A 115,100-nucleotide genomic window follows, 5' to 3' on the forward strand; every position below is an offset into this window, starting at 1 on the left:
ACCACCATGAAGTCGTTGCCCAGGCCATGCATCTTGGTGAAGTGCAGAAGCATCAGCGCGGTGCTCCTGACGTCGATCCCGATGCCGATCCCGGTTGCGATTCGCCGGGCAGCGACTCACCGGCCCAGAGGTCCTCGAGGGTCTCGCGTCGGCGCACCACCTGATAGCTGTCGCCGTCCACCAGTACCTCCGCCGGACGCGGGCGGCTGTTGTAGTTGGAGGCCATCACGAAGCCGTAGGCGCCTGCCGAGCGCACCGCCAGCAGGTCGCCGGGGGCCACCGCCAGTTGACGCTCCTTGCCGAGGAAGTCGCCGGTCTCGCACACCGGGCCGACCACGTCATAGACGTCGCTTGCGCGGTCCAGGCGAGTGTCGACTTCGATGATCGCCTGCCAGGCCTGGTACAGCGAGGGCCGAATCAGGTCGTTCATGGCCGCGTCGACGATGGCGAAGTTCTTGGTTTCGCCGGGCTTCACGTAGGTCAGCCGGGTCAGCATGACGCCGGCGTTGGCGGCGATCGAGCGGCCCGGCTCGAACAGCAGCGTCAGGCGCTCGCCGCCGTCCCAGCGCGACAGGCGCTCGAGCAGCTTCGAGGCGTAGTCGAACGGGGCCGGCGGCGTCTCGTCCCTGTAGGGCACGCCGAGGCCGCCGCCCAGGTCGAGGTGCGAGACCTCGATGTTCTCCTCGCGCAGGCGGTCGAGCAGCACCAGTAGACGCTCCAGGGCATCGAGGAAGGGAGCGATCTCGGTGAGCTGCGAGCCGATATGGCAGTCGAGTCCGGTGACCTTGAGGTGCGGCAGTTCGGCGGCCAGGCGGTAGACCTCCAGCGCCTCGTCCACCGGGATACCGAACTTGTTGTCCTTGAGCCCGGTGGAGATATACGGATGGGTGCCCGCGTCGACGTCGGGATTAACCCGCAATGACACCGGCGCCACCTTGCCCAGGCGGCCGGCCACTTCATTGAGCACTTCAAGCTCTGGGCGCGACTCCACGTTGAAGCACTTGATGCCGACCTCGAGCGCGCGCGCCATCTCGTCGGGGCGTTTGGCGACGCCGGAGAACACCACCTTGGCCGGGTCACCCCCGGCGGCCAGCACCCGCTCGAGCTCGCCCTGAGACACGATGTCGAAACCGGCACCCTGGCGCGCCAGCACGTTGAGCACCGCCAGGTTGCTGTTGGCCTTGACCGCGTAGCAGATCAGATGCGGGTGGCTACCCAGCGCCTCGCGGTAGGCCTGGAAGTGGCGTTCCAGGGTGGCACGTGAATAGACGTAGCAGGGGGTGCCCACCGCCTCGGCGATGCGGGCCAGAGGCACTTCTTCAGCGTACAGCTCGCCGTCTCGGTAGTTGAAGTGATCCATGCTCAGCTCTCGTCCTCGGTCGCGCTCTGGTCGCTTTCCTGGCTGTCCTCTTCGCCCTGTTCGTCCTCGACGGTTTCGCGGGGGCCGTAGCGCTCCGCCGCTTCTTCGTCACCGGGCAGGTACAGGGGGCCTTTCTGGCCGCAGCCCGCCAGGGCCATCAGAGCCAGCAGCAGGGCCGGCAACAGGGCCGGCAACAGGGCGGGTCGCAGCACCTTGACGAGGCGGTTCATTGGGCGCCTCCCTGGCCGGACGCAAGGGTCTTGAGGGCCTCACGGGCGCGCTGGGCAGCGGCGCGCACCTGGTCGGGGGCGGTACCACCGATATGGTTGCGGGCGGCCACCGAGCCTTCCAGGGTCAGCACCTCGAACACGTCCTCGCCGATGACGTCGGAGAACTGGCGCAGTTCGTCGAGGCTCATGTCCGACAGATCCTTGCCGCTCTCGATGCCGTAGGCCACGGACTGACCGACGATTTCATGGGCGTCACGGAAGGCCACGCCCTTGCGTACCAGATAGTCGGCAAGGTCGGTGGCGGTGGAGAAGCCCTTGCGCGCGGCCTCGCGCATGGAATCGCCCTTGGAGACGATGGCCGGCACCATGTCGGCGAAGGCGCGCAGGCAACCCTTGACGGTATCCAGGGTATCGAGCAGCGGTTCCTTGTCTTCCTGGTTGTCCTTGTTGTAGGCCAGCGGCTGCGACTTCATCAGCGTCAGCAGGCCCATCAGGTGACCGTAGACGCGGCCGGTCTTGCCGCGTACCAGCTCGGGCACGTCCGGGTTCTTCTTCTGCGGCATGATCGAGGAGCCGGTGCAGAAGCGGTCGGGCAGGTCGATGAAGTCGAACTGGGCGCTGGTCCACAGCACCAGCTCCTCGCTCATCCGCGACAGGTGCATCAGCAGCAGGCTCGCGAAGGCGGTGAACTCGATCGCGAAGTCCCGATCGCTGACCGCGTCGAGGCTGTTCTCGGCGGGGCGTTCGAAGCCGAGCAGCTCGGCGGTCAGGTGACGATCGATGGGGTAGGTGGTGCCGGCCAGGGCGGCGGCGCCCAGCGGCAGCACGTTGACCCGCTTGCGGCAGTCCAGCAGGCGTTCATGGTCGCGGGCCAGCATCTCCTGCCAGGCCAGCAGGTGGTGGCCGAAGGTCACCGGTTGAGCGGTCTGCAGGTGGGTGAAGCCCGGCATGATGGTGTCGGCCTCGCCCTCGGCCAGCTCGATCAGCCCGGCACGCAGCCGCGCCAGCTCGCTGGCGACCAGGTCGATCTCCTCGCGCAGGTAGAGGCGAATATCGGTGGCCACCTGGTCGTTGCGCGAGCGCCCGGTGTGCAGCTTCTTGCCGGTGATGCCGATCTTCTGGGTCAGCCGTGCCTCGATGTTCATGTGCACGTCTTCCAGCGCCACCGACCACTCGAAACGCCCTTCGGCGATCTCCGTCTCGATCTCCTTGAGCCCGGTCAGGATGGCGTCACGTTCCTCTTCGCTCAGCACGCCAACCTGGGCGAGCATGGTGGCATGCGCGATGGAGCCCTGGATGTCATGGCGGGCCAGGCGCTGGTCGAAATCGACCGAGGCGGTGAAACGAGCGACGAAGGCGTCGGTGGGTTCGCTGAAGCGGCCGCCCCAGGACTGGTTGGTGGTCTGGCTCATTGAATGGACTTCCTGAATGACGATGCGATGGCGACGTGATCGGTGGCCGGCGCCGAGGGCGCTGACGGAGCCGGCAGCCGTTGTCGTTGGTATGCCCAAAGTGTACCAGAGTCGGCCCTTGAGGCGAGGGTGCAGCGGGCCGGCAAGGACGGTGCGGCATCAGCCCCTGAAACGAGGGTGGCAGCGGGCGCTTCTGGCAGGCGCGGCAACGGGTCCCGTCGCCGTCGATTTTACTGACGGAGACCGTGCTTTATGATGACGTCATTCATTTAACATGGCGGACGCGGCGATTTGGTCGCAAGCCCGACCAGGGAGAGCAACGTGCAACAGATGTCCAGGCTGCGTATCGCGACGCGCAAGAGCCAGTTGGCCCTATGGCAGGCCGAACATGTTCGCGATCGCCTGATGGCGATTCACCCCGGGCTCGAGGTCGAGCTGGTACCGATGTCGACCCGCGGCGACAAGATTCTCGACACGCCCTTGGCCAAGGTTGGCGGCAAGGGGTTGTTCGTCAAGGAACTCGAGGAGGCGATGCTCGACGGTCGCGCCGATATCGCGGTGCACTCCATGAAGGATGTACCGATGCAGTTTCCCGAGAGTCTCGGACTGTCGGTGATCCTGGAAGGCGCCGAGCCTACCGATGCCTTCGTCTCCAATGACTATGCTCGCTTCGAGGACCTGCCCGAGGGCGCCCGTCTGGGCACCTCCAGCCTGCGCCGCGGACTGCAGATGCGCGAGGCCCGCCCTGACCTCGAGGTCATCAGCCTGCGTGGCAATGTCCAGACTCGCCTGGCCAAGCTCGACGCTGGCGAATTCGACGCCATCCTGCTGGCTACCTCCGGGCTCAAGCGGCTGGGGCTGGGTGAACGTATCGCCCAGGAGCTGCCGCCGGAGATCTGCCTGCCGGCCTGTGGTCAGGGCGCGCTTGGCATCGAATGCCGCATGCACGACACCGAGCTGGTGTCGCTGCTGGCACCGCTCGACGATATCGAGACGGCGACCAGAGTGCGTGCCGAACGGGCCATGAATACACGTCTGGAAGGCGGCTGCCAGGTGCCCATCGGTGGGCACGCCATCTATCAGGACGATGGCAGAACCCTGTGGTTGAGAGCCCTTGTCGGCACGCCCGACGGTTCCCGCGTGCTGCGTGCCGAGGGGCGTGGTTCGGTGGACGAACCCGAGGCGCTGGGGATCCGCGTCGCCGAGCAGCTGCTCGAGCAGGGCGCCGGGGATATCCTGGCCGAGGTCTACGGGCCGCGTTGATGGGCACTCCGGTACTGATCACCCGGCCCGGCGAACGCGCCCAGGCGCTGGCCGAGGCCATCGAAAACAAGGGGTTCAGCACCGAGCGGCTCGAGGTGATGCGACAGGAAACTGTGCCAGAGACGGCAGATGTGCGCTCGGCCTGGCTCGACATCGACCACTTTCATAAGGTGGTAGTCATCAGTCCCGCCGCCGCCGAGCGGTTGGTCGAGGCGCTGGATCGCTACTGGCCACAGCTGCCCCAGGGGCTTGAACTGTACGCCGTCGGGCAGGCCACGGCGATGGTCTTGCACCAGGCGCTGGGGCTAAAGGTGAGGGTGCCTGCCCCCGCCGCCGGAGAAGAGACCAGCGAGGCCTTGCTGGCGCTGGCCTCGCTGCAGCGCCTGGAGCACCAGCGAGTGCTGCTGGTGGCGGGCGAAGGTGGCCGCCCGCTGCTGGGCGACACCCTGGGGCAGAGGGGCGCGCGTGTCACGCGTCTCGAGGTGTATCGACGTCGCCTGATCACTCCCGACGCCGGGGCCAGAACATGGCTCGAACAAGGGGGCTATCAGGCGTTGGTGGTCAGTAGCGGAGAAATCCTTGAACATCTGGCAAGATGGTGTTCAGAGGCCGCCTTTCAACAACCGCTTGTCGTATCCAGCCAGCGGTTGGCTACACTGGCGAAAACGCTGGGATTTCGCATCCCGGTCGTGGCGTCTGGCGCGTCTCCTGCGGCGCTGGCGGCCGCGGTGGCAAGGACCTGCGACCCAGAGGATGGCGAATGAAGATCTCTAAAAGGGCTAGCGACAGATGAGCAACCAACAGCACGATCAGGACGAGCAGCAGACCCCGTCCGCTTCCGGCCAGCAGGGCACAGGAAGCGCGACCTCAGGCACGGACGCCTCGAAGGGCGGCGCGGGCAAGGGGGGCTCCCAGCGGCGGTCGCGGCGTCGCGACAAGAGTGGCAGCAGCTCGACCGGATCCACTTCGTCCAGTGCCAGCGCGGCATCCTCCACACCCGCTGCGGCGACGGGCAGCTCATCGCCTGCCGGCGCCACGGCGTCGAGCGCAGGCACCGCCAAGGCCACGCCGAGTGACGCCGCTCCGGTTGCAGCGAAGGGCACCGCCGGGGACAGTGCCAGCAAGCCCAGCGACGGCAAGCCCAGTGCGAGCAAGCCCGACAACAGCGGCAAGGCCAGTGCCGGCAAGCCCGGCGATGGCAAGCCCAGTGACACCAAGGCCAGTGGCGCCAAAGCTAGTGACAACAAGCCCAGCCCAGCGGCAGGCAAGGGTGGTAACGGTGGGGCTTCTGCCGGCGCCGGCGGTGCCGCGACCTCGTCTTCCGGCGGCTCTGGTGGAGGGAAGGCCGGCGTCGTGGCCCTGGTGCTGGTGCTGATCCTGATCGCCGGCGTGGCCTTTGTCGGCTGGAAGGGCTGGCAGCTGCAGCAGGCCATGTCCGCGCGCATCGACCAGCTCAAGCAGAACAGCCCCAGCGTGGCCGAGGTCCAGGAGCTGTCGTCCCAGCTGGAAAGCGGCCTTGCCGAGCGTCGCGAGACCATGGGCCAGGCGGTGGACGGCATCAAGAGCGACTTCGACGCTTACAAGTCCGACGTCAACCAGACCCTCGATCGGGTACTGGCCGAGCTGTCCAAGGAACAGAACGCCGACGAGCGTGACTGGCTGCACGCCGAGGCCGCCTACCTGCTGCGTCTGGCCAATCAGCGCCTGCAGCTCGAGCGTGACGTCGAAGGTGCTGCGGCGCTGCTGCGCACCGCCGACGCTCGCCTGGAAGAGGCCAACAATCCGGCACTGGTCCCGGTACGCCGCGCCATCGCCGAGGAGCTTGCCGCCCTGCAGACGGTGCCCAAGGTTGACCGGACTGGCCTCTACCTGGCCCTGAACGCCCAGCAGGAGCAGATCGCCGGCCTGCCGCTGGCCCAGGACATCGAGCAGTTCACCGCCGATACCACCATCGAGGAGGCTCCTTCCGGTGCCTGGCAGGAGCAGTTGGCACGGGTCGGTGAAGAGCTCAAGGAGCTGGTGACGGTTCGCCACCACGACCAGGCGCTGGAAGCCCTGATCACCCCGGAGCAGGAGTCCTATCTGCGTCAGAGCCTGCGTCTGGTGCTGGAGCAGTCCCAGCTGGCCCTGCTCAAGGAAGAGACCGGTTTGTACGAGGCCAGCCTCGACAAGGCCATCACCCTGCTCGAAGGCTACTACGACGTCGACGACGAGTCGGTGCAGTCGGTGATCGCTCGTCTGGGCGAGCTCAAGGGCAAGTCCATCCGCCCGGAGCTTCCCGATATCAGCGCTTCCCAGCAGGCGCTGGCCCGGTTCATCGAGCAGCGCTTCGAAGCGGGCGCTTCCGGCCAGGGAGATAACGCATGAGAAAGCTGATCCTGCTCATTGTCGTTGGCCTCGCGCTCGGGGCGCTGTTCGGTCAGCTGATGATGTCGGTGCCCGGCTACTGGCTGGTGCGGGTGGGCGACACCTCCTTCCAGACTTCGTTCTGGTTTGGCCTGGTGATCCTGCTGGCCCTGTTCATGGTGCTGCACTTTGCCCTGCGCGTGCTGTTCCGCCTGAGCCGTCCGGTCAGCCGCTTCAAGGTGTGGAACTCGCGGGCACGCAATCGCACCGCGATGAAGCGCACCGTGCGCGGCCTGGTGGCATTGGCCGAAGGTCGCTGGAAGCGCGCCGAGAAGGCCCTGGTCAAGGCTGCCGATGACTCCAGCACCCCGCTGGTCAACTACCTGTCTGCCGCCCTGGCGGCCCACTACCAGGGCCGCTATGACCAGGCCGACACCCTGCTGAAGCGGGCCCACATCTCCACCGACGGCGCCGATCCGGCGGTAGGCATGATGCAGGCCCAGCTGATGCTGGACCGCCAGCAGTACGAGGAAGCGCTGGCGATCCTGACCCGTCTGGACCGTCATCTGCCGCGCCATCCTCAGGTGCTCAAGCAGCTCAAGGCCGCCTATATCAGCGTCAGCGACTGGGATGGCCTGCGTCGCCTGCTGCCGCGTCTGGCCGACCAGCAGCTGATCGCCCGGGAAGAGCGTGAACAGCTCGAGCTGCAGGCCTACCGCGAGCTGATCCTGCAGGAGACGCGCAATCCCGAGGATATCGAGCGGGTGCGCAACCTGTGGTCCGACATGCCCGAGTACCTGCGCACCAACATCGACCTGCTGGTGCTCTACGTCGAGACGCTGGTGCGCTGCGACGAACAGGTGATCGCCGAGAAACTGCTGCGCCACTCGCTCAAGACCAACTGGGACAGCCGTCTGGTGCTGCGCTATGGCCTGCTTGGGGTAGACGCTTCGCGTCAGCTGGTGACCGCCGAGAAGTGGCTGCAGGAGCGGCCCAATGATCCCGACCTGCTGTTGACCCTGGGTCGCCTGGCGCTGCGCAACGCCTACTGGGGCAAGGCCCAGGAGTACTTCGAGGCGAGCCAGCGTCAACGTCCCAGCGGAGTGGTCTGTGCCGAGCTGGCGCGGCTCTACGCCAACCTGGGCGAGCACAACAAGAGCCAGCTCTACTATCGCCAGAGCGTCGAGCTGCTCGACAAGTCGCTGCCCTCGTTGCCGCAGCCGAGCGACGCTCAGCAGGCCTGAGCCAGGCGTTCGATCTACTAAGCAGTACCCACAAACGCCACGGGCGGGGCTTCGGCCCCGCCCGTGGCGTTTGTGGTCCTGGTGGATGGGTCTCGTGCGCCGCGCCAGCCAAGGGGGCGGCGACGTGGCGTCACCATGCTGAAGGCGAGTACAGGCCCGGTTGCGGCGTGTAGCTGCCGCCACGCCTGTGTCGTCAGAGCTGTGGCGCCAGAGCGTGGCGTCAGGGGTCGGCACCCTGGCGATTCGATCAATAAAAAGGGGCGGCCCGTAGGTCGCCCCAGAAGCGTTGCAGGTAAGGTCTGTCAGTTGCCGTCGGGGTCGTAGTCACCCCTGAACTTGGCGTTGGTCTCGGCATCCTCGCGGGTCTCGTGCTCGCGGGGGGAGTCGATACTGCCGTCCTCGCCGGGCAGCGGTGCGGTATCCCTGGCTTCGCCGGTGGCCACCACATCCTTCTCGACCAGGCGCAGGTTGGCGGCTGGCGCCTGGCCCTGCTTGTCTTCGCCAAAGAAGATCGTGGTGTGCGGGAAGGGGATCTCGATGCCCGCCTCGTCCAGGTGCAGCTTGACCAGACGGTTGTAGGCACGGCCCACCGCCCACTGGTTGCCGGGGGTGGTCTTGATGCGCACCCTGATGTTGACCGAGCTGTCGGCCAGGGCGATGACACCGGCCACCTCGAGGGGTTCGAGGATCTCGGACTTGAGGTCCTCGTCGGAGGACAGTTCGTCGAAGGCGTTGCGCAGGGCGACGATCGCCTCGTCCACGTTCTCGCGGTAGGCGACGCCGTATTCGCCCACATGGTAGCCGAAGCCACGCATGTAGTTGGAGACCACATCGACACTGGAGAACGGCACCAGATGGTAGGTGCCGTGCAGGTCACGGATACCCACCGAGCGGATGCTGAGCTTCTCGGCGGTGCCGGTGATGCCGCCCAGGGTCACCACGTCGCCGGTATTCATGGCGTTTTCCACCTGGATGAAGATACCGGTGATGATGTCCTGCACCAGCTTCTGGGCGCCGAAACCGATGGCCAGACCGAGCACACCGGCACCGGCGATCAGCGGTCCGATGTTGATGCCGATTTCCGACAGCACGATCATCGCCGTCATGGTGACGATGGCGATGGCCAGAGCATTGCGGAACAGCGACAGCAGCGTCTGGGCCCGGGCCGAGGGCATGCCGCGGCCGGTGGTCGGATTCAGCTTGTGTTCGATCAGGCTGGCAAGGCCGATCCAGACCGCCGCGGCGACGATCAGGATGATGGCCACGTTGATCACCTGGCTGACCAGCACGCGACCCGCTTCGGAGGCGTACCAGGTGGCCATGTCGAACACGCCCCAGGCGTTGAGCAGGGCCATGGCGGCGACGATCAGGATCAGCACGTTGAAGGCGCGCAGCATCGTCGGGACATAGGAGTTGAGGCGTGCCTCGAGCAACGGCAGCTTCTTGCGCAGCTCACCGGACAGGGTGATGCGACGACCGATGGCCTGGGCCAGCAGGCGCGACACCAGCATGGCAGCCAGCACGATACCGAGGGTCTTGAGGGTCGCGATCAGCACGAACGGCAGGGCGTCCTCGGGGCGTGTCAGGGTCAGCACCAGAACCACGGTGAAATAGGTGATCGCCAGCAGATGCCAGATGCGGCCGAGCAGGCGCAGCGCGACACGGGAGGCCGACAGGCTGGACCTGACAGCGGCATCGAACAGCCCATCGCGCAGGCGGCTGCGATTGATCAGCACCACGGTGATGGCGTACAGGTAGGCGCCGATCATGATCAGAGCGCCGATGCCCTCACCGACACGGTAAGACAGGTAGGTGTTGATCAACGGGACCACCACCATCAGGCCGTAGCCGGTAAGGCCAATCAGCCGGGCGATCCAGCGATTCCAGTAGGACGCGCTGGGAGCGGTGATGGGCAGCAGTCGCAGGCCCTCGTAGCGTGAGGCGAACAGCATGCGCACGGCCGCCTTCAACAGCTCGATGACCAGGAAGGCATTGAGGAACAGCGACGCCCGGGTCGACAGGCTGCCCGTCTCACCGATGGCGAAGGTGGCGGCCAGGTTGCCGCCGACGTAGGCAAGACCCACCACGGCGGCGTCCACGATCACCGCCAGCACCACGCACAGCACCAGGCGGATGGTGGGGTTGAGGTTCTGACCGTTCTGCGAATATTGGCTCAACCGCGTGAACAGTGGCCTGACCAGACGCCTGATGATCACGAACAGCACAAAGGTCGCCAGAATCACCAGGCCGAGGTTGATCGCCGCCTGGGTGAACAGATCGAAGTTGAGTTCGCCTTCGGTCAGGGCGCCGTCGATCATGCCACCGAAGATGGCGGCGAGATTCTCGAACTGATTGCCGAACTCGCTGACCACGCGGCTGGTCATGTCCGCCAGTTGCTTGGGCAGGGTGGCCTCGGCGGCGCTGTCGACGGCCTGTTCACCGGCGGCCTGGGCCTGCTCGGGGGCGTTTTCCGCCATCTGTCGCAGTTGCTCGATCAGCTGGCTGCGGGCCTGTTCGTTTTCCAGCAGGTCGGCCAGGGTCGAGTAGGCCGGACCGTCACTGGAGGAACCGCCAGAGCCGCTGGCGTCACCGCCCTGCTGGGCGATGGCAGGTCCCGCGAGCAGCACGAGCGCGAGCATCAGCACGCTGAAGAGTCTAGAGCAGAGTCGTGATCGCATCACGCAAACCTTCTCCTTTGATGGGTGGGCCCGTCGGGGCAGAGGGGCGTCCTTGGACGAATCTGTCGCAGGCTAACATGCCCGTTTGCCGCTTGTACGCAATCAAGGATGTACAAAAGTTGTACGGATTGCTAATTCTGTGCCATATTGATCGTGAACGCATCCCATGCGCTTCATCCCTGCTAGGCAAGCACAACTTCGCCGCCCACTCGGGCGGCGTTTTTTTTAGATTTTCAGCACCTTCAGCGTCTTTGATTTCCCGCCTTGCAAGGCTCGGCATTGTCTGTGCCTTGTCGCTTTACGGGCCATCTGCGATCAGCCCGTTTCGCCACGCCGAGGGCGAGGTCCAGCGGTATTGCCACCGGTCACGACATCGACCAGGTATTTGCATACCATGGCGGTTTTGGCCGAGGCGATTCGTGATGGAGTGGTGGACGCTGGCAGCGGTAGCGCTGGGGGGTGCCGCAGGAGGCATGGGGCGACTGTTCGTCAGTCGTCGGGCAGCGGCCGCCTGGGGAGTGCGCTTCCCCTGGGGGACCCTGATCGTCAATCTGCTGGGAGCCTTTGTGATCGGCCTGCTGGCCAGTTGCCTGGTGGCAGGTTCGACCGCGGCACTCATGCTGCTGAGCGGGGTGATGGGCGGCTTCACCACGGTGTCCTCCTTCAGTCTGCAGACTCTGGACCTGATGCGCGAAGGTCGTTATGCAGCGGCCGCGCTCAACGTCTCGTTGACCCTGCTGGCGGGCCTGGCCGCCGTGGTGGCGGGGCTTGCCCTCGGGGGTGGCCTGTGAGGTGTCGGCAGAGGGGAGAAGCATGAGTCAGGCAACAAGCGTCTGGCGGCTCTATCTGGCGGTGGGCCTTGGCAGCGCCCTGGGATCGGTGTGTCGCCTCTTGACCGGCGTCGCGGTCTCGGGCCTGGTGGCGTCGTCCTTTCCCTGGGCGACCCTGCTGGTCAACGTGCTGGGATCCTGGTTGATTGCCCGCTTTGCTACCCATGCGGCCCTGAGCGACAGCCCTCGGCTGGCGAGCCTTCATCCGCTTGTCGTGGCGGGCTTCTGTGGAGGTTTCACCACCTTTTCGCTGTTCAGCCTCGAAGCTGCCCGCCTGGCCACCGGCGGCAGCCCTTGGCTGGCGCTGGCCTATGTGGTGCTGAGCGTGCCGCTATGGCTGGCGGCGGCCTGGGCCGGTGACGTCAGCGCACGGCGGGCCCTGGCCAGAGGCTCGTCCGAGTAGCCCAGACGCTCGTAAGAGTCGTCAAGGCCTCGTCTCGGCAAGCCAGGCGCTCGTGTCAGGCGCTCGTGTCAGGCGCTCACGCCAGGCGCTCACGCCAGGCGCAATCCCGCTATTCCGGCCCCCCGCGAGCCAGCGGAAAGAGGGCCAGACCAGCGCGAGCCAGACCAGCGCGAGCCAGACCAGCGCGAGCCAGACCCGCGCGAGCCAGACCTAGGCGGGCCACCCTGGAGCGCAGACTCCGGGGTGGCCCGTTGGCGATTCTCGATCATTCCTTGTCCGTCGCTGGGTGCCCGCCATGGCGGGCCCGTGCCGAGCACTCGGTGCTCGGCACCTTCCGCCTCCGCCCCGCTTACTTGGCCTTGGCGTCCTTGCCGGCGGGCTTGGCGGTCTTCTTCGCTGCCTTTTCGGCGGCCTTTTCCACGCTCTTGCCGGGCGCCTGGAAGTGCTCCCGCACCAGGCCCAGCAGTCCCTGGGTCGAGGCGTCGAAGTCCTGGCTGCGCTCGTCGATCTTCTCGCTGATCTCGCCGGCGATGCGCTTGCCCAGCTGGACACCCCACTGGTCGAAGGAGTTGATGTTCCAGATCACCCCCTGGACGAACACCTTGTGCTCGTAGAGCGCGATCAGCGCGCCCAGGTTGCGCGGTGTCAGTTCGTCGAGCAGCAGCACGCTGGAGGGGCGGTTGCCGGGGCAGCTGTAGGGGTCCAGGTCGCCGCCCTTGCTGCTGCCTTCCATAAAGGCGTTGGCTTGGGCCAGCATGTTGGTGAGCAGGGCGAAGTGGTGGTCCTCGACACCGGGCTCAGGCTTCAGCGAGGCGATGAAGTCGATGGGCACGTAGCGGGTGCCCTGGTGCAACAGCTGGAAGAAGGCGTGCTGGCCGTTGGAGCCGGTCTGCCCCCACACGATGGGGCCGGTCTTGTAGTCCACCGGGCGACCGAAGATATCGACCGACTTGCCATTGGACTCCATGTCGAGCTGCTGCAGGAAAGCCGGCAGCTGATGCAGGGCCTGGTCGTAGGGCACGATGGCCTGGGTCTCGGCACCGACGAAGTTGATGTACCAGATACCGATCAGCGCCATCAGCACCGGCATGTTCTCGCCGAGCGGGGCGTTCTGGAAGTGCTGGTCCATCTCGTAGGCGCCTTCGAGCATCTCGATGAAGCCTTCATAGCCGATCGCCAGGGCGATGGGCAGGCCGATCGAGGACCACATCGAATAGCGACCGCCGACCCAGGCCCAGAATTCGAACACGTTCTCCTCGCGGATGCCGAACTCCATGGCGGCCTTGCGGTTGGTCGAGGCGGCGATGAAGTGAGCGCCGATGTCGGCGTCATCGCCGGCGTTCTCGACGAACCAGCGCCGTGCGGTGCGGGCGTTGAGCAGCGTCTCCTGGGTGGAAAACGTCTTGGTCGAGACGATGAACAGGGTGGTGGCCGGGTCGAGGCGGCTCAGCACCTTCTGGATATGCGCGCCGTCGACGTTGGAGACGAAGTGGAAGTTCAGGTCCGCCTGGCGGTACTTGAGCAGGGCGCGGCTGGCCATGTTGGGGCCGAGGTCGGAGCCACCGATGCCGATGTTGACCACGTCGCGAATACGCTCGCCGCTGTAGCCCTTCCAGTTGCCACTGCGGACCTCTTCGGAGAAGCGCTTGATCTGCTCGCGGGTGGCGTGGATCTCCGGCATCACGTCCTTGCCATCGGCGATGACCGGGCTGTCACCCAGATTGCGCAGCGCCGTGTGCAGTACCGGCCGGTCCTCGGTGACGTTGATGATGTCGCCGGAGAACATCTGGGCGCGACGCTGGACCAGCGCCGAGTGTTCGGCCAGCTCGACCAGCTTCTCCAGCACCGCGTCGGAGATCTGGTGTTTGGAGTAGTCCAGAAAAAGCCCGCCCACGCGCAGGCTCATCTTGTCGAACCTCTTCGGATCCTTGGCAAAGTAGTCGCGAATCCGGTCGTCGGCGGTCTCGTCGCGAAGCTTCAACAGCGACTGCCAGGTCACGCTTCGGGTCAGCTGGAACACGGGAGAATCCTCGATATTGGTCAGTTGTTATCGCTGCGAGAGGAAATCCAGGCGTTGGCATCCGGGATCTGCATCTCGTAGTCCTGGCCGAGCCAGGGCGAGCTCATCATGAAGTCGGCGCTGGAGGGGTTGCAGGCCACCGGCACATTCCACAGGGCGGCCAGGCGCAGCAGCGCCTTGACGTCCGGGTCGTGGGGCTGGGGGGCGAAGGGGTCCCAGAAGAAGATCAGCAGGTCGAGTCGTTGCTCGGTGATGCGAGCACCGATCTGCTGGTCGCCTCCCAGCGGACCGCTCATCAGGCCTTCCACCTCCAGCCCCAGGGTGCGACTGAGCCGCGCGGCGGTGGTGCCGGTGCCGAGCAGCTGGTGAGCGATCAGGGTGTCCTTCCAGCGGGAGGCCCACTCCATCAGTTCCTGCTTCTTGCCGTCGTGGGCGACCAGGGCGATGCGCTTGCGAGCCGGCAGAATGCGGCTGACTTCCTTGGCGGGTTGGGGCATGGGGCCTCCGGGATAAAAGGCGGGGTGAATGGTGTCACCGGGATGAGGGATACCTTAGAGCGTTGAAGGTAATATTACTACGGCCTGACGATGCGACTAAGGTCTAGCGCGGGCCTTCATAGAGAAGGCGTGGGCAGTAAGTTGTCGAAATTTCGTGCTTATTAGAGTGTCCTTCATCAATGTTTTTGGAGAAATGTTGTAAGTTTAACAAAATAGTGCTTGAGTCCCGGCGCTGTCTGTACCACATTGGTGCCCACTGACGACGTCCTTGCGGGGGATTTGCATCTGTAGTGAATCCGCCTACCGTCGACTCACCAGCTTTCACGCAAGAACGCTTTCGCCGCTCAGGGGGATATTCGCTATGACGCTCAAGGTTGCCATCAACGGTTTCGGACGTATCGGTCGCAACGTGCTGCGCGCACTGTACGAGAACGGCTACCGGGACCGGATTGAGGTCGTTGCCATCAACGATCTCGGTGATCCTTCGCTCAACGCCCACCTGCTGCGCCATGACACCGCTCACGGTCACTTTCCCTTCAAGGTAGAACATGACGAGGAGAGTCTGAGCGTCGATGGCGACCGTATCGCTATTCTGTCCGAGCGTGACCCGGCCAGCCTGCCCTGGGCGAAGCTCGGCGTGGACATCGTGATGGAGTGCACGGGCCTGTTCACCACGCGCGCCGACGCCGGCAAGCACGTCGAGGCCGGTGCCGCCAAGGTGCTGGTCTCCGCGCCTAGCCCCGACGGCGACGCCACCATCGTGTTCGGCGTCAACGACGGCGTGCTCAAGGCCAGCGATACCATCGTCTCCAACGGCTCCTGCACCACCAACTGCCTGGCGCCGGTGGCCAAGGCGCTCAACGACGCCGTCGGTATCGAGAATGGCCTGATGACCACGGTCCATGCCTACACCAACGACCAGAACCTGTCTGACGTGTACCACAAGGACCCGTACCGCGCGCGTAGCGCCACCCACTCCATGATCCCGACCAAGACCGGCGCTGCCGCTGCCGTGGGCAAGGTGCTGCCGGAGCTCAACGGCAAGCTGGATGGCCTGGCCGTGCGCGTGCCGGTGATCAACGTCTCGCTGGTGGATCTGGTGTTCAACGCCTCGCGCGACACCACCAAGGAAGAGATCAACGAGATCGTGGCCAAGGCGGCGGAGAATTCTCCGGTGCTCAACGTCAACGCTCAGCCGCTGGTGTCCATCGACTTCAACCACGATCCGGCCTCCTCGACCTTCGACGCCAACCACACCCGCGTCAACGGTCGCCTGGTCAAGGTCATGGCCTGGTACGACAACGAGTGGGGCTTCTCCAACCGTATGCTGGATACCGCCCTGGCCATGCAGGCCGCCAAGTAAGCCAATAGCCCCCGCCCGCTGCCATCGGCGGGCCTGGTGTGGCACTCTGATGGTCGGGGCGATTCGCCGCCCTCATCATTGGTACAGACGCCGAAGCAGTCACTGCTTCGGCGTCTTTGCGCGCAAGGAATGCCATGCTGCCCGAATACTCCTGGCTCGCCTGGGGCCTGATCATCCTCTCCACCTACCTGACCGGCATCTCCAAGGGCGGCTTCGCCGGGGGCTTCGGTACCCTGTCGGTGCCGCTGATGGCGCTTGCGATAGATCCCATCGCCGCCGCTGGCCTGTTATTGCCCTTGCTGCTGGTGATGGACGTTCTGGCGGTCAAGGCCTGGTGGGGGCACCAGGATATGGCTGAGGTGAAGCGATTGATCCCCGGCATGGCGATCGGCGTGGTGGTGGCTACCCTGGTGGCGGGCAGCCTCGACGAGGACCACGTCAGGCTGCTGCTGGGGGTGATCTCGCTGTTGTTTGTCGCCTACATGATCGTGAAGCCGGCGGCCTCCAGGCCGATCGCCTCTTTCTGGGCCTGGCCCGCGGGCATCGCCACCGGTATCACCAGCTTTATCGCCCACGCCGGCGCCCCGCCGATGAACCTCTACCTGGTGCCCAGGCGCCTGCCCAAGACCACCTTCATCGCCACCACCACATTGGTGTTCGCCGCGGTCAATACCATGAAGCTGCCGCCTTACCTGTGGCTTGGCGAGATCAACCTGACCAGTATCTGGGCGTCGCTGGCGCTGGTGCCGGTGGCCTGGTTCGGCATCAGGTCCGGCCTGTGGCTGCAGCACCGGGTCAACGAGCGGTTGTTCTACCGGCTGGTGATACTGGCCATGGCGGTGGTCGGGGTACAGTTGATCATCAAGGCGCTCGCCTAGGGCTCGCCTGAAAAGTGCCTGCGCTCGGTAATACGGCGTTAAAAATCGGCTGGTGCGCCAGCCCGGTCAAAATGCTCATTTACACCCTGTAAACTGCGCTTTCTCACCGATTTTTGCCTTGTCTAACCTTCGCTCGTCGACTTTTCGGACAGAGCCGAGCGACGGGCTGTAGCGGGCTCACGCCGACATGAAGTCGTTCCAGCGCCGCACCAGATAGTTGTGCTCGTCCATGACCGTGTTCCACACCGCGATGCGGCTCATGCGCGTCATGTAGTCGCCGCCGTCGCGTACCTCACCCTTGTGGATCATGCCGCAGGGGCCTGACGGTCCGGCGAGTTCCTCCGCCGCGGGCTTGCCGGCGTACCAGTAGTCCCATTCCGCCGCAGACAGGTGAGGGCGGGTCAATTCCGGGGTCGAGATGTAGTAGCCCTGTCGTGCCATGACGGCGCCGGGCCAGCCCGAGATCCACCAGTTGAGATACTCATAGGCGGCGTCCAGGCTGCGGCCTTCGATGCTGCGTGACAGCGACATGCCGCCGTACCAGGCGCGATAGCCTTCCCTTGGTGCGGCCATGCGCACCTTGAGCTGGCGCTGCTTGAGGTCGGTCATCGCCGGTGACCACAGGCTCTCGATGCCGACGCGACCGCGCAGCATGTCCGAAGAGGCCTGGTCCTGGTTGCTCCAGAAGGTGCGGAAGTGCTGAGCCCGCTTGAGCTCGATCAGGCAGTCGATCAGGCAGTCGATCTCAGCGACGCTCAGGTTGCCCAGGTCCTCGAACTGCACCAGGCCCGCGGCCTTGGCGGCAAGCGCTGCGTCGATGGCGCCGATGGCGCTGTCGTTCTGCAGGCTGACCATGCCGCGCCAGCGCGGGTCCAAAAGCCAGCCCCAGCTTTCCTGCTCGCTGTCGAGGCCGTGGGGCAGCATGTCCAGGCGGTATCCGAAGCTGTCCACGTTGTGGCTGACCGGCAGCATGGTGATGCGCTCGCTGGGACGGGCGCCACAGCTGCCGTCGGCCTGGATATAGAGCCGGTCGACCGGATTACCGCCGGCACCGAGCGGCGCGTGGGGCGTCAGTCGGCCGGTCTTCGGCAGGTCGTTGATCGCATCCCAGTGGTGGATGCGCGAAAGCTCGATGGGCTGGATGGCCCCGGCCGGCCACACGAAATCGACGTTGTGAAACCACTGGTCGTAGATGTCGAAGCTGTCCGGCGCCAGCACTCCCGCACGCTGTGCCGCCACCCCGTCCATGACGGTGAATTCCAGGCGCAGGCCCAGGTCCTCGCGAGCGCGCTGGCGAATGCTTTCCAGCAGTGTCACCGAGGTGCCCAGCACCCGCAGGGTGACCGGACTGCGCTGGACAAAGGGGGCGCTGGGCTTGGCGGTGTCAGGCATGCAGGATCCTTGGGCTGGGATGGTCGCTGACCTTGTCCATGAAGGTCGCAAGCGATTGTGTCACGCGCTCGGCGTCGATGTCCCGAGTGATGAAGATCAGCTCCGAGCGGCGGTCGTCCGAAGGCCAGGCCTCCACGTGCTCCGGCGGGTGGATGGTGTGCTGGACACCGTGGAGTATCACCGGTCGATCGTCGCCCTGGACGTGGAGCACGCCCTTGACCCTGAGGATATCGCTGCCATGGCGGTTGAGCAGCATCGACAGCCAGATGCCGAGGCAGGTCCAGTCGACCTCGCCCTCGAGGCCGAGGCGGAAGGAGCGAATGTCGCCGAGATGGTCCGGATCATGCTGAGGTGGCTTGCGCCAGGGGCCGAGCCAGGACTTCACCTGGCCGGGGGTGAAACGCTGCAGGTGCGGTCCGCTGGCGAACAGTTCATCACTGGGCTGACGTAGCGCCTCGGCGCCCAGCCGCTGGGCTGCCGGGTTGATCGTATCCAGCATGGCCTCGAGCCCTGCCAGGGTGTCTTCCTCGACCAGGTCGGCCTTGCTGATCACCAGCTTGTCGGCCACCGCCACCTGGGCCTCCCAGACGGGGTGCTGGGCGCGACTGTCGACGGCGTTGAGCGCGTCGACCAGGGTCAGGTTGGTGCCGGGGCGCAGGTGGTGGCGCAGTACCGGGTCGGCGGTGATGGTCGAGGCGATCGGGCCCGGATCGGCGAGTCCGGTGGTTTCCAGCACGATCCGCTTGAACGCCGGGATCTCGCCGTCCTGGCGTCGGGACAGCAGGCGTCTGAGCGCCTCTGACAGTTCGCCGCGGATGGTGCAGCAGACGCAGCCGCTGGACAGCAGCACGGCATCCTCGGCGATCTCGCCGAGCAGGCGGTCGTCGAGACCGACGTCGCCGAACTCGTTGATCAGTACCGCACTGTCGCCGAAGGCTTCGCTGGCCAGCACCGACTTGAGCAGGGTGGTCTTGCCGGCGCCCAGAAAGCCCGAGATCACGTGCACCGGCACCAGGGGTGTCGTCTCGTTCATGGTGGTGTCCTCGTCGTGGCGGTCTGGCGTCATTGCAGCGAGGCCAGGAAGGCGGGATCGAGCGGGTCGAGTTCATGACCGCCCATGCGTTCTGCCTGCAGCCATACGCCGCCCAGATCCTGCACGATCTCGCGCTTGCCGGTGGCGGTGGCGAGCACGAAGCTCGCTGCCTGGAAGTCCTCGATGGTGATCCGGCGGGGGCTCAGCACGCGATTGATCAGGGTGACCCGGTAGGCGCGGGCGCGCCTGCGCGCGAAGTGGGCCTGCTCGGGGTCCTCGATGTTGGTGCTCCAGTGGCTTTCGCCGCCGAGTGCGCCGCACAGTCCGCACATGCCAACCTCCGATGGCGCCGTCGGCGCCGAATGAATGTGAGTTACGCCGTCAGCGCCGAGCTGGCGCCAAGGGCCACCCGCAGCAGCGCTTCGTCCTCGCCGCAGGGGCCGCTCAGCTGCAGGCTGGTGTGCTGGCGGTCGTCGTCGCGCCCGCTGGGCAGCGCCACCGCCGGCGAGTCGAGCAGGCTCGCCACCATACTCAGGCGTAGCGTCGCCAGATTGACCTCGGCGAAGTGCTCGGGGTCGGCTTCCAGCGGCGCGAGCAAGGGCGCCACATGCGCTACCGTGGGCGTCAGCAGGGTCGCGCCCGCGAGCTCCTCGCGCAGCCGCGTCTTGAGCGCCTGGCGCAGGCGGTACAGGCTGACCACGCTGTCCGGGGCCATCTGGCGGGCGGCCTCCAGGCGCTTGCGTACCCTGGGGTCCATGGCCTCGGCATCGGGGCCTTCCAGCAGGGCGCGGTACTCGGTGTAGGCCTCCGCCGCGCCCAGCCAGCCGTGGCGGGTGATGGCCTCCAGGGTGTCGGCGAAGCTCGCCACGCGGCGACGGAGGATGTGGAAGCCGGCGTCCTCGAGGCGGCTGGCGCAGGCCTCCAGATTGTCGCCCACGGCGCGGGATATCCTCGGGTCGTCGAGGCAGCCTGCATCGAGCACGATCACCGACTGTTCGGGCACGGCGGCGGCACGAACCAGCGGCGCGCTGCTGCGCATCGTGTCGTCGATGGCCAGGCAGTCCTCGAGGGTGCTGGCGATGACGCCGATGGTGTCCAGGCTGTCGGCCAGCGGCGTCACTCCCTGGCGCGAGTGGCGGGCCTGGGAAGGACGATAGGACACCAGCCCATTGAAGGCCGCGGGGACGCGCAGCGATCCGGCGGTGTCGGTGCCGATGGCGGCCGGCACGATGCCTTGGGCGACCGCCACCGCGGAGCCGGAGCTGGACCCGCCGGGAGCCCTGGGCTCGTTCTCGTTTCTGCTTTCGTGCTCGCTCGAGGTGGGGGGAGGGGTATGGTGCGGCGTACCGTAGTGGGGGTTGAGGCCAAGCCCCGAGTAGGCGATCTCGGTGAGGTTGGTCTTGCCGATGCAGACCATGCCCGCGCCGGCTGTGTGGCGTACCGCCTCGGCGTCGCGCTCGGCCGGCGTCTTGCCCAGCACCTTGCCGCCGGCGGTGGTGGCGGTACCGGCGATGTCGAACAGATCCTTCCAGGCCAGCGGCACGCCGTCCAGCGGCCCGCGCAGGGTGCCCGAGCGCTGACGCTGGGCACAGGCCTCGGCCTCTACAAGGGCGCGTTGTTCGGTCAGCGAGATAAAGACGCCGTCACTGTCGGCGGCCCGGGTCAGGCATTGGCGGGTCAACGCGACCGGATCGAGTTCGCCGCGTCGGATGGCCTCGCCGATGGCCAGGGCGGTGAAGGGTTGTGCAGGCATGCACGTCTCCTGTAGCGGGTGGTGGGCGCCGCCGCGGGCGGCGCCAGACGACGACTCAGCGATCCTCGCGCTTGAGCGCGGAGTCGGGGATGTCACCGGTTTCCAGGCGTTCGAAGCGTCCCTTTTCGGTGTAGACCCAGTTGCGGCCCACCGAGGTGGCGAGGAATCGGTCGTCGTAGCCGGAGGTGATCTCCTCCTGAGGATAGCGCCGCAGCACCCAGGCTTTCATCAGTACGATATAGACCACCAGGGCCGAGCCGAAGCCTACCGCGTAGGCGTACTCGAGGAAGATCAGCGCCAGGCCACCGCCGATGATCCAGGCGATGAGGCCGGCGGGGTTGAAGCCGCCGCTGAAGCGGAACTGGCCGTTGGGATCGTACAGCGCCGGAACGTTGAGGCGACGCCGACGCAGCAGGTAGTAGTCGGCCACCATGATGCCGCCCACCGCCGACAGCACGGCGCCGTAGTAGCTGAGGAAGGTGAACAGGTTGTTGAGGATCAGCCAGGGCATCGAGGCGGTGCCGATGATGCCGGCGATGACCAGGGCGACCGGGTAGCTGACCCTTGGCGCGCCGGCGTTGACGAAGGTCAGCGCCGCCGGGATCAGGTTGGCCGCGTTGTTGGTCGACCACTGGGCCAGGATCACCATCGCCAGCAGTGCGATCAGGGTGAGGCCGCCGCCCTGTCCCTGGATGACGGTGACCGGATTCCAGTCACCGGCGGCGATGAAGGACACGCCGCCGATCAGCGCGATCCAGGCCTGGGTGGCCGGCAGCGCCAGAAACTGGGCGACGAAGACGTTCTTGTTGCGCTGAAAGAAGCTACGCTCGCCACCTTTTGTCTTGAGGAAGCGGGTCAGGTTGGGGATATCCACCGCCAGCGCCGACCAGAACGCCATGTTGGCGAAAAACAGGCCGAGCGCGGCCACGTTCTGGTCGCCGACGAAGGTCCAGATATTGATGCCCTGGGTCTCGGCAAGCACGTCGAGGGTGAAGTACATCCACACCGAGATGGCCACGATGCAAGGGGCGGCGATCGACGCCAGCAGCTCCACCGCGCGGATGCCCAGGGCGGTGTTGACGATCTGGACCACGGCAAACAGCACATACCACAGGATCCAGTTGTCCAGGCCCCACAGGTACTCGACGATGCCGTTCAGGGCCAGCGCACCCAGATAGGTCTGCACGCCGAACCAGATGGCCGCCACTACCCCGCGAGACACCGCCGGCAGGTGGGTGCCCTTGAGCCCGAAGGGGGCGCGCAGGTAGACCGCGAACGACAGTCCATGTTCGGTACCGATGTCGGCGGTCAGGCTCATCACCACGCCGAGTACCAGATTGGCCAGAAAGATGATGGCGACGACCTGAATCAGCGGAAGGCCCGCGACCCCGCCGGCACCCAGTTGGAAGGTGGCGATGATCACCGCCATGCCGATCCACAGCCAGATGAAACCGAAAAAGCCGATGGTGCGTTGATTCAGCCAGACCGGCAGGATCGCCGCTTCCAGCAGGTGGTCGCCGCTGTCGCGGGCTGCCGCCGAAGTGGCGGGGGTGGGGGCGTCTTGTGGTGTGGCCACGGGAGCGCTCCTTGAATGTCGTTGGTTGTTGTTGGAGGCGATAGCGACGTCGGACGAAGAGATATCTCCGTTTCGCATAAATGCAGTATGGATACAAAAATCATTTTTTGGCAAGGGCGCCCTGCGCCTTAAGCCGCATAGGGGCCGAGGACAATCTGTAATAGGCTGTTTTCCGGTTAAAAGGCCTTTTCCTGTTCGTGCAGACGGGCATAGATCTTGTGAAGTTGGCAACAAACGTCATTTCCGAGTGGCTCGAAAGGGTCCTGAAGAGGTGTCAAGATGGGCGCTTGTTGCCCGGCTGCCGGGCCTTGGATCGTGGCTGCCGGACATCGGTGGCGTGTAAGCGAGAGGTCAGGTGATTGGACGTCAGGGAGGAACGGGTGCTGAGTACGCCAGCTAGGTCGAGGCAGGAGGGCAGTCGCGCCCCCCGCTACGCGCTGATCCAGGATTCACTGCGAGAAGCCATCGAGTCGGGGCGGGTGCCGCCCAATCAGGTGTTGCTGGAAGGGCCTATCGCACGGCTGTTCGGCACCAGTCGTGGGCCGGTGCGCAAGGCGCTGGAGCTTTTGCACCAGCAGGGCCTGATCAGCCGCTTTGAAGGGCGCGGCTTTCTGGCGACACCCGATCCCGAGGCGGTGGAGCCGGCGCGGGAGGCGCTGACCCCTGAGCGTCTTGGTCTTGGTATCGATGAGTCACCGGTGGTGGATACCCGTCCGGCGGCCGAGCGTATCCACGCCGAGGTCGAGGAGGCGGTGGCCACCTGCCTGGCGTTTGGTCACTTCCGCATCGTCGAGACCAGCCTCAGCGACTACTACGGTGTCAGTCGCACCGTGGCGCGAGAGGTGCTGGGACGGCTGCGCAGCCAACGGCTGATCGAGAAGGATCGCCACTCCCATTGGCTGGCGGGGCCGCTGACCGCCCAGGCGGTGGCCGAGGACTACGAGATTCGAGTGCTGCTGGAGCCGGCGGCGCTCAAGGCCTCTGGCCCGCTGGTCGAACGGGAGGAACTCGAGGTAATGCGCGACCGGGTGCAGCGACTGATCGACCACCCCGAGCAGCAGTCTGCCGCGACCATCGCTCGATTGGAACGTGACCTGCACCAGGGTTGCCTGCGCCACTACCGCAATCGCAAGGCCGGCGAGATGATTGCCCAGAGCCAGTTGCCGGTCATCGTCAATCGCATGTTCTTCCAGACGCTGGGGGTTCCTCGGGACGAGCCCCTGTTGATGGAGCACAAGCTGGTGATCGATCACCTGCTGTTTGGCGCCTTCGACGCCGCCGCCTCGAGTCTGCAGTCCCACCTCCAGGCGGCTGCCGAGCGTACCCGCCGTCGGCTCAAGGTGCTGTCGGTGTTCCCCGAACCCGACCTTCCCCGCTACCTTCAGCGTATCGTCTGATGCTAGCGCAGGGCGCAAGGCGAGCATCGGCGCCGCCTTGCCCTCCGTCCTCTGCATGTTCCTTTGTTTCTGGTCTCTTGCCTTTTGCGGCCTTTCCTCAAGTCTTGCGGTCGGCCTGCCCCAGGCCGGCGTGCTGTCCTGTCCTGCCCCCCCCCCTGGTCTAGAAATAAAAAATGTCAGTTGGATACCGCGCCCATAAAAAATGACGTTTTATTCGATCGGCATTTTTAGGGCTCGTCTGTTCTCACCTATTGGTCGAAGAAGGTTTGCACTTTTGGCTGTTGCTGAAAGCCTGAATGGTCGGCCTTGTATCGCCAGTCCTGCCTGTAACCGGGCTTTGGCCGCAGGTTTTGGTCATTGGCGAGCGTCGTGACGCGCTACTCTACGCCTGAAATCTCCGTCTTGACAAAAATGACCTTTGTATCCAGTCTTCAATTGATGGCGGTCGACACAACCGCTGACGCCGCAGGACCGATGGCACGTCGGTAGTCCAGCAAGCGCACGACCGACACCAGGGCCAGTGGCGCCACCGCAAGCCCCAACAAGACCAAGCAACAAGACGAGGTGTTCAAGATGGCGAAGAAAGAGATTCTCTGTGCATTTGGTGTCGACGTGGACGCCGTGGCCGGCTGGCTCGGTTCCTACGGTGGCGAGGACTCCCCCGACGATATCTCCCGCGGCCTGTTCGCCGGCGAGGTCGGTGCACCGCGCCTGCTCAAGCTGTTCGAGCGCTACAACCTGAAGACCACCTGGTTCATTCCTGGGCACAGCATCGAGACCTTTCCCGAGCAGATGAAGGCGGTGGTCGACGCCGGTCACGAGGTCGGGGTCCACGGCTACAGCCACGAGAACCCCATCGCCATGACCCGCGAGCAGGAACGCGACGTGCTCGACTACAACATCGAGCTGGTGACCCAGCTGTCGGGCAAGCGGCCGACCGGCTATGTGGCGCCCTGGTGGGAATTCAGCCCGGTGACCAACGAGCTGCTGCTCGAGCGTGGCATCAAGTACGACCACAGCCTGATGCACAACGACTTCCACCCCTACTACGTGCGCGTCGGTGACTCCTGGACCAAGATCGACTACTCCAAGCCGGCCAAGGAGTGGATGAAGCCGCTGGTACGCGGCGAAGAGACCGACCTGATCGAGATCCCGGCCAACTGGTACCTCGACGACCTGCCGCCGATGATGTTCATCAAGAAGTCCCCCAACAGTCATGGCTTCGTCAGCCCGCGCCAGCTGGGCGAGATGTGGCAGGACCAGTTCGACTGGGTCTACCGCGAGAACGACTACGCGGTGTTCACCATGACCATCCACCCCGACGTCTCCGGCCGTCCTCAGGTGCTGATGATGCTCGAGCGACTGATCGAGCATATGCAGAGCCACGAAGGCGTGCGTTTCTGCACCTTCGACGAGATCGCCGACGATTTCGCCAGCCGCCATCCTCGCGGCTGAACGCGCCATCGCGCCTCCCCTGACAACCACACCACAACGATAACGAAAGAGGGTGACGTCAATGACCGAGCCAACCCAAACCGCGCCCTCCGGGGCCCGTCCCGACGCGGACGAGCCCTGGAACGCTGTCATCACCAAGAAACAGATCGGCTACGCCTCGCTGGTCTGCTTTATCGCCTGGGTGGCGTCGGTCTACGACTACACCCTGTTCGGCACCCTGTTGCCGGTCATCGCCGAAGACTTCGGCTGGACCACCGCCAAGGCCACCGCGGTCAACACCTGGGCCACCATCGGGGTGTTCCTGGTGTCGCTGGTGGTCGGCACCATGCTCGATCGCTTCGGCCGCAAGAAGACGCTGATCCTGCTGGTGATCGGCGGTGCCGTCAGTTCCGGCCTGTCCGGTATCGCCATCGGCGCCGCTTCCATGGTGATCATTCGCGCCTTCTCCGGCTTTGCGGTCTCCGAAGAGGTGGTCAACGCCGTCTATCTCAATGAGATCTACAAGAAGGCCAAGGGCCGCGGCTTCATGTACAGCCTGGTGCAGAGTGGCTGGCCGGTCGGTGCCCTGCTGGCCGCCGGCATGACCTCGCTGCTGCTGCCGATCGTCGGCTGGCGCGGCAGCTTCTTCGTCGCCGCCTGCGCCTCGATCATCGTCATCGTGATGGCGGTCCGGCTGCCCGAGTCGCCGGTCTTCGCCGCCATCAAGGAGGTCGAGCGGCGGCGCAAGGCGGGTGACGCCGAGGGCGCGGCCCAGCTTGCCGCCGAGCACGACGTCGAGGTCAACACCGGCAGCAACCTGGGGCTCAAGGGCGTGTTCACGCCGGAACTGCGTCGTCACACCATCTCGCTGTCGCTGGTCTGGCTGTTCAGCTGGATGGCGATCCAGGTGTTCGCGGTGCTGGGCACCACGGTGCTGGTGGAGGCCAAGGGCGTCAGCTTCGAAAGCTCGCTGTACGTGCTGATCCTGGCCAACGCGGTGGGCTTTGTCGGTTACCTCAGCCACGGCTGGCTGGGCGACCGCATCGGTCGGCGCAACACCGTGCTGATGGGCTTTCTGCTCGGCGGTGTCGCCAGCATCCTGATGCTGCTTGGCCCGGCCAGCGACGGTTTCGTCTACCTGATGTACGCCGTCACCCTGTTCTTCCTGCTCGGTCCGTTCGCCGCCATCCTGTTCTACATGGGTGAATCCTTCCCGCCCCATGTACGCGGCACCGGGGCCAACGTGGCCCACGTCATGGCACCGGTGGGGGCTATCATCGGCTCCGGTCTGGTGTCGGTGCTGCTGACCGCGGGTGTCAGCATGACCTGGTCGGCGATCCTGGCGGGCTCGCTGCCGCTGGTGCTCAGTGGACTTTTGATGTTCGGCACCCGTCATGTGGACCATCGTGAACACGACACCCTCGAGGAGGCGGTGGCATGAGTGCTCTGACACGCGACGATGGTCTGGCCGGCAAGGTCGCCATCATCTCCGGTGCCGCCAGTGGCATCGGCCAGGCGCTGGCGGTCAGCTACGCCAGGGCAGGCGCCAAGGTGGTTGCCGGCTACTACCCCGGTGACCCCCATGACGTCGAGGCGACCGTCTCGGCGGTGGCCGATGCCGGCGGCGAGTGTGTGGCGGTGGCGCTGGACGTGCGCGATGGCGCCCAGTGCGACGCCCTGGCCCAGGCCGCCATCGACCGCTTCGGCAGGCTCGATATCGCGGTGGCCGGTGCCGGCATCCTGCGTCAGGCCGCGCTCGAGGATCTGACCGACGACGCCTGGAACGACATGCTGTCGGTGGACCTGACCGGCGTGATGCGGATATTTCGCAGCGCGGCGCGGGTGATGACGGGGCCTGGCGCCATGGTCGCGGTGTCGTCCATCGCCGGCGGCGTCTATGGCTGGGACGAGCACGCTCACTACGCCACCGCCAAGAGCGGGCTGATGGGCCTGGTCAGGTCGCTGGCGGTGGAGCTTGCCCCTCGGGGCATCCGCGTCAATACCTTGATCCCCGGGCTGATCGAGACCCCGCAGTCACTGGACCCGGTCAACTCCCTGGGCCCGGATGGCCTTGCCGCCGCAGGCAAGGTGATCCCTGCCGGCCGGGTCGGCCACGCCGACGAGGTCGCTCGCACGATACGTTTTCTGACCAGTGACGATGCCTCCTACGTGACCGGCCAGCAACTGATCGTGGACGGCGGCTTGACCGTGCGCTGGCCGAGCTGAAGCCAGCCGTCAAGGCGCATCCAAGCCAGCGACGCGAGGCGAGGGCGGCGGCCCTCGCCTCGTGCCCCCAGCGAGTGGAGAGAATCCCATGTCACAGAAACTTCAGGGCAAGGTTGCCCTGGTGGTGGGCGGCGCCAGCGGTATCGGCCGTGCCATCGCCAACCTGTTCCACGCCGAAGGTGCCACCGTTGCGGTGGCCGACCTCAACGCCGATGCCTGTGATCAGGTGGCCCGCGCGCTGCGCGCCCGGGTCAGCACCCATCGGGTCGACGTTTCCGACGAGGCCTCGGTGAAGGCCATGGTCGACGAGGTGATCAGCACCCACCAGGCGATCGACGTGCTGGTCAACAGCGCCGGCATCCTCGACGAGACGCCGTTTCTCGAGATGACCAGCGAGACCTTCGACCGCATGATCGGCATCAACCTGCGCGGGGTCTTTCTGGTCAGCCGCGCGGTGGCCCCGCATATGGTCGAGCGCAAGGCCGGGCGGATCATCAATGTTGCCTCGCAGCTGGCGCTCAAGGGTGGCATGGGGCTGTCCCACTACTGCGCCGCCAAGGCCGGGGTGCTGGGGCTGACCAAGTCCATGGCGCGGGAGCTGGCACCCTTCAACGTGCTGACCAATGCCATCGCGCCTGGCCCCATCCTGACCCCGATGCTCGAGGGACTGAGCCCGGAATGGATCGCCGACAAGGAGGCCGAATTGCCGCTCGGACGCTTCGGCAGGGCCGAGGAAGTGGCGCCTTCGGCGCTGATGCTGGCGGCGTCTCCGGATGGCGACCTGTACCTGGGCCAGACCCTTGGTCCCAATAGCGGCGACGTGATGTAGCGGCCAGACAGGAGTCCGTGAATGCTCACCCTGCTGCTGGTCAAGTGGCTGTCCACCGCCCTGGTAGTGATCGGCGTGTCGGTGGCGGTGGTGCGCCTGGGGCCACGCCTGGGCGGGGTGCTGGCCGGCACCCCGATCGTGCTGGGGCCCGGCTACTTCTTCATGCTGGGCGAGCAGCCCGGCGCCTTCGTTGCCGAGGCGGCGCTGGGCTCGCTGCACGCGATGTTCGCGACCCTGGCGTTCTGTCTGGCGTATGTGCTGCTGGCGGGGCGACAGGGCGCGCTGGCGGCTGTCGCCCTGGCCGCCGTGCTATGGCTGCCGGTGGCGGCGCTGGCTGCCGTCTTGCCAGGCGGCACGGGGCTCGCGCTGGTGCTGTTCATTGCTTGCCTGGCCCTGGCGATGCGGCTGATGCGCGCGCTGGGCTTGTCGCGGACGGCGGTGTCGGCGCCGCTTGTCTGGGCCGACCTGCTGATACGCGGCACCCTGGCCGGGGGCATCGTGTGTCTGGCGACCGTGGTGCTGGCGGATATCGCCCCGGCGCTGTCCGGCGTCGCCCTGAGCTTTCCCATCGGCATGCTGACCATCGCCCTGACCCTGCACCAGCGCTACGGCGCCGAGGTCGCTCGGGCCACCCTGGCCGACACCCAGCTTGGCATGCTCAGCCTGGTGGCCTTCAGCGCCGTCCTTGCGGCAACCGCCGCGCACCTTTCCCCCGCGCTGTCCTTTGGCCTCGCCCTGGCTGCCTCGCTGGGCACCAGTAGCGCCCTGTGGGCGTGGCAGAGGCGCCTGCACAGCCCGCGTCACGCGTGAGACCGGAAGGGGTGCGCGCGCGCGCCGCCCGGGCTCTTGTCGGGCCTTGCTCCAGGCAAGGTGCGATGAACGTAAAAAACCCCGCCGTAGCGGGGAAATGCCTCACGAATATCGCTACTGCGCTACTGCGCTACTGCGCTACTGCGGCCCAGCCGCCGCTGTCGACCGAGGCGAAGATGGCGTCGATCACCCTGAGATTGGCGATGGAATCCTCCAGCCCATAGAGCCCGACCTCCTCACCGCGCAGGGCGCGGCAGAAACGACTGACCTCCTGTTCGTACTGGTCCATGGGCGGGAAGGTTTCCGTCTTGGGGTCGCTCTGATAGAGGTCGAAGACGTTGTCGTGAACCACCCGGGTCGGGCGCTCGACCGGAGCGATAAAGGGCTCTGGCAGATCGATGGCACCTTGGCTGCCGACGATGTGCAGGTGCTGGGCGGCACTGGTGGCGGTGGAGACCATCAGGCTGGCGTGGCGCCCCTCGCCGTAGTCGAGCAGCACGCTGGCGACGACGTCCACGCCATGTTCCGGGGCGCGGCTGGCGTGGGCCATCACCCGCCGGGGTTCGCAGCCAAAGGCGAAGCGAGTCGCCATGGCCGCGTAGCAGCCGACATCATAGAGCGCGCCACCGCCGAACTCCGGGCGCATGCGGTAGTTGCCGGGGTCGTCGAGACCGAAGGTGAGCATGGCCTGAACCATGCGGATGTCGCCATAGTCGCCGGCCTCGATGCGTTCCTTTACCGCCAGCCAGCGCGGTTGGTGGCGCACCATGAAGGCCTCGCAGAACAACAGTCCCGGCGGCACCCTGAGGCTCGCCGCCTGTGCGGCGGTAAGCGCCAGGGGCTTTTCGCACAGCACGTGCTTGCCCTTGTCCAGCGCCTTCTGGGCCAGCTCGATATGCAGATGGTTGGGCAGCGGGATGTAGACCGCCTCCACCTCCGGGTCGTCGAGCACCGCTTCGTAGCTTGCGTAGGCGCGCGGAATATCCATCTCGTCGGCAAACGCCTGGGCCGATTCCTGGTTGCGTGACCCCACCGCCAGAACCTCGGCGTGGGCGCTCGCCCGCATCGCCGGTATCAGCTTGATGCGCGCAATATTGGCGGTGGAGAGGATGCCCCAGCGTACCGGTGCGTCGATCATGGTCGGGTTCCTTGCGGTCAGGGTGTGAGCTGTGCGGATGAGCGCTGCTGGGGGTCGGGCACCGATACCCAGCGACGCTCCTGGCAGGAGACGTCGATGGCGGTGAGGATATTCTGGTTGTGGCGGCCGAAGGCGAAGTCGGGGAAGCAGCCGGCAGATGAGGCGATGCCCTGGACCAGGTCGTGGACCTCGATCACCTTGACGTCGAAGTAGCCGATGCCGCCACCGCCGTAGTCGAACGGAAAGAAGGCGCGGAACTGCGGCACCTGGGAGCCCGCCAGCAGGGTCTTGAAGCCGCGATCCTCACGCCGGTCGGCGTAGCGGAAGAGCTTGAGCTCGTTGAAGCGCTCGCCGTCCATCACCAGGGTGCCCTCGCTGCCGCTGACCTCCCAGCCGATGCCGAAGACCTTGCCGGCGGCCACCCGAGAGCTTTCGATCACGCCGCCGGCACCATTGGCAAAACGCACCAGCGCCTGGGTCTGGTCGTCGTTCTCGACCTCGCGACGCTCGGCGCCTGCGGTCGCCTTGCTGGCGTAGCCGGCACCCTCGCAGGCTCCATCAAGCACGGGCCGAGTCGCAAACAGGATCTGGCTCTGGGCGCAGACCTCCTCGATATCGCCCATCAGGAACTGGGCGACGCTGATGGTGTGGGCGCCCAGGTCGCCCAGTGATCCGGTACCGGCCTGCTGGCGCGAACAGCGCCAGGACCAGGGCAGTTCGGGATCGTTGAAGAAGCCTTGATCGAAGGTGCCGCGAAAGCGCATCGGCGTGCCGATGGCACCCTCGTCGATCAGCCGCCTGGCGAGCAGAGCCGCCGGCGTCTTGATGTTGTTGAAGGCGACCATGGTCTTGACCCCGCGGGCGCGGGCCGCCTCGGCCATCTTCGCCGCCTGGTCATCGTTCATGGCCAGGGGCTTTTCGCAGTAGACGTGCTTGCCATGGTCGATGGCGGCCATTGCCATGTCGAAGTGCAGGGCGTTGGGCGAGGTGATGTCCACCACCTCCACCTCCGGGTCGGCGACCAGCTCTCGCCAGTCGCCGTAGGCGCGCTCCACGTCCAGCCGTTCGGCGGCGGCCCTGGCGGCCTGATCGCCCTGGTCGGCGATGGCGACCAGGCGAGGACGCAGCGGCAGATCATGGTAGAGCGTACGGGCACGGCGATAGGCATCGGCGTGGGCCTGACCCATGAAGCCGCTACCGATCAGGCCAATGTTGAGCGCCTTGGGCATTCGCTTGTCTCCGCTGGTGGGCCACGTCGGTCACGTCGCCCGGGGATGGTGAGGCTGGTCGAGCCGGGCGATCACCGGCGTGGCCTAGTTGGCGTTGGGCAGCTCGTAGTCGGGCTTTTCGCTGGGCATGCAGGCGCGCAGCAGTTCCACCGAGCGCACCACGCCCTCCCGGCGCGACAGGTTGATATCCTCGTGCTCGATGCTCAGCACGCCGTCCTGGTAGCCCCCGGCCTGCAGCCAGTAGCAGAAGTCCTTCCACCACTCGAGTTTCTGGCCGTACCCTAGGGTCACGTAGGACCAGCCGCGATCACGGAAATCGCCCATTGGCTGATTGTCCAGACGGGAGGTCAGGCCCACCGCCGCCGGGTTGAGCGCGGTGTCCTTGGCGTGAACATGGTAGATGTGGCGGGCGTAGCGCTGGACCACCTCGATGGGATCGGCGCCCATCCACAGAAGGTGGCTGGGATCGAAGTTGAGGCCGACGATGTCGCCGATCTCGCCATGCAGGCGCAGGAAGCCCGGCAGGTTGTAGACCAGCTGGTTGCCATGCATCTCCAGGCATAGTTCACGAATGCCTTCGCCGCGGGCGTGGTCGGCCAGCTTGCGCCAGTAGGGCAGCGCGACCTCGTTCCACTGGTAGTCGAGCATCTGGGCGGTTTCCGGTGGCCAGGCGGCGGTCACCCAGTTGGGGAAACGGTCATCCGGGCCACCGCCAGGCAGACCCGACATCAGATTGACCCGGGGCACCTCGAAGTGACGGGACAGCGCGATGGCCTGCTCGACCACCCTGTGCTGGCGCTCGCCATCGGTGGGGTGCAGCGAGTTGCCGTTGGCGTTGAAGGCGGAAATCGTGACGCCATGGTGGGCGAGCCTGGCCTTGAGGTCCTTGCGCGCGGCTTCGCTGTCGAGCAGTGCAGCGGCATCGAGGTGGGGCGAGTCCGACCAGTTGCCGATGGAAAATTCCACGCACTCGATGCCCTGTTCGGCGCAGAAGGCGAGCAGGTCGTCCAGTGACATATTGGCCAGGCTGTCGGTGACGAGGCCGATTTTCATGTGATGCTCCTGTCAAGCGAACCCGCCCATGAAGGGCGGGCGAGGTGTGGATGGTCAGTACCGACAAGGCCTGCTCGGTGAGTCGCCGGCCTTGCCATGGTGGCGGATGGCCATTGGATGAGGTGGCCGCTTAGTGATAGCCCTGCTGAGTCAGCTCGATGACCTGTTCGGCGTTTTCCTGGGTGATGAAGTTTGGCCCGGTCTGGATATTGTTGGTGGGCTTGAGGCCGTAGCGGTTGTACAGCGCCAGCGAGATGATCGGCAGGTAGCCCTGAAGGTACTGCTGCTGATCCATGGCGAACAGCATCTCGCCATCGCGAACCGCTTCCAGTGTCTCTGCGGACAGGTCGAAGGTGGCGAAGGCGATCTGGCCCATGGCGCCTTGGCTACGGAATTCGTTGATCAGCGGGTCGGTGGCCAGCGATCCCAGGCTCAGCACGCCGTCGGTGTCCGGGCTCGAGTTGAGGTGGGCGAGCACGGCATTGGTGATGGCGGTGGGATCCTGGGTGGTGGAGATCTGTTCGGCACTGCCGTCGAAGGCGTCGGTAAAGCCCTTGCAGCGGGCATCAAGCTGCGACTGGCCGGGGGCGAAGTTGATACAGATGGGGCTCTCGACGCCGGCTTCCTTCATGCGCTCACCGGCCATCTTGCCCGCGCGGTACTCGCTCTGACCGACATAGTTGAGTGCGCCGATCTCGCCGGCGATCTCTTCGCCGGTGTTGAGCACCACCACCGGAATACCGGCGGCGATGGCCTCGCGCACCGGCTCGGCGAAGGCGCTGGCGTCGGGCATGGTCAGCGCCAGGCCATCGGGTTGGGTGGCAATCGCCTGCTCGATCATCCTCAGCATCTGGGAGGTGTCGTACTGGGCCGGAGAGTTGTAGAGAAGCTCCACTCCCATCTCCTCGGCGGCATCCTCGAAACCGCGCTTGAGGACGTTGCCGAAGGGGTCCGCCGCGACGATATGGGTGATCGCCACGAACTTCAGCGGGTCGGCGTCCTGGGCAACGGCCGCCTGGCTCGCCGACAGCGCCATGGCGCCAGCGACCAGGGCGCCGGTGATGGCCCTGGAGAATGCATTGGGGCGCTTGACCCCGGTGTGTGTTGCGCTGGTCTTTTCGGTGATCTTGCTCATGGCTGTACTCCGATTGTTGTTGGTGTTGCGGGTGATGGTGCTCAGGGGTGTCACGTTGATGCAGTGATTCAGGCGCGTCGGTGCTGCGCCATCTGGTCGAGTGCCCGGTCCAGGCGTTCGGCGTCCCAGTCTTCGTCCAGGGCCAGTGTCAGCAGCTCGCATTGGCTCTGGGGGGCCAACCCGCCCTGGGGTGGGGTGCGATCCAGATTGGCCGGGAACGGGTAGGCCTCGGCCAGGGCGGTCACACCTGCGCGGATCGCCGCTGTCCAGCCATCGCGCTGGAAGCGGGCCTTTAGCGCGGCAAAGCCGGCGCGCACCAGGCGGGTGTTGTCGACGCTCTCCATGGCACGGCCAAAGGCCGAGGAGATCTGCAGCAGGTTGGCCATGCGCCGCAGGTCCTGACTGTCGTTGTCGCCCGCGGCGTGAAACAGCGCCGGGTTGAAGAACAGGCCGTCGCCCTTGGTCAGCGGTAGCTGAACGCGATGGCGGGCGAACACCTGCTGGAAGGCCGGGTCGTGGTAGGCCAGATAGCCTTCTGGGTAGCGCTGGGAGTGAGGCAACAACTGGGTTGGTCCGCTTTCCAGCGGCATGTCGTCGTGGGCCACGGCGCCCTGCAGCGTCAGGTGTTGTGAGGCGACCTGCAGCGACAGCGGGTAGCCCAGCGCCTGTGCTTCGCTCAGAAAACCCAGGTGATAGTCGCGATGAGGCAACTGAGCACGACCGCCCGGTTTGACCACGTTGACCTGGGAGGTGATCTGGTAGCCCGGGCCAAGCCAGGCCTCGGCTACCAGTGCCAGCACCGGATTGGCGTAGTAGTCGACGAAACCTTCCGGATCGGCCTCGCCGTGCTTCTGGAAGGCATTCCACAGGCGATCATTGGCACCCGGCGCAGCAAAATGGTCGCCCTGCTGGCCGTGTCCCCGTTCAGCTTCGATCAGCGCAAGAAAGCTCTCGCTGGCGCGGTCCACCGTGGTCCGCTCCATCATCCCGGTGATCGCGAGCACCCCGGGACCGTCCAGCAGGCAGTGATGCCACTCGTCAAGCAGCCTGCGCCGCCGCTGCGGGTCGGCGAGACAGTCAAGGGCATGGCTTGCGCGGTAGAGCGGAATGCCGGAGACGATGCGCTCGGCCTGGGGCAGCGCTTCGGCATTGGTCGTCGATTGGACCAGGGCCTCGAAGGCGGCCACATCCAGCTGGGTTCGATCGATGAAATGCTCCACCGTCTGTCCTCCTCAGTCAGGCCAGCGCATGGCGGCGGGCGGCTGCGGCGCGCTGTCGTGACAGCCCAGCACGCTCTGGTCCATGTCGACGATGGTCCCGGTCATCATTCCCGAGGCGTCGCTGGCCAGGAAGGCCACCGCGCTGGCGACCTCCTCAGGCTCCAGCAGGCGCCCCATCGGCTGCGCGCGGGCGGCCGCTTCCAGCCAGTTATCCTCGGCGCCGTGGGTATCCGTCTGGATGCGGTGTTCGCCCGGGGTGTTCATCCAGCCGATGTTGAGGCCGTTGACGCGGATGCGATTGCGCAGCAGCGAGTAGGCGGCGTTGCGGGTCAGGGTGGCCAGCGCCCCCTTGCTGCCGCTGTAGGCGCAGATGAAGGGCTGACCGCCGTGGCCGGACATGCTGAGGATATTGACCACGCGGCCTTCGATACCATCGCGGATCATCCGCCGCACAGCTTCCTGCATCAGGAAGAAGGGCGCCTTGGTGTTGACCGCGAACAGACGATCGTAGGCGGCCTCGTCGGTGTCGAGCAGGGTGCCGCGCTCGGTGTTGCCGGCGCAGTTGATCAGCATGTCGATGCGTCCGAAGGCCTCATCGGCCTGGGCCACCAGCCGGCGGCAGTCGTCGACCCGGGTCATGTCGGTGGCCACGAACAGAACCTTGGCGTCCTCACCTAGACCCTCGAGCTCGCGAGCCAGGGCCTCGCCCTTGTCCCGCTGGCGCCCGCAGATGACCAGGCCGGACAGGCCACGACCCAGCAGGTGGCGAGCCACCGCCTCGCCCAGTCCCTGGGTGGAACCGGTGACGATGGCCACCTGACCTTTGAATGAACGATCTTGCATAGTAACTCTCCCTGTTCAGGCCGCCTGGCCGTTGCCATCGGCGCGCTGAAATTCGGCAAGCTCAGCGTCCAGGCTCTCGAGCTCGGCGCCACCGGCCATCATGTTGAGCACTTCCTCACGGCTGACCTCGTCCTTGCGGAAGGTACCGAAGCTGGAGCCGCGCTTGAGGATGGTGAAGGCGTCACCCACCGGATAGGCGTGGTGCACGTTGTGGGTGATGAAGATGACCGCCAGACCATCGGCGCGGGCCTTGGCGATGTAGCGCAGCACCACCGAGGCCTGCTTGACCCCGAGCGCCGAGGTGGGCTCGTCGAGGATCAGCACCTTGGCACCGAAGTACACCGCCCGGGCGATGGCCACGCACTGGCGCTCGCCACCGGAAAGGGTGCCGACCGGCTGAGCCGGATCGCGCACGTCGATACCGATCTTGGCCATCTCTTCCTTGGCGACGCGGTCAGCGAATGTCCAGTCGACGCGACGGGTCGGTCCCCAGCCCCTGGTAGGTTCGCGGCCCATGAAGAAGTTTCGGGTGATCGACATCAGCGGGATCATCGCCAGATCCTGGAAGACCGTGGCGATGCCAGCGTCGAGGGCATCCGAGGGCGAGCTGAAGTGGGCCTCCTTGCCGTCGACCAGGAACTCGCCGTGGGTCGGTACGTGGACCCCCGAGAGGGTCTTGATCAGGGTCGACTTGCCGGCGCCGTTGTCACCGAGCAGGCACATGACCTCGCCGGAGTGAACCTTCATGGAGATACCGCTCAGGGCGATCACGCTGCCGAAGTGCTTGGCTACGTCGCGCATTTCGATCATCGGGACGGGAGCGTTCATTACTTGGCCTCCAGCGCCTTGCGACGCACGTAGTTGTTGAACAGCACCGCGATCAGCAGCATCGCGCCGAGGAATACCTGGAACCAGTCGGTGTTGACGCCGGTATAGAAGATACCCATCTGCACCATGCCGAAGATCAGCGCACCGAAGCTGGCGCCGATGGCGGAGCCGTAGCCGCCGGTGAGCAGGGCGCCGCCGATGACCACCGCGATGATCGCCTCGAGCTCCTTGAGGATGCCGCGGATGGAGTCGGCCGAGCCGGTGTCCATCACCTGCAGGGCGGCGAACACGCAGGCGGCGAAGGCGGTGAACATGAACAGTACGATCTTGACCAGATTGACCGGGACACCGACGTTGCGTGCCGCTTCCTTGTCGCCGCCGCAGGCGAAGATCCAGTTGCCGAAGCGGGTGAACAGCAACACCCAGGTGGCCAGCGCGGTCAGGCCGAGCCACCACACGATGGAGACCGGGATGCCACTGACGGTGGGATTGCCGGCGAAGTTGGTACCGATCACGCCGATCTCGGACAGCCAGAGGAAGAAGCCCTCGCCGACCTCGCCGCTGAACAGCGCCGCGAACCAGTCGTTGCCGATGACGTCGTGGACCCCGCCGATCTGGGTGCGATCCGCCATCAGACGGGGAATGCCGATGGCCACTCCGCGCAGGATGAACAGAAAGCCCAGGGTGACGATAAAGGATGGCAGTCCGGTCTTGACCACCAGCCAGCCGTTCAGGGCGCCGATCGCCAGGGCACAGCCGAAGGCGAAGGACAGCGCTGCCCAGATGGGCCAGCCGTACTGCACGGCGGGGATGGCGATCAACATGCCGGCGAAGCCGATCATCGAGCCGATCGACAGGTCGAACTCGCCACCGATCATCAACAGCGCCGCCGCCACGGCCAGGATGCCGAGCTGGGCAGAGACTTCGAGGAAGTTGATCACCCCGGCGCCGGAAAACATGCCGGTGCCCGAGGCAACCAGGGCGAAGAACACGATGACCAGTAGGGCGCCGGCGACGGAGCCGAACTCCGGTCGGTGCAGGGCTTTCTTCAGCGGACTGACGTGGGCAAGACGCTCGTCCTGATCTTGGCTGGCGGGAGAGGCGGTAGTGCTCATGGTGACTCCTTGTGAGGGTCGTCTTGTTGTAGGAGCGGAGACGTCCGCGGTGGTGATGGACGTGTTTCGAACTCGCGGACAGCTGTTTCGATTCGTCGTGTTATGAAATGTAGATTCCAAGAGAGAAATTAACAATTCAAAAATTCTATACTTTGGTCTATGCGGAATGTTTGTTCCTTTTTGCGTAGGCTGGGCGTCAGGCTTGGGGTCTCGCTGTCGATCGACGATTGATCGTGGTAATGGCGAGCGCCTGAAAGCCACCAAGACATACCCCTTAGCGGCAATGCACATGGATACAAGGAGCAGACGATGAAACTGGCATTGATCGGAGCAGGAAGGATCGGCAGGGTGCATGCGCTGTCCGTCGCCGCCCACCCCGAGGTCACGTTGGCGGCGGTAGTGGATGCCTATCCCGAGGCCGCCGAGACCCTGGCGCGGGACTTTGGCTCCCGGGCTCGGGACATCGATGACGTGTTCGAGGACCCCGAGATCGACGCCGTGCTGATCGCTTCCAGCACGGCGACCCATATCGACTACCTGGAGCGCGCCGCATCGGCAGGCAAGGCAATGCTGTGCGAGAAGCCCATCGCCCTGGATCTGGCGGCGTCACGGGCGACTGCCGAGCGCGTGGCGCAAAGCCTCTGCGCCTTGGCCTTCAATCGCCGCCATGATCCGCAGTTCTCGGCGCTCAAGGATCAATTGGGGCAGGGCCGCATCGGCAAGCTGGAGACGCTGGCGATCACCAGCCGCGACCCCGAGCCGCCGCCCCTTGAGTACGTCAAGGGGTCAGGTGGGCTGTTCCGCGATATGATGATCCACGACTTTGATATGGCCCGCTGGCTGCTCGACGAGCCCATCGTCAGCGTCCACGCCAGCGGCAGTTGTCTGGTGGACCCGGCCATCGGCGAGGCCGGCGACGTGGACAGCGCGGTGGTGGTCATGAAGACGGCCTCGGGGCGCTTGTGCACCATCAGCAATTCTCGGCGTGCGGTATACGGCTACGACCAGCGCATCGAGGCCTTCGGCAGTGACGGCATGTTGCAGGCCCAGAACGAGTGCGACACCCGACTCAAGTTCGTCGGCAAGCAGGGCCAACTGGAGGAAGCGCCGCGCTGGTTCTTTCTCGAGCGCTACGCCGAGGCCTATCGCCGAGAGCTCGACGACTTCTACCAGAGCTGGCGGGAAGGCCGCGCGCCCCGCGCCGGCATCACGGACGGTGTCGAAGCGTTGCGGTTGGCCGAGGCGGCGGATATCTCACGTCGCGAGGGGCGCACGGTCTACGTCGAGGAGGTGTGAGCCCCGGGGCTCTGGGCTTGTGACTCAATCTTTTCCAGCAAAGCGATGAGAGTCACGCACCACCAGCCGGCCTGGGAGCAGCGTTGGGTCACCAGGGATACGTCGATCGAGCAGGTGTGTGATGGCGCTGTCCACCACAGCATCGAGGTTCGGCTGGTAGCTGGTCAGACGGTAGCGCGGTGAGGCGGCCAGCTCGATATCGTCGAAGCCGACGATCGCCAGCTGTCCGTCGAGGCCGGCCTGGTGCAGGGCATCGAGGGCGCCGATGGCAAGGATGTCGTTTTCGCAGAACAGCGCATCCAGGCGCTGTGCCGCCGGTGTCCTTTGCAGGTAGTCGTGCATCGCCTGATACCCCAGAGCGTGGCGATAATCCGTGGCAGCCAGCGTGGCTGCCAGGGTCAGGCCGTGATCCTCAAGCGTCTGGCGATAGCCGTCGAGACGGGGCAGTCGTGATCTGCCGCTGTCGGGGCCGGCCAGATAGCCCAGCCGTCGATGACCTTCGCCGAGCAGCAGCCGGGCGATTTCGGCGCCAGCCGCATGCTCCTGAATTGCCACGATCTGCACCCCGTCCACCTCGGTGGTACGAAACAGCTGCACCAGTGGCACGTGCTGGCGCTCTGTGGCAAAGCGCACGATGTCCTCGCTCAGCACCGTGCCGAGAAACAACAGCCCGTCGACCTGGAAGCGCTCGGCGATATCGAGCAGCTCACCGGAGCGCACCGGTGGTGAAATATTCAAGAGTATCGACAGCTGGCCCCGCTGTTGCAGCGCCAGGGTGGCGGCATTCAGCATCGCCTGGGTATGCGGGTTGGCGAATTGATCGACGACGACGCCGATCAGTTGAGTGCGTCTTGTGGTCAGGCTTCGTGCCAGCAGGTTGGGGCGATAGCCCAGGGCTTCGGCGGCCTCCATCACGCGCTGTCGGGCATTCTCTGAGATCGAGGCGCCGGGAGTGAAGGCCCGCGACACCGTCCACTTGGAGACACCGGCCCGTTCGGCCACCTGGGCGGAGGTCACCTTGCGACCTTGGTCGCGATCGGAACGAATATTCATCGATGCTCCTTGACGGAATTTTTCATTCCATACTAGGCTCGTGCTGGCCTATTTGCAACCGGTTGCATCGGGTCGGATGACGGTGTTGACCCTCTTGAGGTGTTGGCATAGGTCGCCGTCGGAAGAGCCCTTTGTGCCCGCGCCGCCGCCGATGCGTCCACCCAAGCAACGGCGAAACCACACAGCCATATGACAGGACAATGCCATGAAGCTCTCCATCTGTACCGATGTGATGGCGGATCTCAGCTTTACCGAGATGCTCGACAAGTGCGTGGCGCTCGGGGTGGAAGGTATCGAGATGACCGGTGGTGGCTGGTCGCCGGCGCCGCATTTTCGTGCCGACGAACTGCTCGCCGATAGAAGCCTGCTGGCCTCACGCCTGAAGGAGATCGACGCCCGGGGACTGAAGATCGCCGCCTTGAACTGTTCCGGCAATCCGCTCGACCCGGGGGAACTCGGCGAGCGCCACCGAGGTGAGATCGAAAGGACCATCCGGCTCGCCGGTGAGATCGGGGTCAAGCGCATCGTCACCATGTCGGGCCTGCCGGCGGCGGCGCCGGGGGACAGCGTGCCCAATTGGCTCGTCTACACCAAGAGCTGGCCCGATGAGATGCCCGAGCGCGATCGGTACCAGTGGGAAGACTGCGCCTTTCCCTACTGGCACGGCCTGGTGAGGCTGGCCGATGAGGTCGGTGTCGAGCGATTCGCGCTGGAAAATTTTTCGGCGATGCTGGTGTGGAACCCCCAGACCCTGTTTCGCCTGCGTGACGAGGTCGGGCCCAAGGTCGGCATGAACCTGGACCCTTCACACCTTTTCTGGAAGGGGGCCTGCCCGATCGCCGCGGCCAGGGCACTGGGCGATGCCATCCACCACTGCCACGGCAAGGATACCCGCATCGAGCGGGGGCTGGCCGATGTCAACGGTCTGCTCGAGCTCGCCGAGGTCACCGACGTCGCCAATCGCGCCTGGAACTATGTGGCGGTGGGGGCGGGACATGACCTTCAGTGGTGGAAGGAGTTCTTCTCGGTGGTGCGGATGCAGGGCTACAACGACTGGGTCAGCCTCGAGATGGAGGACTTCACCATGTCCACCGAGGCCGGTATCCAGTCGTCGATCGACGCGCTGAAGCAGACCATCAGTCGTTAGCGATATGAATAGGCTGGTCAAGGCTGCTGCCAAGATGGCCTGTCCGCGGCTGACATGCCTGCGGCTGGCGGAAAAGGGAAGCAATGCACCATAAAAAAGCCCCGCCGGTGGCGGGGCAAAGAGAGAGACGTTCCTTGGTCCGCCGATGACGCCAGCCCTTACCTGGGCTGCCGGAATCGGCGGAGTTTGTACGGCTACTGTTGCTGCACGATCCACTCGTGTTCAGGGTCGTTCTTGAACTTCCATTCGCGCTTGGGACCGGCCATCACGTTGAGGTAGTAAAGCTCGTAGCCGTGAGGTGCACCCACCGGGTGGTAGCCCCGAGGCACCATCACGCAGCAGCCATTGTCTACCGCCATGGTCTCGTCCAGCGAGCGGTCATCGGTGTAGACCCGCTGAAAGGCGAAGCCCTGGCTCGGATTCAGCCGGTGGTAGTAGGTTTCCTCGAGGATCGACTCCTCGGGCAGATTGTCGACGTCGTGCTTGTGGGGCGGATAGCTCGACCAGTTGCCTGGCGGTGTGTAGACCTCGACCACCAGCAGGCCGTCGGCGGGTTCGGTCTCCGGCAGGATGTCGTGGATATGGCGAGTGTTGGTGCCGCCGCCGCGGGTGGAGCACTTGACCTGCTGTGGCGCGATCAGCCTGGCCTTGTGGTTGCCGTGGCCCGGTGCGCTGCACACCGCGATCTCGAGATCGGTCAGTGCCTCGACCTCGAAGTCCGCTCCATCGGGCAGGTAGACCGAGTAGGGTGGCACCTTGTCGAAGATGTCCATGCGCTCGCCGATGTCCTCCCAGCGTTCGCCGGCGCCGGCGACGGTGGCACGTCCGCTCAACAGCACCAGGCAGTGTTCGCGTGAGCCGGTCTCGCCGCTCAGACGCTGGCCCTTTTGCAGCCGGTGGACACGAAAGCCGACGTGTTCCCAGCCAGCGGATTGCGGGGTGACTTCCAGCACCTTGCCGTCGGCGTCGGGGCTCTGGGGGCGTACAAGAAGCGATGTCATGGACAGGATCTCCTGTTGATGGCCTGCCCGGTCGCGCAGGGCGCGGGGCGTGGGCGGGCCAGGGTGTCGAGGGGCGAGCTGGCGGCTAGCCCGAGGCGGGGGCCTCGGGAGACGAGCCCTTGTCGGCGGCGCTGTCCTGGCGCACGCCCAGGGCGATGGCCATGCTCTGGGCCAGGCACAGGGTGGCGGTGAGGCCGCGGAAGCTCTTCACTTCCGCTTCCTGTACCACCAGGGTCACGTCGGCGACGCGGGCCAGAGGGCTCAGGGTGGAATCGGTGATGGCAACCACCGGCACGCCTTTATCACGGGTCTGTTCGGCTACTTCGCGGGTTTCCGATGCGTAGGGCGAGAAGCTCACCGCCAGCAGGGCGTCGCGGGGACCGATGGCCCGTGCCTGTTCCTGATGCATACCGCCCAGGGCATTGATCAAGAAGCAGCGTTTGTCGACGTGGTTGAGTGCGTACTGCAGGTAGCTTGCCACCGGGAAGGTGCGGCGCATGCCCATCAGGTGCACCGCCTCGGCGCCTTCCAGAAGGTCCAGCGCGCTCTCCAGCTGGCGCGGGTCGGTACGCCCGGGGAGTTGCTCGAGCATTTCCCGGTTGGCGTCGGCAAATTCCCACAGCAGTTGAGAGCCGCTGGGGGTCTCGCCGGTGGCGGAGCGCACCGCGTGGATGCGCTCTGAGTAGTTGGGCAACTCATCCACCAGGCGTGAGCGAAACAGCTTCTGCATGTCCGAGAAGCCCTTGAACCCAAGGCTGTTGGCAAAGCGAATCAGCGTGGACGGCGTGACGCCCGCCTGCTCGGCCAGCCTCGCTACGGTGGAAAAGGCTACTTCCTGCGGGTGATCGAGCAGAAAACGCGCCGTCTGCTGCAGGCGACGGCTGAGGTCGGGGTACTGCTCGGTGATCTGCGCTTCCAGCGCGCTGAAATCCTGAGGTAGCTCTGCCATGGCGGTTCACTCGGTTGCAGGGTGTTGCCCAGCGTTGGCCGTCGTCTGGGATCACCCTAGTCAATTGGGAATAAAAATTCCATTTATGCTTTAGTATAGAACGTTCGGATGGAACGTTTCATTCAGTGCCAAGGCTATCATTGTTCCCCTGGAGGAGGGGGGGCGCCTTGTACTTTGGTCGACAAGTTGCGGCCACGCCGTCGGTCTTCGTGGGCTAGAAGCCGAGCCCAGATGATTGATTAGCGGGAAAAAGCCACAATCAGCTGAATGCCAAGGCACCAGAGGAGGAAACATTCCCTCTATTTGACCTTGGGAATTTTTGTTCTAAAGTGCGACCTAACCGGTTGCAAACAGTTCTGACGTGACGTTTCCGGCACCTTCTTCTCGGCTCAGGGAGCGCCCCATGCCATCTCGATCACTGCACTTTGCCCTTAACCATATGGTCTGTCCTCGCTACTCCATCGAGCAGCTGATGCGCCTGGCCGCCGAGCTCGGCATCGACGCGGTGGAGCTGCGCAACGATGTCGGCGACAACAGCCTGGCGACGCTCGAGCAGGCCGTTGCCGCCGGAGAGCTGGCCCGGGAGCTGGGTCTGAGCGTGCTCAGCGTCAATGCGCTGTATCCGTTCAATGTGTGGGACAAGGAGCGAGCCGTTCAGGCCGAGCACCTGGCCGAACGGGCAGCGGCGGCGGGCGCCCGGGGTCTGGTGCTGTGTCCGCTGGTCGCCGCGCCCGACGATGCACCAACAGCCACCGATGTGGTCAAGGCGCTGGTGGAGCTGGGGCCAATCCTGGATCGTCACGGGCTCGTGGGGTTCGTCGAGCCACTGGGCTTTCCTGACTCGTCGTTGCGACTCAAGGCTGACGCTGTGGCCGCCATCGACGAGGCCGTCGCCATCCTGGGGCCATCGGAGCCGGCGCGCTTTTCGCTGGTGCACGACACCTTTCACCATCGAGGGGCCGGTGAAGCGGCACTGTTCGCCGCGCGCACCGGCCTGGTTCACCTGTCCGGCGTCGAGGATCCGACGCTGACCTTCGACGCCATGCTCGACGGCGACCGGGTGCTGGTGGGTGAGGGCGATCGCCTCGACAACGTCGAACAGGTGCGTCGCCTGCTCGCCGATGGTTATCGCGGTTACCTGTCCTTCGAGCCCTTCGCCGAGTCGGTACACGCGCTGCAGGATCCGGCGGATGCCCTCGCGCGCAGCATTGACGTCATCCGCGATGGAGTAGCCTGAATCGCCGCCGTGACCGCCACATACAGCGAGGTTGACCACGCTGCGATCCGCCCGTGTCGTGCTGAACGCCACCCACCTGGCTCAGTGACAACGTCCTGAACCTGAGCATGAACAATGATAAGGAGACTTCCATGAAAATCGCCCTCGACCCCTTCATGCATCGCCACGTGCCCCTGGAAAAGCTGCCGCGTCTGGCCAAGGACCTGGGATACGACTATCTCGAGCTGTCGCCCCGGGATGACTTCTTCGACTGGTTCGTCCACCCCCGGGTGTTCCCGTCCCGCCTGCGCTCCTTCAAGCAGGCGCTCAAGGACAGCGAGGTCGAGATCGCCTCGCTGCTGCCGATGTTCCGCTGGGCCAGTCCCCACGAAGACGAGCGCCAGGCGGCGGTGAAGTACTGGAAGAAGGCCATCGAGGTGGCGGTGGAAATGGGGGTGGACACCATGAACTCCGAGTTCGGTCGTGGCCCGCACCCCGAGCGTGGCAGTTGCTCAGCCTGCTGCCATGGCGGCGCCACCACCGAATCCAGCGAGGCCGCCTGGTGGCGCTCGATGGAGGAGCTGGTACCGATCTTCGAGCGCGAAGGCATCCAGCTCAACGTCGAGCCACACCCGGATGACTTTGTCGAGACGCTGCACCCGGCGGTGGACATGATTCGTACCATCGACTCGGACAACGTGAAGTTTCTCTACTGCGCACCCCATACCTTCCACTTTGGCGATGACATGGCGCAGATGATCCGTGACAGCGCCCCGGTGCTGGCCCACGTCCACGTGGCGGATACCTTCAATCACAAGGGATCGTCGGGGCTGCGCTACATCATCAATCCGCCGGGCTCCACCGCCCGCATCCACCAGCATCTGGATATCGGCCAGGGCGAGATCGACTGGGATCTGTTCTTCAAGACGCTGGCCGGGGTCGGCTTCGACGGCATCATGACCGCCTGTGTGTTCGCCTGGGAAGAGCGCGCAGAAGACTCCTCGCGCTTTATGCGCCAGGAGATCCAGCGCTACGTCGATACCTACTTCAACCCACGCTGAGGCTCGTCCTGGCCGCGCTACCTCCACGCCCTGTCCGGCGCCACCGGGCGGGGCGACTTGCCGCCCGGGAGCGTGACGGCAGGCTCCCGTGCTTCCCGGACACTGCTACGACCAAAGATGAACTGAATCGGCTGTTCCAGAGATTGAACGAGTGGAATATCAGTTCTATCATGGATTCAAATAGAACGAACAATCCAAAGTCGTCGGGACGCCCGTCACGGGCAGAGCACGGCTTATCGTGACCACACCAGGGTGACGCCATGACCACCAACAAGACGCTGGACCTAATCTGCCTGGGCCGAGCGGCCGTGGATTTCTACGGCGAACAGATCGGCAGCCGGCTCGAGGACATGTCGTCCTTCAACAAGTACCTCGGCGGCTCGTCGGCCAATATCGCCTACGGTACCGCTCGCATGGGGCTGAAGTCTGCCATGCTGACGCGGGTCGGCGACGAGCACATGGGGCGCTTCGTACGCGAGGAACTGGCCCGGGTGGGCGTGGATGTCAGTCAGGTCATCACCGACCAGGAGCGACTCACCGGTCTGGTGATCCTGGGCATCAAGGATCAGGACACCTTTCCGCTGATCTTCTATCGCGACAATTGTGCCGACATGGCGATCAGTGCCGATGATATGGATCCCGAGTTCATCGCCTCCAGTCGGGCGCTGTTGATCACCGGTACCCATTTCTCCACCGACGGCACCTATCAGGCCAGCAAGACCGCCATCGAATACGCCAAGGCGGCCGGCACCAAGGTGATTCTCGATATCGACTATCGTCCGGTGCTGTGGGGCCTGACCTCGCTGGGTGACGGCGAGACCCGCTTTATCTCCGATGATGGTGTCAGCGCCCACCTGCAGACCATTCTGCCGGACCTGGACCTGGTGGTCGGCACCGAGGAAGAGGTCCACATCGCCGGTGGCAGCACCGACACCATCACCGCGCTCAAGCGCATTCGCGAGCTGAGCGATGCCTCCATCGTGCTCAAGCTGGGCGCGCAGGGATGCACCGTGCTCGACGGTGAGATTCCCGACAGCGAGTCCGAGTTCGAGGTATTCACCGGGGTACGTGTCGAGGTGCTCAATGTGCTGGGTGCCGGTGACGCCTTCCTCAGCGGTTTTCTGCGCGGCTGGCTCAACGGCGAAAGTCATGAGCAAAGCTGTGCCTACGCCAACGCCTGCGGGGCCCTGGTGGTCTCCCGCCACGGCTGTGCCCCGGCGATTCCCAGCAGCGAGGAACTCGACGACTACCTGAGTCGCGCCGAGGATATCCCGCGTCCCGACCTGGACACGCGGCTCAACCACCTGCACCGGGTCACCACCCAGCGTAGCCCGACGCAGTGGTCGGATCTGTGCGTGCTGGCCTTCGACCATCGCAAGCAATTCTACGACATGGCCCGGGAGGTCGGCGCCGACCCTGGAAGGATCAAGACGTTGAAACGGCTGCTGGTGCAGGCGGCGGAGCAGGGCGCTGGACATATCGGTGACAGCCAGATGGGCGTGCTGATCGACGACACCTACGGTCAGGATGCACTCAATGACGTGACCGGGCGCGGCTGGTGGATTGGCCGCCCGGTGGAGTTGCCGAGCTCGCGTCCCATCGAGCTGGAAGGCGGGCGCAATATCGGTGCCCGACTGGCCGCCTGGCCACGCGAGCACATCGTCAAGTGCCTGGTGTTCTACCACCCGGAGGACCAGCTCGACCTGCGCCGCACCCAGGAGCGCCAGGTGGTGGAGCTGTATGACGCCTGCCTCCGGACCGGGCACGAGCTGCTGCTCGAGATCATTCCGCCCAAGGATCAGCAAAGCGATGACGATACCTTTCTCAACGCCATGCAGCGCTTTTACAACCTCGGCGTCTATCCCGACTGGTGGAAGCTGCCGCCGCAGACCCCCGCGGCCTGGGAGCGCATCAGCGTGCTGCTGGCGCGACGCGCCCCCCACTGTCGCGGCGTGGTGATGCTGGGGCTCGATGCGCCCCTCGATACGCTCAAGAAGGGCTTCATGGACAGCGCCGGGTTCGACGTGTGCAAGGGCTTCGCGGTGGGGCGCTCGATCTTTGCCGAGCCCAGCCGTCGCTGGCTCGCCGGCGAGGCCGACGACCAGGCGCTGATCGACGATGTCGTCGCCAATTACCGCGAACTGGTGGACTGCTGGAAAGAACGCCAGAGCGGTTCGTAGCGCTCCCAGACCATGACCAAGATAACGATAATCCGGGTCCTCTCAGGACCCGGCAGCCATCTCCGAGAGCATTGCCATGTCCACGATTCGACTGACCATGTCCCAGGCGGTGATCCGCTACATGCAGGCCCAGAAGGTGAACGTCGACGGCCAGATCAAGCCGCTGTTTCCCGGCGTCTGGGCGATCTTCGGCCACGGCAACGTGGCCGGTCTCGGCGAGGCGCTGTATCAGGCCCGTGAGACGCTGCCGACCTACCGCGCCCACAACGAGCAGGCCATGTGCCACGCCGCCATTGCCTTCACCAAGACGCTCAATCGTCGCCAGGTGATGGCCTGTACCGCCTCCGCCGGTCCTGGTTCGGTGAACATGGTAACCGCGGCGGCGGTGGCCCACGTCAATCGACTGCCGCTACTGCTGCTGCCGGGCGACACCTTCGCCACGCGCAAGCCCGATCCGGTGCTGCAGCAGGTCGAGAACTTCCACGACCACACCCTGACCTCCAACGACTGCTTCAAGCCGGTGAGTCGCTTCTTCGATCGCATCACCCGGCCGGAGCAACTGCTGACGTCGCTGCCCCAGGCGATGCGGGTGCTGACTGACCCGGTGGAGTGTGGTCCGGTGACCCTGGCGCTGCCCCAGGACATCCAGACCGAGGCCTACGACTACCCCGAGCACTTCTTTGCCGAGAAGGTACACCACCTGCGCCGTCAGGCCGCCGACCCGCGCGAGCTCGACGATGCCATCGCCTTGATCCGCTCGGCCGAGCGACCGCTGCTGGTGGCCGGTGGCGGCGTCCACTACGCCGAGGCGCTGGCTGAGCTCGACGCCTTCGTCAGCCGCTACCAGGTGCCAGTGACCGAGACCCAGGCGGGCAAGGGCGCGCTGCCCTGGGACCATGCCAGCAACGTCGGCACCCTGGGTGTGACCGGTTCAGCCGCCGCCAACAGCTTGGCCCAGGAAGCGGATCTGATCATCGCCGTGGGCACCCGGCTTGGCGATTTCGCCTCTGGCTCCCGGGCGCTGATCAACCCCGAGGCGAAGATACTGTGTCTCAACGTGGCCTCCTTCGATGCGGTCAAGCACTACGCCCAGCCGCTGGTGGGCGATGCCCGCCTGAGCCTTGTCAGCCTGAAGGACGGGCTCGAGCAGGGCACCGCCCCGTGGCGGCCGGCCTCGTCCTGGAGCGAGCGGGCGGCCGCGCTGCGCGACGACTGGAATGCCACCGTGGAACGGGTGACCCAGGATCGCGGCACCGGGCTGCCCTGTGACGCCGAGGTGGTGGGGGCGGTCAACCGCGCTGCCGGCGAACGCGACATCGTGGTGTGTGCCGCGGGGGGCCTGCCGGGCGAGCTGCAGAAACTGTGGCGTACTCGCTTCGATCGCGGCTACCACATGGAATACGGCTACTCCTGCATGGGCTACGAACTTGCCGGAGGCCTCGGCACCAAGATGGCGCTGCCCGATTCAGAGGTGTTCGTGATGGTCGGTGACGGCTCCTACCTGATGATGAACTCGGAGATCGCCACCTCGGTAATGCTGGGGCACAAGATCATCGCGGTGGTGCTCGACAATCGCGGCTATGGCTGCATCCATCGACTTCAGCAATCCTGCGGCGGCCCCGGCTTCAACAACCGGCTGGAGGACTGCCTGAGCGTCGAGGGCGGCGCACCCAAGACCGACTTCGCCGCCCACGCCGCCGCCCTGGGCGCCAATAGCGAGAAGGTTGCCAATATCGCCGAGCTTGAGCAGGCCCTCGAGCGCGCCAAGGCGTCCGATATCAGCTATGTGATCGCCATCGACACCGATGGTCTCAACGACACCAAGGAAGGTGGTGCCTGGTGGGACGTGGCGGTGCCTGAAGTATCGCCGCGCCCAGAGGTAGTGGAGGCCCGCGAGCGCTATCAGTCCCACAAGGCGCGTCAGGCCAGAAACCTCTAGGCCCGAATCCGCTCTGCCATAACAACCAAATATTCCAGGCGCGCCGGCGCCTGGAGCATCGAACGCCGGAGGACGCCATGAGCATAAGACTGGGCATCAACCCCCTGACCTGGACCAATGATGACCTGCCCTCGCTGGGCGGAGACACCCCGCTGGAGACCTGCCTCGCCGAGGGACGAGAGGCCGGTTTCGACGGCTTCGAGCTGGGCCACAAGTTCCCCCGCGACGCCGCCACCCTGGGGCCGATCCTCGAGCGTCACCAACTGTCGCTGGTGTCAGGCTGGTACAGCGCCGAGCTTTTGACCCGCAGCGCCGAGGAAGAAATCGCAGCGCTGACGCCCCATCTGGAACTGCTCAAGGCGCTCGGCGCCAGGGTCATGGTGTTCTGCGAGGTCTCGCGCTGCGTGCATGGACAGATGGGGGTACCGCTGAGCCATCGCCCCACCATGAGCGACGAGGAATGGACGCTGTTTACCGAGCGCCTTGACCAGGTGGCCGAACACTGCCAGCGCGAGGGCGTGCAGATCGCCTATCACCACCATCTGGGAACGCTGGTGGAATCCGAGGCCGACATCGACCGGCTGATGGCGGCCACCGGACCGGCGCTGGGCCTGCTGCTGGACACCGGCCATCTGGTGGCCGCCGGTGGCGACCCCTTCGGCGTGCTCGAGCGCCACGCTGCACGCGTCAACCATGTGCACTGCAAGGATATCCGTGCCGAGGTGCTGGCCGATGTGCGCAACCGTAACCGGAGCTTCCTGGAAGGGGTACTGGACGGCATGTTCACCGTGCCCGGTGATGGCTTCATCGACTATGGCCGGTTGTTCCAGGGGCTGGTCGCGCACGACTACCAGGGCTGGGTGGTGGTGGAGGCCGAGCAGGATCCCGCCGTGGCCCATCCACTGACCTATGCCCGCAAGGGCTATGACCATCTTGCACGCTGCTGCGACGAGGCCGGGCTGGCCCTGGCCTCGTGACAGCGACCCCCGTGCCGATGTCTTCAGTCATCTGTTCGATAACTCTTTGTATCAGGAGCACCGCATGACCATTCTGGGCAACTTTATCGCCGGCCAGCCCCAGGCCAGCCACAGTGGCCGCACTGCCGAGGTCTTCGACCCGGCCAGCGGCGAGGTGACGCGTCAGGTAGCACTGTCCAGCGCCGACGAGACCCGCGACGCTATCCACGTCGCCGACGAGGCCTTCCCCGGCTGGGCCAAGATGTCACCGCTCAAGCGTTCACGCATTCTGTTCAAGTTCAAAGCGCTGGTCGAAGAGCACGCCGACGAGATCGCGCGGCTGATTTCCTCCGAGCACGGCAAGGTGTTCTCCGACGCCAAGGGCGAGCTGACACGCGGGCTCGAGGTGGTGGAATTCGCCTGCGGCATACCGCACCTGCAGAAGGGCGAACATTCCCTCAACGTCGGCACCGGTGTCGACAGCTTCTCGCTGATGCAGCCGCTGGGCGTGTGCGCCGGCATCTCGCCGTTCAACTTCCCGGCCATGGTGCCGATGTGGATGTTCCCGGTGGCGCTGGCCTGCGGCAACACCTTCGTGATGAAGCCATCGGAGAAGGATCCGTCCACGCCGATGCGCCTGGCCGAGCTGCTCAAGCAAGCCGGCCTGCCGGATGGCGTGTTCAACGTGGTCAACGGCGACAAGGAGAGCGTGGACGTGCTGCTCACCGATGAGCGGGTGCAGGCGGTCAGCTTCGTCGGCTCGACGCCCATCGCCGAATACATCTACGCCACGGCGTCTGCCCACGGTAAGCGGGTTCAGGCGCTGGGCGGCGCCAAGAACCACATGGTGGTGATGCCCGATGCCGACCTCGACCAGGCGGTGGATGCGTTGATGGGAGCGGCCTACGGCAGCGCCGGCGAGCGCTGCATGGCGATCTCGGTGGCGGTGCCGGTGGGCGAGGAGACCGCCGAGCGGCTGCGTGCCAAGCTGGTCGAACGGCTGCAGACGCTGAGCGTCGGCCCCGGCATCAAGGATGGGCCCGACCACGACATGGGGCCGCTGGTCACCCGCGTTCACCTGGACAAGGTGGTCGGCTATATCCAGGCCGGCGTCGACGAGGGCGCCGAGCTGGTGGTGGACGGACGCGAGGCGACCATCGACAACGCCGGCAATGGCTTCTTCGTCGGGGGTTCGCTGTTCGACCACGTCACGCCGGGCATGCGCATCCACCGCGAGGAAATCTTTGGCCCGGTGCTGGCGATCGCCCGCGTCGACAGCTTCGAAGACGCCCTGGCCATGGTCAACGACCACGAATACGGCAATGGTACCGCCATCTTTACCCGTGACGGCGCCGCCGCTCGCCAGTACTGCGAGCGCATCCAGGTCGGCATGGTCGGCGTCAACGTGCCGATCCCGGTGCCCATGGCCTTTCACAGCTTTGGCGGCTGGAAGCGCTCGCTGTTCGGCCCGCTGCATATGCATGGCCCTGACGGCGTGCGCTTCTACACCCGCATGAAGACCATCACCCAGCGCTGGCCCAGCGAAGTACGCGATAGCGGCGGTCACTTCACCATGCCGACGCTGTAGCTGTAGCTGTAGCTGTGGTCCTCTGACTGCGTATGACGCCGTAGCGGTGCTTGTGACGCCTTGGCGGTCCATCAAGCGTCCCGCTTCGGTGTTGGTGCCCTGTCCCGTCGGCGCTGCTGCGGCGTGCCAGAGGCGGATGCTATCCGGTTGCGCCGTTTCACGCTTGCCAAGGCGCCGAATCCGGTGCCTTCCTTTTGGCTATCGCGGCAGGTGTTGAAGCGTGGGACTGGTGCGAGTGGTTAAGGCAGATAGACGATGTTTGTGTGCGCCAATTCAGCTAAAGATGTCGCCAAGGATTACTTTGTTTGCATTTTTTTGGATCAGGCGCTCAAATCGACTAAAGTATAGAATATTTGGTTTGTTGTTTTTCTTTTCGGAATGTATGTTTCATTTGGCGCGGGCCGTGGAAGAATATGGACCGCCGAGGTTGGAGCCCTGATCGTTTGCAACCGGTCACAAGGGCCATCGATCCTCCAATAACAAGTGGACAACGTTATGAGCACAGAAGCGGCAGGGGCGCAGGCGACCGCGACAGCGGACGACAACGCCCAGAGCGAAGAGCTCGAATATCAACGCATTCCCCCCAGCCGGCAGTTGAGCGGCAAGTACTTTCTCGGGGCCTATTCCGGTGAGCACGTTGCTGGCACCGAATTCGTCATCGGCGCAGCGCTGGTCACCCTCGGTGTTTCCACCGGTGATCTGATCTGGGGCCTGATTCTCGGTAACTTCATGGCGGTGCTGTCCTGGGCCTGGATCTGCAGTCCGGTGGCTACCCGCACCCGTATGACGGTGTACTGGTTCCTGGCCCGGCTTGCCGGCAAGAAGATCTCCACTGTCTACAACATCCTCAATGGTGTCTTCTACGCCGTCATCGCCGGCGCCATGATCACGGTCTCGGCCTCGGCCTTCCGGGTGCTGACCGATATTCCGCCCCAGGTGGGGCTCTATCCCACCAGTGCCAGCTTCGTGATCCTGGCGCTGCTGGTCGGCGCCTTTACCGTCTGGCTGACCCTCAAGGGTTTCAAGCGCATCGCCAACTTTTCCACCGTGTGCGCGCCCTGGATGGCGATCATGTTCCTGGTCAGCGGTATCCTTTCGGTCCCCATCGTCACCCACCTGGGCGCCGAGCAAGGTATCGACGGCCTGGGCAACGTGCTCGGTGCACTGGTGTGGACCGGCGTTACCCCCGAAGGCGAGCCTGGCATCAATATGTGGGTCATCGCCGCCTGGGCCTGGGGCATCAACCTGCCGATGCACCTCGGCATGAGCGACATGAGCATCCTGCGCTTCGCGCGCAAGTCGTCCTACGGCTACTTTTCGGCCTCTGGCATGTACATCGGCCACTTCATGGCCTGGGTTTGCGCGGGCATCCTTGGCGCCACCTCGGCGATGCTGCTCAAGGAAGCCATGGTCGATCTTGATCCGGGCGCCATCGCCTTCCGTCTGCTCGGCGCCATGGGGCTGGTGGCGGTAGTGATCGCCGGCTGGACCACTTCGATCCCCAGCCTCTATCGCTCCGGGCTGGCGTTTCAGGCGGTGTTCCATCGTCACAAGCCGTTCAACGTTGCCCTGGTGGTGGGGGCTGCCACCACGGTCGTCGCCTGCTTCCCGTTCGTCTTCGGTTCGCTGCTCAACGTCCTGTCCTACTTCGTGATGATGATGGCCCCCATCGGCGCGATCATCGCCGCCGAGCATTTCCTGCTGCCGCGCCTGTCGATCCGACCGCTGTGGCGCGAACATCAGGGACTCGAGGACAATCGTCCGGCCATGCTGACCTGGGCCATCGGGGTGATCCTCGGCGTCGTGCTCATTGCCCTGCCCCAGGTGCATCTGTTTGTCGTGTTTCTCCCGGTGTGGACCCTGAGCTTTCTGCTCTACCCGCTGCTGTGCCGCCGGATGGGCGCGAACACCGAGTCCGGTATCGACTACTACGAAGAGGCCTATGGTCCGGTGGATCCGCCGGAACTGCCCGGCGAGTCGCCCCAGGCGCAGCCCGCGGTCAATCGTCGTGATCCGCTGTACCTGATCTCGTTTGCCTGTCTGGTGACCATCATCGCCGTGGCGCTATGGTCCTGGACCGGTGACAACGCCGCTGTCGTCGACTACGTGGAAACCTTCAAGTGGCTGGTGATTCCGCTGTCGCTGGTGTACTTCGTGTGCGCCTCGATCTGGATTCATCGTCGTCGCCCGGCGGCGGCGCTTGCCGCAGACGATCCCCATGTGTGATGACCCCAACCCTCAACAAGGATAAGTGACATGGCCGCCCGAGCGATCGGGCGGCCATGCCACCTGGCTCTGGCACCAGCGCCACGACGCTGGTCGAGCCTCGACGCTGCCCATATGACGTTTTCGACCCATGGGAGGGCAGCAGGTGCGATTTCAACAAGTGGTCAATAACAGAAAGGAGCCAGACATGACGCTATCTATCGGCATCATCGGTACCGGAGCCATCGGCAAGGAACATATGCGCCGGCTGAACCATACCCTCAAGGGTGCGAGGGTGGTGGCCGCCAGTGATGTCGGCCTTGAGCAGGCGCAGGCCGCCATCGATGAGGTCGGCATCGAGGCCAGGGCCTATGCCAGCGGCCACGACGTCATCAACGCCGCCGAGGTCGACGCCGTGGTGGTGACCTCCTGGGGACCGACCCACGAGGAATTCGTGCTGGCCGCCATCGAGGCGGGCAAGCCGGTATTCTGCGAAAAACCCCTGGCCACCACCGCCGAGGGCTGCCTGCGTATCGTCGAGGCCGAGATTGCCTCGGGTCGTGCGCTGGTCCAGGTAGGCTTCATGCGCCGTTTCGACTGGGCATACCGCCAGCTGAAGGCGCTGCTCGACGAGGGTGGCATCGGCCAGCCGCTGATCGCCAAGTGTGCGCATCGCAATGCCCAGGCCAACTTCTCCGGCGATGCGGGCCTGATCGATTCCTGCGTCCACGAGTTCGACGTGATGCGCTGGCTGCTGGAGGACGACTACGTCAGCGCCCAGGTCATCCAGCCGCGGGTTTCCAGCCTGGTGGAGGGTGATCTGCAGGACCCCTCGCTGATCATCCTGCGCACCCGCAAGGGCATGGTCATCACCATCGAGAGCTTCCTCAACTGCCAGTACGGCTATGACATTCGCTGCGAACTGGTGGGGGAGAGCGGCGTTGCCGATCTGCCGCAACCGGCGAGCGTGCCGCTGCGTCACAGCGCACGGGACTCCCTGGGCGTGATCACCCACTGGAAGGACCGCTTTATCGACGCCTTCGATGTGGAGTTTCAGGAGTGGGTCGATGCCACCGCCAAGGGTGAGCGTCATGGCCCTACCGCCTGGGATGGCTATGTGGCGGCGGTGACCAGTGACGCCTGCGTCAAGGCGCGGCATTCGCAGCAGGTCGAGCCGATCGCGCTGGCCGAGCGTCCCGCCTTCTACCGCTGAAACTGGTGTCACGCTGCCAGCCCTGATAGCGCAGGCGGCTGACATCGTTGGCCACGGGCGTCGCTATGCTCGGCGCCCGCGACTTTTTCTTGGGGCCACGAGTGTCTTGGCGCCGTGGCACGAATCACGCCAGTCGAATATGCTGTTGGCCGGCCATTTCCGCCAGGTCCTGAAGCCTGGCGGGAGCATAAGCAAAACGAGGCACTGGCCACGCCCGCTGTCGACTGGAGACCCCCTCAATGCGTCATCTTCGAAGCCGTGGCCTCAAGGCCCTGACGGCTGTGCTCGCCGGTAGCATGGTGCTGACCGCCGCAAGCGCCCACGCCCAGACCCGCCTGACCTACAAGTCCGCCTCCGCCGGTACCGCCTACTACCAGATGGGAGTGGAGCTGTCCGAGGCGATCAAGGCCGGCACCGAGGGTGACATGACCCTGACCCTGGAAGAGAGCCAGGGCTCGGTGCAGAACGTCATGGAGGTGATGGCGCGTCCCGGCAACTACGTCTTCACCTCGCCGCCCGGCCTGGTGACCCGCGCCCGCGAGGGTACCGGCCCCTTCGAGAGTCGCAACCATCCGCGCCTTAAGGACATTCGTGCACTCTTCCCGATTCCCTCGCTGACCATGCACTTCGTGGTGGCGGGCGAGCAGGACACCCTGAGCATCGATGAACTGGCCGGCAAGCACCTGCTGATCGGCCAGGGTTCCTTTGGCGCCCGCGAGGCCGCACGCTATCTCGAGCTGTTCGAACTCGCCGATCAGGTCGAGGTCGACGACGCCGACGTGGGCAGCGCTCCCGACGCGCTCAAGAACGGCCAGATCGACGCCTTCGCCACCGCCAGCTCCTTTCCCGCACCCAACGTGATCGAGACCGCCGCGAGCCATGATGTCGGCCTGGTGTCGTTCACCGAAGCGCAGGTCGAGGCCACCGGCGCCGCGCCCCAGACCATCCCCGCCGGCACCTACGCGGGCATCGACGAGGACGTGCTGACCACCTCGCTGCCGGTGGTGGCCTACACCACCAGCGCGATGGACGAGGACACCGCCTACACCCTGACCAAGACCTTCTGGGAGCGCCGCGAGGCCATGGCCGAGACCTCGCCCTGGTGGCAGGCGATCTCGCCGCAGATGCTGACCAACCTCGAGGGTCCGCTGCACCCCGGCGCCCTGCACTACTACGACGAGGTCGACGTGCAGGTGCCCGAGGCCCTGCGCTGAGACGATCCTGCCCAGGACTCGACCCGGCGGGCCCCTGTGGGCCCGCTCCGTTTCATCGATGATGTGCTGATTTCATGAACTCAAGCGACGCTTCTTCGTCGGCCGCACCGGCCGACGCGCGTGACCCTGTTCGTTCGCCGTGGCCGGGTGGCCCGTTTTGGATCGCGCTCGGTGCCCTGTCGGTGGTGTTTCACCTGGGGTTGATCTTCCACGGCCTGACGCCGGCGCTGATCAGTCGGCCACTGCACATGGCGCTGGTGTTGCCCTGGGTGCTGGTGTTTTCCGCCCGTACGCACTGGCAGCGCATCAGCGGCCTGGGGCTGACCGCCCTCGGCATCGCCGCCTGCGGTTATATCGCCTTGAACGAGGACGCCCTGAGCGGCCAGTACGGCTTTATCGACACCCCCCTGCAGATGGCGGTGGGCTTGCTGCTGATTGTGGTGGCGCTGGAGGCCGCCCGGCGTGCCATCGGCTGGCCGCTGCCGCTGGTGACCGCGATCGCGCTGGGCTATGCGGCCCTGGGCCAGTACGTGCCCGGCGAGTTTGGTCATCCTGGCCTGCCTATGGCCAGCCTGGTCGGTTCGCTGACCATCGCCGAGGGCGGGCTGTGGGGCAAGCTGACCGGGGTCAGTGTCTCGGTGGTGGCGATCTTCGTGATCTTCGGTGCGGTGCTCAACGCGGGCGAGGCGGGGCGTGGCTTCATGAACCTGGCCGGCGCCGCGGCGGGCCGCCTGACCGGTGGCGGCGCCAAGGTATCGGTGATTTCCAGTGCGCTGATGGGCTCGATCTCGGGCTCGGCGTCGGCCAACGTAGCTTCCACCGGAGCCATCACCATCCCGTCCATGGCGCGACTCGGCTATCCACGCTCGCTGGCGGCGGCGGTGGAAGCGGTGGCCTCGTCCGGGGGCCAGATCATGCCGCCGTTGATGGGCGCAGGGGCTTTCGTCATGGTCGAGCTGACCGGCACCCCCTACACCGAGATCATGGCCGCGGCGCTGCTGCCGGCCTTTCTCTACTTCGCCACGGTGTGGCTCGGCATCAACGCCTTCGCCACCCGTTTCGATCTCAAGCCAGTGGCCGCCGAGGACCGCCCGGCAGCGCGCGAGGTGATCACCACCGCACTGTTCTTCGCGGTGCCCTTTGCGATCCTGCTCGAGCGCATCTTCCACGCCGGCAACACCCCCCAGTACGCCGCCAGCGTGGCGATCTTCGCAGGCCTTGCGCTGTTGGCCATGAACGCCGAGCTGAAGGTGTCGGGGACGGAGTTCCGCGCCCGCCTGGCCCAGGCAGCGCTGACCGCCGGGTGCCAGATCGCGGTCATCGGCGCGATCATCCTGTGCGCCTCCCTGGTCATCGGGGTGCTGTCGCTGACCGGGCTCGGGGTCAAGGTTACCTCGGCGATCCTGTCGCTGTCCGGTGGGCAGCTGTGGCCGGCGCTGCTGCTTTCCGCTCTGGCCTGCCTGGTGCTGGGCATGGAGGTGCCGACTACCGCCGCCTACGTCATCTGCGTCTCGGTGGCGGGGCCGGCGCTGACCGAACTGGGCCTGCCGCTGTTGACCGCCCACCTGTTCGTGTTCTGGTTCGCGCTGCTGTCCACCATCACCCCACCGGTATGTGGTGCGGTATTCATCGCCGCCGGAATGGCCGACGAGAACTGGCTGAAGGTGGCGGGCAAGGCCATGGCGCTGGGGGTCGGGCTCTACGTCATTCCGCTGGCGATGGTCGCGCACCCGGCGCTGCTCGACCTTGGCTCCGGCGTCTTCGCTGCCCTGGCCACCACCCTGGGCGTGCTGATCGGCCTCGGCCTGGTGTCCTACGGGCTGATCGGACGTTTCGCCTGGTGGCTAAGGGCTGCCCTGGTGGCGCTAGGGCTCGGCGTCATCTTCGTGCCCTGGCCGGTGTGACGCTCCCTGCCGGCACGGCAGTGGGGCTTGCGCCGCCCCTTGTCGGGGCGGCGGGCAAAGGCGGTTCAGGTGCCTTTTTCCGAGGCGCGATGATGGTGGGTGTATCGAGTGAATTTGTAGGAATTTTCCGGAAAGTTTTGTGTCCTTCTCGGAAAATACGGGAGATGCAATGGCTAACGTAGAACGCTTGAGTAGGATCTTCTTGTATTGGTCAAGGAGGACCTCTCATGTCGTCAAGGTGCGCATTTTCGGGTTACCGCCCGTCAGCGGCAACCTGCGGTAGCCGTTCCCCCCGAGTCTTGCCTGCCGGCTCGCCGCGCGTGCGGGAGGGTGGGGCGCAATGAACGAGCCTTCCTGGTGGCAATCACTACGCGAGACCTTCGACGTCGCGCTGTCGCAGAATCAGCGGCTGCTAAAGCTCGAAATGGCCAACCAATCGCTGATCCCCCACCGCCTGGTGGGCGAGGAATCGATGTCCCGGCCCTTCCGCTACCGCCTCGACGTCATCTCCCAGCGTGGCGACATCGAACTCAAGACGCTGATGGCCCAGCCCGCCACCCTGTCCATTCGCCAGGCCGATGGCCAGTATCGCAAGCGCTCTGGGCTGGTGGAGTCGGCGGCCCTGCTCGGCGAGGACGGTGGCGTCTTTTACTACCAGCTGACGCTGGTGCCCTGGCTGACGATGCTCAGCCTCGGGCGCGACAGCCGCATCTTCCAGGACCTGAGTGTCATCGAGGTGATCGAGGCGGTCTTCGCCCAGCACCCTATCGCCCGGGGTGGCTGGCGCTTCGACCTGCGCCGCGAGTATCCCGCGCGCAGCTACTGCGTGCAGTACCGCGAGAGCGACTACCACTTCGTCAACCGCCTGATGGAGCAGGAAGGCCTGTTCTATTACGTCGAGCACCGACAGGCCGACGAAGTGGAAAGGGGAGACGCAGCCGGCCCCACTCCATCCGTCCACAGCGGGCTCAGTCACAGCGGGCTCAGTCACAGCGGGCGCAGTCATAGCGGGCTCAGTCACAGAGAAACGGGCCACGGAGAAACGTGCCACCGACTGATCATCACCGACGACGTGGCGACCTGCTCGCCGGTGTCACCGCGCCAGATCCGCTTTCATCGCCAGGGCGCCACCGAAAGCGAGGACGCCATCACCCAGTGGGGTGGTCGTCGCCAGCAGCAGCCCTCGCGGGTCAGTCTCGCCACCTACGACTACAAACAGCCCCGCTTGATCAAGCGCACCGCGCTCGAAACCCATCCCGACCAGGGCAAGCTGAGCGACCAGGAGGTCTATGACACTCCCGGCGAGTACTACTATCGCGATCATCCACGCGGCGAGCGGCTGACCGAGCATCGCCTGCAGGCGCTTGAGTCCCGTGCCAAGCGCTTTTTTGGCGCCGGTGGCGCGCGTCAGCTGCAGGTGGGGCAGCATTTCGAGCTGACCCAGCACCGCCAGCATGAGCGAGGCGATCTACCCGAGCTCGAGTTTCTGGTGCTGGGCCTCACCCTGCACGCCGAAAACGCCCTGCCGGTATCGGCCCACCTCTCTACCCTGCCAGGCAGCCTGCAAGATGAGCTGGATTGCGCGCGTCGAGCCCATGGCCTTGAAGACGACAGTCAACACCGCGACGACTACCAGCGCGCCGGCACCGGCCACTACCTGGTCGATTTTGAAGCCCAGCGCCTGAGCCAGCCCTATCGCTCGTCGCTCGATCATCCTAGCCCGGTGATGGGTGGCCCCCACACTGCCATCGTGGTCGGCCCCGAGGGCGAAGAGATCCACACCGACCGGCTCAACCGGGTCAAGGTGCAGTTTCACTGGGATCGCGGCCAGCCATCCGGTCAGCGTGATGTCCTCTCCAGCTGCTGGCTGCGAGTGTCCGAGCCCAATGCCGGTGCCGGCTGGGGCGGTGTCTTCGTCCCGCGTATCGGCCAGGAAGTGATTGTCGACTTTCTCGAAGGTGACCCGGATCGTCCGCTGATCACCGGGCGCGTCTACAACGGTGATGAGCGCCCGGAGTGGCACTCCAACGGCCTGCTGTCGGGCCTCAAGTCGAAGACCTACCGAGGCGGCAAGTACAACGAACTGGTATTCGACGACGCCACCGACCAGGAGCGGGTACGGCTCAACTCCGAGCACGCCAAGAGCCAGCTCAACCTGGGCTACCTGATCCACCAGCACGGCAATACCCGGGGGAACTTTCGCGGCACCGGTTTTGAGCTGCGAACCGACGCCTACGGTGCCGTCCGCGCCCACCAGGGCCTGCTGCTGACCAGCTGGGGACAGCTCGGCGCCAACGGCGAACAGTTGGCGCTGGCCCCGGCCTATCGGGAGCTTGCCAGCGCCTGGCAACTGGCCGACGGCCTCAGCACCAGCGCCGTCGAACACGATGCCGAGGCGCTCGATAGTCGCGACAATCTTAAACAGGCCGGCGAAGACGCCCAGGGCCGCTACGGGCAGGCCGTCGCGGCGCCCCCTGAAGACAGCGATCAGTCCACCGCCAGGGGCGCCAGCCGGGCCGGTCGCGGTGAGGCAGGAATGCTCAAGCAGCCCTGGCTGCATCTGGCTTCACCGGCGGGCATCGCCGCCAGTACCTCCCAATCCACCCATCTGTCCCAGGGCAAGTCGCTGAGCGTGAACAGTGGCGAGGACATCAACCTGGCTGCTGGCCGCAGCCTGATCGGCGCCCTGTCGGACAAGCTTTCGCTGTTCGTGCAGCGCCGGGGCATCAAGCTGTTTGCCGGCCAGGGCAAGGTCGAGGTGCAGGCCCAGAGCGACGAGATGGCGCTGACCGCAGAAAAGACCCTGACCATCACCTCCACCGAGGACACCGTACAGATCGCCGCCGCCGAGGAAATCCTGCTGACCAGCGGCGGCGGCTACATCCGGCTCAAGGGCGGCAACATCGAGATCCATGGACCCGGAATGATCGACGTCAAGGGCGGGCAGCATCTGTTTGGTGGGCCGAAGGAGATGACGCCGCGTCTGCCGGTACTTCCCTGGTCGCCTGAGCCCGTCTGTGTGAGCTGCTGGATGAAGGCCGTCAAGGAACAGAGGGCACTGGTGAGGGTACGCAAATGATAATCGCCAAGGATGGGCTGCTCGGGTATATCGAAAGCTGCAAGGTTGAATTGACGCCATCCCAGAGGCGTGAGGCGAAGATTTGCGCGTTGGTGGAGCTTGGTGCATTGAGTGAGCGCCAGCGCGACGAAGTCTGCCAGGCATTCAGTGGTGAGCCCTGCTTTCAGCAGTCGGAGTTGAAGAACTTGCGTGAGCTGGGGCCTTGGATGTTCGAGTCCTGTCGCACGGAAAGGCTTATCAACGACCTCCTGCCCATGGCAGAAGCCGGTTTTCACGCCTTGATACTGCTACACCGACCATTGAAGTTGGAAGCCAGCCTCGTGGGGCGTGCCTGCGTCGTCACCGATAGCGAACAGGAAACTCAGATACTTCGCTACTACGCACCCTCGGTCTTTCCGGTTATCCATCGGCAGTCAGATCAGGACTGGCATCAGGGCCTGTTTGCCGGACTCAGTCACTGGTGGATACCAGGCGCCGACGGCTGGGTGGATTATCTGGGGCGCTGGGAATCGCCGGCCAGTGACGCTGTGCCATTTTCCGGAATCGAGTTGTCACCACACCTTCTGGCCGAACTGAGCAGTGATCCTCTCGCGCTTGAGCTACTTGCCGTCCTTGAGCGTGATACGCCCACCATCTTTCCTGTGGCGTGTCCTGGCATTCGATTTTCTATGGTGGATCAGGCCCTGAGCCTAGGGCGTCGAGCGGGTCTAAGCAGCGCCGCCGATCTGGGTTACTTCGTCTCTTACAGTATTGCCAACGGCAAGGAGGCCACGGACACGGTGGCGTTTCAACAAGCCATTCAACTGGCTCAGGGTTCCTCCACACCGCTTGCCGAGGTGATTCGAACAACGATGATGGAATCCAGGGAGCGGCGTCCATGAGCAATGTATTGATTACCCCCGATGATATGGAACGCATCTCCCGACAAATGGAGATAAGCCAGCAGACCCTGGACTCGCTGTACGCCACCTGTAAACGTTCTCTTCATATTCTGCCCCTTCGCTTTAGTGCCATCTATGCCGAAGCCGAGGACGCCGCTGCCCTTGCTGCAGTGCCGGAATTCGAAGGAGGGCTGGCATCTAGCCCCGGGTTGGCGTCGGCTAAATACGCCGCTCGCTTTTTGCGGGAAGGCTACCTCTATGTGTTAGTCAAGCGCCTTGGCCGGTATCGCTGGGAGCACTGCTACCATGTGGGTCCGGAAGCTCTGTTGTCACCCCTGGATATCAATGACCCTAAGCCGGCTAGCGGTGGTATTCCCTATTTTACCGTGCAAGACGTAGAGGACGTGTCCGAAGCATTCATGCTCTTTCACCCCGACCCCCTGAGTCCAAGGGTGCTCCGCTACATCCATCAGCTTTCGCATTGGCGAGAAAAGCTACAGCGATTTGATCTCGCCAGCATGGCCTACAGCTGCGTGGGTACAGATGTCATCGAGCCCGGTCAACTCAGCAGCCAGGTGGCAGAGTACATAGGCTACAAAGATGCTGATGTGGCACGGCTGTTACAGGAGCAAACCTTCCCTTCACTGACGGACCCCTTTGACGAAAATGCTGAGCCTATTGATTTCGCGCAGTATCGGATGAGGTTCGAGAATACTCTGCGATCCTTGTCGGATGGAAAAGGAGTCGCTGTCGTCCTCAATGACGCCATCGGCATTACCCAGGAGTTGAACAACTTTCGTAACAATGCCCTTGAGCCATTACGAGCCTGGATGGAGGCGAAAGAAGAGGGAAAACCCACCAACGAGCAAAAGTTCTACTGCGCGGAGATGATCCGTAATCTTGATGAAGCCTACGTTGATGGGAAGGTAAATGGACTGGCTGAAGTCGAGGTGAAGCGCTATCGACTTTCGAGTGGAATGCGCTATCTACCTTTTGTCCAGGCGGTCGAACGAGCCAAGTCGAGTGGTGGGGCTCAGGCACTGCCGATTGACTACGAGATGGCCGAGGAATACGAAAGTCGACAGCAGGAAATATTTGACTCAGCCAGGGTTAGAATAAAAGCGCAGAGAGCCGATGAGTATAGACGTGAGTACAATAAAAAATATGCACCGTTGCTCGATCAGCAGGCCCGGCGAAGATTCGATGCCGAGATGGACGAAATGTCTCAGGCCTACGAGAGGAAGTTCGAAGCCAGAAGTTCCGATCATCTGTGGTGGGTGCAGAGTACAGCCTTTCTCGACGCCCTTGATTTCTATGACTCGCGCGATTTGATCTGGGGTTGGGCCTACGCGATACAGGTGACCATGGCCATGGTCGGCATGGACGGCTCCACCGATGGCGCCGCGCTGCTTTCGCGCTGGTGGCTAGACGTGAATATGACGGATCGTGGCAACCTGGCCTGGAGCGTCTACTGTCTCAATCAGGAAGAAATGAGAAGCAAGGCTCGTCAGGATATTGAAAGTTTTCGCTCCCGCGATCAAGCAGATGCAGGCCCGGATGATCAAAGTTGGTTGGGGCAAAACAGCATGCTTGTTGCCGATAGCTTCAAGCAACTTTCGCTGGCATTCATCGCGGCTAATAGCGTCATCGGTGGGGCTACCCCCGAGTGGTTCAAGAACAGCCGGCTCGGGATCACCATGACATGGTATACGCAGTTTGTCAGAATGTTTTTCGAGAAAGGCGGGCTCGAGAGGATAGAGAGATCCTTGATCCGTATCGTTCTTGGGTTGAAAGTTGCATCAATGGGAGAAGGAGCGGGTCGCCTAAATATCAAAAATCTGATTTTTAACAGAACTCAGCGGGATGCAAATAAACTTTATAATAACAGCTTCTATACCACTCAAGAGATCGATGACGCCATCGGAAGAAATTCCAACAACTTCTTGAATGCGAGGATGGCTGCCATCTTGGGGATATCGGAGCTGATACTTCTCTACAATATCTTGTCCAGAGAGGACAAGGGGAGTCGAGACTACTTCCAGGCGGCAACCTCGGCAACCCTGCTGCTGGCCGCCATCGCTGACACTGCTGCGGCCTATCAGTGCGCGGTAATTTCGATCCGCCACTATCTGAGTTCCGCCGTACCAGATATCTCGAGCTATCGTCTGGGAGGGTTTTCCTTCTGGGGTGGAACCCTGGCGTCGGTAGGGGCCCTATTTTGTGCGGTTGATGATGTCTTAATGGCGGTTTCATTTTCTAAGAAGAAAAATAGCACCATTTTGTTTGCGGCTTACGCAGCCCGAGCCCTGGCAAATTTTGGCGTGGCGGTGCTGGGACTCACCCTGACACTAGCCTCTTCCGTCGGATTTCTCACCTTGGTATCCACTGAAGCCAAGAGCGTGCTATTAAGGAACGTTGCCGCTAGGCTTCTTCCTCTTGCGAAGTATCTAGCAAGGCTATCGGCACGTTATGCACTGGCCGCAGTGTATTCTGTGTTTATATGGGCCACCGTTGTCATCTCCATTGGGCTCTGGTTTATCTCGGATGACGCCCTGGAGAGCTGGTGCAAGCGCTGTTCGTTCGCTGCACAGGATGATATCGACTACTTCGATGACTTTGAAGAGGAAGTTGACGGTTTCTACACTGCCTTGCAAGAGGTGACATGATGTATTTCATCGACTGGCTTTTCTACCGCTCCCACCACGAAACGGGTGAGGAACCTGAAGACTTCAAGCAGGCGACGGCAGTCTTCGAGGAAGAAGTAAAAAAAGTGCTGGAATCGAATGGTCACGATGTGAAGAAGATGGTTAGCGAGACGCCCTCCGATGCCCGCTCCATCTACAGGATAACTGACGACTATATCGACGTAAGAACTTTCTTTGATGAATGGCGTGGGGGTGGGGTCGTTGGTCTTTTCTGTCCATTTTTGGGCGTCCTTTTCATGTTCTTTTTTCTAGTTATTCCACTGTCTTTTGTATGGTTTACGGGGGAGCATTACTGGACAGGCACGCCAGCCGAACCGGTCGAGTATATCGTAAGTATATTTCTTTTCGTATTATTTGGCGGAGCTCTTTACTTTATGTTCCGATACCTGTTCTGGCTGCTTCGTATGGAGTGCCTGGTCCAGCGACATATCGTGATTCGCTTCAATCGCAATACCCGCAAGGTCTATATCAATCGCCCCAACTTTGCCGGTGGCAACAAGGTGTATGACTGGGAGGTGATCACGTCCTCGGTCGAGCCCAGCGACCCGGTGATGACAGGTGACCTCTACTGTGAGCCGAAACGTTCCATCCTGATGCTGATGTTTCTCAAGCAGCAGACCGGAGAGGATCATCACGACATCGTGCTGGCCGGCGCGCCGCTGCGCAGCGACCGGGAGATGTACGACCTGTGGGAGTATATCCGCCGCTTTATGGAAGAAGGGCGTGACAGCGTCCCCGAACCTCGCTGCATCCCCACCTTTCCCTGGCCGTGGCGGTCCTTTCTGGCGCCCTGGTCGTTTATCGAGCTCCAATGGCACCAGGCCCCCTGGAGCCCGAAGATGATCGCGCTGGTGGTGCTGGTGTCACCCGCCATGCTGGTCCACGCCGTGGCCCACTGGTGTTCACTGCTGACCTGTTGGCCGGTGTACTGGCCGAAGACGCTGCGCCGGGAAAGTACGATGACAGCGGCCGAGTTTGCGCAAGAGAGGGAGCAACGGGCCTGAGCTATTTTTTTGCCTCTGGTTTATCTCGGATGACGCCCTGGAGAGCTGGTTCAAGCGCATTTGGGGGTTGCCTTTGTGCCGGCCGTGGGCGTGATGACGGGGCGCGGATGCTAAAGGGTCTGGCACTACTGTTATCCGCTTTCATAGTGTGGGGGCCGTTAGCCTTCATGTTCCTTGATAGCGAAATACACCATTTGGCCGGGGTTGAGCAAGGCCCTGCCTATGGGGTTGGCAATAGTGGAAGGTTGGGAGATGAGTGTTGTTTGTTGTCCTGAGTGCCTAGTCGTTTTTTAAGTGGTGTTGATAAAGTTTTCGAAGAGTTGTTTCGGAACTGTTTCTCCAGGATGGAGAAGCCGGTTTTACAAGGAGAGTGAGCTATGAGCGATAATATCACGAAAAATGTCAGAGAGTTTACAGATATGGAGAGGCGATATGTAAACGCTTATGTCACCAGGAGGACTTGGTTGCAAAGAATTTTGGGTGGAGTGATTTTAGTGTGCCTGTCTTCTTTTTTGGTGTGTATTATTGCATTGATTTTCGATATTGATAGGTTTGGCAGTCTGGCTTGGGTATTTTTTGTTACCCAGTTTGTATGCTTTGGAGGAGTTAATCTTCTGCTCAGGAAATTCAAGGTCAGAGGGTCCAAGCATAAGGTAGATGATAGCATAAGTGAGGTATCAGGGAGGTTCGAAGAGTTGAGCTTTACGGTATCTACCGGAAATGGCGGGAGTGAAACTAAATATCGACATTTTATTGGTGACGTTGAATTGATTTTTCCGCCCGGTGCTCGCCCTGCTTTTCTTGGCATGCACGGTAGAGAGGTGACCCTGTCAGGGGTGTTGTGGCATAACTTGGGGGATGTTGAATTTTCCCGCTACACCAGAAAATTCATGCCCGAGGCGGCTGCCAGGGTCCCGGCAATTCAGCTTCTCGCTCTTGAGTGGCATGGCTTGATCGATGTCGATGGCGTGCTGGAGAAATATGGTAAGCACTATTTCCTTCAGTATCGTGCGAAGAATCTCTGCGAAGCCTTGTTCTTTGTTGTCGTCCTGGCAGTAGTCTGTGGATTTCCGTTGCTCTTTGATTTTTACATAGATTTATATATTGATCGTAGCATGCTGGTCTTTGTACCACTTGGCCTCGTTCATCTCTTTGGTTCGATAGCCATCTCGATCCTCATTTTTTTGAATCTGGCAAAGGCCTACGTGGCGCTCAGGAAGCGACAAGACCCTGACTACGACACAACGCCCCACGAGGAACGCCTGAAGGGCCATGGGTAATCCCCGCAACCAACGCCTTGGCGTTTTCGCTTCGCTGAAAGTTGACTCAAGCGATATCACCCTTTGCCGGCATTGCGTGCTCTTGTTTCGGCGAAGTGCTCTGCCATGGCGTCGCTAGCGCCAAGCATCGGCCCCTGCTCCCTGTCCGGGAACAGGGGCCGATTGGCGTAAAGGATCCAGGTATCCAGGGCGGGGCCCAGTGGCTGGATCACCCGCAGCCGGTCGGGATGACGCTCGATGGCGTCCTCGGCGACGATGGCGGCGTCGGCCTGGCCGTCCAGCAGTTGCTCGAGGGCGGCGACGATGGTGGGGGCGTCGTGTTCCGCGAAGGCCGAAAGGTCGGTGTAGTGGCGGGTGGCGGGCTGTCGCAGCACGCTTTTCGACTGGGCCACGTCAGCGCGGGTTACCAGCGCCAGCGGGCGGCTGGGGGCGATGAAGGCGTCCACCGGAAAGGCGCGATGCATGAAGCGCCCGACGCAGTCGGCGTGGCTGGGGTGGGCGCTGACCTGCAGCACATAGTCGTAGCCCCCGGCGACCAGTTCCTCGAAGGCGCCGATGAAGTCATCCACCAGGCTGATCCGGGGCTCGATGTCGGTGAGGTCAGGCTCCTTGAGCCTGCGATCGTCGAGATAGCGGGCGAGCACCAGGGCGTGGTTGCTGTCCTCGGGGCCGAGGGTGGCGAAGTGCATGGCGGTCTTCCCCTGTGGTGTGGTGCGTGGATAGCGATTGATGGATGCGGAGCAAGGAGTCGTTCGGGGTGACGGGGCGCGTCGGGCTCTCCCTGTCGCAGGAACCTTGTAGGCGAAAGCTTGCTGTCGGGCAACTCTGGTCGCACTGTCAGGGCGCTTCGTCTCTGGCAGAATAGCCCTCCTACCGGGCAAGCGATCAAGGAATCCCAATGGCTCACCTGTTGCGCATCGTGATGATCCACGGCCACCTCGAGGGGGTGGTCGAGCTGGACGTCGACGGCCATACCAACATCTGCGGCACCAACGCCTCGGGCAAGACCACGCTGCAGCGGCTGGTCCCGGTGTTCTACGGTGAGCTGCCCAACAAGGTGGTGCCCAAGACCCGCAAGAAGTTCGACGCCTTCTACCTGCCCAACCGCAACAGCTACCTGATCTACGAGTACCGCCGCGAGGCGGGCAACGTCTGCCAGGCGGTGCTGACCCGCAAGAGCGACGGTGGCGTCGAGTATCGCTTTGTCGGTGCGCCCTACCAGCCCGGGCACTATCTGGTGGAGAGCGAGGCCGGGGTGGCGGCGCTGGACTACAGCGACTGGGCCAGCCAGCTGCGTCGTGAGGGAATTCCGGTGTCGCCCAAGCTGGGTGCCACCTCGGAGTTTCGTTCGGTGATCCAGAACGACTTCACCCACCAGCAGGGTAACCGCAAGGAAAGCCTGCGTCTTCGCCAGATGGCTGCCCAGTTCAGCCTGGTCAAGCCGGAGCATCGCATCCGTCATATGGAGAAGCTGATCAGCGCGGTGCACGCCAAGGAGGGCAAGATGGATACCCTCAAGACCATGCTGGCGGCGATCTTCGAGGAGGACGGCGTCGAACTGCCGGTGACCCGCATCCGCAATACCAAGGCGCGGGAGTGGATCGCCCAGATGCGCCAGTCCAAGCGACTGGAACCGCTGGAGCGATCGCTTGGCAAGCTCGATGAGCTCGATCAGGAGATCGCCGAGCGCGAGACGACCCTGTGGCAGTTGAAGCCCCAGCTCGAGGCCGACCGCCACCGCGCCGAGCGCACCCTGGCCGACGCCGAGGCCGAGATCGGCAACCGCCAGCGTGAGTTCCAGGAGCGTGAAGCCGCCTACCAAGAGGCCCGCGATGCCCTCAACGACCGCTTGAGCGAGATGACCAGCGAGCTGGAGCAGACCCAGCGCGAGCTTTCTGACCTGCAGGCGACCTTCGAGGCCTACGAGGAGGCCGACATGCCGGCGCTGGAGCGTGACGTCCAGGCGCTGCCCCAGTGGCGCGACCAGAGCCAGCAGCTGCGCGAGCACCTGGCGGTGATGCAGAACGCCTTCCAGGAAAGCCAGTCACGCCTTCAAGGACGCCTGCGTGAGTTGGGCGATGAGCTGGCCCGCCAGACCGAGGAGACCCAGGCGCGCATCGACGAGCTGGGCGAGACCCGCGAAGAGCTGCGTGACCAGCAGTGGCGTCAGGAAAGCGAGCTCGAACAGCGCTACCAGCAGCAGCGCCAGGAGCTCGACGAGAGCTACCGTGAGCGCCTGGAAAGCGGCGTCGAGCGGCTGGCCGAGCTTAAGGCCCAGTTGGCCGCCAGCGCTGCCAGCGCCGAGGAAATCCAGGAGGCGGAGCTGGCCCAGGCTCGCCTCGACCAGGCCCAGACCGACCGCGAGGCGGCGAGCGAGACGCTGGGGGCGCTGCGTGAGGAGCTCGACACCCTCAAGCGCGCCCGCGATCAGGCCGAAAAGGAACTCAATGATGCCCGCCATCAGCTTTCCAGGGCCGAGGCTCACACCTATGGCCTGCACCAGCAACGTGACCCGGCCCAGGGCACCCTGCGCCACTTCCTGCGCTTCCATCGTCCCGGCTGGGAGCAGCGTCTGGGCAAGGTGATCGCGCCGGAGCTGCTGGAGCGCCGCGACCTGTCGCCCCGTGTCGGCGAGCAGGACCACGACGAGCTGTTCGGGGTGAGCCTGGATCTGGCCGCGGTCGAGGTGCCCGAGTACGCCCAGGAGGAGGCCAGCCTGCTGGCCGCCATCGAGCAGGCCGAAGCCGCCGAGGTGCGTGCCGAGAGCGCGGTGCAGGCCGCCGAGCGCCAGATGAAGGCGGCCAATGAGCGGGTACAGTCCGCCGAGGAAGCGCTACGTCGCGCACGCATGGAGCTCAAGCGCGCCGAGTCCGAGGTCGACTACGCCCGCGACGCGCGCAGCCAGCTGCAGGAGCGTCACGCCCGCCAGCAGAAGGCGCGGCGTCAGGGCCTGGAGGAGGCGCTGGCCGCCCAGCGCGCCAGCCACGATGGGCTAAAGGAGGAGAAGCGCGCCGCCCTGGATACCCTGGCCAAGACCCACCAGGCGCAGATGCTGGAGGTGAAGGCCGACGGCCAGAGCCGCCTCGACGGCGTCGATGACCAGATCCGCCAGTTGAAGCAGTACCAGAGCGACCAGAAGAGTGAGCATCAGCGCCAGCGCCAGGAGCTCGAGGCGGCCTTCGACCGCGAGCTGCAGGAGCAGGGCGTGGACCTGGCCTCGTTGAAGGACACCAAGGCGCGGCTGGCCTCGCTGGATGAGCGTATCCGGCTGACCGCTTCACGCCAGGAGCAGCTGGAAGACTATCGCCGCTTCATGCGCCTGGACTGGGGCCAGCGCAAGCCCGAGCTGGTCGACAAGGAAACCCGGCTGGTACGTGACAAGGAGGGTGCCGAGCGCGAACGCGAGCAGCGCAAGGCCGAATTCCAGTCCGACCGCGCCGCCCACCAGCAGGCGCTGGGCGAACTGAAGGCCCGACGCAGCGCCGAGGCTGAGGTGATCGATGCCTTGAAGCCACTGCTGGTGCAGGTCGAGCAGCTGCCGCTGGACCCCTCGCCGGCGCCCCGGCACGATGCACCCGGCGACGTCCACGAGCGCATCGAGCGCACCCGCCAGGCGCTGTCGGAGCGTGGGCGCGAGATGGACGCCCTGCGCAAGGGCTGCGAGCAGGTCGAAAGCGAGCTGATCAAGGGCGCCAGCACCGGCTTTGTCGATACCATGAGCGCCGAGCGCGCCAAGCTGCGCGAGGATGACGCCGCCGAGGGTGAAGAGCCCAGCCCGCGCCGGCTGCTGCCGCTGCTGCGCGGGATGCTCAAGCTGCTCGAGGACCAGCAGCAGCAGCTGGTCCAGCAGGGGCGCAATCTCGGCGCCGATCTGGACAAGTTCTTTACCGTCTTTCGTGACCTCAACCGGCGCATCAGTGCCCAGAGTCGGCGACTGTCTGAAGAGGTCGCCGACGACCTGCGCCTGGAGGGCATCACCAAGGCCGAAGTGCGCATTCAGTCGACCATCGACGAGCTGGGCTTCTGGGAGCCGCTCAAGCGCTTCGCCCAGGACTATCGCGACTGGCAGGAGACCGGCGGACTGCCGGGGGACGACTACCTCAACGCCCTGGCCGACGTGGTCGACCTGCTGCGCAGCGACCAGCAGTACAGCTTCGAGAGCCTGCTGCGCCTGGAATTGCACCTCAACGAGGGCGGCACTGACCTGGTGATCAAGAACGATCGCCAGCTGCTCGAATCCTCGAGCCACGGCATGGCCTACCTGATCCTGTGCAAGTTCCTGCTGGCCTTTACCCGACTGCTGCGCGGTCAGGCCGAGATCAGCGTGCACTGGCCCATCGACGAGATCGGCACCCTGGCCTACCACAACGTCGAGAAGCTGTTCGAGGCCTGCGACAGCAACCATATCCACATCGTCGGCGCCTTCCCCAACCCGGAGTCCGACGTGCTGCTGCTGTTCCACAACCGCTACCTGATCGACCGTGACGCCGCCCAGCCGGGCCGGCGCCGGCTCAAGCGCATCGAACCCCGCCTGAGCAAGCTGGCTCAGCGTCTCAAGCAGCGCAGCGCCGAGGAGGTCACCCAATGATCGAACATGGTCCCCTGCTCGAACGGCTGCTAGCCGGCGAGTTCATCTGCGCCGTCAGCGACGAGAGCGCCTTTCGCAAGCTCCAGGACGAGGAGGTGCGCGAGCAGATCGACATCTACCTGCGCCCGCTTAACCGCCGCCTGGCCACCAACGAGGATCGCAGCGTCCACTTTCTGGCCTGGCGTCAGCTCAACGAAGACGCCCGTGAGCAGCTTTCGCGCCAGCTCGGCGAGACCGTCAACAGCCTGCTGCCGCTGCTCGAATGGCTGCAGCTGGTGCAGGAGGCGCTGGGCCAGGACTCCCTGGCAGCCCCCGGTGACGTGCTCAAGCCCGCCGAGTTCAGCGCCAAGTGCGAGGACAACCAGAGCCTGCGCGAGCGCCTGGAGCGGCTGGCCACCGACCCCTTCTTCGGCTCCCAGAGCGAGCAGCTCGACGCCCAGATGAAGCAGGTGTTCAAGCGTCTGAAGGAGCACGGCTACCTGCTGCAGCCCCACGCCGACCGCCAGGTCTTTCTGGTGACCGCCAAGATCGACTATCTGGTGGAGCTGGTGCGCTTTATCCGCGACGAGGAGAACCTGCCGGTGGATGACGAGGCACCGGCCCGCCAGGAGACGCTGCTATGAGCGAGGAACACTCGCTCGAGAGCCGGCTGGTTGCCACCGGCACCGAGCGGTTGTCGCTGCTGGGGCGCTACGCCGACGTGCTGATGCAGGGCTATACCCGCGACGAGGTGCCGCTGGAGACCCTCACTGAAGGCGCCCTTCGCAAGCTGTTGGCGGCGCGGATTGTGTGGCGGCCCGACGAGCACGGCGCGGTCAAGCTGACCCCCAAGGTGCGCGAGCTGATCGCCGAGATGCTGGCCGACGAGACCCGCCGTCACGTCAACGCCGACGTCGGCGAGACCCTGGAGCAGATCCGCAACCTGGTGCAGAGCTACCGCGAGGCGGTCAGCCTGGGCGAGCACTGGCAGCAGGGGCCGCTGATGTTGCGCCTGCGCCAGGAGGTGGACGACCTCAACGGCCGTTTTGCCGACGCCATCGACAGCCTGTGGCAGCGGCTCAACAGTGACTTCGGCTTCGTCAGCCGACTCAACGACAAGATCCGCGAGAACGACCGCGCCCAGAAGCAGATCGTGCGCCTGCTCGACGGCATGGCGCTGATCGACTTCGACGAGCTGATCGATCTGGTCGGCAGCGACGGCTCCCTGCGCAAGCTGCTGATCAGCCAGCTGCAGCAGCAGTTGAGCCAGCACTACACCAACCTGCGCGAGGTCCAGGGAAGACTGATCGAGCTGATGGCGCGCTTTCGTCAGCAGCAGAAGCAGAGCCGGCTGGTGGCTGGCATGGCCGCCTTCCTGCGTGAGCATCCGGACTTTGTGCCGGGCAACTACACCCGCCGCAGCGAGGTGCCGGAGCTGTTCAACCACGCAAGCCCGCTGCACGCCGCCGCCGCCCCGGCGCTGGATCACCATCGCGACGCCGAGGTGCTCACGGGGCTGCTGCACCAGTTGCCGGTGGCGGTCCACCGGCCGGAGCAGGCCGAGGTGGCAGGCCCTGCGATGGTCGAGGCGCAGAGCATGGTGGAGGCCCGCCAGCAGGCGCTCAAGCAGGACGTCGAGCGCTTCTACCTGGACGTGGTCGACCAGCAGGCGCCCGCCGCTGGCGCCTCGTCGGGCACCAGCGCTCTGGCGTACCTGAGTGAGAGCGAGCTCGAGTGGGACCCGGAGATCTGGCTGTTTCAGGTCATCGCCGAGTACCAGGGCCTGCCCCGCGAGGAGCAGCGCGCCTTTCGGCTGATCCCCGACGAGAGCCCGGCCGGGCCCTTCAACGACGTTCAGTTGATTCACGACGTCAGCCTGGCGCTGGTGGTCTAGGCGTGGCGGAAGGGGCATTGAAGCCGACCGACTACGCGGTGCTTTCGCGTATCGCCCGGGAGCTAAAAGCTGCCCGGATGGTGGAGCGCAAGCGCTCGCTGAAGGCGATTGTGGCGATCGAGGCGTTCTGCGACGCGCAGGACATCAGGCTCGATGACTATCGCCGGGGGAAGACGCTGCGCTTTGACCGGCGCCTGCTTGAAGCCATCGGCTCCACGCTTCAGGAGCTGGGCCACCGGCCCATCGACGCCACTACCCGTGGGCGCACCACCCGAGAGCAGGCCGTGCACGGCTTCGACGAGGACAAGGCCAACCGCGCAGCACCCCGCCAGGCCAGGGTGCTGATCAGCGCCCCGGCCTCGGCAACGCCGGCCTGGCTTGCCACCACCCCGCGAGAGATTCGCGACCTGGACTGGCGCGACCTCAGCCTGGACGCCTTCGACGCCCTGGTGCAGGTAGAAAACCTGGACAGCTTCTATGAGCTGGACGGCACCCTGGGAGCGCTGGGCGAGGTCGTCGCCCCGCTGGTGGTCTATCGTGGCGACACCCTCTACCGCCAGGGGTTTGATGCCCTGGCGGCGGCCTGGGGCGAGCGCTTTCGTGATCAGCGCCCGCATCTGTATCTCGGCGACTTCGACGCCGCCGGTATCGCCATCGCCCTGGCGAGCGGCGCCAGCCACCTTCTGCTGCCGTCGCTCGCGACCCTTGCCGACAAGGCCAGCGGGTTGCACCAGCCCGCCGAGCAGATGCCACACCAGGCGGCGCTCAGGCACCATCGCGAGCGCCTGAGCGCCGCCCACCCCTTGCGCGACTACCTCGCGCTGATCCTCGATCAGCAGCGCGGCCTGCGCCAGCAGTGGTTTGCTGGCCCCCTTGAGGCCGTGGCGCTGCGCTGAGTCATTTCCCTAGAGCTGGCGCCGCCAGCGATTCTCGATGGTGTCGAGTTCCGCCGGGCCGTACAGCGCCTGGGGGTGGCCGCCGTAGTGGGCCCATAGCTGGTCGCCGAAGTCGAAGTGCCACCATTCGCTGGGAAGGTTGGTGAAGCCCTGGGCGGCCATGGTGTGGTAGAGCAGGCGACGATTGTCGCGGACCTCGCGTTCGGTCGCGCTGGGGGCCTCCTTGGCTTCGTAGAAGGCCGTGTGGGAGGCCGGTATCGCCTCGTCGAACAGGGTGCCCATGGGCAGCGGCAGGCCGTCTTCATCGCACAGGGTGACGTCGACCGCGCCACCGCTCAAGTGCGGACTGGGGCCGGTCGGGCTGGTGCTCGGCTCGGCGACGAACTCCCGGGTGCGCTCGAGCAGTTCATCTTCGGCGATGTCGGGGTGATTGCCGCTAATCGCCTCCATCAAGGTCTCGAACAGGTACTGCTGGACCCGCCAGGGACGCCAGCCGTCGAGCACGATCAAACCGACGCCCTGGGGCAGCGAGCGGGCCGCGGCGAGCACCCGGCGATAGACGCCTTCGCGCACGTAGCACTCGTTGATCGCCCCGGGGATGCCGAGGCGGGCGTAGGCCGGAAATACCTTTACCGGCGCCGGTGCCAGGCTCATCGGCACCAGCGGCTCGTCGAGCCCCTGGATGGCAATCTGGCGTAGCTGCGACCAGGCCGGTTCCGACGCGAGGGGGATCGGTGTGTGGCGCGGATCGCGGCAGGCATCACGAGAAGAGCGATCTTGGGTCATGGTTGCCTCATCCCAGGGTGGTCGGGAGCCACAGGGTCAGTGACGGCACCAGGATCAGTGCCACCAGGACCAGCAGGGCGATGACCACGAAGGGCCAGATGGTGCGAAACAGCGCGGTGATCTCGAGCCGGCTGACGGCGGCGGCGACAAAGACGCAGGCGCCCATGGGCGGCGTGATCAGCGCGATGGTGATATTGAGGGTGATGATGATGCCCAGGTGGACCGGGTCGATACCCGCCATCATCGCCACCGGGGCAAAGATCGGCGTCAGCAGCATCAGTGCCGAGACTTCCTCCATGAACATCCCGGTGATGAAGGTGATCAGGCTCAGCAGCAGCAGGATGACCACCGGGTTGTCGACGTAGGGAGTCAGCAGTTCGACGAACTGATTCGGCACCTGGGCGTAGGACAACAGCCAGCTCACCGTGCTGGAAGCGGCCATGATCACGAAGATCGCCGCCGTCAGGCGGGTGGTGTCCACGCAGGCCCGCCATAGCCCGGCCAGGCACAGGTTACCGGCAAGCACGCCGTAGAGCGCCACATAGGCGACGGTCAGCGCGCCCGACTCGGTCGGCGTGACCAGGCCCATGACGATGCCGGCGACGATCAGGAAAGGAGCCATCAGCGCAGGCAGCGCCCCCAGGGCGGCGATGCCTAGCTGGCGTGCCCCGGGCCAGCCGTCGCCTTTGGGCAGGCCCTTGCGCCTGGCGTAGACGGCGTTCATGCCCATGAAGGCGGCGCCCAGCAGCAGCCCGGGGATGACACCTGCCAGAAACAGGTCACCCACCGAGGTATTGGTCAGCGAGGCGTACAGAATCATGAAGATGCTGGGCGGAATGATCGGCCCGATCAGCGAGCTGCCGGCGGTGAGGCCGGCGGCAAAGGCGGTGGAGTAGCCTTCCTTGCGCATGGCCGGTACCAGCAGCGAGCCCAGCGCCGAGGTGTCGGCCACCGCCGAGCCGTTGACGCCAGCGAAGAACACGCTGGAGACCACATTGACGTGGCCCATGCCGCCGCGCAGGTGGCCCACCAGCAGACGCGCCAGCGCCATCAGCCGGTCGGTCAGTTTCGAGGCGTTCATCAGGTTGCCGGCGAGGATAAACAGCGGGATGGCCATCAGCGAGAAGGCGTCGATGCCGCCGAAGAACTGCTGGGGCATCATTCGCGGGATCATCGACAGGTCGACGAAGGCAAAACCGACCACCGCGGTGGCCAGCAGCGAGATGAACAGCGGCAGGCCGAGCAGCACATGGACGATAAACACCGCCAGCATGGCGAGGGTCATGAGTGCGGCTCCTCGGTGTCCAGGGTGGGCAGCGGGTGAGGCCCGTGGCACAGCGCCATCAGCGCCAGCAGGGCGAAGCCGATAGGCACGGACATCACCGGTACCGCGCGGCTGATGCCAAGCCCCTGGCTCTGGAAGATGGCCACCGACTGGGCGTACTGGAAGCTGAACCAGGCACCGCCGATGGCCAGCACCAGGGTCAACAGCCACTGGTACCAGGACAGTAGCCTGCTGGCCAGGCGCGGAATCAGCCGCTCGATCAGAGCGACACGCATATGGCCGCCCTCGATCCAGACGCTGCCAAGCGCCAGCATCACCGCGCCGATGATCAGGTAGCGGGCCAGCTCATCGGTCCAGATCGGCGCGCCGCCGGCCAGGTAGCGCGCGAGCACGCCGTAGAGCATGGCGAGCAGGTCGATCACCAGCAGAGCGCTGGCGACCCATAGCGATAGTCGCCGCAGGGCCATCAGCGGCGGAGAGTGGGCAAGTGACCAGGACATGGGCAAAGGCTTCCACGGCAGGGGTGAAGATCGGCGGAGCGCCCTCGGGCAGCATCCAATCGAGGATTATCCGGAGATTGAGGCTTTCCAGCGACTGGGCTTTAGTGAAAAGTCCCAGTGTAGAGGGGCTCAAGGCAGCCGCGCTCTGGGCAGCGCCTGGTCGACGGGTATGGCCACCAGGCGCTTGCTTGGGCTGTCTGGCTCAGGCCCGTCAGGGCCTGAGCACGGTCTAGCGGTTATTCGCCGCTGAGCTCGACGCCAGCGTCATCCAGGGCCATGTCGATGTAGCGCTGCTCGATGTTCTGGTCCTTGAGCCACTCCAGATAGGCCGGCTGGCCCTGCTGGCGGAAGGCCTCGAGCTGCTCGGCGCTGGGACGGATGACCTCCATGCCCTGCTCCTCGAGGTAGGCGATACGCTCGTCGACCTTGGCTTGGTTGTGCTCACGGGCCAGCTGGTTGGCCTCGGCCACCGCCTCGCGGAAGGCCGCCTGGGTCTCTTCATCCCAGCCATTGATCATGCTGGCGTTGCCCACCAGGAACTGATCGGAGTACTGAATGTTGGCCAGCGTCAGGTAGTCCTGCACCTCGTACAGGCTGCCCAGGATGATGTACATCGGCGGGTTCATCTGGCCGTCGGCGACACCGGTCTTCAGCGCCATGTAGACCTCGGTCCAGGGGATTGGGGTGCCGGAGGCGCCAAAGGCTTCGTACAGGGCCACCTGACTCGGGTCCATGGCGCGGAAGCGCAGGCCCTCGAAGTCGGCCGGCTCGGCGATCGGTGTCTTGTCGTTGGTGAAGGCCAGGAAGCCGCCTTCCTCGACCACCGCCAGCAGCTCAAGCCCGGCGCGGCCCTCGAGATCGTCCTTCACCGCCTGCCAGTAGGCGCCTTCGTCGAAGAAGGTGCGGGCGTCATCGAAATCCTTGAACAGGAAGGGGATGGCGCTGACGAATACCTCGGGAACGATCGGCGACATGCCGGCGAAGGAGGCGATGTTCAGGCTCGGCGAGGCCATGGTCTGCTCCATGCGCTCCTGCTCTTCACCCAGCATGCTGTTGGGGTAGAGTTTGAGCTCGAGCTCACCGTCGGTCTTTTCTTCCACCAGTTCCTTGAGGTTGGTGGCGAAGACGTGGACGGCGTTCTTGTCCGGATCGGGGGCGCCGTTGTAGCTCAGGTTGACGGTGGTGGCGGCCAGCGCCGAAGCGGCCGACAGGCTCAGCGCCGCGGCGGTGGACAGGGCGGCGACCAGGGGAAGGGGGCGAAACAGGCTCATGGGACTCTCCGGTGTTGTCGTGTTGTTGTAAAACGGCATCGTTGCAAGTCGATATCGAGACTAGGCGTTGTCGCGTTGACTAATCAAACCCTGTGGCGTTGATCTTCAGGCAACGCCTCAGTAGCGGCAAGCTGCCTTGACGCGAGGGGCGTCATCCTGAAAGAAGCGCATGCCTCGTCTGAGATGGGACAGGCACGCCTCGGCGGCCACCGAGAGCGGTCGATCCTGGCGGCTGACGATCTGGGCGCGGGCACCATTGAGCACCGGATGGGCCAACGGCAACACCCGGATCAGCCCCTGCTCGATATCGTCGGCAACGGTCAGTTCCGGCATAAAGGTGACACCGATCCCGGAGCGCACGAAGTTCTTCAGCACCGCCACCGAATTGGTGTGCAGCCGTGAGGTCAGATGCAGGCGCTCCTGGTGGGCCACCTGGTCGACCATCTGGCGCATCCCGAAGGGGTTGTCCATCAGCGCCAGCGGCCAGTCGCTGATCTCGTAGAGGGTCAGCGGCGTCTGGCGCCGCGTCAGCGGGTGGTCGGCGGGTACGATCAGGTCCAGCGGGTGGCGGCGCTCGACATGGCAGTGCAGCGTCGGGTCCACCGGTGGGGCATACAGCAGCGCCAGGTCCACCTCGCGATCGCGGATCAGGGCCATGGCCTCGTTGACGCCGGCCATCACCACCACGATGTCGATGCCCGGGTGGGCGGTCATGAAGGTCTGCAGCGGGGCGTTGATCAGATCGGCGATGAAGCCTTCGCCCACCGCCAGACGAACCTCCCCGCTGTTCAGGCTCTGCAGGGCGTTGAGCCGTGACAGGGTGGCGCTTTCGGCGTCGCACTGGGCGCGATGGTGGTCGACCAGCAGGCGCCCGGCTTCGGTCAGCGAGACGCCGTCGGGGTGGCGGGTCAGCAGGGGCGTTGCCAGTTCTTCTTCCTGTCGGCGGATCAGTCGGCTGATGGCCGAAACGTCCACATTGAGGTGGACGGCGGCGGCGCGCAGCGAGCCACGGCGCTGCACTTCACACAGATAGGCCAGGGCACGGCCGTTGAGCATCGGGATTCCTTGGTCGTGGTGGGGCGGTGTCTGTCATTGTCCTGCAAGTGGCTTGGCGGCGCAGGCGGAGAGTGGCAGACTCATCAGGCCCAAAAGGCATAGATCAATAACCATAACGCAAAAAAGGAATCTCACGGATGCGATCGTTTTCCCGCCCCCTGCTGCTTGGCGCCCTGATCGGGCTCTCCGCCCTTGCCACCACCACCGTTCAGGCGGATGAGCCACTCAAGCTGGGGGTGGATATCCCGTTCGAGCCCTTCGAGTATCGTCTTCCCGATGGCACCCTTGCCGGTTTCGAGGTGGAGCTCGGGGAAGAGGTGTGCCGGCGCATCCAGCGCCAGTGCGAGTGGGTCGAGCAGAGCTGGGATGGCATCATCCCGGGGCTGATGGCGCGCAAGTACGACGCCATCATGTCATCGATGGCGATCACCGAGGAGCGCAGACAGCAGGTGCTGTTCTCCGAACCCTACTACTCCAACCCCAGCGTGTGGGTGACCCTGCGTGATCAGCAGATCGACCCCGATGATCGCGACAGCCTCGAAGGCCTGACGGTGGGCGTACAGCGCGGCACCATCCGCGATCGCTTCATCACCGACACCTATGGCGACATCATGGAGGTTCGTCGCTACGCCACCGCCGAGGACCTGGCGCTGGACGTCAAGACCGGACGCCTGGACAGCGCCTTCATGTACTACCCGCTGGCCCTGGCCAATCTGCAGGTGGACGAGGCCGACAGCGAGGTGGTGGTCAGCTCCGAGTTGATCCGTGAGCCCAAGTCGTACTTCGGCCATGGTGTGGCGGTGGCCTTCCGTCCCCGCGACAAGGAGCTCGCCGAGCAGTTCAACCAGGCCCTGGCCGAGATCAAGGAAGACGGCACCTACGACGAGCTGATGCACAAGTACGTGGACTACGACATCAAGATCTGAAGATGGTCTGGCCTGGCCGGACCCTCGCCAGGCCCAGTAAGCGACTTTGATACCGGTAGTTGGAACACCAAAAGGGCGGCCATTGGCCGCCCTTTTTGTTGCGCTAGCTGGGCTTATGTCGTTGCCAGAGGCGTATCCGGGTCCGCGCGGTGCTCAGGCCCCGGTCTCGGCCTTGGCGCCGGGCTCGAGTATCTCCCGGGCCAGGTTGCGTCCGGCCTGGGTCAGGTGCAGGCGCTCGCCCTCCTGGACGACCAGATGGCGCTGGCGCGAGCGCTCCACCACCCGCTCGGCACGGGCGGGGTCCCACATCAGGTGATCACGCAGCGCCATGGTGACGTTTTCTACCGCCTTCTCCGGGCCGTCCTCGTGGTGATAGAGGTGCACCATCAGGGTACGGCTCTCGTTCAGCTCGCGCTGGCGGCGACGTTCGAGCCATTGAGCGAAGACGCCGTAGCGCGGGCCGAGGAGGAAGGCCAGGGCGAGGAAGACGCCGGTCATCACCGCCATCATGCCGCCGATGGAGACGTCCCAGGCCACCGCCAGGTAGTAGCCCGAGACGCTGGAGGCGGCGGCGATCAGCGAGGCGTAGACGAAGATCTTCCACAGCCGGTCGGTGAGCAGGTAGGCCGCCGAGGGCGGCACGATGACAAAGGCCACGAACAGCACCGCGCCCACAGCGTCGAAGGCGGCCACCGCGGTGCCGCTGGTCAACAGCAGCAGCACATAGAACAGCGCGGTCGGCGCGAAGCCCAGCGCCTTGGCCAGGGCGCTGTCGAAGGTGGCGAGCTTCAGCTCCTTGTAGAAGGCCGCCACGAAGGCCAGGTTCAGCGCCGTCATGGCGCCCATGGAGACCAGCGCCCGGGGCACCTCGGCACCGCCGATAGGCAGGGTGTCGAGCCACACGAAGCCGATCTCGCCGAGCAGCACGGTGTGGGCATCGATGTGCACGTCGCTGGCGTAGAGGTTGATCAGCAGGACCCCGAGGGAAAACAGCACCGGGAACACCAGACCGATGGCGGCGTCCTTCTTGACCTTCTGGGTCGACACCAGCAGCTCGGTAAGAAACACCGTGAAGATGCCGGTGAGCGCCGCACCGATGATCTGCAACGGGCCGCTGGCCTGGTGGGTCAGCAACCACACCACCACGATGCCGAAGACGATGGAATGGCCGATGGCGTCGGACAGCATGCTGGTGCCGCGCAGTACCAGAAAGGTCCCGACCAGGCTGGAGGCGATGCCGACGAGGGCGCCGACCAGCATGATCATCAGCGGAATATTGTTGAACAGCGATGCCATCATGCGCGGCCTCCCCGGCCCAGGTCATCGAGAATGCGCTCGGCCTCGCGACAGCCTTCCGGCGTCAGTACCCAGCGCTTGTGGTCACCGGGTTCGTGGGACGGCGGCGTCTGCTGGGTGATCAGGCCACGGGCGGTCAAGCGCTCCAGCGCGCGCCGGCTGTCGGTGCCCAGGTAGGCGTCCACCATGCGTTTCTCGGAGCGATAGTGGCGATCGGCGTGGTGGCTGGCGAGCTGGTAGAGGGTGGTGAGCACCCGCTGGTGACGTAGCTGGCGTCGATCACGCTGAAGCTTGAGGATTTCCCAGACAAAGCCCCGGTGAGGCGCAAACAGCAGCGATACCAGCACCACGCTGGACAGGCTCAGGATGATCAGCGGCCCGGTGGCGAGCCCCGGGCCGAGGGCACTGATCAAGGCGCCGGTGACACCACCGACGATACCGAACAGCGCCGACAGCATGACCATGGACTCCAGTTTGTTGGCCCACTGACGCGCTGCCACCGCCGGGGCGATGACCATGGCAGCCATCAGCACCACGCCGACCATCTGCAGGCCGACCACCACGGCCAGGGCGATCATCACCGTCATCAAGGCCTCGAGCAGTGTGACCGGCAGGCCCTGGGTGGCAGCGAATTCGGCGTCGAAGGACACCAGCTTGAATTCCTTCCACAGCCCGCCGACCAGCACCAGCGCCACGCCGCTGACGCCGGCCATGATCCACAGGTCGCTGCGCAGGGTGGCGGCGGCCTGGCCGAACAGGAAGGCGTCGAGCCCCCCCTGGGATGCGTTGCCGGTGCCCTGGATATAGGTCAACAGCACCACCCCTATGGCGAAGAACACGCTGAGCGAGATGCCAAGGGCGGCGTCGGTCTTGAGCCGGCTCATGCGGGTCAGCAGCAGCATCACCAGCGCCGCCAAGGAGCCTGTGAACAGCGCGCCGGCAAGGATGCTGCCCATCTCGCGGCCCCCGGCGATGATGAAGCCCAGGCAGACACCGGGTAGCGCCGCGTGGGACAGGGTATCGCCGAGCAGGCTCTGCTTGCGCAGCACCGCGAAACAGCCGAGCACGCCGCTGACCAGACCCAGCATCGCCGCGCCCATCACCACGTTCTGCAGGGTGTAGTCGCCGAGCAGGGCGTTCAGGCTCATCTCGGCACCTCTTCACGACTTTCCTGCGGGCGCGCCTCGGGGCGCTGGCCGGCGAGCTCGCGCTCGGCGGGAATGGCGCCGGTGACATCGTCGAGCAGGGCGATCTGGCCGCCGTAGGCGCGGCGCAGGTTGTCGGCGGTATAGACGTCGTTGACCGGCCCCTGGGCGATCACTCGCACGTTGAGCATCAGCATCCAGTCGAAGTAGCTGCGCACCGTCTGCAGGTCGTGGTGGACCACGATCACCGTCTTGCCCTGGTCCCGCAGCCTGCGCAGGATGTCGACGATGGCGCGTTCGGTGGTGGCGTCGACACCGGCCATGGGCTCATCGAGGAAGTAGACGTCGGCCTTCTGAACCAGCGCCCGGGCCAGGAACACCCGCTGCTGCTGGCCGCCGGACAGCTGGCTGATCTGGCGATCGGCAAAGCCGTCCATGCCGACCATCTCCAGCGCCTGCATGGCCTCGTGTCGCTCGCGGCGGCCGGGCCGCCTGAGCCAGCCCAGCCGGCCGTAGAGGCCCATGCCGACCACGTCCTGTGCGGTGGTGGGGAAATCCCAGTCCACCGTGGAGCGCTGGGGCACGTAGCCGACCCGCCGCCGCGCCTGGCGGTAGGGGCGTCCATGCAGGGTGACGTGGCCGGCGACGCTGGGCACCAGGCCGAGGATGCTCTTGATCAAGGTGCTCTTGCCGGCGCCGTTGGGGCCGACGATGGCGGCCATGACACCGGGCGGTACGTCGAAATCGATGTCCCACAGCACCGGCTTGCCATGGTAGCTGACCGTCAGGTCCTCCACGTGGAGGGCCAGGTCGGGTTCGTGGAGCTGCTCGCTCATGGTGTGGCTCCTGTCGACCTCGCGGTGGCGTTCAAGCGCTGCGGGGTGGTGGTGTTCACTGGTCGGCGTCCTGGCTGGCGGAGGCGATCTGCGCCGCGAGGGCCTCGGGCAAGGGGGCGGGCTGACCGCCCAGGGCGCTGACGATATGCTCGGTGTTGCTCTTGAGCATGCCGATGTAGGTGCCCTCCAGGGTGCCCTTGGCGCCCATGGCGTCGGAATAGAGCTGACCGCCGATCTCGACCCGGTGGTCCTGATCGGCGGCGGCGTCGATCACCGCCTGGACGGTGCGCGGATTGATGGTGCTCTCGACGAACATGGCGGGAACGCCACGCTCGACCACCAGCTCGGCCATGCGGCGAATATCGGCCACGCCGGTCTCGGTGGCGGTGGATAGCCCCTGGATGCCGGCCACCTCGATGCCGTAGGCGCGTCCGTAGTAGCCGAAGGCGTCGTGGGCGGTCACCAGGATGCGCTGCTCGGCGGGGACGCTGTCGATGCTGGCCTGAATCCAGTCATCGAGTTCGGCCAGTGACGCCTGGTAGGCCTCGGCGCGCTGCTGCATGGCCTCGGCACAGTGCGGACGCTGCTCTCCCAGCAGTTCCGCGATGACCGGAACGTTCCGGGCCCAGAGTCCTGCATCCATCCACAGGTGGGGGTCGACGCCATAGGCGTCCTGGGTGTGGATAAGTTGGTCGTCGCCGACGGCCTGCTCACTTACCGCAGCGGTGGGCTTGATCCGGGAAAATCGATCGAACACCTTGCCGAGCTGGCCCTCCAGTGAAAAGCCGCTGTAAAGGATCAGCTCGGCCTGATCGAGATCGTGCACGTCACGGGCGCTGGCCTGGTACAGGTGGGGATCGATCCCCGGCCCCATCATGGTGTTGACCGCGACGCAGTCGCCGCCCACCTGCTCGACCAGATCGCCGAGCATGCCGACGGTGACGACCACATCCAGCGGCGCCTGCGTCTTCGCAGCGTCGGATTGGGCGTGAACCTGGGGGGTGGTCAGAGCGGCCAGCGAGGCCAGGGTCAGCAGGGCCGAAGCCGGGGCTGAACGACGCATGAACAGGGCTCCTCGGGGCAAGAACGACGCGCAAGCAGCACCGAAGTGCTATTTGGCTATCATTTATAGACGTGGCTAAGTTTTGGCGCCTAAGGCCCCTCGCGTCAAGCGTAGAGCGCTAATCGAGGTGATCGAGTCAGGCTATTCGCGCGATGGAGCGCACCTACAGGCCCTGTCGCCTGGAGGCGGCCCGGGGCTGGCAGAGGGCTGGCATAGGGTTGGCAGAGCGTGGCACGAAGCCAGATGGGATGGGCTCCGGCGATGGCGTCAGCCTTTCAGAAAGCGCTCGAAGGCGGCCAGGGTCTCGGCGCTGACATGGTGCTCGATGCCTTCGGCGTCGACCCGCGCGGTTTCGGGATTGATGCCCAGCTTGATCAGGAAGGCTTCGACGATCTGGTGTCGTTCGCGGCTGGCATCGGCCAGGGCCTTGCCCTTGTCGGTCAGGAAGATGCCGCGATAGGGGCGCTTGATGATCAGACCCTCGTCATCGAGACGCTTGAGCATCTTGGCGACGGTGGGCTGGGCGACGCCCAGGCGGCGGGCGATATCGGTCTGGCGCGCTTCACCGCCGTCGGTGATCAGATCCGAGATCAGCTCGACGTAGTCTTCGATCAGTTCGGTGCGGCGGGCGTCTCGTGCCTTGCGAAACCCCTCGACGTGACTTTCCGGGGAAATCAGCGATGCGCGTTCGTCGTGGTTGAGGGGGTCGTTCATGGGGGATGGAGTCGCCTCGGGTCAGGGTGTCCATCTTGCCAATCGGTGGCGGTAATGCAAGTTCAGCAAAGGTGATACCTCACGTAGAGGCGTTCCGCGGGAAGAGGCGTACCCGTGTCGAGACATTCTCGTATATGCCCATGTCAGGGAAATCGTCAGCCCTGAAGCAGTGGCATCGCCGATCCACCTACCGGCAGTCGGCGGCGCGACGACAGGGCCAGGAATTGATGGAGGGGAAGGGGCTTCGAGTACAGATAACCCTGGAATGAACGACAGCCCAGCTCCAGCAGCCGCTTTTGCTGCTCCACGGTTTCGACACCCTCGGCGATGACACCGAGTTGCAGGGTCTGGGCGAGGGCGATGATGGTCTGGGCGATGGGGGCCGCAGTGGGGTCATCGGTCAGATCGCGGACGAAGGCCACATCGATCTTCAGGCTGTCCAGCGGGAGGCGCTTGAGGTAGGCCAGAGAGGAGTAGCCGGTACCGAAGTCATCGATGGCGAAGCGCACCCCGAGGGTGCGCAGGTGGGTCAGGGTATCGATGACCGGATAGGCCTCACCCAGCATCAAGGACTCGGTGAGCTCCAGGGTCAGCTGGCTCGCAGGCGCCCCGGTATCCGTCAGGGCCCTCTCCACGCCGGTGACGAAGTCGGCGCGCTGGAATTCCCGGGCGCTGACGTTGACCGACAGGGTCCAGGCGCTTCTGTGGGGATCGTGCTGCCAGTCTGCCAGCAGCTCACAGGTCTTGCGCAGCACCCAGTTGCCCAGTTCGACGATCTGGCCGGTGTCCTCGGCCAGGCTGATGAAGGCACTCGGCGAGACCAGCCCCAGCTCCGGATGCTCCCAGCGCAGCAGTACTTCTGCGCCGGTAATCGAGCCCTGGTGATCGACCTGAGGCTGCAGGTACTGGCGCAATTGCTCGCCGACCACCGCGTCCTTGAGCTGTCGCTCGAGCCTGAGTCGAGCATTCAGGCGCTCGACCATGCTGGCTTCAAAGGCGCAAGGACGCTGGGCGGCCTCGCTCTTGCTCTCGAGCAGGGCCAGGCCAGCGCGCTTGAGCAGTTCGCTGACGCCGAGGTCACCGCCACGAAACAACAGGTAGCCGCCGCTGACGCGGCAGCTGTGGCGCTCGCCGGCCAGCGAATAGTCGCCGTTCAAGGATTCCAGTACGCTGCGTGCCTTTTCCCTGGCCTGCCCCATGGCATTCTCAGGGGAGACCGAGAGACCGTCGTAGAGCAGCGCAAATTCATTGCTGCTCAGCCGGGCCAGATCGTTGGCTTGCCTGGCCCAGGGCCTGAGACGGGCCGCCAGCGCCTTGAGCAGGCGATCTCCGGTGGCCTGACCGAGGGCATCATTGATGCCCTTGAAGTTGTCGATATCCACCAGCAGCAACATGATGTGCCGGCCACTGATGTCGCTGGCCAGTTGCAGGGCGTGGATGCGTTCCTGCAGCGAACTGCGATTGGGCAAGGTGGTCAGACCGTCGTGATAGGCCTGGTAACGGATATGCTGCTGGGCGTCATGGTGGGCGGAGGTATCGCTGAGGGTGGCGACAAAATGCCCGCTACCGTCTTCATCGGCGCGTACACGATTGATGCTCAGGCGCGCAGGGAAGCGGCGACCTTGGCGGTGTCGGACCTCGACATCGCCGATCCAGGCGCCATTTTCTCGCAGCGAGCGCAGTACCTGGCTGCGATGCTGATCGAGCCGCAGCAGGGTGTTGAGCTTGAGCATCGAGTGGCCCTGGAGGTCGGTGTGGGGCACACCTGTCAGGGTCTCGAAGGCGTGGTTGCACATGATCATGCGGGCACGCTGATCCAGCAGTACGACGCCATCGTGCATCGATTCGATGACATCCACCAACTGGCGGCGCGAGACCTGCATGCGCATGGCACTGTCCTGTAGCCGCCTGTCGACAAGCACCGTGACCAGGGTGGCCACTGCAAACAGAAATGACAGCACGGCGACGGCGGTGGCCAGTAGCGAGCCGTGATGGGCCATTGGTGTTGTCGCCTGCCAGCCTGGGTCCGGCAGAAAGTACACCGCCATCATGGCCGAATAGTGCATGCTGCAGATGGCCAGGGCGGCAAACACCGCGGCCAGAAGGCTGCCCAGGCGAATGCCCTGCACGCGGGGCAAATCTCTGGACGCATGGAAGCTGTAGATGCTGGCGATACCAAAGGGCAGCGAGATCACCAGTGACAGCAGCAAGGGAATGGGAGCGAAGCGCATGCTGGCAGGCGCTTCCATGGCTGCCATGCCGGTGTAGTGCATGGTGGCGATACCCAGCCCCAGCAGGCATCCCGCGATGATCTTGCGCGTGGTGGACAGTCCCCTGCGAGCCATCGCCGCCACGGCGATCAGGCCGGCGACCACCGCCGGCAGCAAAGAAGCCAGGGTCAGCCACAGACCATGATGGGCGGGAAAGGGCAGACGATAGGCGAGCATGCCGGTGAAGTGCATGCTCCAGATGCCTAGCCCCATCATGGTGCCACCGGCCAGCCACCAGGCCCTGCGTCGATGTTGCCATCGCGCAGAGTGAACGCGTTCGCCGACGGCCATGGCCGAATACACCGATACCAGTGCCACCAGACACGACAGGACGACGAGCCAGGGCGTGTGTACTCCCTGTATGGCCTGGGCGACCTGCGGGTAGGTAATAAAGATGGGCGGCATGGGTCGGGGTGGGTCCCTTGTAGTAAGGCCTTAAGACAACCTCTTCATTGATTAGCATGACCTGGCGCGTAGAGCAAAGGCACCTGCCGGGCGGGATAGTCTTCATGCGAACGTGACGGATCCGCGTTTGAGTATAGAATTGTCGGTCAATGCTTGCGTGATACGGGGCGCTATATTGTTGTCCTGGCGGTGAAAAAAGTGTAAATACCGGCGCCCGCCTCAGAGAAGAAAATCATAGTAGGCAGGCGTTGTCAGGCGCTGAGACAGCGCTGATAAAGTGCCGTTGTCTTTAGTCGAGTCGACCTTGGTTGCCGATTCGGGCAAAGCTTTACGTGACCCCCTGTTACATCAGGCAAGCATTCTGGTATTTCCGTGCCCCTTCACAATGAGCTTTGGAGCAAATGGGCGGACAGCTGTGACGTTTTCCTCCGGGGGGGCCGGCGACGGTCAGTGACAGCGTTTCACCTCGCGGCGCTGGCGTGCTGACGCCAGCGGAGCGTGGCGTTCAACCCTCCAGACTCACGGTTGTCCAGGCTGACTTCGACCTCTTGCTGATGAGCCAGTGCAAGCACGATGGAAAGGCCCAGACCGCTACCGGTGATGGTGGCGTCGCTGGCGCGGTGGAAGCGCTCGGCGACACGCTCCATGTGCGTATCGGGAATGCCGGGGCCGCTATCGAGGATGCTTAGGCGAACACCCTGGGGCTCTGCCTGGAGGATGGCTTCGATGGTGCCACCGTCGGGTGTGTAGCGCAGCGCGTTGTCCAGCAGATTGCGGATCATGATGCCGAGCTCCGTGGCATTGCCCTTGACCGTGGTCGGGTCGACGTCTTCCAGGCGGAGTTGCTGGCCACGGGCGTCGGCCAGCGGCCAGAGCTCGGCCGCGAGGTCCAGCAGCAGGGAGCGCAGGTCTACGCTTTCCGGTGCAGCGGCGGTGTGGCGATCGACCCGTGCGAGTACCAGTAGCTGCTCTACCACGCGCTGGAGTCGTTCGACACCCTGACGAGCCTTGGGCAGGGCGTCGCCTTCGCCCGCCAGGGCGTTGTCCAGGTGGATCTTGAGGGCCGCCAGCGGAGTGCGCAGCTCGTGGGCGGCATCGGCGGTAAAACGTCTCTCCTTTTCCAGGGTCGCCTTGAGTCGCCCGATAAAGTCATTGAGCGACCCTCTGAGGCCAGCCAGTTCCGTCGGTACGTCCAGTTCTATGCGGCTGAGGTCGGCGGAGTCGCGATGCTCCACCTGCTGCGATAGTCGCTCGATGGGGCGCAGGCCGCGCCGAATATGACGCAGCACCAGCAACAGGCTCAGCGGCATCAGCAGTAGCATGGGCCAGAGGTGATTGAGCGCGATGCGCTCGATGATGTCGAGAAAGAAGTCCCGCTCGATACCGATCTGTAGCCACAGACCACGACTCGGGTCATGCAGGGCAAAGACTCGCCAGCGAGACTCTCCCAGCGATCGCCACTCGAAACCCTGCTCACCAGGTGGCGGCATCTGGGGCTGTCGATCGACGTCTTGCCATCCAGGGCCAATCACCACCGGCTGGCCGGTCTCGGTCCACAGTCCGAAGCCCATCTTGCGCTCTTCGTGGTGATAGGTCTGGCCGGGGGCCACCGGCAGGTCATCGGACGTGCCGCTGTCGGTGTACAGGTGGGCGCTGGCCTTGCGCTGGTCCATCCATCGGGCCAGACGTTGATAGTCGTCTGCCTCGGGTGCCTCGGGGAGCATGCTCATCAGCCCCCTGCCGGTGAAGGCGAGCTGGGCATCGAGGATCTCCTCCAGCTCGTTTTGCGAGATCAGCCAGGCGGCCACCACCGACAATAGCGCCACCATGGCAAGGGAAAGGGCCAGGGTGCGGAAAAGATAGCGATGGATCGACATCACGGGGTGATGGCCAGGAAGTCGGTATTGAGGCGATAGCCGATGCCGCGCACCGTGGTGATCATCTCCTTGTGCAGCTTCTTGCGAAGATGATGCACGTGAACTTCCAGCGCGTTGGACTCGAGTTCTTCGCCCCAGCCGTAGAGCAGGCTCTCCAGGCGGGGACGCGACAGTACCTGGCCGGGATGACGGGCGAGCTCGATCAGTAGGGCGAACTCGCGACGACTCAGGGCGATACCGCGTCCCTTCCAGTCGACACAATGGCGAGCCTCATCGATGCACAGCGTGCCGACGTCGATGGTGGAACTGGCGCGACCGGCCGCTCGTCGAATCACCACGCGCAGGCGCGCCAGCAGTTCCTGGAGGTCGAAGGGCTTCAGTACATAGTCGTCTGCCCCGGCGTCCAAGCCCTGGATACGTTCTTCCACGGCGTCACGGGCGGTCAGGATCAAGACAGGCAGGGCAGTTTGCTGGCGCAGGCGTCTCAGGATCTCCAGTCCATCGCAGTCGGGCAGGCCAAGGTCGAGGATCACCACCGAGAACGCCTCCAGGGCCAGCGCCTCGAGAGCCGGCTTGCCGCAGGTGAACCAGTCGACTGCATAGCCCTCTCGTTCAAGTGCGACCTTGATACCGTCCCCCAACAGAGGGTCATCCTCCACCAGTAGTGCCCGCATGGCGTCTTCTCCGTCGATCTACCCAACTGTCTCTCAGGCAGTATGGGGCGCAAAACCTTAATCTACGCTTAAGGATCGACGGGAGCCTTGATCCGACGCTGTTCTCTGGCTAGGCGCTGTCCGAAAAGTCGACGAGCGAAGGTTAGACAAGGCAAAAATCGGTGAGAAAGCGCAGTTTACGGGGTGTAAATGAGCATTTTGATCCGATTTTTAACGCCGTATTACCGAGCGCAGGCACTTTTCAGACAAGCCCTAGGACTGCGAATCGTGCCTGGGCTTGCCGGTACGCTCGGCCGACGCCATCTTTTCCAGTTCGTCTTCGCTCATCGAGTCGTACATCGACCGGGCGGCACCGTCGAGTTCGCTCACCTTCTGTTCTCCGCGCTTGGCAGCGAGGGCCGCTCCTGCCGCCATCTGCTGGGCTTTCGACTTCGCTGGCATGGTTACCTCCTTGAAGGGAAAGAAGATTGTCGTACCGGCGTTAATAATTTGCTGCCTGGCAGGCTCAACAGACCCAACGACGGAAAGCCAGACTCCGCCAGGTTCGACCCGGATTAGTCCCAGCATAATCACTTGCCATGAACGTCTTCAACGCCAGTTGCCGCGATACCGAAACGTATCCAGAGGCGAGTGGGCGAAATCTTATGAAAGGAAGAGCGACATTCGCCAGGGAGTGTGTCGGCCTGTGTTCTTTCGTGGAGGTGGCCTTTCGCTGGAGGTTTTTGCGCTTTTGCCTGGGCACAGCGGTGCTACCTTGGCCGCCGCTGAATATGACCATCGAGATTCGAAGTAACGTGAAGAAGTGAAGTCACACGGCGTTACAACTCTTTTCAATAATAAGTACGAAACAGCGTCCTGCTCTGGCAGCGTCTGACGGCGACGTAAAGGATTACCTTGATGACTTTCGAATTGACGTTGTTCAGACGCTATTGCAACAGCTTTGACATAAAGCGCCCATCGAGTCTTGCCCACGACGGTTCATTAGTGACTCGGGCAGGCATGGCGTCTTCGTCTTTCGTTCAGCGATTCTGCCATGACAAGGGAGCAAGCCACCATGCGAGATACACAGGATCTTTTTCCGACACGCCTGGAGCGCAAGCTGGGCATGTTCGAGCGCATCGACCCGGTCGTTCATTGCGACAAACAGCAGCGAGCGAACGGCCCCCTCAGCGAAGAAGAGCTTGATGAGTTTGATAGAAAAGGCTTTCTCTCTTTCGAGAACTTCTTCGACAAGGAGGAGATGGATGCCTTTATCCAGGAATTGCGGGAGTACGAAGAGGACGAAGACCTCAAATTGTCCGAAGGGACGGTGCTGGAGCCCGGAAAACAGGAGATCCGGTCAATCTTTGGTATACATCAGGTCTCGGATCGTTTCAGCCGTCTGACACGGGACCCGAGGCTATTGGCCATGGTGCAGCAGATACTCGGTAGCGACGTCTACATCCATCAGTCGCGTATCAACTACAAGCCCGGTTTCAAGGGAAAGGGCTTTGACTGGCACTCGGACTTCGAGACCTGGCATAGCGAAGACGGCATGCCTCGGATGCGGTCACTGAGCTGCTCGATCATCCTGACGGATAACGGTGAATTCAATGGCCCCTTGATGCTGATACCAGGGTCCCACAAGCAGTTCGTTCCTTGTGTCGGGCGCACCCCGGAGGACAACTACAAGGAGTCATTGAAGAGCCAGGACATCGGTGTTCCTGATGCCGCCAGCCTGAAGAAACTGATGCTGGAGAACGATATAGAGGCGCCGAAAGGCGATTCTGGCTCATTGGTGATGTTCGAGTGCAATACGCTGCACGGCTCCAATATCAATATGTCCTGCTGGCCGAGGAGCAATCTGTTCTTCGTCTATAACAGTGTCGAGAATACCCTCCACGACCCCTACTGCGGCAACAAGCCTCGCCCCGAGTTCCTGGCCACGCGCAAGGACTACAGCCCGCTCACACCTGTCGAAGGAAAGCGTCAGGAAGAATAAGAGCCGGAGAGGGTGAGTGCAGCAAGGTTGAACAGAGCGGCTGACGAGATAGAGACCTTGGGAGACTAAAGTAGGGCACCGAGGATGCTCACCCGCTGGCTGGGAGCGCCGACGTCACCTACCTCTCCGCCATGACCGGCACTGTCACTCGCTTACCTGGCCATCGTCGCTGGGACTCGAGAACCTCCAGCAGCAAACGCCACCTTGATACACAAGGTGGCATTTTTTTGGCTGGGGGCGGGGGCGGGAATCCAGGCACGAGATCGCGTTCGCCGCCTGTTTCGCTGGGGCAGCGGTCTTCGCAGGGTTCTACCAAAGCGGCCGCCAGCAAAGGCCTTGAGGGTCTCGGACGCGCTGGACGGTGCCTTTGCGTGTGCTGGCGAAGTCGCTGTGGTCACGAGCCGACCATGGGGATGACCCGCTTAAGACGAAGGTCTACGCCTAAAAACATAAAAATATGACTATAGTTGTTTTGTCCGCCGCATCGACGATGGCAAGGAGCCCTCGGAGGTTGTTCTGGCCACGGTTCGGTCGGGCGGCCCATGGCCGTCGCATGAACAGGGGCGGTCTACCGGATGTTCCTCTGGCCCCGGGCGCCATGCACCTACCAGAGTTCTTCCATCGACAACGCCGGATACCGGCCAACGCTCAAATGAGGGTGAGACAATGACAACAGCACACCGAGTAGTCAGCGTCATCGCGGGTCTAACCATGGCAGCGACCAGTGGTCTGGCGCTCGCCGACTATCCTGATCGACCCATCACTGTACTGGTCCCGTTCAACGCTGGAGGAACCACGGACCTGGTGGTGAGGACACTGGAGCCCGCGCTAGAGCGCGAATTGGGTGCCGAAATCGTGATCCGCAATGTCACTGGCGCCGCAGGCACCATAGCCGCAGCCGAGTCAATGCAGGCGGATGCCGATGGCTACACCATGTTCTTCACTCCCAAGGGGCCCGTCACCATTCAGCCTCTGCTTCGTCCGCTACCGTATCAGTCCGATGACTTCCTCCCCGTTGCCGAGGTTAGCGTGACGACCTATGCAACCGTCGTGGGTCAAGATTCCGAGTTCAATTCCTTTGAGGAGCTGGTGACCTACGCCCAGGAGAATCCGGGCAACCTGCGTCTGGCATCGACAGGGATCGGGACCATGCCTCACCTGGCCGTCGTTGCCCTGAGCCACATGGTGGGACTGGACATCAAGCATATCCCCTACAAGGCGTCTGGAGAGGTCACCAAGGCGATCATGGGCGGGGAGCTGGATGGCACCACGGAAATGAGCTACGTCGCCGAACAGTTTGACCTCAAGGTACTGTCCTGCTGGGGCCAAGAGCGCTGCGACGGCTACCCCGACGTTCCGACCATGAAAGAGCTGGGCTATGACGTCGTGCTGGAGAACTGGTTGGGTTTCGTGGCGCCTCAAGGTGTACCGGAAGAATACGTCACCAAGTTCGCTGAGAGTGTAGGTGTGGCTCTTCAGGATGAGTCAGTGATGACTGCGCTCGAGAATCAAAAGATCACCCCCGCCTTCCTGGCTGGCGAAGCATTTCAGGAAGTCTATGAGAACGATGCCGCAGCAAATCTTGAGCTGCTCAGTAGTGCTGGCATGTCGGTAGGGCAATAGGAATCTTACAGCCCTTGCATGACCAGCACCTATTCCGGTGATTTTAGATAGCGGACAAGGTCGTTACCTGGAACGAGGTGATCTAATGAATGCTGGCTCGAGAGACATGCTGCTGGGCGCAACAGGTCTATTAACAGGAGCAATACTTCTCAACGAAGTTGGCGCAATGGAAGCCAACAAAAATCCACTGTTTGACTATGGCGTCGGTCCTGTTCTATTTCCAAAGGCATTGCTTGTTATCTGGCTGTCGCTCTCTCTTCTGATTTTGGTGAGAGCATGGTTCCTCGTGAATGAGGAGGCAGAGCAGGTAAATCACAAACGGCTGTGGAGTGTGGTGGCCGGTGTGTCGATATTCGTAGCAGTGATTCCTGTGCTGGGATTTCTTGTCTCAGCCATCATTTTTAGTCTTTTACTTCCCTGTGTCGTGGGATATAGAAATCTGAAAGTAGTTGCTGCTGTAGGGGCGATTTTTCCGTTGGTTGTCTGGTACGCCTTTACTCACTGGTTGGATATTTTCCTGCCGTCCTCAATGTTAAGCGTTGGGTTTTAGGAGGAATGGTCTAATGGAAATGTTAGTGTCATCCATATGGGCAGTACTGCAGCCTGACGTTATCCTGGCAATGGCGTTGGGGACTATCTTCGGCATCATTGTCGGTGCACTGCCGGGGTTGGGCTCTATCCTCGCTATTACCATTGCACTGCCTTTTACCTTCGCCATGGGTCAGGTGGCAGCCATCTCGCTGGTCATCGCGGTCTATTGCTCCTCCGTGTTCGGAGGGTCAATTTCTGCAATATTGATCAATACTCCTGGGACGCCCCAGTCTGCAGCGACTTGCCTCGATGGCTATCCGATGACCCGGGCGGGTCACGCAGACGCAGCACTTGGATGGGCCGCTACTGCGTCCTTGATTGGTGGGCTCTTCTCCACTGTGGTGCTGATCTTTGCTGCACCAAGATTGGCTCAGTTTGCGCTTGGATTCGGTGCGATAGAAACCTTCGCCCTGATCACTGTAGCTCTGACATGTATTATTGGAGTAGCGCAAGGTAGTCTGATAAAGGGGTTATTGGCTGGAGTGTTTGGTCTTTTTCTGTCGACGGTTGGGATCGACCAGATGACAGGTCAGGCACGCTTTACCTTCGATGTTTTCGCCATGTCGAATGGTTTTCCTCTGCTGCCCGTCATTGTAGGGCTCTTTGCCTTTGGTGAAGTGTTTTATCGCTTGGGAACAAAGGCGGTGTCAGCCGGCGAAAGCGGTGTTCGTGTCGGGATGAAAATTCCGAAACTCAAAGAGATCCTGCTGCGCTGGAAGACAGTATTGAGAAGCTGTCTTATTGGTACCTTCGTCGGTATTCTGCCGGGTACGGGAGCCGCTACAGCAAGTTTTATCTCCTACGCGGAGGCAAAGCGCAGCGGACGTTATCGGGACAAGTTGGGGACAGGAGAACCCGAAGGCATTATTGCGGCCGAAGCATCCAACAATGGGGTGACCGGGGGGGCGCTCGTGCCTACCTTGGCGCTTGGGATACCGGGAGATCCGGTCACTGCACTCATGATGTCTGCCCTGATTATCCAAGGTATTCAACCAGGAGTAAGGTTGTTCTCGGAAAACCCAGGACTGATGAACTCTACCTTTGTCGCACTGATAGTTTGCAACATCTTGATGTTTGTCGCCGCCCTGGTGATGGCTCCCATTCTTACTCGGACGCTTCGCGTACCCGAACCCTTGTTGATGACGGCTGTACTGGTGCTTTCGGTGGTGGGTTCCTATGGTGCTTCGGGACGAATGTTTGATGTTGGCGTCGGGATCTTCTTCGGGATTGTCGGTGTTGCTCTTCGCTTCCTCAAGGTGCCTATCGCACCAATCGTAATTGGTCTCGTACTGGGCCCCATATTTGAAGAGAGCCTCAGGCAAGGGTTGATTATTACAGATAATAATTTCTTGTCCTTTATGTCTCTCGAGTACCCCTTGGCAATGATCTTGCTCCTTCTTGCCGCATCCATCGTTCTGGTATCGGCGTTTCGTGAGACAAGAAAGGCACTGGATTACAAGAAACAGAAATAACGACTGAAGATTCTGTTTAATGTTACGGAAAGTGAAAAAATTAGGAGAATATAAAATGACCATGATCAATGCTTTCAGGCAATTGCTGGTGACTCGTGATAGACCCGCCGTTGGCATGTGGAGTGTACTCAATAGCTTTGATGCGACGGAAGGTCTCGCCTGGTGTGGGTTTGACTGGATGAATATTGATACCGAGCACGCGCCTGTCGAACTTCAGGATGTCATCCACCATCTCCGGATACTGGATGGCACACCGACGGTACCTATGGTCCGCCTCGTCTGGAACGACCCGCTGCTGATCAAGCGATACCTCGATGCTGGCGCTTCGACGCTGATGCTGCCCTTTGTGCAGAACGCAGAGGAAGCAAAGCAGGCAGTCGAGCAGATGCATTATCCGCCGCGTGGAGTGCGGGGTATGGCCGCAATTCACCGTGCCAGCCGCTACGGTGCTATCGGTGACTACGTCGCCAATGCTTCCGGTAGCCTGTTTCTTATCGTGCAGGTGGAGACGCTGGAGGCATTGGACAACCTTCCCGAAATCCTTGCTGTCGATGGTGTCGACGCAGTGTTCTTTGGTCCAGGCGACCTGTCGGCCAGTATGGGAATGCCTGGGCAAGCAGGGAGCAAGGAAGTAACCGACAAGATTATTGACGCCTTGAGCGTTGTACGCAGGACAGAGAAGTTTGCCGGGACGTTAGCCACGACTCCGGAACAGGCGAAGGCATTTATCGAAGCCGATTTCGACTTCGTTTCTGTCGCCAGTGATGTGAATGTGTTGATCCGGAATTCACGCCAAGTTGCCTCGTCCTACGTCAGCTGAGAGCCGAGCACTACAGCGAGGAGAAATATATGGCACGCATTGTTTCAAGCTCTCCAAAGTTTTCCACGTCGCCTCCTGTGATGGAGGCGATTTCCAACGCTGGCTGGAGCTTCCAGTCGTTTGGCGATTTCGTGTCGCAGTGCGAAACGGATCCCACACAGGTGGCAAGCGCACAATATCTCGTTGCAGGGCTTCACAGAGTAGACGAAAGCTTGTTGTCATCAATGCCGGAGTTGAAAGCAATCCTTCGGTTTGGTGTCGGATATGAAAATGTCGATGTCGATGCCTGCACACGAAACGGTATCGCCGTTTTGAATACCCCACGTTCCAACGGTAATGCAGTGGCCGAGCTGGCGATAGGCTTGATGTTTTCGATGTTGCGCCACATTCCTCAGGCGCATCAGGACGTCGTTGGGGGGCGGTGGAATCGTCAGGTAGGCAATGAGGTCGCCGGAAAAACGCTGGGCATCGTAGGTCTTGGCCACATTGGAAAGCTTGTTGCTGGCAAGGCTTTGGCGCTGGGGATGAAGGTGATGGCAACCGACAAGTATCCAGACCACCCGTTTATCGAGCGTCACGGGATACAACTTGGGACACTTGAGGAGGTAATGGCGTCATCGGATGTCATTTCGCTGCACGTGTTTGGCGGGGAAGGCAACACGGCGCTCGTCAATGCAGAGAGAATCGCCATGATGCGCCAAGGTGCTTGTTTGATCAACCTGGCCAGGGGTGACGTGATTGATCTAGATGCAGCCGCGGAAGCACTGGCGTCAGGAAGCATCGGTGGGGTAGCAATAGACACCTACATCGTTGAGCCGCCTGATACCGAGCATCCGATATTCTCATCCCCAGGGGCTGTTTTTACGCCGCATAGTGGAGCTGATACGGTTCAAGCTATTGAGAAGGCTGGGCTGATGATCTGCGAGGATATCGAGACAATCGAAAGTGGAAAGGTACCAGAGAGGTTGGTCAACCAGGAGGTTCTGGAACGTAGCGACTGTCGAATACGGTTGTAGTTGCAGGGGCGGATAGCCTTGTGGAAATGGCTTGATCTATAAAGCCTCTATCTATAAGAACTCTATCCAGAATTTCTTTGTCTAGAAGTTCTCTATCTAGAGAAGAGGTCGAGATCGATTTCGACAATATCCGCCCTGTAGGTGATTTCTGCTGCGTAGATGATTTCGTCCTTGTCATTAGTCAGTGATCGCCATGCAAACGCCACCGGGTCCCCTGCAGGGTAGCCAAGTAGTTGGCTGGTAGTGACGTCACACTTTCCGAATTTCATTTTTTGCGTCATACGATGAACGTGATCTGCGAATTTTTCTGCAAAAATCGGAAGAGCGAGAGATGACAGAAAAAGATCCTTCTCCTGGTCATAGAGCGACGTCGCGATATGAATCTTGATAACGCAGTAGCGCAGATCATCGCGAACATGTATGCGCTTGATGGACTGATATTCGCCGACAGGGGATCCACGAAACCCCGAAGGAAGCGGGCCACGGCTCAATTCGAGTGTGGTCAGGTCGGGATGGTCCGTACGCAATGTGCTGACCAGTTCCTCGAAGGTCGTCTCAAGACGAAAGCGGCGGTGCCCACGACTTTTTTCCGTGACGATGGTTCCACGTCCACGCGTCGAGACAAGAAGGCCTTCATCGGAAAGAATGCTGATGGCGTCTCGAATCGTGATGCGGGAAACACCAAGTTCACTCGCAAGCTTGTCAAAAGAAGGGAGCTCGTCGCCAGGCTTCCACACGCCTTCTGTCAAGTGGCTTCGAATAACATCCACTACCTGCATGTAGAGGGGTTGCCCCTTCTTTCTGGAGATCTGGTGATTGATCGAGAGCTTCGCGGTCATGGTGTCAACCTTTGTAGTCGTCTCTACAAGATAGAGGCTTTTTATTTCCTTTTCAAGAACTTGGTGGGGGACAGAGATGAGCATGTCTGCCATCTTGCCGGTGGCGCGGTGTAGGGAATCTGACTGAATAGCCACATTCAAGTGGCAATGGTGTTTCAAATAATTCTTCAATACTGATGCATGAGGTGGCTCTGATGAACAATGTAAACAAATTAGATACTTACAACCCTGCAGCTCCTGATGAGCTGGTGGCAAGCTACGTGATCACTGAAGAAAGCGAGTTGGATGTCATCATTCAGTCTGCACAATCCGCCCAGTCCGAATGGGCCGAAATTCCTCAACCTAGGCGGGGCGCTATTATTGGAGAGTTCCTCGATGCCCTGGAGGGAGAGAAGGACCAGATAGCCAGTGTCATGACGATGGAGACCGGCAAGGTGTTGGCAGAGAGCCATGGTGAGGTTGCCAAGGCTCTTGGAGAAGGCCGGGCCATGATAGCGCGTGCCTCCAACCCATCGGGGGAGGTGCTGCCCTCACAGGTTCCTGGCACGCTGACATACACGGTTCGACGCCCAAGGGGCGTTGTGGTAGGTATCAACCCCTGGAACTTTCCTTTTAGTACACCCATGAGAAAGGCGATACCGGCATTGCTTTATGGCAATGCCATCATTCTCAAGCCTGCGTCCCTGGCGCCTGGAGCCTTGGTCAAGTTTCAGGAGATCGCTGATGCCTTCTTTCCCAAGGGGCTGGTCAGGACGGTAGTCGGTAACGGCGCTTTAGCCAGTACCCTGGTGGGGCACGATGGTGTTGCTGCTGTCAGCTTTACCGGGTCAACATCTGTGGGAAAGAAAGTTGCGCAAATGGCCGTCTCGCACCTTGCAGAGGTAAGTCTCGAGTTGGGAGGGAAGAATCCGGTCATTGTCCACGATTCACATGATCTCGCTCTTGTCGCCGAGCAAGTCGCAACGGCAGCATTTGCCGTATCCGGTCAGCGTTGCACCGCCATCAGTCGCGTTCTGGTGCACGAGTCCCTGGTGGAGTCTATGGTCGAGCTGTTGGCGTCGCAGGCTGTACAGAAGAGACCTGAGCCTGACAGCAAGGATGGCGGAGGTATTGGTCCTCTTATTAGCAAAGCACAATTGGACAGCGTTGCTACCTTCGTGGAGCGAGCGCAGGGAGAAGGGGCGAAGGTCGTTGCTGGCGGTGAGCATGTCGCCAGTAAGGGTGGTGGTTTCTACTACGCGCCGACGGTACTTGGCGGTGTTACCCGCGAGATGGAAGTCGCACGTGAGGAAGTGTTTGGTCCGGTGATTGCTGTGATTTCTTATAGCAACATCGAGGAAGGTCTTGAGGTTGCCAATGACGTTGCATATGGATTGAGTGCGTGCCTGTATTCCGAGAACTGTGCAACTGTCGATAAGTTCCTGTCCCGTTGCGATGCGGGGATGCTGCATGTCAACTGCGGTAGCTTCCCCGAGAACCACCTGCCCTTCGTCGGAGTGAAGGACAGCGCCTTGGGGGTTGGTGGCTCGAACGGACAATCTGTCATTCATTTTTATACGACTGAGCACTCAATCTATCAAAGAGCCAAGGTATAGCAGAGGCGCGTCGGTCGACGAGAGTGTGTCGCTGGCACCCTTCCAACGGTTTGCCATGGACAGAGCACCCGCGGGGCGGGTGCCTGTCCGGCGAAAATCGCTGACGCCGGCTCTCATTTCTTCGTAGCAGTGGGATGGGTGTTGATAGCAAGGCAGGAGGCTCGGCCCTTGATCGCAAGAGGGGCGAGCGTGGCAACGTGTCCACAGAGGACGGTAGACGGTCGCTTGGTAGCGACCGTCTACCGTCTTGTGATGGTGTGTTAGTTGTTTCTTGTAGCGATGGGCTCAGATCAGCCGTCTACGTTCTCCAAGCCGGGAGAGCGGAGGAGCGGGCCGAGGTCCCGGATAGCCTGGCCACTGAGCGCCAGGATGTCGACAAGCTTGCGATGTGATGCTTCACCTTGGCGAGGGACGCTGGTACATACGACGAACGGTCTTGCTCAAGCATGAACATCATCGGGACCAGCGCCGGACAATAGCGTCAGAAGTCGCGTCATTCACCTCCGAGCCGTCAGAACTCCTTGACCAGGTAGCTTGTCAGACTCTCCAGGCCATCAAGGCTGCCGATGCCTGGTGATTCTCCCAGATGAGCCGTGCCACGCTCAATCTGACCAAGAGGCCCGGCCAGATCACCACGAAGCGGGTTGGGGTTGGAATCGATCTCCAGTGCGCCTTCGCCTCCCGCGGCTGCGAGCAAGTGACCGGAGGCCAGCAAGCCAACGCCGCCACCCAGGTAGTGGGGGAAGTAGCCAAGGCCTGCCTGCATGATCATCTTGGCCAGAGGCAGCCCTCGACTGATACCCCCCCACTTGGCCGCGTCGGGCTGAACGATGGCGAGTGCACCACTATCGATTCCTTGCTGAAAGCGTTCTTCGCCCATCAGGTTCTCTCCAGCTGCCAGCGGAATGTCGGTTAGCTCCGCCAGAGCCTTCCACTCCTGCCAGGGTGCCGTGGACAACAAGGGCTCCTCGATCCACTTCAGATTCAGGTCTTCAAGGGCCGGTAGTTGTTCGCGGGCCTGCTGCAAATCCCAGCCCTGGTTCACGTCTACCATCAGGCTGGCGTCGTCCCCCAGGGTGTCGCGTAACGCCAGCAGGTTGGTTCGGTCGCGCTGAGAGCCGAAACCGATCTTGAGCTTGAAGCGGGTAAAGCCCTGGTCTGCCATCTTGCGGGCCAGGCGCTCGGGCTCGGTAGGGTTGAGGCCGCTGGCGTACACCGAGATGCGGTCGGAGGCGCCGCCCAGATAGCGCCACAATGGCTGTCGCTCACGACGTGCACAGAGGTCCCATAGAGCCAGGTCGATACCAGCGAGGCACTGGGCAAAGGGGCCCGGTTCCGCGCACTGCAGCATCAGTACACGGGTGCTCGCCTGAAGATGATCGAACGCATGCTGGGGAGATTCGTAGCGTTCCTGCAGTAGAAGGGGCCGAAATACACTGCTGACCAGTCGTGCGCGGTGCTCAGCCCCCACCATCGGGAAGTTGCACCAGATTTCCCCCCAGCCGTGGTGACCATCCTCGTCGGTAACACGAACCACGACCATAGGGCGGTCCGACATGGTGCCGAAGGAGGTCTCGACCGGGGTTTCCAGAGGGCAGCGATAGACGAAGGCACTTGCTTCGCGGATGACGAGCGGTTTGTTCATGTTTTCAGATCCATTTTCAAGTGTGCCTGATCGCCACCAGGAGCCATCTGGATGACCGAAGTATCGTGTTGTCGACGACGAGGCTTTCAAGCAGCGCTGGGCCGGAGTCCACCTGCGGTACCTGACGAGGTTCGTGCTTCTATCAGAGTTTCCTGCGTGCTTAAAAACATAACAATATGACTTTAGCACTAGCCGGCTCTTTCGACACCATGGAAATCGCGTTGCTCGATGGGATCGGCGTCTTGGCAAGCCCTTTTCGTCGGTGTTGGTGGAGGCGGCGGGAATCGAACCCCTGGGTCTGTAGAGAGCGCCGACCTCGCCCTTGGCTCACCTTTGACCTTTGTATCTTCCGGGTACAAAAAAGCCACCTTCAGATGAGGTGGCTTTTTCGTCGGTGTTGGTGGAGGCGGCGTCCAACTAAAAGTCTTCACAAGTATTTGAAAATGTTGCGATGTTGAGTTTTTTTGTTTCTCTTGTGCCCCCATATGTGCCCCCTTTCGTGCCTTTCTGCCCCCTTGAGTACTCGCCAGTCGATTCTCGGCAGTTACCGTTCATCTCGGGGTGGGGCTGCGGTCGCTCAAGCATCGGTTGCTGGTGATCCTGGCCAACGGGAAAAACTGGGTTAGCGATTCATCGAAGGGTCCTCGCCGGTCTACGCTGCCAAGGTCGCGAACTCTTCACCTACCCCCTCCCTCTAGGCGCGACGGTATGGGATTCCTGAGGAAAGAGGTGCGTCTTCATCATTTCGCCAGCAGCGAGCTTCGTGCATCCAGGACAGGCGTCCAGCGTTTCAGGTTTTTTCAGGTTCTCAGCACAAATTTCTACAGGCTCGGGGCTCTTCACTCCGCCAGCCCATGCCCCACCCTGAAGAGGCGAAACGCAGCAACCATGCGGGCTGTGGGAGCTGGTGGTGGTGCAGGGGCGTGCAAAAAATGCCGGAATCCACGGCTGCCCGCCCCCGTGAACGCCAAATCCGGCCCTAGTAAGGACCCGGCTTTTCCCGTGGCTTGATGTCAACATTCGTCAACATCCTGGTGCTGGTCATAGCCGGATGACCTTTGCATTCCTTAGCATGGGACCGGCGGCCCAACCTTAACATTCCTTAACATTCTGCCGGCTGTTTACCGAAGGCGCATGGTTGCGCCATGCTGGTCCGGTCCAGCTCACTAGGGTCAAGAGGCGGAGGCGGTTAGTTCGGCCGTCTGCTTAGGATGGGCGTTCGGGAAAAGGGCGGGCATCCGGCTCAGCCGGCAGTTAGTCGCTACCGCAGCGAGAAATTTGCTTGGTAGCATACGCCTAAAGGAGGATAGGGCCGCGTTCTCATTTCAATTCTCGAGTTCGATAAAAGTCATTCAATATCAACTGCTTAAGTAGATATCTTCGTTTTTTCTTTGCATGAAGCATGATAATTGATGTGACGGTTTGGCTTGACGCTAGGCGATATCTTCCTCATCATCAGGTTGTGTGAGTAAGGCCTAGGTCACCGCGACAGCATTTGCATCGTAAGCGTACTGCTTTGTGCGCCGGCCCTAGGGGTCACACCCTTTATTAGGCCAATGCGCTTGCATTGGCCTTTTTATTTTCCGAAGAAGTCTATACTTGCCTATGCAGCGGTTAATTTTCTTGGATGAAAGTGGTGACCTAGGATGGAAGTTCGATGCTCCCTTTGGGCAAGGTGGCTCTTCTAGGCACATCACTATTGCTAGCGCATTCACCTGCATAGATGCAAAAAAACACCTTGCCAGAACAGTTAAGAAGTTAAAAAAAGAAGCCGGATGGCCTCCAAGAGGAGAAATGAAGTGGGTGGATATGCCTCACAGGCTTCGCATAAAATTTTGCCAGAAAGCAGTGCAGCTGTGCGTTGACCACCCAACGATTGAATACCATGCAATTGTCGTAGCGAAGCAAGGGGTGTTTCCATGGCTACGCAGCGATGACTCCATGCTATACAACTATTTTATCAAGTGCTCTCTGCTTAATCCAATAACTGCATGTAGCAGGGTGACGCTTATACCCGACCCTAGAGGTATTGCTCCTAATTCAGGAAATCCTTTGGATATTTACCTCCGTCAAGCTATTTTTGAACGCCAGTTTCATAGTGGGGGAGGTACTCAGCTTGGTATCAAGCAGATAGATAGCAGTGCAGAGATGGGCATTCAGTTTGCCGATATGCTAGCTGGAGCCATACAGCTTCACTACGAAGGCAAGACGTCAGACTATTACAATATTTTGAAACCTTGTCTATCAGGTTGCTTTGAGTACTTCTTTCAGAATGCTAGACGAGAAGCCGTACAAAGCTCTGTGATGCAAGCTCCTTACTGAAAATAGTGGGCAATGAAAGCCTCATGGGGTGACAGCCGCAAGCTGATGATTGGCTATTGCAATGGCCACATGGACCTTGCCCACTTATCCGCCCCAGGGCACAACATCTGTGAACTTACCCTCGAGCCAGGGTGAGAACCTGTTCTGAACGTGGTGATCAGGGGTGGCCGGTCCGACCACCCCTGCGATCATCACTACAAAATCTTTGCAGTGACGACGAAAAAGATTAGCGCGATGGCTGGGCTATGTGGCTATGGGTCCTTTGGCGAAGGGTAACCGCTAAGGCGGTTTCTGCACGCCGGGCATTGCTCGTCTTGGCTTAGGCCTCCTGTCTGTTGGTGGCTCCAAGGTCCATAGAGGTACATGCTGCACAGAGACCGGGGGCGACACCTATGACCGTCTTGCATAGCGAACCAGTGGTAGAGCCCCGCCTGGCTCTGGGTGTCCAGATACCAGTCTGCCTTTTTGCTCCTGTTCATGGCCCCCTCGGGCTTTGGGCTTTGGCGTATCTCAATATGGCAGATGGGTTGCCCGCCAGCCAACTGGTTCGGCGGCGTTGCCCGTTGCCGTAGGGCGTTTCCTTTGGCCTATTAGGGGCTTGGTGGCAGCGAAAGTCACGCGGCTATCATGGCTGCGCCTCGCGCGCGTAGTGACTGCGAAAAAACCTTCCCGGCCTCACGCGCGTGACGACTTCGGAAAAATCTTCACTGCCCTTTTAGGGACCATCAAAATCATCAGACTGGCATCGCACCAGCTCCCTCTCGATGGCCAGGCGGACGAACTCGGTACGGTTGCGGTGCCGGTGGTAGCGGCCTTGCTCCATCAGGGCGTCGACGGCTTCCGCCACTTCACGCTCTACGCTGACGATCAGGCGTATGGGATCGGCCAGGCGTCTCGGGTTACGGCTCATGGTTCGGCCCTTTTGTCAGTCTGGAAAAGCGAGGCCCCAGCGTTTGCCGGGGCCGTGCAGGTGGTCAGTGCAACGGGTTGGGCGGCGTCGTGCGTAGCTGGTCGGTTATACCCATCTTCTCGGCATGGGCTAGCAAGTCCTCCTCGCTAGCTCCCAGCGCTTGGGCCAGATCAGCCAGGTTGAACACCTCTCGCCCCTCATCGTCCACGCCTGACGGCTTCAGGCCAGGGAAGAATTCCTGCATGCCATCGTTCAAGGTCTCCATGATCGGGCCGCGCAGGAACATGGGGTTATCCTCGTCATAGGCCCGCTTGATCATCTCATCAGCATCGTCCTTGGCCACGCCATCAAAGAAACGGCGACGTGCCAAGCGCTCGACGTTCTCCAGTAGGGCGGCGATATGCGATGCCAGCGGCCTTGTCAGGCGCTCAGGCGGCATGGCTAGGTGGTGGGCCGCCCATGTCTGGCCGGGGGTCAGGTGACCAATACCGATGCCCTGGGCGGCTGCGTTGGCGAGTGCGTTACGGGTGATAGCGTTGCTCATGGTCGTGTCCTCAATATCAGGCGGCAGGCGGTGGGGCGTCATCCAGCATGGCGTTGACCATGCCGGTGAGAGACTTCAGCCGAATGCGGACCAATCCGGCCAGCGTGCCGCCAGGCATCCGGGCGTCGATCTCTTCCAGCACTGCCGCGCACCCCATCAGGGCGTTATGGTCGGGGCTGTCCTTCAGGGTGGCCAGCACCCCCTCGGCTTCGGGCACTGTGTCGGCTCTCATGCTGCGCAGACTGGCCAGCAGGCGGGTTGCCTCACGGATGGCGTCGTCACGCATTGGTTAACACCTCCACGTCAGATAGAGGCCAGCGTGATCGAGCAGAAGCCAGCGCTTCATCCTCTGTCATAGGACGACCAGCAATCGCTAATCGCTTTTCATCCACCAATAGTGTCCAGCTCATGCGCACGCCTGCCGGTAGTGGCTCAGGTGCGCCGTGGTGCTGCTGGTGTGGGCGGTGGGCTGTCGTGGCCATAGACACAGCCCTTTGAGGCACCAGGGAGGCATTGGCGGCACGCCTCCCGGCATTCTCTTTGCGGTGGTTGCGGGGCTCGCCATCAGCAGCCCTCAGCCATGCTTGAGCGTATCGCCGCGCCTTCTGCATGGCCTGGGCATCCGGCAGCCCTGACAGGTGGTGAGCCAGGTAGCGGTGATCGTCGGGCACCAGGGAGCAGTGTTGGGCGATAAGCGCCAGCCAGGGGGCCATATACTCGACGTTGGATACCGACTCCTCCGGCTCAGGGTAGGCGGGCCACACAGCCATAGCTGCCTGCCGGGCGCTCGTATTGGTTAGTATTCGGCGAGCCTGCTGGCGGGCGCTGGTCAGGTCCGGGGCCACCTCGAAGGCGTCATCAATGGCGGCAGCTAGTTCGGCGCGGGACTGACGATCCATCATCATCAGCCTTGCCCGAACTTGGCCCACCAGGTCGTGGCCAAGGTGTCTACCAGCATCAGCGAGGGCAGCCAGCAGCACCTCGACACTCCTGCCAGGGTCATCCTTTCCGCCATCCTGCATTTTGTGGTGTCCCACGTGTCCCATGTGTCCCAAAGGCTCAACCATGCGGGTTTGCGGCGGGACACGTCTGGGACCCGTATGGTGTCCAGGTGTCCCAGACAGGGTCTGATAAACGTTACTTAGGCTCATGCTGCGGCCTCCTCCTCGCCTTCAACTGGGCGGATGGCATAGACGCGACGACGACTCCCGCTGATCCAAATTCGAATGGAGCGCTTGTCACTCTCTCGCTCGACCAGCCAGCCAGCGGCTTCCAGGGCTTCGGTGCCTCGCTTCAGGTCGAAGCCTCGAAGCGCTTCGCCCAGCCCATCGCCGCTGAAGAGGTACGTCCTCCCCTCAGCATCGTCACGCCACCAGCCAGCCCGGTTGTAAACTGTGGGCGACTGGAGGGGATCAGCGAACGCGCTACTGAAACGTGCATCGCCATGACGCTCGATAAACCCTCGCACGCTGGCAAGAATTTGCTCGTGCTCTGTGCGCACCCCACCTTGGCCAGCAGACCAGGCTTGGAAGGCGTCAATAGCAGCCCCCATGGCCTCTCCCTCCTGCCAGCCCACCAGCCCATACTCGATGGCCAGTTCTCCCGCCAGCCCGATCAGCGCGAGCACCTTGGCGGCACGTCCCTGTAGCGGGTTGGTGGTGGTAAACCCGTCCAATTGAGCGAACCTGTCCACCTCTCCAGCCAGGTCGCGGCTCTCGATCACCAGGTGCTCGATGAAGGCGGGACCAAGATGGCCGTACTGGCGTGTCACCTCTGTTTTCAGGTGATCGGCGAAGGCCCGGCCATCAGGCAGGTTGTGCAGGTCATCAAAGGCCCCGTGCTGGCGCTTGGCAGGAATATCCAGCAGGCGCACCATTTGCCCGGCCTTGGGGCGCTTGCCTGCCTCGCTCATGTGGGCGGCCAGGGTGTGCTCGCCGCTGCTCAACACCGCAATACGCCAGCGGTGAGGTCGCCGGGCATTTCCCGTGCGGCTGGCGCGAGCCTTGCCGGTGCCGTTGCCCAAGGCGTAGACGGTAGCGCCTACCTCCCTGCCGTCAGCCTCCCCGATCTCGTCCAGCACCAGGGCGGTGTCGCTCAAGGCGGCTGCAATGCCTTCCAGGCCGTTGCCTGTGGCACGCCAGGTGCGCTTGAACTCAGGACTGCCCCAGACGCTTGCAGCCACTTCCAGGGCGGTGGTCTTGCCGTTGGACGAATCCCCCACTAGGTGAATGCCAGCGGTTTGGCGGTGGGTGAGGTACAGCAGCGGGCCAGCCAGGGCGGCGGAGACTGCGAGGACCAGCAGTGGGTTGCCGCTGCACAGGGCACCTATGCGGCTGCGCCAGCCGTCCAGGGTGCCAGCGGTGGCGTAGTCACCTTGCCCCGCGTGCTCGCTCTGGAAGGTGATCTGGCTGCCCAGCGTCCCGGCAGCAATGCTCCGTCGCGGCATGACGAACACTCGACCACCTTCCAACTGGTGCCAGCCTACCCGCGTGGCGGCGATGACTTCGGACTTGGGCGCAGCTTGGGCTAGCCACTTGGTCAGCCAGCGATGGGCGTCTGGATTGATCCTTACTCCCATGTCCAGCAGTTCACCGCGCATCTCTTCGCCACTACCCTTCAGCAGTCGCTGGGGCATCGCCCACTCTCGCCAAGCGCCATAGGGCGGCTTGAAGCGAAGTAATAGCCCGTGGTTGTCGCCTCGCTCATCGTGGGTGGCTGCCAGGCATTCGATAGGGCTGCACACCCATACGTCGAATGGCTCTGGATCGCCTTCACCCCTGGGCTGGCGCTGGCCGTGGTAGTGCAGGCCAGGCGGGCCATACTGCGTGCGCGTCAGATGGGTGATGAAGCTGGGGCGCTTGGGTTCGCCTACTGGTTCGGGCGCGTTGTCATCGTTTACGGCGCTCTCCTCGTGGCCGATGGGACACCTCGGGACACCACTTTTTTCGGACGTGTCCCGGCTGGAAGCCCCGTCATTACTGGGATGGGACACGTGGGACACGTGGGACACCTCTTTTTGCATGTGTCCGGGATCAGTCTCCGATCCAAAGGGATCACCGAACAGGTCAAAGGTGTCTGGGCAGTTACTCGCCATGGTGATGCCCTCCCTTCCTGCACTGGCGCACGTCCGCAAAGTCGGTGCAGCCCTCACAGCCCTCACAGAACGTTGGCATGAGCAATCGAGCATCAATGGCCAGGGCTGCATGACGTGCCGACACACGCCCCTTGTTGGGCAGGCCCTGTGCCGGTAGGTGTCGGTCATCGTCGCCGCCGATGGTGATGGCCACTTCCTCGGGCAGTTGCTGACGCAGGCGACGGGCGACTGGGGCCAGGTTGTCGGCATTGCGGGCGACCACGACCGGGCAGCCCATGGCTTCATGCAGGGCAGCAGCCGTTGACCAGCCCTCGGCTACCAGCACATGCTCAGCACCAGCCAATTGGCCTATCAGGCTCGCAGCGCCACGAACACGACCGCCAGGCAATGGGCGCTTGGCACCATCCGGAAAGACGCGCTCCAGGTTGACCAGCTCCCCATCGAGGAACAGCGGCATCAGCAGCATGTTGCCCTGCTGGCGCAGGTTGTAGGGCGGCAGGCCCTTGCCGGTCAGGTAGGGATGGCCAGGATCGGCGGGGCGAGACTGTGCCCACCATCGGGCCGCTTTTCCCTTGGCTTCGGCTTCCCGCTGGCGTCGCTGTTTGTCTCGTTGCTCACGGGCCCGCATGGCCTCCTGTCGGGCCGCTGCTGCCGCCTCTGGATCGCTGGGGCCATCGAGCGTCACTGTTTCCACCAGGTCCATGTGCCAAATACCGAAGCTGGCCGCCTGGGGCGAGTGGATGCGATACCAGCCGTTGGCATTGCCCTTGGGCTTGTCCGACGTATCGAAGCGCTCAAAGCGTCCAGATGCTTTGGGTGTCAGACTGACGCCATGCCTGACCAACGCCTCGGCAAGCGCTGCCTCAATGCTGCTATGCTTGGAGAGCGCTTCGCGTGGCGCTTCACTATGGGCCTGGCTTCCTTCGGGGTGTCGGGCCCTTCGCGTATTGGTGATCATCACAGAGCCCTCCCTTCCACGCTCTGGGTGGTCAGGGCATCGAGCGTCGAACAGATCGCGCCAGCAATATGCCCAGTGGCATCAACAAGAGGCTGATAGCTGGACTGGGGCTGCCCCTCGTCAGCCAGCGCGTGGGCGACAGCATCGAGCCTATCCCCCAGCGCCAGCAGGTCATTGGCAGCGCTCACCAATTCGGCGGCTTGTTCATGCGTCATTGGCTCACCTCCTGGGCTTGCTTCATGAGGCGATCAGCAAAGGCCAGGACGGCGGCAAGGTGTGTTTCGACACCGTGCAGAGACGTGGCCATCAGCGCTGGTGAGACTTGAAGCTCGCCCCCATCTGCTGCATCGGATAGCGCAAGCTCTACCATCTGAGTCGCGCTCATTGCGTGCTGGACAGAAAGGGTCAGCGCGTCGAAAGCGTCTTCACGGTCGAGGCTTGCGGAAACGGTGAGGTAGTGGGCAGGACAGCTCATTGGGCCACCTCCTGGGCTTCCAGGTGGCGGGCTTTCTGCATATGGGAGTTGTAGCGCTTGAGCCGGACGGCGGCGCTTGAATCAGAGAAGAGCGCAGCCTTTGCCATCGCTCGATGCGCGGCGGCGCGTGATTTAGACGGACTGAGGGTAGGGAATAGGCGTGATGCCATGGGTGACGCTCCTTGGATTGTGGAGTCGTCCCCGGCTGCGGCCAAACAGCGGATGGGGGCGACTGTACGCGGGTTGGCCGACCGGCATCCAAGGGAACCGGCACGCCCGAAGGCGTCCCACGCACAGCCGCCATAACGCATAGCGGGCACAGAAAAAGCGCCAGCTATGGAAGGGGCGCTTGTGCGCCTTGGATGTTGCGACCGGCCAAGGTCGGCTGCTGAATTTGCAGCAGCCGGGCCAGCATAGTGGCAGGAGGTAGCGGGCGCAAGCATCATGCTGCACCCCCTTGGGAACGGCTGGCCTCAATGCGTTGGTCGATCCAGGTGGAGACTTCCTCCTCAATCCAGGCCACAGCGCGGGGGCTAAGCTGGATCGGTGGCGGGAAGTCGCCAGCATTGATCAGGCGGTGAAGGGTGGAGTTCGAGATTCCGCAGCGTTGCAGCACTTCGGGGCGGCGGAGTAGTGCGGACTTATTGGTAGTGTCTGGCATGTCACGGTGCCCTATGCGATGGATTGCATGAGCATCGTGAGTTACTGGCTAACCCTCAGGGCAAAGAGAAAGACCCTGAGGGCAATAGCTATTTGGCTGCCTTTAGAGTCAAAAAGCCTTTAATTACAGATTCTTAATGGTTGAGGGTTATGATGAACGCTTTGCCCTGTCGATTGGGCATGCCACCGCCTCGATAGCCTTAGCCTTGATTTCCGAAACACCGTAGCGACGCATAATCTCGGCCACCAAAAAGTCTTGTTTTGGAGGTTTTTTAGCTCCATTCCAGAACTCTTCTTGGATCTCCATGGCGAGCTTAAGCAAGCCTTCTGGCTCCTCAGAAGCATCCCTGGAGATTGCACCGGCAGCCTCTTCCCTAACCTGCCCAGCGAGCTCCAGAATGCTGGGTATCTTCTGTGATACCGCCCGGTAATAATCGCGAAGCTCGAAAAGCTCGTCAGCATATTCAAGCAGCACTTCATATGCCTCGATCTTTTCCTCCAGGGGCTTCAGGAGGGCACCATATAGCTCTCCGGCGTCAACCGTTACGCTTCGCGGTTCCGCTTCATCAATCATGCTCTTCAGCCAGTCCCTCCGCTCACGAAGGGATTCCATGTCAGCCCCGACTTTAGCAGTGAGCTCTTCAGTTTTCGGATGCATCTTTACCTCAACGCCGCATTGTAAGTGTTGCGAAATATTGTCAGGAGGGGTGTTGCTACTCGATAGCAGCCTTGTTCTCGCGGATCGGCACCACGTTGTCGGCACCAGTGCGCAGGGCATCCAGGTAATCGGCCCAGCTTTGCAGCATCTCGCGACGTTGTTCCAGGTGAGAGGTGCGGTTGTAGGCGCGACCGTTGCTATCCTTCACGGCATGCGCCAGTTGCTGCTCTATATAGTGCTCGGGGTAGTTCAGGCGCTCGGCCAGGATGGTTCGCGCCATCGCCCTGAAGCCGTGCGCCGTCATCTCACCTTTGAAGCCCATACGGTCCAGCGCGGCCTTGATGGTGTTGTTGCTCATCGGTCGCTTGCTGCTACGGATGCCTGGGAAAACGTACTCAGCACGTCCGGTCAGTCCATACAGGTCGCGCAGGATGCCCACGGCTTGGGACGGTAGGGGCACCACATGGGCTTGTCCTGTCTTGCTGGCATTGAATGTCCACGTAGCTTCCTCCAGGTCAATGTCGCTCCACAGCGCTTGTCGAAGCTCACCAGGGCGAGTAAAGACCAGAGGTGCCAGCTTCAAGGCGGCAATGGTGACTGGCTGGCCCCCGTAGCCCTCAATCGCTCGCAGCAGGCCCACCACCTCTTTGGGGTCAGTCACGGCAGCGTAGTGCTTGGCCTTGTGGGGGCGCAGCGCTCCACGTAGGTCAGGCGTAGGGTCACGCTCCACGCGCCCTGTGGAAATGCCGTAGCGGAACACTTGGCCGCATAGCGTCTTCACTCGATGAGCCGTCTCGATATGGCCGCGCTCCTCGATGCGGCGCAGACAGGCCAGAAGCTCAGGCGGCGTGATCTCAGAGAGAGGGCGCTTGCCGATGACGGGGAAGGCGTCGCGCTCCAGCCGGCGCTTGTTCCGCTGGTAGTGGGCGGGCACCACGTCATGCTGGTGAACCTTTTCCAGCCATTCGGCGGCCACGGCCATGAACGTATTGGCCGCGTCTTGCTCACCCTGCTGGCGAGCGATGCGCTTGGCGGTGCTGGGGTCAATGCCCTGTGCAAGCTGGCGCTTGGCTGCGTCTCGTGCCTCGCGTGCGGCCACTAGGGAGATATCAGGATAGACGCCAATGGCCAGCCGCTTCTCCTTGCCAGCGTGGCGGTACTTCATCCGCCAGTATTTGCTCCCGCTGGTGGAGACCTCCAGATACAGGCCACCACCATCGGCCATCTTGAATGCCTTTGCTCTCGGCTTGGCCATCCTCACGGCGGTGGCGGACAGCTTGTTGGTCTGGCGGCTCATTGGGGGCACCTCGGGTGGTAATCGCCATATGCCCCCATCCTGTTGTGCCATATGCCCCCAAATGTGGGGGCAGGTCATTGGCCCGCCAAGCGCCTGCTGGCGCGGTTTCTGGCAGATTTGGGGGCATCAGGGTAGCGGCTTAGGCTATGTGCCCCCATAAATGCCCCCTTTGGTGGGGGCATGTCAAGAAACGTTGTGGAACGTCCAGACACAAGAAAGGGGCCCGAAGGCCCCTATTCATGCGGTTTCTGGTGCTTGCTGGGAAGTCCTGAAACCTTGATTTGGTGGAGGCGGCGGGAATCGAACCCGCGTCCGCCGACACTCGCCCATTGGCTCTACATGCTTAGTTCCGTCATTTGATTTAACGCCTCGGGCTCCGACGGGCAGGATCCCGAAACGCGATTCCTCCAAAGTTTAGCGATTGACGAGAGGACAGCGCCAACCGCGATCTCACCTATCTTGGCTCGTAGCCCATTGGCAACGGATGAGCACGTCGCCGCCGGGTAGGACTAGAAGCTAGCAGTTTTTACGCTGCCAGCGCGCCCTGAGCGTAGTTTTCGTCGTTTGCGACTATTTAATCGTGATGTTGGATTTACGAGATACATCACGCTCTCGGCATGCACCTCAGGGGTTGTCATCAGCGTCGAAACCATGTCGCCCCCGTAACGCCCCGCCAGTGTACCAAAGATCCGGCGGTCTGTACTACATCTGACGGCTCAGGCGCGGTTTTGTTCCCGCATGACGCGGCCCTTCTGACGCTGCCAGTCGCGATCCTTCTCGGTGGCGCGCTTGTCGTGGAGCTTCTTGCCCGTCACCAGCGCCAGCTCACACTTCACCCGGCTGCCTTTCCAGTACAGCTTCAGCGGCACACAGGTGTGCCCCTTGTCCTGGGTGCGCGAGAAGATCTTGGCGATCTCCTTGCGGTGAAGCAGCAGCTTGCGCGTGCGCGTGGGGTCCGCCACCTCGTGGGTGCTGGTGGTGTTGAGCGGCATGATATGGCTGCCGAGCAACCAGGCCTCGCCGTTCTTCACCAGAATGTAGGTGTCGGTGAGCTGGGCCTTGCCGGCACGCAGGCTCTTGACCTCCCATCCCGCCAGCACCAGCCCGGCCTCGAAGGACTCGTCGATATGGTATTCGAAGCGCGCCTTCTTGTTCTGGGCGATGGTGTTGTTGCCGGGACCCTTGTCCTTTCCCTTCTTGCTGGCCATGGAACCTCTTGATGTCTGAATCGGTCGTGGAAGCGGTTTCGTAACCGATGCGGCCCGATGTGTAGCCTTCCGGGTCGACGCCAGGCGGTTGCCACGGCGGCGCTGCCCGTCGGTCCCCCTTTCGGCTGTCTCCAGTTCTGCCGGGGAAGCGTGCTACCATTTGAGGCCGAAATAACCGCTCATGATACGCCCTGGGCTTCTGGAAGTCAGCGGAGAGGTCAATGCCAACCGTCAATCGGTCCGCCATGGTGCGGCACACCCCCAAGCAGATGTTCGATCTGGTCAACGATTTCGAGCGCTATCCGGAGTTTCTGCCGGGCTGCCGTCGCGCGCGGCTGCTGGAGAAGGACGAATCGCACCTGATCGGCGAAATGACCCTGGGGCGGGCCGGCATCGAGCAGACCATCGTCACCCGAAATGACCTGCATGAGCCTGACCGTATCGAGCTGTCGCTGGTAAAGGGGCCGTTCAAGCGACTGGACGGGCGCTGGAAATTCATCACCATGGGCGAGAACGTGTGCAAGG

The 115,100-nt window shown here is 63.1% G+C and carries 97 protein-coding genes, 1 other RNA gene and 1 pseudogene (2 of these 99 only partly in view); 45 read left to right on the forward strand and 54 right to left on the reverse strand.

What is annotated here, in order from left to right; genetic code table 11:
* The 4 genes and pseudogenes from dapF to argH all read right to left on the reverse strand — a co-directional run.
* Positions 1-53, reverse strand: partial view of a diaminopimelate epimerase gene (gene dapF, locus NFI08_RS06525; RefSeq protein WP_108449492.1) — the 5' end (the start) only. Its footprint begins 781 nt before the window's first position; 53 of the gene's 834 nt are visible here — the first part of the coding sequence; it begins with the start codon at positions 51-53; its stop codon lies off the left edge, out of view.
* Positions 53-1,360 (reverse strand): diaminopimelate decarboxylase, encoded by a 1,308-nt coding sequence (gene lysA, locus NFI08_RS06530; protein ID WP_108449493.1) that lies wholly within the window; start codon positions 1,358-1,360, stop codon positions 53-55. Before lysA ends, dapF begins: the two co-directional genes overlap by 1 nt.
* 83 nt (positions 1,361-1,443) lie before the next feature.
* A pseudogene (lptM, locus tag NFI08_RS22855) lies at positions 1,444-1,554 on the reverse strand (LPS translocon maturation chaperone LptM); the annotation flags it as partial.
* A 32-nt stretch (positions 1,555-1,586) separates the two neighbouring features.
* Positions 1,587-3,002, reverse strand: coding sequence for an argininosuccinate lyase (gene argH / locus NFI08_RS06540; protein WP_108131863.1), 1,416 nt, complete (start codon positions 3,000-3,002; stop codon positions 1,587-1,589).
* Between the two features lie 330 nt (positions 3,003-3,332).
* Here argH and hemC point away from each other — a divergent pair, with 330 nt between their 5' ends.
* Genes hemC through NFI08_RS06560 form a run of 4 tightly spaced genes read left to right on the forward strand, consistent with a single transcriptional unit; the run spans position 3,333 to position 7,855 of the window.
* A complete protein-coding gene (hemC, locus tag NFI08_RS06545; RefSeq protein WP_045993946.1) occupies positions 3,333-4,265 on the forward strand; it encodes a hydroxymethylbilane synthase in 933 nt (310 codons plus the stop codon).
* Positions 4,265-5,029, forward strand: coding sequence for a uroporphyrinogen-III synthase (locus NFI08_RS06550; protein WP_349588131.1), 765 nt, complete (start codon positions 4,265-4,267; stop codon positions 5,027-5,029). Before hemC ends, NFI08_RS06550 begins: the two co-directional genes overlap by 1 nt.
* A gap of 25 nt (positions 5,030-5,054) precedes the next feature.
* Positions 5,055-6,632 carry a uroporphyrinogen-III C-methyltransferase gene (locus NFI08_RS06555; protein ID WP_349588134.1) on the forward strand — a complete coding sequence of 526 codons (1,578 nt, stop codon included), beginning with the start codon at positions 5,055-5,057 and terminating at the stop codon, positions 6,630-6,632.
* Complete coding sequence (locus NFI08_RS06560) at positions 6,629-7,855, forward strand: heme biosynthesis HemY N-terminal domain-containing protein (RefSeq protein ID WP_045993949.1); 1,227 nt, start codon at positions 6,629-6,631, stop codon at positions 7,853-7,855. Before NFI08_RS06555 ends, NFI08_RS06560 begins: the two co-directional genes overlap by 4 nt.
* A 302-nt stretch (positions 7,856-8,157) precedes the next feature.
* Here the strand turns inward: NFI08_RS06560 and ybiO are convergent, their stop codons facing one another.
* The gene (gene ybiO, locus NFI08_RS06565) at positions 8,158-10,533 is read right to left on the reverse strand and encodes a mechanosensitive channel protein (RefSeq protein WP_045993124.1); all 2,376 of its coding nucleotides are present in this window, start codon (positions 10,531-10,533) and stop codon (positions 8,158-8,160) included.
* A gap of 422 nt (positions 10,534-10,955) precedes the next feature.
* Between ybiO and crcB the strand changes: the two genes are divergently transcribed.
* Positions 10,956-11,324, forward strand: coding sequence for a fluoride efflux transporter CrcB (gene crcB / locus NFI08_RS06570; protein ID WP_349588139.1), 369 nt, complete (start codon positions 10,956-10,958; stop codon positions 11,322-11,324).
* 22 nt (positions 11,325-11,346) lie between these two features.
* Positions 11,347-11,766, forward strand: coding sequence for a fluoride efflux transporter FluC (locus NFI08_RS06575; RefSeq protein ID WP_349588142.1), 420 nt, complete (start codon positions 11,347-11,349; stop codon positions 11,764-11,766).
* Between the two features lie 349 nt (positions 11,767-12,115).
* On the opposite strand, the gene pgi is transcribed toward NFI08_RS06575, so the two are convergent.
* Together pgi and NFI08_RS06585 are read right to left on the reverse strand one after the other, a co-directional pair.
* The gene (pgi, locus tag NFI08_RS06580; protein WP_045993127.1) at positions 12,116-13,786 is read right to left on the reverse strand and encodes a glucose-6-phosphate isomerase; all 1,671 of its coding nucleotides are present in this window, start codon (positions 13,784-13,786) and stop codon (positions 12,116-12,118) included.
* Between the two features lie 20 nt (positions 13,787-13,806).
* Positions 13,807-14,283, reverse strand: a complete 477-nt coding sequence (locus NFI08_RS06585) for a methylglyoxal synthase (RefSeq protein WP_108131858.1) — start codon at positions 14,281-14,283, stop codon at positions 13,807-13,809.
* Positions 14,284-14,644: 361 nt separating this feature from the next.
* Here NFI08_RS06585 and gap point away from each other — a divergent pair, with 361 nt between their 5' ends.
* Together gap and NFI08_RS06595 are read left to right on the forward strand one after the other, a co-directional pair.
* A complete protein-coding gene (gene gap, locus NFI08_RS06590; protein ID WP_045993129.1) occupies positions 14,645-15,646 on the forward strand; it encodes a type I glyceraldehyde-3-phosphate dehydrogenase in 1,002 nt (333 codons plus the stop codon).
* A gap of 134 nt (positions 15,647-15,780) precedes the next feature.
* A complete protein-coding gene (locus tag NFI08_RS06595) occupies positions 15,781-16,524 on the forward strand; it encodes a sulfite exporter TauE/SafE family protein (RefSeq protein ID WP_045993130.1) in 744 nt (247 codons plus the stop codon).
* 177 nt (positions 16,525-16,701) lie between these two features.
* On the opposite strand, the gene NFI08_RS06600 is transcribed toward NFI08_RS06595, so the two are convergent.
* Genes NFI08_RS06600 through NFI08_RS06620 form a run of 5 tightly spaced genes read right to left on the reverse strand, consistent with a single transcriptional unit; the run spans position 16,702 to position 22,278 of the window.
* Positions 16,702-17,916, reverse strand: coding sequence for an ABC transporter substrate-binding protein (locus NFI08_RS06600; RefSeq protein WP_045993131.1), 1,215 nt, complete (start codon positions 17,914-17,916; stop codon positions 16,702-16,704).
* Positions 17,909-18,949 (reverse strand): CobW family GTP-binding protein, encoded by a 1,041-nt coding sequence (locus tag NFI08_RS06605; protein WP_349588149.1) that lies wholly within the window; start codon positions 18,947-18,949, stop codon positions 17,909-17,911. The genes NFI08_RS06600 and NFI08_RS06605 overlap by 8 nt, the downstream gene beginning before the upstream one ends.
* A 29-nt stretch (positions 18,950-18,978) precedes the next feature.
* Complete coding sequence (locus NFI08_RS06610; RefSeq protein WP_045993133.1) at positions 18,979-19,281, reverse strand: hypothetical protein; 303 nt, start codon at positions 19,279-19,281, stop codon at positions 18,979-18,981.
* A gap of 41 nt (positions 19,282-19,322) precedes the next feature.
* The gene (locus tag NFI08_RS06615) at positions 19,323-20,702 is read right to left on the reverse strand and encodes an amidase family protein (RefSeq protein WP_349588152.1); all 1,380 of its coding nucleotides are present in this window, start codon (positions 20,700-20,702) and stop codon (positions 19,323-19,325) included.
* Positions 20,703-20,757: 55 nt separating this feature from the next.
* The gene (locus NFI08_RS06620) at positions 20,758-22,278 is read right to left on the reverse strand and encodes an NCS1 family transporter (protein WP_231498543.1); all 1,521 of its coding nucleotides are present in this window, start codon (positions 22,276-22,278) and stop codon (positions 20,758-20,760) included.
* 380 nt (positions 22,279-22,658) lie between these two features.
* Here NFI08_RS06620 and NFI08_RS06625 point away from each other — a divergent pair, with 380 nt between their 5' ends.
* From NFI08_RS06625 to NFI08_RS06650, 6 genes are all read left to right on the forward strand, one after another.
* The gene (locus NFI08_RS06625; protein ID WP_349588155.1) at positions 22,659-23,675 is read left to right on the forward strand and encodes a GntR family transcriptional regulator; all 1,017 of its coding nucleotides are present in this window, start codon (positions 22,659-22,661) and stop codon (positions 23,673-23,675) included.
* 573 nt (positions 23,676-24,248) lie between these two features.
* The gene (locus NFI08_RS06630; protein WP_045993136.1) at positions 24,249-25,130 is read left to right on the forward strand and encodes a polysaccharide deacetylase family protein; all 882 of its coding nucleotides are present in this window, start codon (positions 24,249-24,251) and stop codon (positions 25,128-25,130) included.
* 61 nt (positions 25,131-25,191) lie between these two features.
* Positions 25,192-26,550: an MFS transporter gene (locus tag NFI08_RS06635; RefSeq protein ID WP_213227432.1), complete on the forward strand. Its 1,359-nt coding sequence runs from the start codon at positions 25,192-25,194 to the stop codon at positions 26,548-26,550.
* The gene (locus tag NFI08_RS06640) at positions 26,547-27,335 is read left to right on the forward strand and encodes an SDR family NAD(P)-dependent oxidoreductase (protein WP_045993138.1); all 789 of its coding nucleotides are present in this window, start codon (positions 26,547-26,549) and stop codon (positions 27,333-27,335) included. The genes NFI08_RS06635 and NFI08_RS06640 overlap by 4 nt, the downstream gene beginning before the upstream one ends.
* Positions 27,336-27,423: 88 nt before the next feature.
* Positions 27,424-28,164, forward strand: a complete 741-nt coding sequence (locus tag NFI08_RS06645) for an SDR family NAD(P)-dependent oxidoreductase (RefSeq protein WP_108449505.1) — start codon at positions 27,424-27,426, stop codon at positions 28,162-28,164.
* A gap of 21 nt (positions 28,165-28,185) precedes the next feature.
* Positions 28,186-28,974: a hypothetical protein gene (locus tag NFI08_RS06650; RefSeq protein ID WP_349588160.1), complete on the forward strand. Its 789-nt coding sequence runs from the start codon at positions 28,186-28,188 to the stop codon at positions 28,972-28,974.
* A gap of 130 nt (positions 28,975-29,104) precedes the next feature.
* Here the strand turns inward: NFI08_RS06650 and NFI08_RS06655 are convergent, their stop codons facing one another.
* The 8 genes from NFI08_RS06655 to NFI08_RS06690 all read right to left on the reverse strand — a co-directional run bounded on the left by NFI08_RS06655 (position 29,105) and on the right by NFI08_RS06690 (position 37,535).
* Positions 29,105-30,112: a Gfo/Idh/MocA family protein gene (locus NFI08_RS06655; protein ID WP_108449507.1), complete on the reverse strand. Its 1,008-nt coding sequence runs from the start codon at positions 30,110-30,112 to the stop codon at positions 29,105-29,107.
* A 17-nt stretch (positions 30,113-30,129) separates the two neighbouring features.
* The gene (locus NFI08_RS06660; RefSeq protein ID WP_108449508.1) at positions 30,130-31,341 is read right to left on the reverse strand and encodes a Gfo/Idh/MocA family protein; all 1,212 of its coding nucleotides are present in this window, start codon (positions 31,339-31,341) and stop codon (positions 30,130-30,132) included.
* 84 nt (positions 31,342-31,425) lie between these two features.
* Positions 31,426-32,394 (reverse strand): sugar phosphate isomerase/epimerase family protein, encoded by a 969-nt coding sequence (locus NFI08_RS06665; RefSeq protein ID WP_108131849.1) that lies wholly within the window; start codon positions 32,392-32,394, stop codon positions 31,426-31,428.
* Positions 32,395-32,524: 130 nt separating this feature from the next.
* Positions 32,525-33,529, reverse strand: coding sequence for a sugar ABC transporter substrate-binding protein (locus tag NFI08_RS06670; RefSeq protein ID WP_349588164.1), 1,005 nt, complete (start codon positions 33,527-33,529; stop codon positions 32,525-32,527).
* A gap of 68 nt (positions 33,530-33,597) precedes the next feature.
* Positions 33,598-34,749, reverse strand: coding sequence for a phytanoyl-CoA dioxygenase family protein (locus NFI08_RS06675; protein WP_108449510.1), 1,152 nt, complete (start codon positions 34,747-34,749; stop codon positions 33,598-33,600).
* A 12-nt stretch (positions 34,750-34,761) separates the two neighbouring features.
* Positions 34,762-35,592, reverse strand: a complete 831-nt coding sequence (locus tag NFI08_RS06680) for an SDR family oxidoreductase (RefSeq protein ID WP_108449511.1) — start codon at positions 35,590-35,592, stop codon at positions 34,762-34,764.
* A gap of 15 nt (positions 35,593-35,607) precedes the next feature.
* Positions 35,608-36,420: an ATP-binding cassette domain-containing protein gene (locus NFI08_RS06685; protein WP_045993146.1), complete on the reverse strand. Its 813-nt coding sequence runs from the start codon at positions 36,418-36,420 to the stop codon at positions 35,608-35,610.
* Positions 36,420-37,535 carry an ABC transporter permease gene (locus NFI08_RS06690; RefSeq protein WP_108449512.1) on the reverse strand — a complete coding sequence of 372 codons (1,116 nt, stop codon included), beginning with the start codon at positions 37,533-37,535 and terminating at the stop codon, positions 36,420-36,422. The genes NFI08_RS06685 and NFI08_RS06690 overlap by 1 nt, the downstream gene beginning before the upstream one ends.
* Positions 37,536-37,844: 309 nt before the next feature.
* Here NFI08_RS06690 and iolG point away from each other — a divergent pair, with 309 nt between their 5' ends.
* The gene (gene iolG, locus NFI08_RS06695) at positions 37,845-38,831 is read left to right on the forward strand and encodes an inositol 2-dehydrogenase (protein ID WP_349588169.1); all 987 of its coding nucleotides are present in this window, start codon (positions 37,845-37,847) and stop codon (positions 38,829-38,831) included.
* Between the two features lie 24 nt (positions 38,832-38,855).
* Here iolG and NFI08_RS06700 read toward each other — a convergent pair whose 3' ends face one another.
* Positions 38,856-39,884 (reverse strand): LacI family DNA-binding transcriptional regulator, encoded by a 1,029-nt coding sequence (locus tag NFI08_RS06700; RefSeq protein ID WP_045993149.1) that lies wholly within the window; start codon positions 39,882-39,884, stop codon positions 38,856-38,858.
* 205 nt (positions 39,885-40,089) lie between these two features.
* Here NFI08_RS06700 and NFI08_RS06705 point away from each other — a divergent pair, with 205 nt between their 5' ends.
* A complete protein-coding gene (locus tag NFI08_RS06705) occupies positions 40,090-41,031 on the forward strand; it encodes a sugar phosphate isomerase/epimerase family protein (RefSeq protein WP_349588172.1) in 942 nt (313 codons plus the stop codon).
* Positions 41,032-41,225: 194 nt separating this feature from the next.
* Here NFI08_RS06705 and iolB read toward each other — a convergent pair whose 3' ends face one another.
* Together iolB and NFI08_RS06715 are read right to left on the reverse strand one after the other, a co-directional pair.
* Positions 41,226-42,032 (reverse strand): 5-deoxy-glucuronate isomerase, encoded by an 807-nt coding sequence (iolB, locus tag NFI08_RS06710; protein WP_349588175.1) that lies wholly within the window; start codon positions 42,030-42,032, stop codon positions 41,226-41,228.
* Between the two features lie 85 nt (positions 42,033-42,117).
* The gene (locus NFI08_RS06715) at positions 42,118-42,981 is read right to left on the reverse strand and encodes a MurR/RpiR family transcriptional regulator (RefSeq protein WP_045993152.1); all 864 of its coding nucleotides are present in this window, start codon (positions 42,979-42,981) and stop codon (positions 42,118-42,120) included.
* A 403-nt stretch (positions 42,982-43,384) separates the two neighbouring features.
* Here NFI08_RS06715 and NFI08_RS06720 point away from each other — a divergent pair, with 403 nt between their 5' ends.
* The 15 genes from NFI08_RS06720 (at position 43,385) to NFI08_RS06790 (ending at position 67,406) form a co-directional block, all read left to right on the forward strand.
* Entirely contained in the window at positions 43,385-44,218 is an 834-nt protein-coding gene (locus NFI08_RS06720) for a TIM barrel protein (RefSeq protein WP_349588179.1), read from the forward strand.
* A 131-nt stretch (positions 44,219-44,349) separates the two neighbouring features.
* Positions 44,350-45,258 carry a sugar phosphate isomerase/epimerase family protein gene (locus NFI08_RS06725; protein ID WP_349588182.1) on the forward strand — a complete coding sequence of 303 codons (909 nt, stop codon included), beginning with the start codon at positions 44,350-44,352 and terminating at the stop codon, positions 45,256-45,258.
* 260 nt (positions 45,259-45,518) lie between these two features.
* A complete protein-coding gene (locus tag NFI08_RS06730) occupies positions 45,519-47,438 on the forward strand; it encodes a bifunctional 5-dehydro-2-deoxygluconokinase/5-dehydro-2-deoxyphosphogluconate aldolase (protein WP_349588185.1) in 1,920 nt (639 codons plus the stop codon).
* Positions 47,439-47,514: 76 nt separating this feature from the next.
* Complete coding sequence (iolD, locus tag NFI08_RS06735; protein WP_108449517.1) at positions 47,515-49,377, forward strand: 3D-(3,5/4)-trihydroxycyclohexane-1,2-dione acylhydrolase (decyclizing); 1,863 nt, start codon at positions 47,515-47,517, stop codon at positions 49,375-49,377.
* Positions 49,378-49,454: 77 nt separating this feature from the next.
* Positions 49,455-50,354 carry a myo-inosose-2 dehydratase gene (gene iolE, locus NFI08_RS06740; protein ID WP_045993157.1) on the forward strand — a complete coding sequence of 300 codons (900 nt, stop codon included), beginning with the start codon at positions 49,455-49,457 and terminating at the stop codon, positions 50,352-50,354.
* Positions 50,355-50,418: 64 nt separating this feature from the next.
* A complete protein-coding gene (locus NFI08_RS06745; RefSeq protein ID WP_108449518.1) occupies positions 50,419-51,921 on the forward strand; it encodes a CoA-acylating methylmalonate-semialdehyde dehydrogenase in 1,503 nt (500 codons plus the stop codon).
* 495 nt (positions 51,922-52,416) lie between these two features.
* Positions 52,417-54,147 carry a purine-cytosine permease family protein gene (locus NFI08_RS06750; RefSeq protein ID WP_349588190.1) on the forward strand — a complete coding sequence of 577 codons (1,731 nt, stop codon included), beginning with the start codon at positions 52,417-52,419 and terminating at the stop codon, positions 54,145-54,147.
* Between the two features lie 187 nt (positions 54,148-54,334).
* Positions 54,335-55,339, forward strand: a complete 1,005-nt coding sequence (locus NFI08_RS06755; protein WP_045993160.1) for a Gfo/Idh/MocA family oxidoreductase — start codon at positions 54,335-54,337, stop codon at positions 55,337-55,339.
* Between the two features lie 239 nt (positions 55,340-55,578).
* Positions 55,579-56,553, forward strand: coding sequence for a TAXI family TRAP transporter solute-binding subunit (locus tag NFI08_RS06760; protein ID WP_349588193.1), 975 nt, complete (start codon positions 55,579-55,581; stop codon positions 56,551-56,553).
* A gap of 74 nt (positions 56,554-56,627) precedes the next feature.
* The gene (locus tag NFI08_RS06765) at positions 56,628-58,457 is read left to right on the forward strand and encodes a TRAP transporter permease (protein ID WP_349588196.1); all 1,830 of its coding nucleotides are present in this window, start codon (positions 56,628-56,630) and stop codon (positions 58,455-58,457) included.
* A 340-nt stretch (positions 58,458-58,797) separates the two neighbouring features.
* Positions 58,798-61,536, forward strand: coding sequence for a type VI secretion system Vgr family protein (locus NFI08_RS06770; protein ID WP_108449522.1), 2,739 nt, complete (start codon positions 58,798-58,800; stop codon positions 61,534-61,536).
* The gene (locus NFI08_RS06775; protein WP_108449523.1) at positions 61,533-62,417 is read left to right on the forward strand and encodes a hypothetical protein; all 885 of its coding nucleotides are present in this window, start codon (positions 61,533-61,535) and stop codon (positions 62,415-62,417) included. The genes NFI08_RS06770 and NFI08_RS06775 overlap by 4 nt, the downstream gene beginning before the upstream one ends.
* The gene (locus tag NFI08_RS06780; protein WP_108449524.1) at positions 62,414-65,083 is read left to right on the forward strand and encodes a T6SS effector BTH_I2691 family protein; all 2,670 of its coding nucleotides are present in this window, start codon (positions 62,414-62,416) and stop codon (positions 65,081-65,083) included. Before NFI08_RS06775 ends, NFI08_RS06780 begins: the two co-directional genes overlap by 4 nt.
* On the forward strand, positions 65,080-66,126 hold the full coding sequence (locus tag NFI08_RS06785; protein WP_240184272.1) for a DUF6708 domain-containing protein: 1,047 nt from the start codon (positions 65,080-65,082) through the stop codon (positions 66,124-66,126). The genes NFI08_RS06780 and NFI08_RS06785 overlap by 4 nt, the downstream gene beginning before the upstream one ends.
* Positions 66,127-66,503: 377 nt before the next feature.
* Positions 66,504-67,406, forward strand: coding sequence for a hypothetical protein (locus NFI08_RS06790; protein ID WP_108449525.1), 903 nt, complete (start codon positions 66,504-66,506; stop codon positions 67,404-67,406).
* A 56-nt stretch (positions 67,407-67,462) separates the two neighbouring features.
* Here the strand turns inward: NFI08_RS06790 and NFI08_RS06795 are convergent, their stop codons facing one another.
* A complete protein-coding gene (locus tag NFI08_RS06795; protein WP_205254710.1) occupies positions 67,463-68,095 on the reverse strand; it encodes a hypothetical protein in 633 nt (210 codons plus the stop codon).
* Positions 68,096-68,304: 209 nt separating this feature from the next.
* Between NFI08_RS06795 and NFI08_RS06800 the strand changes: the two genes are divergently transcribed.
* Genes NFI08_RS06800 through NFI08_RS06815 form a run of 4 tightly spaced genes read left to right on the forward strand, consistent with a single transcriptional unit; the run spans position 68,305 to position 74,763 of the window.
* Positions 68,305-71,994, forward strand: a complete 3,690-nt coding sequence (locus NFI08_RS06800; protein ID WP_349588202.1) for an ATP-binding protein — start codon at positions 68,305-68,307, stop codon at positions 71,992-71,994.
* A complete protein-coding gene (locus NFI08_RS06805) occupies positions 71,991-72,617 on the forward strand; it encodes a condensin complex protein MksE (protein WP_045993163.1) in 627 nt (208 codons plus the stop codon). Before NFI08_RS06800 ends, NFI08_RS06805 begins: the two co-directional genes overlap by 4 nt.
* The gene (locus tag NFI08_RS06810) at positions 72,614-73,867 is read left to right on the forward strand and encodes a hypothetical protein (RefSeq protein ID WP_349588205.1); all 1,254 of its coding nucleotides are present in this window, start codon (positions 72,614-72,616) and stop codon (positions 73,865-73,867) included. Before NFI08_RS06805 ends, NFI08_RS06810 begins: the two co-directional genes overlap by 4 nt.
* Before the next feature lie 17 nt (positions 73,868-73,884).
* Positions 73,885-74,763, forward strand: coding sequence for a DUF7281 domain-containing protein (locus NFI08_RS06815; RefSeq protein WP_349588208.1), 879 nt, complete (start codon positions 73,885-73,887; stop codon positions 74,761-74,763).
* A 9-nt stretch (positions 74,764-74,772) separates the two neighbouring features.
* On the opposite strand, the gene NFI08_RS06820 is transcribed toward NFI08_RS06815, so the two are convergent.
* The 5 genes from NFI08_RS06820 to NFI08_RS06840 form a co-directional block, all read right to left on the reverse strand.
* Positions 74,773-75,549, reverse strand: coding sequence for a M15 family metallopeptidase (locus tag NFI08_RS06820; protein ID WP_349588211.1), 777 nt, complete (start codon positions 75,547-75,549; stop codon positions 74,773-74,775).
* A 7-nt stretch (positions 75,550-75,556) separates the two neighbouring features.
* Positions 75,557-76,834: a TRAP transporter large permease gene (locus NFI08_RS06825; RefSeq protein ID WP_349588214.1), complete on the reverse strand. Its 1,278-nt coding sequence runs from the start codon at positions 76,832-76,834 to the stop codon at positions 75,557-75,559.
* Positions 76,831-77,334, reverse strand: a complete 504-nt coding sequence (locus NFI08_RS06830; protein WP_045993166.1) for a TRAP transporter small permease — start codon at positions 77,332-77,334, stop codon at positions 76,831-76,833. Before NFI08_RS06830 ends, NFI08_RS06825 begins: the two co-directional genes overlap by 4 nt.
* A gap of 236 nt (positions 77,335-77,570) precedes the next feature.
* Complete coding sequence (gene dctP, locus NFI08_RS06835) at positions 77,571-78,605, reverse strand: TRAP transporter substrate-binding protein DctP (RefSeq protein ID WP_287163535.1); 1,035 nt, start codon at positions 78,603-78,605, stop codon at positions 77,571-77,573.
* 117 nt (positions 78,606-78,722) lie between these two features.
* On the reverse strand, positions 78,723-79,661 hold the full coding sequence (locus tag NFI08_RS06840) for a LysR family transcriptional regulator (RefSeq protein ID WP_045993168.1): 939 nt from the start codon (positions 79,659-79,661) through the stop codon (positions 78,723-78,725).
* A 137-nt stretch (positions 79,662-79,798) separates the two neighbouring features.
* Here NFI08_RS06840 and NFI08_RS06845 point away from each other — a divergent pair, with 137 nt between their 5' ends.
* Positions 79,799-80,587, forward strand: a complete 789-nt coding sequence (locus NFI08_RS06845; protein WP_108131830.1) for a transporter substrate-binding domain-containing protein — start codon at positions 79,799-79,801, stop codon at positions 80,585-80,587.
* A 153-nt stretch (positions 80,588-80,740) separates the two neighbouring features.
* On the opposite strand, the gene NFI08_RS06850 is transcribed toward NFI08_RS06845, so the two are convergent.
* From NFI08_RS06850 to NFI08_RS06890, 9 genes are all read right to left on the reverse strand, one after another.
* Positions 80,741-81,886: a metal ABC transporter permease gene (locus tag NFI08_RS06850; protein WP_349588220.1), complete on the reverse strand. Its 1,146-nt coding sequence runs from the start codon at positions 81,884-81,886 to the stop codon at positions 80,741-80,743.
* The gene (locus tag NFI08_RS06855; RefSeq protein WP_108450036.1) at positions 81,883-83,031 is read right to left on the reverse strand and encodes a metal ABC transporter permease; all 1,149 of its coding nucleotides are present in this window, start codon (positions 83,029-83,031) and stop codon (positions 81,883-81,885) included. The genes NFI08_RS06850 and NFI08_RS06855 overlap by 4 nt, the downstream gene beginning before the upstream one ends.
* Positions 83,028-83,864, reverse strand: coding sequence for a metal ABC transporter ATP-binding protein (locus NFI08_RS06860; protein WP_045993172.1), 837 nt, complete (start codon positions 83,862-83,864; stop codon positions 83,028-83,030). Before NFI08_RS06860 ends, NFI08_RS06855 begins: the two co-directional genes overlap by 4 nt.
* Positions 83,865-83,919: 55 nt before the next feature.
* Positions 83,920-84,927, reverse strand: coding sequence for a metal ABC transporter solute-binding protein, Zn/Mn family (locus NFI08_RS06865; RefSeq protein ID WP_108450035.1), 1,008 nt, complete (start codon positions 84,925-84,927; stop codon positions 83,920-83,922).
* Between the two features lie 267 nt (positions 84,928-85,194).
* On the reverse strand, positions 85,195-85,641 hold the full coding sequence (mntR, locus tag NFI08_RS06870; RefSeq protein ID WP_108131827.1) for a manganese-binding transcriptional regulator MntR: 447 nt from the start codon (positions 85,639-85,641) through the stop codon (positions 85,195-85,197).
* A gap of 155 nt (positions 85,642-85,796) precedes the next feature.
* Complete coding sequence (locus NFI08_RS06875; protein ID WP_108450034.1) at positions 85,797-88,316, reverse strand: bifunctional diguanylate cyclase/phosphodiesterase; 2,520 nt, start codon at positions 88,314-88,316, stop codon at positions 85,797-85,799.
* Between the two features lie 461 nt (positions 88,317-88,777).
* Positions 88,778-90,193, reverse strand: a complete 1,416-nt coding sequence (locus NFI08_RS06880) for an ATP-binding protein (RefSeq protein ID WP_349588771.1) — start codon at positions 90,191-90,193, stop codon at positions 88,778-88,780.
* On the reverse strand, positions 90,193-90,867 hold the full coding sequence (locus NFI08_RS06885; RefSeq protein ID WP_349588227.1) for a response regulator: 675 nt from the start codon (positions 90,865-90,867) through the stop codon (positions 90,193-90,195). Before NFI08_RS06885 ends, NFI08_RS06880 begins: the two co-directional genes overlap by 1 nt.
* 252 nt (positions 90,868-91,119) lie before the next feature.
* Positions 91,120-91,308: a DUF3008 family protein gene (locus NFI08_RS06890; protein WP_045992303.1), complete on the reverse strand. Its 189-nt coding sequence runs from the start codon at positions 91,306-91,308 to the stop codon at positions 91,120-91,122.
* A 613-nt stretch (positions 91,309-91,921) separates the two neighbouring features.
* Between NFI08_RS06890 and thpD the strand changes: the two genes are divergently transcribed.
* The 6 genes from thpD (at position 91,922) to NFI08_RS06920 (ending at position 98,370) form a co-directional block, all read left to right on the forward strand.
* Entirely contained in the window at positions 91,922-92,848 is a 927-nt protein-coding gene (gene thpD / locus NFI08_RS06895) for an ectoine hydroxylase (protein ID WP_349588231.1), read from the forward strand.
* 711 nt (positions 92,849-93,559) lie between these two features.
* Positions 93,560-94,471 (forward strand): tripartite tricarboxylate transporter substrate binding protein, encoded by a 912-nt coding sequence (locus NFI08_RS06900; RefSeq protein WP_349588234.1) that lies wholly within the window; start codon positions 93,560-93,562, stop codon positions 94,469-94,471.
* An 85-nt stretch (positions 94,472-94,556) separates the two neighbouring features.
* Entirely contained in the window at positions 94,557-95,021 is a 465-nt protein-coding gene (locus tag NFI08_RS06905; RefSeq protein WP_349588237.1) for a tripartite tricarboxylate transporter TctB family protein, read from the forward strand.
* A gap of 13 nt (positions 95,022-95,034) precedes the next feature.
* On the forward strand, positions 95,035-96,534 hold the full coding sequence (locus NFI08_RS06910; RefSeq protein ID WP_108450029.1) for a tripartite tricarboxylate transporter permease: 1,500 nt from the start codon (positions 95,035-95,037) through the stop codon (positions 96,532-96,534).
* 55 nt (positions 96,535-96,589) lie between these two features.
* A complete protein-coding gene (locus NFI08_RS06915) occupies positions 96,590-97,354 on the forward strand; it encodes an HpcH/HpaI aldolase family protein (protein WP_108450028.1) in 765 nt (254 codons plus the stop codon).
* Between the two features lie 29 nt (positions 97,355-97,383).
* Positions 97,384-98,370, forward strand: a complete 987-nt coding sequence (locus tag NFI08_RS06920; RefSeq protein ID WP_349588241.1) for an NAD(P)-dependent oxidoreductase — start codon at positions 97,384-97,386, stop codon at positions 98,368-98,370.
* 92 nt (positions 98,371-98,462) lie between these two features.
* Here NFI08_RS06920 and NFI08_RS06925 read toward each other — a convergent pair whose 3' ends face one another.
* Positions 98,463-99,293 carry a GntR family transcriptional regulator gene (locus tag NFI08_RS06925; RefSeq protein ID WP_349588244.1) on the reverse strand — a complete coding sequence of 277 codons (831 nt, stop codon included), beginning with the start codon at positions 99,291-99,293 and terminating at the stop codon, positions 98,463-98,465.
* Positions 99,294-99,403: 110 nt separating this feature from the next.
* On the opposite strand from NFI08_RS06925, the gene NFI08_RS06930 reads away from it, so the two are divergent.
* Positions 99,404-100,804 carry an aldehyde dehydrogenase family protein gene (locus tag NFI08_RS06930; protein ID WP_349588247.1) on the forward strand — a complete coding sequence of 467 codons (1,401 nt, stop codon included), beginning with the start codon at positions 99,404-99,406 and terminating at the stop codon, positions 100,802-100,804.
* A 511-nt stretch (positions 100,805-101,315) separates the two neighbouring features.
* On the opposite strand, the gene NFI08_RS06935 is transcribed toward NFI08_RS06930, so the two are convergent.
* Positions 101,316-102,449 carry a mandelate racemase/muconate lactonizing enzyme family protein gene (locus NFI08_RS06935; RefSeq protein WP_349588250.1) on the reverse strand — a complete coding sequence of 378 codons (1,134 nt, stop codon included), beginning with the start codon at positions 102,447-102,449 and terminating at the stop codon, positions 101,316-101,318.
* Between the two features lie 1,605 nt (positions 102,450-104,054).
* Between NFI08_RS06935 and NFI08_RS06940 the strand changes: the two genes are divergently transcribed.
* Entirely contained in the window at positions 104,055-104,771 is a 717-nt protein-coding gene (locus tag NFI08_RS06940) for a DUF3800 domain-containing protein (RefSeq protein WP_349588774.1), read from the forward strand.
* Between the two features lie 715 nt (positions 104,772-105,486).
* On the opposite strand, the gene NFI08_RS06945 is transcribed toward NFI08_RS06940, so the two are convergent.
* The 14 genes from NFI08_RS06945 to smpB form a co-directional block, all read right to left on the reverse strand.
* The gene (locus NFI08_RS06945; RefSeq protein ID WP_349588253.1) at positions 105,487-105,681 is read right to left on the reverse strand and encodes a ribbon-helix-helix domain-containing protein; all 195 of its coding nucleotides are present in this window, start codon (positions 105,679-105,681) and stop codon (positions 105,487-105,489) included.
* 64 nt (positions 105,682-105,745) lie between these two features.
* On the reverse strand, positions 105,746-106,225 hold the full coding sequence (locus tag NFI08_RS06950; protein WP_349588256.1) for a hypothetical protein: 480 nt from the start codon (positions 106,223-106,225) through the stop codon (positions 105,746-105,748).
* A gap of 16 nt (positions 106,226-106,241) precedes the next feature.
* The gene (locus NFI08_RS06955; RefSeq protein ID WP_349588259.1) at positions 106,242-106,511 is read right to left on the reverse strand and encodes a hypothetical protein; all 270 of its coding nucleotides are present in this window, start codon (positions 106,509-106,511) and stop codon (positions 106,242-106,244) included.
* The gene (locus tag NFI08_RS06960; protein WP_349588262.1) at positions 106,504-107,205 is read right to left on the reverse strand and encodes a hypothetical protein; all 702 of its coding nucleotides are present in this window, start codon (positions 107,203-107,205) and stop codon (positions 106,504-106,506) included. The genes NFI08_RS06955 and NFI08_RS06960 overlap by 8 nt, the downstream gene beginning before the upstream one ends.
* 167 nt (positions 107,206-107,372) lie before the next feature.
* Positions 107,373-109,412, reverse strand: a complete 2,040-nt coding sequence (locus NFI08_RS06965; RefSeq protein ID WP_349588265.1) for a DUF927 domain-containing protein — start codon at positions 109,410-109,412, stop codon at positions 107,373-107,375.
* A complete protein-coding gene (locus NFI08_RS06970; RefSeq protein ID WP_349588268.1) occupies positions 109,309-110,277 on the reverse strand; it encodes a toprim domain-containing protein in 969 nt (322 codons plus the stop codon). Before NFI08_RS06970 ends, NFI08_RS06965 begins: the two co-directional genes overlap by 104 nt.
* A complete protein-coding gene (locus tag NFI08_RS06975; protein WP_349588271.1) occupies positions 110,277-110,492 on the reverse strand; it encodes a hypothetical protein in 216 nt (71 codons plus the stop codon). The genes NFI08_RS06970 and NFI08_RS06975 overlap by 1 nt, the downstream gene beginning before the upstream one ends.
* On the reverse strand, positions 110,489-110,752 hold the full coding sequence (locus NFI08_RS06980) for a hypothetical protein (protein WP_349588274.1): 264 nt from the start codon (positions 110,750-110,752) through the stop codon (positions 110,489-110,491). The genes NFI08_RS06975 and NFI08_RS06980 overlap by 4 nt, the downstream gene beginning before the upstream one ends.
* On the reverse strand, positions 110,749-110,922 hold the full coding sequence (locus NFI08_RS06985) for a hypothetical protein (RefSeq protein WP_206942436.1): 174 nt from the start codon (positions 110,920-110,922) through the stop codon (positions 110,749-110,751). Before NFI08_RS06985 ends, NFI08_RS06980 begins: the two co-directional genes overlap by 4 nt.
* Positions 110,923-111,194: 272 nt before the next feature.
* A complete protein-coding gene (locus NFI08_RS06990) occupies positions 111,195-111,413 on the reverse strand; it encodes a helix-turn-helix transcriptional regulator (RefSeq protein WP_349588278.1) in 219 nt (72 codons plus the stop codon).
* A 147-nt stretch (positions 111,414-111,560) separates the two neighbouring features.
* Positions 111,561-112,070 carry a hypothetical protein gene (locus tag NFI08_RS06995; protein ID WP_349588281.1) on the reverse strand — a complete coding sequence of 170 codons (510 nt, stop codon included), beginning with the start codon at positions 112,068-112,070 and terminating at the stop codon, positions 111,561-111,563.
* 55 nt (positions 112,071-112,125) lie between these two features.
* Positions 112,126-113,367 (reverse strand): tyrosine-type recombinase/integrase, encoded by a 1,242-nt coding sequence (locus NFI08_RS07000; RefSeq protein ID WP_349588284.1) that lies wholly within the window; start codon positions 113,365-113,367, stop codon positions 112,126-112,128.
* A gap of 282 nt (positions 113,368-113,649) precedes the next feature.
* Positions 113,650-114,029: a transfer-messenger RNA gene (gene ssrA / locus NFI08_RS07005) on the reverse strand.
* A gap of 54 nt (positions 114,030-114,083) precedes the next feature.
* The gene (smpB, locus tag NFI08_RS07010; RefSeq protein WP_045992293.1) at positions 114,084-114,575 is read right to left on the reverse strand and encodes an SsrA-binding protein SmpB; all 492 of its coding nucleotides are present in this window, start codon (positions 114,573-114,575) and stop codon (positions 114,084-114,086) included.
* A 221-nt stretch (positions 114,576-114,796) separates the two neighbouring features.
* Between smpB and NFI08_RS07015 the strand changes: the two genes are divergently transcribed.
* Positions 114,797-115,100, forward strand: partial view of a type II toxin-antitoxin system RatA family toxin gene (locus tag NFI08_RS07015; protein WP_045992292.1) — the 5' portion only. The gene runs 131 nt beyond the window's last position; the window shows 304 of its 435 coding nt (coding positions 1-304); its start codon is at positions 114,797-114,799; its stop codon lies beyond the right edge, outside the window.

This window comes from Halomonas sp. EF61, from assembly GCF_040147045.1.
GTDB classification, from domain to species: domain Bacteria; phylum Pseudomonadota; class Gammaproteobacteria; order Pseudomonadales; family Halomonadaceae; genus Halomonas; species Halomonas litopenaei.

Bases quoted from the DNA above. Each gene is read 5' to 3' on its own strand.
- lysA (WP_108449493.1), bottom strand. From the start codon at position 1,360: ATGGATCACTTCAACTACCGAGACGGCGAGCTGTACGCTGAAGAAGTG.
- argH (WP_108131863.1), bottom strand. From the start codon at position 3,002: ATGAGCCAGACCACCAACCAGTCCTGGGGCGGCCGCTTCAGCGAACCC.
- hemC (WP_045993946.1), top strand. From the start codon at position 3,333: ATGTCCAGGCTGCGTATCGCGACGCGCAAGAGCCAGTTGGCCCTATGG.
- NFI08_RS06550 (WP_349588131.1), top strand. From the start codon at position 4,265: ATGGGCACTCCGGTACTGATCACCCGGCCCGGCGAACGCGCCCAGGCG.
- NFI08_RS06555 (WP_349588134.1), top strand. From the start codon at position 5,055: ATGAGCAACCAACAGCACGATCAGGACGAGCAGCAGACCCCGTCCGCT.
- NFI08_RS06560 (WP_045993949.1), top strand. From the start codon at position 6,629: ATGAGAAAGCTGATCCTGCTCATTGTCGTTGGCCTCGCGCTCGGGGCG.
- ybiO (WP_045993124.1), bottom strand. From the start codon at position 10,533: ATGCGATCACGACTCTGCTCTAGACTCTTCAGCGTGCTGATGCTCGCG.
- crcB (WP_349588139.1), top strand. From the start codon at position 10,956: ATGGAGTGGTGGACGCTGGCAGCGGTAGCGCTGGGGGGTGCCGCAGGA.
- NFI08_RS06575 (WP_349588142.1), top strand. From the start codon at position 11,347: ATGAGTCAGGCAACAAGCGTCTGGCGGCTCTATCTGGCGGTGGGCCTT.
- NFI08_RS06585 (WP_108131858.1), bottom strand. From the start codon at position 14,283: ATGCCCCAACCCGCCAAGGAAGTCAGCCGCATTCTGCCGGCTCGCAAG.
- gap (WP_045993129.1), top strand. From the start codon at position 14,645: ATGACGCTCAAGGTTGCCATCAACGGTTTCGGACGTATCGGTCGCAAC.
- NFI08_RS06595 (WP_045993130.1), top strand. From the start codon at position 15,781: ATGCTGCCCGAATACTCCTGGCTCGCCTGGGGCCTGATCATCCTCTCC.
- NFI08_RS06600 (WP_045993131.1), bottom strand. From the start codon at position 17,916: ATGCCTGACACCGCCAAGCCCAGCGCCCCCTTTGTCCAGCGCAGTCCG.
- NFI08_RS06605 (WP_349588149.1), bottom strand. From the start codon at position 18,949: ATGAACGAGACGACACCCCTGGTGCCGGTGCACGTGATCTCGGGCTTT.
- NFI08_RS06610 (WP_045993133.1), bottom strand. From the start codon at position 19,281: ATGTGCGGACTGTGCGGCGCACTCGGCGGCGAAAGCCACTGGAGCACC.
- NFI08_RS06615 (WP_349588152.1), bottom strand. From the start codon at position 20,702: ATGCCTGCACAACCCTTCACCGCCCTGGCCATCGGCGAGGCCATCCGA.
- NFI08_RS06630 (WP_045993136.1), top strand. From the start codon at position 24,249: ATGGCGAAGAAAGAGATTCTCTGTGCATTTGGTGTCGACGTGGACGCC.
- NFI08_RS06635 (WP_213227432.1), top strand. From the start codon at position 25,192: ATGACCGAGCCAACCCAAACCGCGCCCTCCGGGGCCCGTCCCGACGCG.
- NFI08_RS06640 (WP_045993138.1), top strand. From the start codon at position 26,547: ATGAGTGCTCTGACACGCGACGATGGTCTGGCCGGCAAGGTCGCCATC.
- NFI08_RS06645 (WP_108449505.1), top strand. From the start codon at position 27,424: ATGTCACAGAAACTTCAGGGCAAGGTTGCCCTGGTGGTGGGCGGCGCC.
- NFI08_RS06650 (WP_349588160.1), top strand. From the start codon at position 28,186: ATGCTCACCCTGCTGCTGGTCAAGTGGCTGTCCACCGCCCTGGTAGTG.
- NFI08_RS06655 (WP_108449507.1), bottom strand. From the start codon at position 30,112: ATGATCGACGCACCGGTACGCTGGGGCATCCTCTCCACCGCCAATATT.
- NFI08_RS06660 (WP_108449508.1), bottom strand. From the start codon at position 31,341: ATGCCCAAGGCGCTCAACATTGGCCTGATCGGTAGCGGCTTCATGGGT.
- NFI08_RS06665 (WP_108131849.1), bottom strand. From the start codon at position 32,394: ATGAAAATCGGCCTCGTCACCGACAGCCTGGCCAATATGTCACTGGAC.
- NFI08_RS06670 (WP_349588164.1), bottom strand. From the start codon at position 33,529: ATGAGCAAGATCACCGAAAAGACCAGCGCAACACACACCGGGGTCAAG.
- NFI08_RS06680 (WP_108449511.1), bottom strand. From the start codon at position 35,592: ATGCAAGATCGTTCATTCAAAGGTCAGGTGGCCATCGTCACCGGTTCC.
- NFI08_RS06685 (WP_045993146.1), bottom strand. From the start codon at position 36,420: ATGAACGCTCCCGTCCCGATGATCGAAATGCGCGACGTAGCCAAGCAC.
- NFI08_RS06690 (WP_108449512.1), bottom strand. From the start codon at position 37,535: ATGAGCACTACCGCCTCTCCCGCCAGCCAAGATCAGGACGAGCGTCTT.
- iolG (WP_349588169.1), top strand. From the start codon at position 37,845: ATGAAACTGGCATTGATCGGAGCAGGAAGGATCGGCAGGGTGCATGCG.
- NFI08_RS06700 (WP_045993149.1), bottom strand. From the start codon at position 39,884: ATGAATATTCGTTCCGATCGCGACCAAGGTCGCAAGGTGACCTCCGCC.
- NFI08_RS06705 (WP_349588172.1), top strand. From the start codon at position 40,090: ATGAAGCTCTCCATCTGTACCGATGTGATGGCGGATCTCAGCTTTACC.
- iolB (WP_349588175.1), bottom strand. From the start codon at position 42,032: ATGACATCGCTTCTTGTACGCCCCCAGAGCCCCGACGCCGACGGCAAG.
- NFI08_RS06715 (WP_045993152.1), bottom strand. From the start codon at position 42,981: ATGGCAGAGCTACCTCAGGATTTCAGCGCGCTGGAAGCGCAGATCACC.
- NFI08_RS06720 (WP_349588179.1), top strand. From the start codon at position 43,385: ATGCCATCTCGATCACTGCACTTTGCCCTTAACCATATGGTCTGTCCT.
- NFI08_RS06725 (WP_349588182.1), top strand. From the start codon at position 44,350: ATGAAAATCGCCCTCGACCCCTTCATGCATCGCCACGTGCCCCTGGAA.
- NFI08_RS06730 (WP_349588185.1), top strand. From the start codon at position 45,519: ATGACCACCAACAAGACGCTGGACCTAATCTGCCTGGGCCGAGCGGCC.
- iolD (WP_108449517.1), top strand. From the start codon at position 47,515: ATGTCCACGATTCGACTGACCATGTCCCAGGCGGTGATCCGCTACATG.
- iolE (WP_045993157.1), top strand. From the start codon at position 49,455: ATGAGCATAAGACTGGGCATCAACCCCCTGACCTGGACCAATGATGAC.
- NFI08_RS06745 (WP_108449518.1), top strand. From the start codon at position 50,419: ATGACCATTCTGGGCAACTTTATCGCCGGCCAGCCCCAGGCCAGCCAC.
- NFI08_RS06750 (WP_349588190.1), top strand. From the start codon at position 52,417: ATGAGCACAGAAGCGGCAGGGGCGCAGGCGACCGCGACAGCGGACGAC.
- NFI08_RS06755 (WP_045993160.1), top strand. From the start codon at position 54,335: ATGACGCTATCTATCGGCATCATCGGTACCGGAGCCATCGGCAAGGAA.
- NFI08_RS06760 (WP_349588193.1), top strand. From the start codon at position 55,579: ATGCGTCATCTTCGAAGCCGTGGCCTCAAGGCCCTGACGGCTGTGCTC.
- NFI08_RS06765 (WP_349588196.1), top strand. From the start codon at position 56,628: ATGAACTCAAGCGACGCTTCTTCGTCGGCCGCACCGGCCGACGCGCGT.
- NFI08_RS06770 (WP_108449522.1), top strand. From the start codon at position 58,798: ATGAACGAGCCTTCCTGGTGGCAATCACTACGCGAGACCTTCGACGTC.
- NFI08_RS06775 (WP_108449523.1), top strand. From the start codon at position 61,533: ATGATAATCGCCAAGGATGGGCTGCTCGGGTATATCGAAAGCTGCAAG.
- NFI08_RS06780 (WP_108449524.1), top strand. From the start codon at position 62,414: ATGAGCAATGTATTGATTACCCCCGATGATATGGAACGCATCTCCCGA.
- NFI08_RS06785 (WP_240184272.1), top strand. From the start codon at position 65,080: ATGATGTATTTCATCGACTGGCTTTTCTACCGCTCCCACCACGAAACG.
- NFI08_RS06790 (WP_108449525.1), top strand. From the start codon at position 66,504: ATGAGCGATAATATCACGAAAAATGTCAGAGAGTTTACAGATATGGAG.
- NFI08_RS06795 (WP_205254710.1), bottom strand. From the start codon at position 68,095: ATGCACTTCGCCACCCTCGGCCCCGAGGACAGCAACCACGCCCTGGTG.
- NFI08_RS06800 (WP_349588202.1), top strand. From the start codon at position 68,305: ATGGCTCACCTGTTGCGCATCGTGATGATCCACGGCCACCTCGAGGGG.
- NFI08_RS06805 (WP_045993163.1), top strand. From the start codon at position 71,991: ATGATCGAACATGGTCCCCTGCTCGAACGGCTGCTAGCCGGCGAGTTC.
- NFI08_RS06810 (WP_349588205.1), top strand. From the start codon at position 72,614: ATGAGCGAGGAACACTCGCTCGAGAGCCGGCTGGTTGCCACCGGCACC.
- NFI08_RS06820 (WP_349588211.1), bottom strand. From the start codon at position 75,549: ATGACCCAAGATCGCTCTTCTCGTGATGCCTGCCGCGATCCGCGCCAC.
- NFI08_RS06825 (WP_349588214.1), bottom strand. From the start codon at position 76,834: ATGACCCTCGCCATGCTGGCGGTGTTTATCGTCCATGTGCTGCTCGGC.
- NFI08_RS06830 (WP_045993166.1), bottom strand. From the start codon at position 77,334: ATGTCCTGGTCACTTGCCCACTCTCCGCCGCTGATGGCCCTGCGGCGA.
- dctP (WP_287163535.1), bottom strand. From the start codon at position 78,605: ATGAGCCTGTTTCGCCCCCTTCCCCTGGTCGCCGCCCTGTCCACCGCC.
- NFI08_RS06840 (WP_045993168.1), bottom strand. From the start codon at position 79,661: ATGCTCAACGGCCGTGCCCTGGCCTATCTGTGTGAAGTGCAGCGCCGT.
- NFI08_RS06845 (WP_108131830.1), top strand. From the start codon at position 79,799: ATGCGATCGTTTTCCCGCCCCCTGCTGCTTGGCGCCCTGATCGGGCTC.
- NFI08_RS06850 (WP_349588220.1), bottom strand. From the start codon at position 81,886: ATGATGGCATCGCTGTTCAACAATATTCCGCTGATGATCATGCTGGTC.
- NFI08_RS06855 (WP_108450036.1), bottom strand. From the start codon at position 83,031: ATGAGCCTGAACGCCCTGCTCGGCGACTACACCCTGCAGAACGTGGTG.
- NFI08_RS06860 (WP_045993172.1), bottom strand. From the start codon at position 83,864: ATGAGCGAGCAGCTCCACGAACCCGACCTGGCCCTCCACGTGGAGGAC.
- NFI08_RS06865 (WP_108450035.1), bottom strand. From the start codon at position 84,927: ATGCGTCGTTCAGCCCCGGCTTCGGCCCTGCTGACCCTGGCCTCGCTG.
- mntR (WP_108131827.1), bottom strand. From the start codon at position 85,641: ATGAACGACCCCCTCAACCACGACGAACGCGCATCGCTGATTTCCCCG.
- NFI08_RS06875 (WP_108450034.1), bottom strand. From the start codon at position 88,316: ATGCCGCCCATCTTTATTACCTACCCGCAGGTCGCCCAGGCCATACAG.
- NFI08_RS06880 (WP_349588771.1), bottom strand. From the start codon at position 90,193: ATGTCGATCCATCGCTATCTTTTCCGCACCCTGGCCCTTTCCCTTGCC.
- NFI08_RS06885 (WP_349588227.1), bottom strand. From the start codon at position 90,867: ATGCGGGCACTACTGGTGGAGGATGACCCTCTGTTGGGGGACGGTATC.
- NFI08_RS06890 (WP_045992303.1), bottom strand. From the start codon at position 91,308: ATGCCAGCGAAGTCGAAAGCCCAGCAGATGGCGGCAGGAGCGGCCCTC.
- thpD (WP_349588231.1), top strand. From the start codon at position 91,922: ATGCGAGATACACAGGATCTTTTTCCGACACGCCTGGAGCGCAAGCTG.
- NFI08_RS06900 (WP_349588234.1), top strand. From the start codon at position 93,560: ATGGCAGCGACCAGTGGTCTGGCGCTCGCCGACTATCCTGATCGACCC.
- NFI08_RS06905 (WP_349588237.1), top strand. From the start codon at position 94,557: ATGAATGCTGGCTCGAGAGACATGCTGCTGGGCGCAACAGGTCTATTA.
- NFI08_RS06910 (WP_108450029.1), top strand. From the start codon at position 95,035: ATGGAAATGTTAGTGTCATCCATATGGGCAGTACTGCAGCCTGACGTT.
- NFI08_RS06915 (WP_108450028.1), top strand. From the start codon at position 96,590: ATGACCATGATCAATGCTTTCAGGCAATTGCTGGTGACTCGTGATAGA.
- NFI08_RS06920 (WP_349588241.1), top strand. From the start codon at position 97,384: ATGGCACGCATTGTTTCAAGCTCTCCAAAGTTTTCCACGTCGCCTCCT.
- NFI08_RS06925 (WP_349588244.1), bottom strand. From the start codon at position 99,293: ATGCTCATCTCTGTCCCCCACCAAGTTCTTGAAAAGGAAATAAAAAGC.
- NFI08_RS06930 (WP_349588247.1), top strand. From the start codon at position 99,404: ATGAACAATGTAAACAAATTAGATACTTACAACCCTGCAGCTCCTGAT.
- NFI08_RS06935 (WP_349588250.1), bottom strand. From the start codon at position 102,449: ATGAACAAACCGCTCGTCATCCGCGAAGCAAGTGCCTTCGTCTATCGC.
- NFI08_RS06940 (WP_349588774.1), top strand. From the start codon at position 104,055: ATGCAGCGGTTAATTTTCTTGGATGAAAGTGGTGACCTAGGATGGAAG.
- NFI08_RS06945 (WP_349588253.1), bottom strand. From the start codon at position 105,681: ATGAGCCGTAACCCGAGACGCCTGGCCGATCCCATACGCCTGATCGTC.
- NFI08_RS06950 (WP_349588256.1), bottom strand. From the start codon at position 106,225: ATGAGCAACGCTATCACCCGTAACGCACTCGCCAACGCAGCCGCCCAG.
- NFI08_RS06955 (WP_349588259.1), bottom strand. From the start codon at position 106,511: ATGCGTGACGACGCCATCCGTGAGGCAACCCGCCTGCTGGCCAGTCTG.
- NFI08_RS06965 (WP_349588265.1), bottom strand. From the start codon at position 109,412: ATGCTCGATTGCTCATGCCAACGTTCTGTGAGGGCTGTGAGGGCTGCA.
- NFI08_RS06970 (WP_349588268.1), bottom strand. From the start codon at position 110,277: ATGATCACCAATACGCGAAGGGCCCGACACCCCGAAGGAAGCCAGGCC.
- NFI08_RS06975 (WP_349588271.1), bottom strand. From the start codon at position 110,492: ATGACGCATGAACAAGCCGCCGAATTGGTGAGCGCTGCCAATGACCTG.
- NFI08_RS06980 (WP_349588274.1), bottom strand. From the start codon at position 110,752: ATGAGCTGTCCTGCCCACTACCTCACCGTTTCCGCAAGCCTCGACCGT.
- NFI08_RS06985 (WP_206942436.1), bottom strand. From the start codon at position 110,922: ATGGCATCACGCCTATTCCCTACCCTCAGTCCGTCTAAATCACGCGCC.
- NFI08_RS06990 (WP_349588278.1), bottom strand. From the start codon at position 111,413: ATGCCAGACACTACCAATAAGTCCGCACTACTCCGCCGCCCCGAAGTG.
- NFI08_RS06995 (WP_349588281.1), bottom strand. From the start codon at position 112,070: ATGCATCCGAAAACTGAAGAGCTCACTGCTAAAGTCGGGGCTGACATG.
- NFI08_RS07000 (WP_349588284.1), bottom strand. From the start codon at position 113,367: ATGAGCCGCCAGACCAACAAGCTGTCCGCCACCGCCGTGAGGATGGCC.
- smpB (WP_045992293.1), bottom strand. From the start codon at position 114,575: ATGGCCAGCAAGAAGGGAAAGGACAAGGGTCCCGGCAACAACACCATC.